We start from the raw sequence: 111,638 nt of genomic DNA, 5'->3' as shown, positions 1-111,638 counted from the left end.
CATCAGGCTGCTGTCGGTTTGCGGCGTGCGCGGATTGGCGAGCCGGATATGCGCATCCAGCGCGATGATCTGGCCGTCCGGATCGCGGGCATAATCCGGCACGTCGTGCTCGTGCTGCATCCCCAGCGGTGCGCCGGACAGCTTCTCACGACCAAAAATGGTTTGCTGCTCGCCCAGCGGCGTGCGATCCCACATCTCGACGTGAAAACGAATGATGCGCACCGCCTGATAGCTGCCGCCGTGCGTCCACGCCGGTTCCTGCTGGTCGGGCGTTACCCACAGCAGCTGGTCCATTAACTGCGCATTGTGGGTATCCGGATTGGCGGTGCCATCTTTGAAACCCAGCAGGTTGATCGGCGTTTCGCGCCCTTTGCTGCGCGCGGCATGGTCAGCAATAAAGCCGTCGCGCCGCCAGCGCACCGCCAGCAGATCCGGCGTGTGCTTGATAATGTCGCGCAGCGCGTGGATCACCGTATCCTGCGTATTGGCACAGATCTGAATCAGCAGGTCACCGTGGCACTGCGCGGCGTCGAGCGAATCGTTCGGGAAGCGTGTCATCGTCTGCAGCTGGCTGGGCTTATGCGCCGCCAGCCCGAAACGTTCATCAAACAGCGAACTGCCGACCGACAGCGTCAGCGTCAGGTTATCGGGCGCAATCTTTGCGCCAAGGATGCCGGAGTCCAGCGGCGGCAGCTGCGGATTGGGCACCGCCGGCGCCGGTCCGCCCTGGGTGAGGAAGGCGAAGCGCTGCGTCAGCAGCCGCAGCAGGCGTTCCAGTTCGGCTTTATCACTGGCCAGCACATCAAACGCCACCAGCATCATAGATGCCTGCTGCGGCGTCAGGATGCCGGCCTGATGAGCGCCGTAAAACGGTTGCGCCTGCTGGCGCGCGTCGGGTGCAACCGTGCCGGGTGAAAAACTCTCTGCCGCGCTGGCGGCATGAAACGGACAGCCGCCGCCCAGTGCCGCCGCGCCACCCAGCATGCCCAATCCCTGTAACAGACGACGACGCGACGGTTGCGCCGCGTCATTTTTTTTACTCATGATTAATCAAGACCTAAAGTGCCGCGCAGCAGAGAGAGATCTTCCGCCAGCGTGGTGATGGGCCCTTTCAGCGCATTACGGTCGCTGGTGGTGAGCTTTTCATAGGAGGCAAAACCGTCTTTGGTGCGGTACTTGCTGAGGATGCCATCCACTTTCTTAAAGTTCGCGTCCACTTTCGCCAGCAGCTGCGGATTGGCTTTTTGCAGCAGAGGACGCAGCAGATTAACGATTTTCTGTGCGCCGTCGATGTTGGCCTGAAAATCGGACAGATCGGTACGGCTGTAGCGATCTTCCTCACCGGAGATTTTGCTGGACGCCACTTCTTCGATCAGGCCTGCCGCGCCACCCACCACTTTCGCCGGCGGGAAGGCCAGCTCGCTGACGCGGGTTTGCAGATCCTGCACATCTTTATACAGCTGGTCAGCAAAGGCGTCCGCGCCTTTAGTGGTGTTATCCGCGAACAGCAGTTTTTCCAGCCGGTGGAAACCGGTGAATTTTGGATCTTCGGCTTTTTTCTCGAAGTCATCTTCACGCGCATCGATGCTGCCGTCGAGGTCAGAGAACAGTTCGGCAATCGGCTCGATGCGCTCGTAGTGCACGCGCGTCGGCGCATACAGCGCTTTGGCTTTTTCCACGTCACCGGCTTTGACCGCGTCGGTAAAGGCTTTGGTGCCTGCCACCAGCGCGCTCACCTCGCCCATCACGTAGACTTTATAGTCGGCAATCGGCCCGACCAGCTGCAGCACGTCCGGCTTGCCGCTGCTGGCGGTTTGGCTGTCACCGCTGACCACCAGTTTGCCTTTCGGATTGGTGAGCAGGCCGCAGGTCATGTCATATTCGCCCGCTTCCAGGTTAGCGGTGAGCTTCTGGCTGAAGCCCGGCGCGATGTTTTCGCGCTCTTCCACCACCATCACCCCTTTGAGGATTTCCCACTCCAGCGCTTTCTGGCTGTTGTTTTTGATGATGAACTGGGTTTTACCGGCCTGCACGTTGAGCGACATCGGCTCGCACTGTTTATCAGTGACGGTTACCGTGACCTGCGGTACGGCAGCGGCAGAAGCGGCACCGGACAGCGCCAGCATAGAGAGCAACAGCGCCTTGCGGCGGAAGCGAATCGTCATAATCATATCCCTGTTACATGAAGGTACAGGCGCGCGGGCGCCTGCGAAAATTTAGCGCACCGACCGTGCGGCGCTGGGTGCCGGACGCGCCGGAAAGAAAAACAGCAGCAGCGCCGGGATCAGGTAAATCAGCCATACCGCCACTTCGCTGACGCTTGGCGCTTCCTGGTATCCCAGAATGCCTTCCAGCAGCGTACCGAAGATCGAATGGGTGGAGAGCGTGTTGCTGAAGTCAAACGCGGTTGCCTGGAAGTGGTTCCACAGTCCCGCTTCGTGGAAGGCGCGGATAGCACCGGCTGCCAGACCGGCCGCCACCAGCAGGATGAACAGGCTGGTCCAGCGGAAGAAGTGCGCCATGTTAAGACGCACACCGCCGTAGTAAATCAGCATGCCGAGGACGATGGCGGTCGCCAGGCCCAGCACCGCGCCAATCGGCGGCGCATAGCCGACATCCTGGGTAAACGCGGCCAGCAGAAAGAACACCGACTCCAGCCCTTCTCGCGCCACGGCGAGAAACACCATCAGCACCAGCGGCAAGCCGCTGCCGCCCGGCTTCTGCAGTGCCTGATCGACCGATTTTTCCAGCGTAGCTTTGATGTTGCGCGACACCTTGCGCATCCAGAACACCATTGACGTGAGGATCACCACGGCAATCACCGCCACGATACCCTCGAACAGCTCCTGCTGTTTCTGCGGGAACTCACCGGTGGTTTCATTGATAAAGATGCCGAGCGCCAGGCACAGTGCCGCGGCGATAAACACGCCGGCCCACATCGCGGGGAACCACTGGCTGCGCTGGGTGCGTTTCAGGTAGCTGGCAATCAGGCTGACGATGAGCGCTGCCTCGAGACCTTCGCGCAGCATGATGAGAAACGGAACGAACATCACCAACCTCTTGAATGTTAAGGAGGGTAAACCTTAGGTAAAAATACGTAAAGTGCGAACGATATCGATTATCATTATCGTGGATAAAAATACAAGTCACTGCGCGAAATTAATTTTGCTTTTGCGGGCCAGGTAGCGATGCGGGAAAGTCAGGGCGGGGTGACAGATTGCGCGATACATCGCGCGCAGAGGACGTGACACGAAAACTGCGGGGAACACGGCAAGCGCGTCCCCCGCTTTACTCAGACCATCACCGTTATTTGGTGTTGTATTCCGCTTCGGCGGCATCGAAACGCTGCTGCGCTTCAGCCGACGGTTCGCGACCGGCCAGGCTCACCACCACAATCGCGATGCTGGCAAACAGGAAGCCCGGGATGATTTCATACAGGTTGAGCCAGGCGTACTGCTTCCAGATCAGCACCGTGGCGGCACCGATAATCATGCCGGCCAGCGCACCGTTGCGCGTCATGCGCTTCCAGCACACGCCGAACAGCACCACCGGACCGAATGCGGCACCAAAACCTGCCCAGGCGTAGCTCACCAGCCCCAGTACGCGGTTATCCGGGTTAGAAGCCAGCGCAATTGCCACCAGCGCAATCAGCAGCACCATCAGACGCCCGACCCACACCAGCTCTTTCTGACTGGCATTTTTACGCAGAAAACCTTTATACAGATCTTCGGTCAGCGCGCTGGAGCACACCAGCAGCTGACAGCTCAGGGTCGACATCACCGCTGCCAGAATAGCCGACAGCAGAATACCGGCGATCCACGGGTTGAACAGAATGCGTGCCAGCTCGATAAACACACGCTCGCCGTTTTCGCTCACACCTGCTGCCTGCTCCGGATGGTTCTGGAAATAGGCGATACCAAAGAAGCCCACCGCAACGGCACCGGCCAGGCACAGGATCATCCAGGCCATGCCGATGCGGCGCGCGGTGCGGATTGAACGGTGCGAATCTGCTGCCATGAAGCGCGCCAGAATATGCGGCTGACCGAAGTAGCCCAGACCCCAGCCGAGCAGCGAAATCACCGCCACGAAGTTCAGGCCCTTCAGCATGTCGAGGTTTTCCAGGCTTTTGGCTTCAATCACCGCCAGCGAATCATCCAGTCCGCCGACGGCGATAATCACAATCACCGGCGTCAGGATCAGCGCAAAAATCATCAGGCTGGCCTGCACGGTATCGGTCCAGCTCACCGCCAGGAAACCGCCCACCAGCGTATAAAGAATGGTTGCCGCCGCGCCAGCCCACAGCGCAGTTTCATAACTCATGCCGAAGGTGCTTTCAAACAGGCGCGCGCCGGCAACCACGCCAGATGCGCAGTAAATGGTGAAGAAAATCAGGATGACCAGTGCGGAGATGACGCGCAGAATTTTGCTGTGGTCTTCGAAGCGGCTGGTAAAAAAGTCCGGCAGGGTTAAGGCGTTATTGTGATGCTCGGTCTGCACGCGCAGGCGACCCGCGACAATTTTCCAGTTCAGCCAGGCGCCAATCGTCAGGCCGATAGCAATCCAGCTTTCAGAAATCCCGGAGAGAAAAATCGCGCCCGGCAGTCCCATCAGCAGCCAGCCGCTCATGTCCGACGCACCGGCTGACAGCGCGGTCACCACGCTGCCGAGGCTGCGGCCGCCCAGAATATAATCGTCGAAGTTTTTGGTTGAGCGGTAAGCGATAAAACCAATCAACACCATCCCGAGGATGTAAATGATAAATGTCACCAGCATCGGTGTACTTACTGTCATCTGTCTCTCCACTTATTATTTGATCTCTTAAGAGAAATCTTTTTCCTGCGTTACCGGAACGGGATAACGTCAGGGCTTTACCGCATCCAGAGAAAGCGATTTCTCATAAGGCGCGGTATCCTGCCGCAAAGGTGCGACGCGCACAATGCATTTAACACAGCTGTTACCTGGGTTTCACCTGACTTTGCATTTTTCATGCTCACAGGTTGCGCCTGTTCACACTTTAAGTTGCACCTCATGCAAGCCAGGACGCGTCCTGTTGCGGTGGGTTGCAACGTTGGCGAGTTTCTTGCAGCAAGTTCTGTGCCGCTTTTGCTGCGTTAACATGAAAGCCGGTTAAAAACGTGCAACCCGGGTCACATTTAACACGGTTGCACAAAGTTGCAACATGGGTGATAGTGCAGCCCACGCTGAAGTTGATTCACATTCTGAGGACGAGGACATCATGGGAACCACCACCATGGGGGTGAAGCTGGATGAAGCCACCCGCGATCGCATTAAACTGGCGGCGCAGAAGATTGACCGCACGCCGCACTGGCTGATTAAACAGGCAATTTTTAACTATCTCGGTCAGCTGGAAGCGGGAGAAACGCTGGCGGAGATTCCGCTGCAGCTGAATGATGCCGCGGACGATGAGCGCGCGCCGGAAGAGAGCTTCCAGCCTTTCCTCGACTTCGCAGAACACATTTTGCCGCAGTCGGTCAGCCGCTCGGCTATCACCGCCGCGTGGCGTCGTCCCGAGACCGATGCGGTGCCAATGCTGCTGGAGCAGGCGCGTCTCCCTGCCCCGCTGGCGGAGAAAACCCACCAGCTGGCATACAGCCTGGCGGACAAGCTAAGGCACCAAAAAGGGGCAACCGGGCGCGCCGGCATGGTGCAAAGCCTGCTGCAGGAGTTCTCGCTTTCGTCTCAGGAAGGCGTAGCGCTGATGTGTCTGGCGGAAGCGCTGCTGCGTATTCCTGACAAGCCCACCCGCGATGCGCTGATCCGCGACAAAATCAGCAACGGCAACTGGCAGTCGCACCTCGGCCGCAGCCCGTCGATGTTCGTTAACGCCGCCACCTGGGGCCTGCTGTTTACCGGTCGTCTGGTCTCTACGCACAACGAAGCTAACCTGTCGAAGTCGCTGAACCGCATCATCGGCAAGAGCGGTGAACCGCTGGTGCGCAAAGGCGTTGATATGGCGATGCGCCTGATGGGCGAGCAGTTCGTCACCGGCGAAACCATCGCTGAAGCGCTGGCTAACGCACGCAAACTCGAAGAGAAAGGCTTCCGCTACTCTTACGACATGCTGGGTGAAGCGGCACTCACCGCCAGCGATGCCAAAGCCTATCTGGTCTCCTATCAGCAGGCGATTCACGCGATTGGTAAAGCCTCCAACGGGCGCGGCATTTATGAAGGTCCGGGCATCTCCATCAAGCTGTCGGCGCTGCATCCGCGCTACAGCCGCGCGCAGTATGAGCGGGTGATGGAAGAGCTCTACCCAATCCTGAAATCGCTGACGCTGCTGGCGCGCTCGTATGACATCGGCATCAACATCGATGCCGAAGAAGCGGATCGCCTGGAGCTGTCGCTCGATCTGCTGGAGAAACTGTGCTTTGAGCCGGAGCTGGAAGGCTGGAACGGCATTGGTTTCGTGATTCAGGCGTACCAGAAGCGCTGCCCGTTTGTGATCGATGCGCTGGTGGATCTGGCGCAGCGCAGCCGCCGTCGTTTGATGATCCGTCTGGTGAAAGGCGCTTACTGGGATAGCGAAATCAAACGTGCGCAGATGGAAGGCCTCGAAGGCTATCCGGTTTATACGCGCAAGGTGTACACCGACATCTCCTACCTCGCCTGCGCGCGCAAGCTGCTGGCGGTGCCTAACCTGATTTATCCGCAGTTTGCCACCCACAACGCCCACACGCTGGCGGCGATCTACCAGCTGGCGGGCAACAACTACTATCCTGGCCAGTACGAATTCCAGTGCCTGCACGGCATGGGCGAACCGCTGTACGAGCAGGTGGTAGGAAAAGTGGCGGACGGCAAGCTGAACCGACCGTGCCGGATTTATGCGCCGGTCGGTACCCACGAAACCCTGCTGGCTTATCTGGTACGTCGCCTGCTGGAAAACGGTGCCAACACCTCGTTCGTTAACCGCATCGCTGACAATACGCTGCCGATTGACGAACTGGTGGCCGACCCGGTGGCTGCGGTGGAGAAAATGGGGGCGGTGGAAGGCGCAATTGGCCTGCCGCATCCGAAGATTCCACTACCGCGCGATCTGTATGGCGACAAGCGTGTCAACTCCGCCGGTCTGGATCTGGCCAACGAACACCGCCTGGCGTCGCTGTCCAGCGCCCTGCTCTCCAGCGCCAGCCAGTCGTGGCAGGCTCAGCCGATGATCGATGGCGAACTGAGTGCCGGCAGCAGCCGTCCGGTGATTAACCCGGCCACGCCAGCGGATATCGTCGGCAGCGTGCGTGAAGCCAGCGCTGAAGAGGTCTCCTGTGCGCTGGATGCCGCAGTGAATGCCGGGCCAATCTGGTTCGCCACGCCGCCGCAGGAGCGTGCCGCGATCCTTGAGCGTGCCGCTCAGGCAATGGAAGACCAGATGCAGCAACTGATCGGTTTGCTGGTGCGCGAAGCAGGTAAAACCTACAACAACGCCATCGCCGAAGTGCGTGAAGCGGTCGACTTCCTCTACTACTACGCCGGCATGGTGCGCGACGATTTCGATAACGAAACCCATCGCCCGCTGGGTCCGGTAGTGTGCATCAGCCCGTGGAACTTCCCGCTGGCGATCTTCACCGGCCAGATAGCTGCCGCGCTGGCCGCCGGCAACAGCGTGCTGGCGAAACCGGCCGAGCAGACGCCGCTGATTGCCGCGCAGGCGGTGCAGATCATGCTGGATGCCGGCGTACCGGCTGGCGTGCTGCAGCTGCTGCCAGGCCAGGGCGAAACGGTCGGTGCCCAGCTGACCGGCGACGAGCGCGTGCGCGGCGTGATGTTCACCGGCTCAACGGCGGTCGCGACCCTGCTGCAGCGCAACCTCGCCGGCCGCCTCGATCCGCAGGGTCGTCCGACGCCGCTGATCGCCGAAACCGGCGGCATGAACGCCATGATCGTCGACTCTTCGGCGCTGACCGAACAGGTGGTGGTGGATATCGTCGCCTCGGCGTTTGACAGCGCCGGTCAGCGCTGCTCGGCGCTGCGTCTGCTGTGCGTGCAGGAAGATGTGGCCGACCACACGCTGAAGATGCTGCGTGGTGCCATGGCCGAATGCCGCATGGGCAATCCGGAGCGCCTGTCAACCGACGTCGGTCCGGTGATCGACGCTGAAGCCAAAGCCAATATCGAGCGCCATATCCAGGCGATGCGTAATAAAGGCTTCAAAGTGTATCAGGCGGTGCAGGAGCATGCGCAGGACAGCAAAGAGTGGCACAGCGGCACCTTTATCAAACCGACGCTGATTGAGCTCGATCAGGTGAGCGATCTGGATAAAGAGGTGTTCGGTCCGGTGCTGCACGTGGTGCGCTTTGCACGCAACAACCTGCCGCAGCTGATTGAGCAGATTAACGCTTCGGGCTATGGCCTGACGCTTGGCGTGCATACCCGTATCGACGAAACCATTGCGCAGGTGACGGCCGGAGCCAAAGTCGGCAACCTGTACGTGAACCGCAACATGGTGGGCGCGGTGGTCGGCGTGCAGCCGTTCGGCGGTGAAGGTCTGTCCGGCACCGGTCCGAAAGCCGGCGGTCCGCTCTATCTTTACCGCCTGCTGGCCAATCGTCCGGACGGTGCGCTGCGCATCACCTTTGATCGTCAGGATGCGGAGCGTCCGGTGGACAGCAGCGTGCGCGCCACGCTGATGAGCGCGCACCAGGCATTGCAGAGCTGGGCACAGGATAAGCCGGCGCTGCTGGCGCTGTGTCAGCGCTACGACGCACTGGCGCAGGCCGGAACCGTGCGTCTGCTGCCGGGCCCGACCGGTGAGCGCAACACCTTCTCATTGCTGCCGCGCGATCGCGTCCTGTGTATCGCCGATAATCAGCAGGATGCGCTGGTTCAGCTGGCGGCGGTAACCAGCGTTGGTAGCCAGGCGCTGTGGCAGGATGACGAGCTGCACCGCACGCTGCGCCAGTCGCTGCCGGCGGCCGTGCAGGCGCGCATCACGCTGGCGAAAGATGTGCTGGCGGCGGAGTTTGATGCGGTGATTTACCACGGCGATGCCGATCAGCTGCGCAGCCTGTGCGAACAGATTGCTGCCCGCGAAGGCGCGATTGTGTCAGTGCAGGGCTTTGCCCGCGGCGAGACCAATCTGCTGCTGGAGCGTTTGCTGATTGAGCGCTCGCTGAGCGTGAATACCGCCGCCGCCGGCGGTAACGCCAGCCTGATGACCATTGGTTAAGTAAAGCCCGGGCGCCATGGATGGCGTAATGGGGATCGGTGCAGGACACCGCAAATTGCAACAAGGCCGTAGCGGCGCAATTTATTGCGCGATGAATCGCGCCGCTACGAAACGTGCCCTCGTTTTTGTACCTATTTAACGCTTACCAGCGAACATCACGCCACCGACTTACTGCGTTTCAGGCCAATCAGCGTCGGGAACACAAACAGCGACTGCCCCAGACCACGATTGGTCAGCGACCAAACCGCCACCGAACACAGCGAACAGATACCGACAATCGCCAGCGGGTAGAAGCACGCCCACAGCAGCGAAAACCACGCCTGCTCAAACAGATGATGGCGCTGCGCAAACAGAATCGCCGACATGCCGAAGAACTCAATGAAGATGCGGTGAATAACGTAGATCTGCAGCGTGTTGCGGCCAATCCAGTTGAAATAACGCATGCTAAAGTGCGCATTGAGCCAGCGGCACGCCGCCACGCTTACCAGCACCGCGATGATGCACAGGAACAGGCTCTTATCGAGGCCAAAAATCACGTGAATCCCTGACAGCGCCGCCAGTGCGGCCCACGGCAGGATATTCTCGGGGCGCAGCTGACTGAGGCGCAGCATCAGCGGGCTCCAGAACGCGCCCAGCAGGAAGAACAGGAAATACTGCGCCACACTCTGCGGTCCCCAGTACGGAATGATTTTCTCTACCGCCAGGTAATTCAGCACCACCGCCGCCACCAGCAGCGCCACCGGATGCTGACGGAAAACTTTGGCGCACAGGAAATAGATCGCCAGACCGTACAGGTACCATGAGGTGCTCATTGCCAGGAAGGTCAGCTTGAGGAACTCCAGCAGCGAACCGGCGTAGGCTGCATTAAGGTTCTGCGAAATGCGCTGACCGGTGATCTCGGTCGAGATGCCGACAATCGACCACCACTGAATAAAGCCCCACAGAATATAGAGATAAAACAGGTTCGTGATGCGGCTGGTAAATACCTGCTTCCACGGTCGGTTAAGAATACCGTTGGTGGCCAGCAGGCCGGAGACGAAGAAAAACGCGGGCATGCGCAACGGTGACAGCACCGTGTTGAACTGCACCCATATTTCCGCCGGGATCCAGCCGGCGCTGAGATATTTTACCGTACCTTCAAAGCCCGGCAATACGGTGTGATACAGTACCACCAGTAATATGCACACTCCTTTCAGAGTATTGACCCATGCAATATCTTCTTTGCTGGCGCTATTCATATTGTGACTCCTGCTGCGGTGTAGGTCTTAAAGGAGAAGAATGAGGAAATAAGCGGTGAAGCCTTTATGGTTATTCAACGATTATTCAACAAGCAGCAGGGGCTGACTCTAGCGAAACTCCTAAAACTTTTCCGCTGGTCCTGATATAACAATACTTTACAGTACCAGAGATAAATTGACCGCTCGGGTATTCCCCCGTGAATGACTGTTATTTAAGCATTCATGGCATAATTTTCCGGTGTGATGCGCGCGGATTGTCACGCCGAAATTAAGAACATTCCGCAGCGGAGTAAACCAGCATTAATTTTATCGCCGGAAAATAAATTTAATAATGCGTCAAAAAGATAAGCGCTGAATAAATCATTTTGCTAAGGGGGAGAAATAAATCGGGCCAGCGAACCGGCCCGGAGAGATTATTGATTAAGAAACTTGTCGAGAAATTGCCGGGTGCGCGCCTGCTGCGGATTGCTGAACAGCGCTTTGGCCGGGCCCTGTTCCACAATGCGCCCCTGATCCATAAAAATGGCGCGATCGGCCACGTCACGCGCGAAGCTCATTTCATGCGTAACGATCACCATGGTGCGTTTCTCCTGCGCCAGCGCGCGGATGGTGTTGAGCACCTCGCCCACCAGTTCAGGATCCAGCGCCGAGGTCGGCTCATCGAACAGAATCACCTGCGGACGCATCGCCAGCGCGCGGGCAATGGCGACGCGCTGCTGCTGACCGCCGGAAAGCCGGCGCGGAAAACTCTCTTCTTTGCCGTGCAGACCGACCTTCTCCAGCAGCGTGCGTGCGCGCGCAATGGCTTCCGCCTTCGCTTCGCCTTTGACGATGACCGGCCCTTCAATGATGTTCTCCAGCACCGAACGATGCGGGAACAGGTTGAAGTTCTGGAACACAAAGCCGACCTGCTGACGCAGCTGGCGCACTTTATCCTTCTGCTTGTTCAGCCCGAGGCTGGCATCGATGCTGATATCACCCACTTTGACCCGGCCGCTTTCCGGCACTTCCAGCAGATTGATACTGCGCAGCAGCGTAGTTTTGCCCGAGCCGCTTGGCCCGATGATCGCCACCACTTCACCAGGTGCGACATCGAGGTCGATACCGTGCAGCACCGTCTGGCCGTGAAACTGCTTCACCAGCTGACGCACTTCAATTGCACTCATCTTGCCTCCCGATCCTGACGATTGACGTGCGCTTCCAGCCGGTTTTGCAGCGCCGACAACAGCGTCGCCATCACCCAGTAAATCAGCGAGGCCGCCAGATACATGGTGAACACTTCCAGCGTGCGCGAGGTGATCAGCTGCGCCTGACGGAACAGCTCCGGCACCTGGATGGTGGCCGCCAGCGAGGTATCTTTCACCAGGCTGATAAAGCTGTTACCGAGCGGCGGCAGCGCGGTGCGCGCGGCCTGTGGCAGAATGACGCGACGCAGCGTCTGCCACGGCGTCATCCCAATGCTGGCTGCCGCTTCCCACTGACCGCGCTCAATCGCCGCGATCGCGCCGCGCAGCGATTCTGACGCATACGCGGCGGTGTTGAGTGACAGACCAATCATCGCCGACGGAATCGGGTCAAGCTCGATGCCAAACTGCGGCAGACCGTAGTAGATCATAAACAGCTGGGCAATCAACGGCGTACCGCGAAAGATCGACACATAAAAACGCGCCAGCCAGTTAACCGGCCAGAAACGTGACAGGCGCATCAGCGCCAGCACGAAGCCGAGTATCAGGCCGAAGAACATCCCGCCGATACTCAGCTGCAGCGTAAACAGCGCGCCCTTCAGCAGAAAAGGTGCTGAATCCAGCACCAGCTGTAAACTTTCCTGCATTATTTCGTCACGTCCGCGCCGAACCACTTCTCAGACAGCTTGCTCAGCGAGCCATCTTTTTGCATGTCGGCGATGGCACCATCAATCGCTTTCAGCAGCGATTCGTTGCCTTTACGCAGCGCCACGCCCGCTTCCAGACGGGAGAATGCCGGGCCAGCAACCGCCATGGTATTGCCGGTTTTCTTCACCAGATCCAGCGCCGCTAAGCGGTCCACCAGAATGGCATCGAGGCGGCCGGAACGCAGATCCTGATATTTGGTTGGGTCATCATCATAGGTGCGGACATCCACGCCTTTAACGTTGTCACGCAGCCACTGCTCATAGTTAGAGCCGAGACCCACGCCGACTTTCTTGCCGGACAGATCGTCCGGTTTGGTGATGGAGCCCGCGTTCTTCTTCAGCGTCAGCGCCTGCACGCCAGAGATGGTGTACGGCGTGGAGAAGTCATACTTCTTCTTGCGCTCGTCGGAGATGGTCACCTGGTTGATCACCACGTCGATACGTTTGGAATCCAGTGAGGCCAGCATACCGTCCCATTTGGTCGGTTTGAGTTCCGCTTTCACGCCGAGGTGTTTGGCCAGCTCCTGAGCAAACTCGACTTCAAAACCGGTCAGCTTGCCGTTTTCATCCTGAAAGCTGAACGGCGGATAGGTGCCTTCCAGCCCGACGCGCAGCTCACCTTTGCTCTTAACCTGCGCCAGCAAATCTTCTGCCGCAACGCTTTTTACGTTCACGCCCGCCACCAGTGCGACCGCCATCATTCCCATCACCAGCTGGCGACGAATCGGAGAGAAAGCCATGTTTACCCCATTATTGTGATGTGTTGTGTGCTTATGGTTAATTAACGCTCATTTTGGGCGCGGCGCGCTTTATCTCGCAATAAAGGGTGCCGCTCCGGCATGTGCTCTTTGTAATAACCGCTGGATTATAAACCTTTTTTTGCTGCTGTCTCATACCGAAGGATGATAAGCAAATAACGCCGGTGCGCCGCCGGTATGCACAAACAGCAGCGGCCCTTCCCGGCGGAAACGGTTCTGGCTGATGCCATCGATCAGACCGGCCATCGCTTTGCCGGTATAAACCGGGTCAAGCATGATGCCCTCCAGCCGCGCCAGCAGGCGCACCGCGTCCATGCCTTCGTCATTGGGTTCGCCGTAGCGCGGGGCAAAATAGTCATCCCACAGGGTTAGCGGCGCACGCGTTTCCAGCTCTAGCTGCTGCGCCAGCGCGCTGCGGATGCGTTCCACCACCGGCAGCTGCGCCTCGACCTTGCGCGATACCGTCACGCCGACCAGCTCGCTATTCGGCAGCAGCTGTTCCAGTCCGACCGCCAGCCCGGCATGCGTGCCGGCACTGCCCGACGCCACCACTACCGCGGCGAAATCCACCACGCCTTCACTTTGATGGGCGATCTCCTGCGCGCATTCGACGTAGCCCAGCGCGCCAAGCGCATTTGAGCCGCCCACCGGCACAACGTAAGGCCGGAAGCCCTGCGCTTCCAGCCGTTCGGCCTGCTCTGCCAGCTGCTGCGGCGGATTGTGCAGCGCATCAACCATCACGACCTCGACATCCATCAGATCCAGCAGCAGGCGGTTGCCGTTGCTCAGGTAGTTGGCGGCGTCGGTGCCAATCGGGTTCTCCAGCAGCGCCACGCACTTCAGGCCGAGACGCGCCGCCACGGCTGCCGTCTGGCGCACGTGGTTGGACTGGATCGCGCCGGCAGTCAGCAGCACATCGGCGCCTTCACGCAACGCATCGGCGGCGAGAAACTCCAGCTTACGCAGCTTGTTGCCGCCCAGCGCCACCGGCGTAACGTCATCACGTTTGATAAAGATATCGCGCCCAAGGTAATCGGACAGCCGGGGCAGATGCTCTAGCGGCGTTGGTGCACCGAGTAATTCAAGACGGGGAAACTGGTGCAGAAGTTGTAAGGACAATGCAGCCTCCATTCGGGCAATGTGCAGTTATCCCTACAGTGTTGCAGAAGATGAGAAAAGTCGCATCCGGAATTGATCGCGGTGCGCCCCGGTTGCTGGCATGCTCACCAGTCACCGGGGCAGAAACCCCTTCAGCTGCGCTGCCAGCCTAAGAACTGGTCATATTTGCGCAGGGCAATACGGTAGTTGTTGTTGCCCGCATCGGGCAGATCGTTTTGCAGACACTCATGCCAGCTGTTGCCCCGTAATCTTTCTGCCGGGAAATTTTTCGCTTTCAGCATGTCATCGAGACGACGCAGACGCACCACATATTCGCGAATGGTACTGTGACTCATCTCGGTCTGCTCAAACAGATATTGTTTGAACGCCATGATGTCGAAGTAATTCGGATGGGTATTACAAAAAATATCGCTGCAGAAACGGCACAGCGCCGTCAGTTCCGGCTGGAGTTTCATCCATACCTGATCGTCAATCATCTGGTCCATACGTGCGATGGCCTCTTTATTGATGATCTGGCCGCGGAACACTAACGCCATACGGTCTAAAACTTTACCACAGTGTGAACAGTTGCTTTGGCTGTGTTTATAGTCTTTAAGGTAGCGACTTAACGGTCTGGCTTTGACTTTGGCTCCCATTGCTGAGTCCCCGGTTTTTTTATTTTTGGTTCCCCAGGAACTGAGTCTGTCAGCGCGCTCCCGTCAAACGGGCCCGCAGGCGTTTAATCGCCTGACTGTGCAACTGGCTGACGCGGGATTCCCCCACTTCCAGCACCGCGCCAATCTCTTTCAGGTTCAGTTCTTCCTGGTAGTACAGTGTGAGCACCAATTTTTCGCGTTCAGGCAACGCCTCAATCGCTTCAATCACGCGTTCACGCAGGTTTCCTTCCATTAACTGATGCAACGGGTTGGCTTCCTCATGCCCCTCCGTGACCAGTTCCGCACTGTCGCCGTGTTCTTCCCGATACTCGTCGTACGAGAAAAGCTGGCTGTTATTGGTATCCAGCAAAATCTGCCGGTACTCTTCCAGCGAAACATTCAACCGCTCAGCCACTTCCTGCTCGGTAGCCGCGCGCCCCAACGCTTGCTCTACCTGATGCATAGCGCCGGCCACCTCGCGCGCATTACGACGTACGCTGCGTGGTGCCCAGTCGCGGCTGCGCAGTTCATCCAGCATTGCGCCCCGGATACGCTGCACGGCGTAGGTGGTAAAGGCCGTGCCCTGCAGCGCGTCATAGCGCTCCACGGCATTCAGTAAGCCAATCCCCCCGGCCTGCAGCAGATCGTCAAGCTCAACGCTGGCTGGCAAACGCACCTGCAGGCGCAGCGCTTCATGCCGCACCAGAGGAACGTAGCGCTGCCAGAGCGAATGTTTATCCATCACGCCATCGGCGGTATAGAGATCGTTCACGTTGACTACCCTGCGTTAATAAAGTTATCGGCATGATTATCCAATTCTGTAGCGGTTTCGATTGGCAGAATAGGCAGGCAAAAGCGAGGTTATTTCAAATTTGTTATGGATGGCGGTGGATCGCACCGCCATAACCGGCAGAATCAGCGCAGGTTGCGCAGCCGCTGCCTTGTGCCAGGCGGAACGGCATCCCACAGCGCACAGGTTTTGCCCTCAAGCGCCTGATAAAAAGGGCTAATGGACTCGTCGCTTTCCAGCGCAGAATTAAACAGCACCTGACCGGTTTCAGCGTCGATGCTAATCATTTTGTTGATGAACAGCCGCTGCAGGTCGCTGCGCAGGAACAGGCCATTGTCGACGCTGTTGTCCGCCAGAAAGCCCTCTTCATTCTCCTGAGTGTCGATATGACAGGCTTCCACCCACGGCCAGCTGTGGCGCTCGGTCAGGCGCGTGCCGGTAATAATGCAGGCGCCATAGCGCGCTTTCACCGCCGAGCTGAACTCCGCCTGGCTGGCGCGCTGGAATACCTTCGCCTTGACGCGCCGCCCCACTTCCGTGCCCGGCATCACCGCGCTGGGCATTTTCTGCTGCGGCGTGCTGAGCACCACTAAAAACTGGATCTTGCGCGACAGCGGGAAACACGGGTGCGCCTGCGGATCAAACAGCTGCCAGTACTCTTCCTCTTCGGTCTGGCGCATCAGCACCAGCTTAAAGCCGCGGCTGTTGAGCAGGTTTTGCGCCTCCGCCGAGCGCGGATCGAGCATCGCGTACACCCGGGTTTCGCCGATCACTTTCCAGCGTCCGCTTTTACGCGCTTCATCGTTACGACGAAAATAGAGAAACGCCTGCTGGTTCTTAAGGTAATGCTCGAAGCGGCGCAGGTAGTTTTTGCGCTCGTTATCGTCGGAGACGAACAGCAGATCCTCCAGCGGACTGTTCAGCTCCTCCTGCGCAAACAGCGCGCGGATCACCAGGTTGCGGTAGCTGGTCGACGGGCTGAGCAACCCGCGGGCGGTGAGCTCCTTCTCCTCCGGATGCTGCTGCGCATAGCGCAGCGCGATCTCATCGAAGGTCAGTTGCTCACCCGGTAACAAGTCATAATTGAAGCGCATAGACACCCCAGAAACAGGAAAAATAGAGCTTAAAAATTGGAATGATTCTGTGAATAGTTATCGGCAAATGTGCGGAAGGCTGTAACGAGTTGGTGATTATTTATAATTTTTGACGCCAAATAAAAAAAGCGCCCGAAGGCGCTTTAAGCACTTTATTCTTTGCCGGGTGATTAACGCAGCAGAGACAGCATGGTCTGTGGAACCTGGTTAGCCTGTGCCAGCACAGAAGAACCGGCCTGCTGCAGAATCTGTGCACGAGACATGTTAGACACTTCCGTCGCGTAGTCAGAGTCCTGGATACGGCTGCGCGCAGCTGACAGGTTGTTGGTGGTGTTGTTCAGGTTAGTGATGGTTGATTCAAAACGGTTCTGAGAAGCACCCAGCAGGCTACGCTGGTTGTCAACAGCTTTAATTGCTGCATCAATATCAGCTAATGGTTTTGTAGTACCGGTAATGACACCTGTAGTAGCGTCAACTGTAGCTCCAGCTGCGTTCGAGCCATCATCATTGATTTTTCCTAATTGAACATCAAAGCCTTCAGCAGCGACAGTACGGTTTTCTCCGTTGACTTTGATATTTGCAGTATCGGTAGATTTAGTATTAAGAGTAGAAGTACCACTGGCGGTTGTAGTACTAGCTAAATCCCAACCACTGCTGGCATTCATAGTAATGCCAATTTTTTCACCATCTTTAGAACCGACCTGGAAATTAAAATCTTTTGCAGTTGCGTTGCTAAGTACTTTAATACCGTTAAAGTCAGTTTCCTTGGTTACACGGCTGATTTCTTCCATACGCTGGTTAACTTCAGACTGGATCGAATCAAGGTCAGAAGCTGAGTTAGAGCTATTTTGTGCCTGTACGGTCAAGTCACGCACACGCTGCAGGTTGTTGTTGATCTCTGAAAGCGCGCCTTCCGCAGTCTGCGCCAGAGAGATGCCGTCGTTGGCGTTACGGGCAGCAACGGTCAGGCCGTTGATGTTAGAGGTGAAGCGGTTGGCAATCGCCTGACCGGCAGCATCATCTTTCGCGCTGTTGATACGCAGACCAGATGACAGACGCTCGATCGCAGAACCCAGCGAAGACTGAGATTTAGTCAGGTTGTTCTGCGTCACCAGGGACAGGGTGTTAGTGTTGATAACAGCCATGATATTTATCCTTCAAATTAAATGGGTTAGGTTTCGGCATTTGGCCTGCGGCTTCATCACCGTCAACCTGATTATCGTCAGCCCCTAACCAACCTTTAGAAAAAATTCAGCGAAAATTTAAAAAAGCGCAAAAGGCCGAAGTGCAATAAAGAAGGGGTTTTTATCTGGCTATTGTTTTTTTGCTGAGGGATTAAGATTTTTACATCGCTGCCGATACTGCTTCCAGTGATTGTCCATCAACTAAGGATTGAACCATGGCAAGTGTAAGTAACCTGAACGCAGGAACGAACCTCGGCTTAAGCGATTTATATGACCAGCTGCAAACGGCAGAGCAGGCTAACCTGACGCCGATTACAACACAACAGACTTCTTATAAAGCCAAGCTTTCAGCATGGGGCATCGTGCAGACTGCACTGCAAAAAGTGCAGACTGCGGCGGCGGCATTAAAAGACACTTCCGCTATCGCCTCGACCAAAGTTAGCAGCACTAATAGTGCTTTCACGGCAACACTGGCTAACGATGCAACATCTGGTACTTATTCAATTGAAGTTACCCAACTGGCTAAAGCGCAGTCGTTGCTGTCCAAAAGTGCCACGAGCAAAGATGCCGACTTAGGCGATAGCAGCCAGGCTTCACGGACTATCACCATTACGCAGCCGGGCCAGAAAACCCCAATGACCATCACGCTGAGCAAAGATCAAACCAGCCTGACGGACATTAAAGATGCCATTAACAAACAGCAGGGCAGCGTTACCGCCAGTATCATCAAATCCGATGACAATACCTATTATCTGGCGCTGACCTCGCGTGATACCGGCACCACCAACGAAATGACGGTGTCTACCGATGACAGCGCCCTGGCGCAGTACATTGGTTTTACCAAAGGTGGCGGTAGTAATGGTATGACGGAGCAGGTGGAAGCCGCCGATGCCAAACTGAGCATCAATGGTGTCGCCATTACCCGCAGCAGCAACACCATTACTGACGCGCCGGAAGGCGTCACGCTGAGCCTGACCAAAACCAATACCGGCAGCCCGGAGACCTTATCTGTTACCAAGGATAACGCACCGATGATCGCCGCAGTGCAGGCTTACGTTGACGCGTATAACTCGCTGCAAACCACAATCAGTAATCAGACCAAGTACACCGCTGTGGATCAGGGCAGTACCTCGCAGGACTCCAGCAATGGCGATCTGATAGGCGATGGCACGCTGCGCAATATCCAGACCAGCCTGCGCTCCAAGCTATCTAGCAGTGCACAGAGCGGTGGCAGCATTTCCTTACTTTCCCAGATTGGTGTGACCCAGGATATTAACGGCAAGCTGACCGTCGACAGCACCAAACTGAACAAAGCGCTGGATGAAAAGTCTGCTGATGTGGTGACGTTCCTGTCAGGTGACGGCAAAACCACCGGCTTTGCAACCCAGACCAGCAATTACCTCGATCAGATTCTGGGCACTAACGGTTCCGTACAGAACGCTACCGATGGTATTAACAAGACGCTGAAAAAACTGTCTGACGATTACGATCGGGTAAACGCGCAAATCACGACTACTATGGCGCGCTATAAGACCCAGTTTACCAATCTGAACACACTGGTCTCATCCATGACCCAGACGCAGAATTATCTGACGCAGCAGTTCGCGAACATGAGCAGTTAACAGGAGTTAAATATGTACGCCAAATCGGGCATTCAGGCCTACGCACAGGTCGGTTTAGAGAGTGCCGTGTTGAGTGCCAGCCCACATCAGCTGGTGGTAATGCTGTTTGATGGCGCACTGAGCGCCATGAAAAAAGCCACCATTCTGATGGATCAGGGTGATATTCCCGGTAAGGGCCAGGCGCTGACGAAAGCGATAAACATCATTACTAACGGACTGCGAGCTGGCCTGAACCATGAAATTGGCGGCGAGTTGTCTGCCAATCTTGACGATCTGTATGAATACATGACGCGCCGTCTGCTGGAGGCCAATCTGCGTAACGATCCGCAAGCGATTGCAGAAGTCGAAGCGCTGTTGAGCAACATTGCAGAGGCGTGGAAGCAAATCGGCCCTAACCAACAGCAGGACTCGTATTAATGTCGACACACGTTGATTTACTTCAGGGCTATCAGCAACTGCTGCAGCTCAGTAACGCGATGCTCGCGCAGGCCAGAGGTGGCCAGTGGGATGACTTGATCGCTTGTGAGATGACTTATCTGCGAAATGTAGAGAGCGTGACGCGCGATCAGGGTACCAGTGCTTTGTCTTCCGGATTACGCTTACAGATTCGTCCGATGCTGAAACAGGTACTGGATAATGAAAGCGAGATTAAAACCTTACTGACACAGCGTATGGATGAACTGCGATCGCTGGTGCAAACCACCACGCAACAACAAAAAGTGACGTCAGCCTATGGCCGATTCTCTAACAAGGTGCTCTACCCGGGGAACCTTTAATTCACAGATTGCGCGGGTAATAGCACCGTTGCCTTACCCGCGTAATGGGGTTATTTCTCTGCCGCCACCGGCTTCAGAATCTGCGGCTCAATATCCTGAATCACCGCGTCGCCAGGACGCTTTGCCACTTCGTCCAGCGCCTGCTGGCACTCGACGGTTGGGCGATCCACTTTACGCAGCGTCAGACCATCGTAGTGCAGCTCACCGTTTTCCAGCGTGAGTGGCATCACGCGCGCCTGGCGGTTAACGTTGACCCAGTCATCATCCAGACGCGTCAGCTTGCCCGGTTTGGCAATCACCCGCTGCCACTGGCGGCAGTCAAGGGTCGCGCCGTCAGCGCTGACGATCAGGCTGGCCATGGCCTCGTTGCTGATCAGCTTGCTCTGCGGCCCCACCGTTTGCCAGTTGCCCTGCAGTTCCAGTGGTGCCGGGGTTTTTACCGCTTCGTCATAACTGTTGATTTGCGCACAGCCACTCAGCGCCAGCGCGGCCAGTACCATCCACTTTTTCATCTTCGGTCCCTACACTCGCATCAATGGCGGCTACGTTATAATGTTTTCCCGGCGTGACGCAAGGTATCTGCGGTGTTATCCCCCTTCTCTTTCTCCGCTGCCCTCAAGCTGGTCAACTCTTCGCCGATAACCTGATGTGAAGTCTTAAGCACCTGCACTCATAACAATATTGACGACTTACTCACCCTGGTTTCGGAGAACGCTGTTATGCGATTGACCCTTCGCGCACGTCTGGCTGCGATTGTCGGCCTGCTGTGCCTGTTACTGATTATTGCCGCCATCTGGGGAATTATTGGCCTGCGCGCCGCCGATCAGCGCGCGCAAAATGCTTATCAGAATGAGCTGCTGCCTCTGCAATACTCTTCGCGCCTGTACCGCATGGTGCAGGCGCAATCCGCGACCCTGTTCGATGCGCTGCGCTACTGGACCGACAGCAGTGAAGTGGAAAAACGCCTGGCGCGCATTGCGCAGTATGGCCAGCAGATCAACGCCGATCGCCATACCTGGCAGCAGCTGGCGTTCGATGCGCAGACTAAACCGCTCAGCCAGCGCTTCCTGACGCATCTCGACGGCTGGCAGGGCGCGCTGCACGAAGCCGGTGAACTGCTGAAAGGCGGTAACCCCTCCGCCGCGCTGGTGGTGATCGAAACCCGCCTGCGCAGCGGCAGCGAACTGCTGCAGCAGGATATCGATCAGCTGGATGGCCTGATGCGCCAGCATGCGCAAACGGCCTGGCAGCAGGGCAACCGTGACTACCTGTTGGCGCGCAATAGCCTGATCGCCATCCTGCTGTTGGGTCTAAGTCTGGCGCTGGTCTCCGGCTGGCTGCTGATCCGCTCAATTAACCGTTCTATTGCTCAGGCGCGCGAGCTGGCGGATGCCATCGCCGGCGGCGAGCTCAATCACCACATCGGCACGGTAACGCGCGATGAGATGGGAGAACTGATGCAGGCGCTGCTGCGCATGGATGTGCGGCTGGCGGAGATCGTGCGCGAGGTGGGCGAAAGTGCCCATGCGCTGAGCGATGCGGCGCGTCAAATGGCGGATGGCAACGACGATCTGTCGGAACGTACCCATGCGCAGGCCAGCTCGCTGGAGCAGACTGCGGCCAGCATGGAGCAGATGACCGCCACGGTAAAACATAACGCGGACAATGCCGCGCAGGCCAACGAGCTGGCAAGCGATGTGCGCCATCAGGCCGAGCGCGGCAGCGGCGTACTGCGCGACGCGGTGAGTGCGATGGAGGAGATTGAATCTTCCAGCAAGCGCATCGCGGATATCAACCGCGTGATTGATGAGATCGCCTTCCAGACTAACCTGCTGGCACTGAATGCGGCGGTGGAAGCAGCGCGCGCCGGGGAACAGGGGCGCGGCTTCGCGGTGGTGGCGTCAGAAGTGCGTCAGCTGGCGCAGCGTTCGGCCGGTGCCGCCCAGGAGATCAAAGCCCTGATCGATGCCAGCGTCGGCAAAGTCGAAGCCGGCAGCGCGCTGGTGCAGCGATCGGGCGAGATGCTCAATGACATCAATCACGGCGTGGCGCGCATGGTGGATATTGTCGGCGAGATCGCCGTGGCCAGCCGCCAGCAATCGAGCGGTATTGAGCAGGTAAACACGGCGGTGATCCAGATGGATGGCGCTACCCAGCAGAATGCGTCGCTGGTGCAGCAGGCCAGCGCCGCAAGCCAGACGGTGAGCCAGCATGCCGGCCTGCTGGTGGAAAAAATGGCGTTCTTCCGCCTGCAGCAGCCATAAGGAGCCGCCATGAAACGTACCATAATCGCGCTGCTGGCCGCGCTGCCGCTGCTCAGCCACGCCGTCACCACGCTGAATATCGCCACCATTGCCAACGGTGACATGACCATCATGCAGCAGCTGTCGGGCCGTTACGAACAGCAGCATCCGGACGTGAAACTGCAGTGGCACGTGATGGATGATGGCGCCCTGCGTCAGGCGGTGCTGGCAGCCATGAACAGCGGTGAGGCAAAATTCGATGTGATTACCGTGGGCACCTATGAAGCGCCGCTGTGGGGTAAAAAAGGCTGGCTGGCACCGCTCAATAATCTGCCGCCAGACTACGACAGCGACGATCTGCTGGCGCCGGTGCGCAAAGCGCTGTCGTGGCAGCAAACGCTGTACGCGCTGCCGTTTTACGGTGAAAGCAGCATGACCTATTACCGCAAAGATCTGTTTGCGGCGAAAGGGCTGACCATGCCGGACGATCCCGACTGGACCGACATCAAACATTTCGCGGCGAAACTCACCGATGCGCAGCACGGTATTTATGGCCTGTGCCTGCGCGGCCAACCCGGCTGGGGCGATAACGTGGCCCTGCTCACCACCATGGCCAACGCCTATGGGGCGCAGTGGTTTGACGATCGCTGGCAGCCGACGCTGAATTCGCCAGAGTGGCGTGAGGTGCTGACCGATTATCTCGCCATGGTGAAACAGGACGGCCCGCCGGATACCGCCAGCAACAGTTTTGGCCAGATCCTGCGTCTTACCGCACAGGGGAAATGCGCGATGTGGATCGACAGCACCGTCGCCGCCGGGCTGCTGATCAACCCGCAGATTTCGCTGGTGGCCGACAAGCTGGCGTTTGCGCCGGCGCCGGGTGGCATTACGCGCAACGGCTCGCACTGGCTGTGGTCGTGGGCGCTGGCGGTGCCGGCTAATTCGCCGCAGCGCGCCGCCGCCGTTGACTTCATCAGCTGGGCGACCTCACGCCAGTATATTCAGCAGGTAGCAGATACCGTCGGCTGGGGTGCGGTGCCGCCCGGCAGCCGTAATTCTACCTACCAGCAGCCCAGCTACCAGCGTCTGGCGCCGTATGCCGCTCAGGTGCGCAGCGCAATTGAATCCGCCACCGTCGATCAACCGACCCTGAACACGGTGCCTTACACCGGTGTGCAGTACGTCAGTATCGCTGGCTTTGATCAGATGGGTAATGCCGTCGGGCAAAATCTGGCGGCGCTGCTACAGGGCAAGCTGACGGTAGATCAAACGCTGGAGAAAAATCAGCAGGACGTGGCGCGCCTGCAAGCCGCACAGCAGTAAACGTTCGGGATTCCTGACAAGTCACCGTGTGCAGGTTACACTAACGCGCAATTTGACCGGCAGGAATCCCCGAATGAAAACCCCCGAAGAGTATTACGCCCAGGCCCGCAGCCTGTTTTTCACCGCCCACCCTGATTTTCAGGCCGCGCTGGATGAACTGAGTGAAAGTGATGCGCGCGCGGCCAACATGTCGCTACGTGAGCTGCGCGCGTGGCACGCTGAACGAATCTATGCCGCTTTTCTGCGTCAGAAGAAGCTCGACGGTATCCTGTTCTCTATTCAGCTGGCTGAACCAGATAAAGCGGTCGCAGCGCAGGCGATTGAAACCTATCTGAAATCCCACGCGGAAGCGCTGGGTATGACGTGGGAAGAGTTTTGCATTAAAAACGAATTATGATCGGTACGTTCAGATAGGATGAATCGGGAAGAAATTTCTCAGGAAAAGTTGTACAAGTTAGAAAAAATTGTATAACTTAATACCTATGACGTCTGTCATGGATTGTCCTTGAACGAATGGTGCGCTTGCACCGCCTCTGGAGGTGTTGCTGGATTTCTACCTCCAGAGGTTCAATTTTTTGCTACCCTGCTCTGCTTTCCTCCTTTCTTTCCTCTTACTGTTGCAACGGCAACGTGCGCCGTCTGGTGAGGGTGAAAATAATTGCCGTCCTGCCGCTTGTCACTGGTTTTATTTACAGTAATATGACGCTCCCACTTTGATAACTGGAATGCCCTGATGTTTGTGGAGCTGATTTACGACAAGCGCAACGTCGCCGGTTTACCGGGCGCGCGTGAGATGATTTTGCAGGAACTGGAAAAACGCGTGCAGCGCGTGTTTCCGGACCTGGAAGTGCGGGTTAAGCCGATGGAGCGCAACGCTATCGAAACCGATATGAGTAAAAACGATAAGGCGACGATTGCGCGCATTATTGAAGAGATGTTTGATGAAGCAGATATGTGGCTGGTGGCCGATTAGGCCACCCGCTTGCGTGCTTAGCTTTCCTGCTCGCTGTGATTGATGGCGATTTCCAGATCCTGAATCGCCTGATCGATATCATCCAGCAGCTGTCCCTGCTTATTGATTAGCGCATCAAATCGCGTGGCGTACTCTTTATCCTTGTACTCCCCGGCATCAAAAGCCAGCCAGTGGCTGGAAAGCGTCTCGGTATTGGTCTGCGCGTAGTGACGCATCTCTTTTAGCTGTGAGGTGACATCACGCAGGTAGTCAGTTTTGGTTTTGATTGCCTCTGTATCACTCATGCTATTTTCCTTTTTGCTGATAAAGCCAGTTAAAATAACGCTCGAGCAATTAAAGTTAGCAGATAATAGCGAAGCCGCCTGCAGAATTATCTTAACTTGCTCGCTGTTTCTTCCGCCAGGTTTTATTTCGCTGAATTGGCGCCTGATTTACCGCTTTTCTGCCGTAACAGACTGATGACTTCAAACGTATGATGGCGCAACCGCCCAGATGATCCGGAGAATGCATTGTGTCGACTGAACCTTTTAATCCTGGCTATTACACCGAACATGAGCTGAAAACGTTTGGTTTTAAACAGGTAGGCAGGCAGGTCATGGTGGCCAAAAACTGCACCATAATTGGCTTGCACAATATCACCTTGGGCGATCACGTACGTATCGACGGCTTCTCGACCCTCGTGGCTGCCGGCGAGGGCTATCTGAAGCTGGGATCCTATATTCATATTGGCGGTTACTGCGCGGTACTGGCGGGTGCCGGAGTCGAAATGCAGGATTTCTCGGGGCTGTCGCAGGGTGTAAAAATCTACTCAAAAAGTGATGACTACAGTGGGGAATTCATGACTAACCCTACCGTGCCTGCACACCTGACCGGCGTGACCTCTGGGAAAGTGGTGCTGGGCCGTCATGTCATCGTCGGTTCACAATCCATTATCATGCCGGGTCTCACGCTGGCAGAGGGAACCGCAGTCGGCGCCAACTCACTGATAACGCGCGATACCGATGCATGGTCGATTTACTTCGGCTCGCCAGCAAAAAGGATTAATAGCAGGCAACAGAATCCGCTGGAACTGGAAAAGCAGATCACCTCGCCAGATAGATGATCAGGGCATCCCTGCCCGTCTGACTTACAGGTACTTTTTCGCCAGCGCAATCAGCTCGTCCTTAGCGGCGGTGCCCAGCCTGATGACGCCCTGCTCAACAAAGCTGAAGGCCTGGACAAAGTCTTTCACGCCAGCGCTGATGTCCTGCGACACCGCATCGCTGACGTCTGCAGCAGCAACCGGGCTGGCCGCGGGCGCGTTAGCCTGATCGTTACGTATGCCAGGCGTGGAGGCCGCAGAGGCGCCAGCGCTGGCCGAGCCGTTCGCCAGCGTATCCTGTGTGGCCAGTTGCTGATCGAGATCGACTGGTGCGTCCGCATGAAAGGGCGGCGCAGCACTGGCGGGCGCGGCGGGTTCCTGCTGCGCTACCGGTGTGGCAGCGGCCTGTTGTGTCGCCGGCGACGCGGCGCTATCGGCAGCGCTGCCTGCGACAGCCGGTGTCGCACTAGCCGTTTCGTTAGCAAAACTCTCCAGTGGAGAGATATCCTGCTGCGCCGTGGCGCTGGTTGGGTTGATGACAGTTTGATCGCTCATAATATTCTCCTTATTGCTAAATAAAGACCGCAGTTGCTGCAAACGTACTGCGATCCGCTCGGTAATAAGCATCGGGACCTCCTTAGCGCCGCGGTTCTGGCGCGGTTGGCTGTGCGCCCGGAGGCGCGGAGGGTTTCGCCGTTTGCGTGGCGCGGGGTGGCGTCCGGGCATCCAGCTTTTGCTGCAGCGCAATCAGCTGGTTGGTCAACTCAGCCACCTTTTCTTCGCGCCGGTCTGAAATCGCGCGATACTGCTGGCGAATATCCTCCACGCGCTGGTTGGCGCTGTTATTGACGTAAAGAAACAGAATGGTCATCGCCACGCACAGCAGCGATAACAGCATCAGCAGGCCACCCAGCATCAAATGACGCCGGTGGCTTCTCACCATCATTTCACTGTTTATCTGCACCATCGCGGTTCTCCTCCAGAGTGGTAATCAGTTGATTTATCTGGCTGCGAAACTTATCGCTGTGCTCGGCTTCGGTGGTCGCCAGCAGGATACCGAGTGCGTTTTTGATCAAGCGCAGATCGGTCTCCAGCGATGAGATACGCCGCAGGTTTTTATCGTGACGGATACGCAGTTCATCGTTTTCCTGACGCATCAGCGCATGGCTCTCCTTGAGAAGCAGCACCTGCTCTTTGTAGCTGGTGATGATCTCGCCGCCCGCGCGATTGCTGGTGACGATTGACGCGATCCCCGCCATCAGGGGTTTCCAGAACACCGCTGCCGCGCCACCGCCGAGCAGCAGTGCGCCTACGCTGGTGACCAAACTACTCTCCATGCCTTACCTCTCTCATCTGGCGAGGGTGAGCCGGACAGCCTGCTGACCTCCCTCGCCAGTGACATGGCCAGCGGCAAATTTAAGTTTACTTTAATTAATGATTTTAAGTATACTTAAGTCAAGCCTGAAGGAGTTGTCAAGATGATGAAAAAAGAATCTGTTGGTGAGCGCATTCGTCAGCGGCGCAAAGCGTTGAAATTCACCCAGCAAACGCTGGCAACGGGCATTGGCGTCTCGCACGTTGCGGTTTCGCAGTGGGAAAAAGATGAGACGGTGCCGCGTGGCGAAAATCTGCTGCGGCTGGCGGAGCTGCTGCAGTGCAGCGCGGCGTGGATTATTGATGGTGAGGGCCAGCCGTTCGCCAGCGCCCAGCCCGGCCCTGCGCTCACGGCGGTGCCACTGGTCACGCTGGCGCAGGCCGCAGACTGGCTGGATGAGCAGCGGCTGCAGTGGCAGCAGCAAGCCAGCCAGTTCCTCTACAGTGATGAACTGCTGAGCGACAGCGCGCTGGCAGTCACGCTGGAAGATGGCGCCATGCTGCCCGACTACCGTGCTGGCGATCGGCTGCTGTTTGACCCGCAACGCGCACCGCAGCCGGGCGATGTGGTGCTGGCGCGGGCTGAACAGGTGGCCGTGGTGCGGATTTTCCGCCTGCACGACGAGCAGATTTTCTCGTTGCGGCCGTTAAACGAAGACTTTCCGGTTCAGCAGAGTCATAAAAATGCGCTGCAACTGATTGGCACGCTGGTGGAAATGCGGCGGCGCGGCAGCCGCTGAGGCAGGCAAAAAACCCGCCAGCGGCGGGTCAAATCAGACAAGAGAACTACGGCAAAAATTACAAATTATCGGTCAGGTGATCGACCACCACCCTTCCCTGTAAGTCGGTTTGCGTAATGCGGTAACTGACGCGCCAGGAACGTCGGGTGCTTAACTTATCGAACAGCCTGACGCTGCCCTTATGCTCGCCGCTGGCACCGACAATGTGCCACTCGGTGACATCTTCCTGTCCCCGGTTTTGCTGCCGTAACAAACCCTGCTCGACTAAGCGATCGCTTTCATCAATCTTCAAATAATCACGCAACATCTTTATCACCTCCGGTTAACCCGGCCAACGATACGCTTTTCATTTATCCTTTCAATCGAATTTTTTTATCGAAGGCGATTTTTACCGCCGGTTTATTAATATTTTGACTTGACGCCCTCTCCTGCCGCTTCGGTTAAGCAAAATTTTGAAAAATAGTTAACCTTCTGGCAGTCCGGCGCTGGACAGACCCAGCCGTCTGGCTGTTAATGTAAGGGTAAATAACGATATCTCCGGACAATTCATGCTGACTACCATCATTTACCGCAGCCACCTCTACGATCATGTTCCCATCAAAACGCTGGAAGACATGGTTGGCAAAGCCAATAAGAAAAACGAACTGTCCGATATCACCGGAATTCTGCTTTTTGATGGCCGCCATTTTTTTCAGTTACTTGAAGGACCCGACCACGCGGTCCAGGGCATTTATGACCGCATCTGCCAGGATGGGCGCCATCACAACCTGGTGGAATTAATGCATGACTTCGCGCCGGCCCGCCGTTTTGGCAACGTCGGTATGGAGCTGTTTGACCTGCGCGAGCACGATAAATCCAGCGTGCTGCAGGCGGTGCTGGATAAAGGCACGTCGCGTTATCAGCTGACCTATGATGACCGCGCGCTACAGTTCCTGCGTACCTTTGTTGAAGCGCGGGAAAAGGAGAACTATTTCGAGATCCCGCCAGCGAATACCTGGGAATTCATTACTGACGCGGAGAGCCAGCGCCAGCTGGAAAGTTTCCAGCACTATGTGCAGGATTGCCGGTTTGCGTTTCAGCCTATCGTAGACCCCTTCTCACGGCGCATTACGGCGTATGAGGCGTTGATTCGTACCCCAAATGGCGGTTCGCCGCAGGAGTATTTCTCTGCCTTTGGCGGCGATGCGATTTATCACGCTGATATTCAGTCCAAAAGTCTGGCGTTCAACCTGGCCAACACGCTGGGACTTGGCGAGCAAACGCTGACCATCAACCTGCTGCCGATGTCGCTGGTTACCGTCCCGAATGCGGTGGAATTCCTGCTGCAGGAGATTGCGGCCAACGGCCTGGTGCCGGAACAGATCGTGGTCGAAGTGACGGAAAACGAAATCATCTCGCGCGCGGAAGAATTTGCTGCAGAAGTAAGAAAACTTAAGGCGGCCGGCATTAGCCTGGCGCTGGATGACTTTGGTGCCGGCTTCGCGGGCTTGTCGCTGCTGTCAAAATTTCAGCCGGACAAGATTAAAATTGACCGTGAGATTATCAGCGATGTGCACAAAAGCGGCCCGAAACAGGCGATTGTGCATGCCATCATCAAGTGCTGTGCCTCACTGGAGATTGCGGTGGTTGCCGAAGGCGTGGAAAAAGCCGAAGAGTGGATGTGGCTGGAAGCGGTAGGCATCAGTCAGTTCCAGGGCTATCTGTTCGCCCGTCCGCAGTTCAATGGTTTCCCGGCGGTGGCCTGGCCAGAGATCAAATAAGCGGCAAAACTGACCGCCGTAACGGCGGTCACACGCTCAGAACTCAGCCTCGCGCGCGGGTTCCTCCAGCCGTTCACTCAGCACCACATACTTCATCATCTCAAAGGTACGCTGTGTCATTGGCACCGCGCTGCAGGGACGAAACCAGCCAAACTGCTTCTGGTACAGCCAGACTTCAGGATAGCGTTCGCCATCTTTAACCCAGTAATAACCATCATTCATATGTGTATCCAGCGGCACTGGCCGCGAATCAGACATTCATGCGTGCCCGATGAGGTGATACGCGCTCTGGCGTAGAAAGTAACCCTGCTTGCATGAAAGCTTACTCCAGCTAGTTACTTTAGCAGAGAATGGCGGCAACTGTGCACTTCACGCTGGGCTTATTCAGGCAGAAAACGAGGCGGGAAAAGAATAAAGGCCCCTACGCTAAGGGGCGAAACAAACAGGCAACTAAACGTCCGTGTTTCGGCAATGGAGTTGAGTATGACAGACACAGGTTTCAGGACGCGATATCGTCCGGGGTTTTCTGAACAATAAGTTCCAGCGCCTGGCGATAAATATCCAGCTGGACCACATCATGTTCCGATTCTAATCTTTCCAGCAGTGCCAGAATAATATCCTTATTGCTCACGCGCAGTTTAACCGCCGCCAGTTGTTTGTAAATTTGCGCAATGATCTCTTTCTCACTGGCATATTGTGAACCCGCGCGCTGAAAATATTCTGACAATTGAGACTCTGATGACGCCAATGCATTCTGTTCCATAACAAGCCTCATTTCGTTGGGCCGCAGTGAGCACTGCAGCGGTGAAAAGGTTACTCAGGTAAATTTTTGAATCAGCACAGGTAAAAAAACAGCCTCTGAAAGTGGAAATCCACAACACCTTCAGAGGCGATGCAAAGCATCATTCGTTACGTGTGACTGACTGCCACAACTAAGAAGTTATACAAAGATGGAAAACTTGTACAACAATTTCGTTAACATTTTGTGTGGTCAGAGGAGATTCACACAACAATTTCGCGCTTTTTACCACAATAAATTCGCCATTTTAACAGTAAAAATCATGCAGTTATCTTGAATAAATTATCGTGCACCGCGCTAACCCTCTCTTTCTACACAACAAAATTATTTCTCTCTTTGCGACACCCGTACAGTTCTATACAGCCCCGTCAAACTTGTACAACTTTGCATAACTGTACAATTTAGCTGTTCTGCGTGTAGAGTGTGAAAACGATTACGGCCGCCTGAAACGGCCGCTGATCACGCGAAATTCATCACAACGAAACCCTGCTGGAGAGAGAGATGAAGCAACACGAAACGAATAAGGAGCGTAAAAACGAGGGCGAGGTGCACAAAGGTTTACCGGAAGCGGCACCCAACGCAGGTAATGCGTATGAAGAAGACGATCATCCGGCGCAGGATGATGCGCGCGAACACGGTGAAATTCCGCGTACGCGTGATGACAGTCAGGATGATAAAAAAGATCCTTTCCAGGATCGGTAAATAAGCCTTCGATGATATCTGGACCGACCCACCGGATGTTATTTTCGCAGCCGCTCATCTCTGGCGCTAATAAGCGAAGCGGCAAGCGAGATTGATCATTGAGTTTAATTAAGACATTATTTTGCGGAAATTAGAGAAGGCGTGCCTTCATTCATTTCTGGAGAGCACTGATGGATACGGGTTTTTACTGGGTAGGCAGCAGCACAACTGAGCCTGAGGTATGGTACTGGGATGCTGGACGCGGTTTTTATCGCCCGATGGAGCCAATACCGCTTTCTCTGCCTCGTTTTAAATCTGCCGGTTTTAAACTTCTCAGTGGCAAACTGACGCCACCGGAAGAGGCGCAATCTGCTTAGTTTTCGTCTGCAGGTGAGAATATTGTCAGTTACGCTGTTAAGCGCAGCGTAGCTGAACTATATTCCTGTGAGGAGGACATGATAATGCAGGAAGGATTTTATTGGGTGCAGCGCGGCGCAGAACAGCCAGAAGTCTGGTTTTTCTCAACCAGTGGGGAAGGTGCCTGGTTTGAACCCACCAAAAACGACGCCATCAGCAAGCAACGCTTCGCTGAACAGGGCTACCGGGCGATCAGCGAGAAACTGTCACTGCCCTGACCCTGACGAAACCGCCTCTCTCAGGCGGTTTTTTATTGCCCGTGCGACTACACCTGCATGCTCATGATCTCGCTGTACGCATTGACCAGCTTATTCCGCACCTGAATCCCCATCTGCATCGAAATCGACGATTTCTGCAGGTCGACCATCACATCATTTAACTGGATGCCCGGTTTACCCAGCTCAAAATCCTGCGCCTGACTGCGCGCAGCGGTCTGGGTGGCGCTGATTTTATCCAGCGCGGCTTTCATGGTGGCACCAAAATCGAGCTGACTGGCGGATTCGTTCGCTTTGCCACTGGCCTGCAGAGACGTGAGCTGGAGCTGTTGCAGTACGCCATCAATTGCCTGAATCGACATTGCCTGTACCTCATAGATGAAGGGTTCATTTTTTCACGGAGGAAAAGTTAACACACTGTCAATAGGACAAAGGCGCTAAATGACTGCAAAAAACCCGGCTTATCCAGCCATCGAAGTGACACGATTCATCAAATAATGCCAGGCATTAGATTGGAATTTCATTTTTCCCCTTCACCGTTGCGCCAGCAACACGGCAAACACGGGCGGGGATGCGTATCAGGGAGTCAGTTTTGTCACCTACATACACCCGGTCAATTATGTCAGGCAGGAATTGGTCATGAATGCGAGTGCAGCCGCCACACAGGATACAGCAAAGAAAGGCTTCAGTGACCTTCTCGCCCGCCTGCGCGCAAATCCGCGTATTCCCTTAATCGTCGCTGCCGCGGCGGCTATCGCCGTGGTTCTGGCGCTGGTGCTGTGGGCGAAAGCCCCCGACTATCGCGTGCTGTATAACAACCTGTCCGATGAGGATGGCGGCGCGATCGTGACCCAGCTGACGCAGATGAACATCCCCTACCAGTTCGCTGAAAACGGCGGTGCCCTGATGGTTCCCGCCGATAAAGTGCATGAGCTGCGTCTGCGCCTTGCCCAGCAGGGACTGCCGAAAGGTGGCTCCGTCGGCTTTGAGCTGATGGATAAAGAGAAGTTCGGCATCAGCCAGTTCAGTGAGCAGATCAACTACCAGCGCGCGCTGGAAGGTGAACTGGCGCGCACCATCGAGACGCTCGGTCCGGTGAAAAGCGCGCGCGTGCATCTGGCGATGCCAAAACCGACGCTGTTCGTGCGCGAGCAGAAATCGCCGTCTGCCTCGGTAACGCTCAACCTGCAGCCGGGCCGTGCGCTGGATGAAGGCCAGATTCAGGCGATTCAGCACATGGTCTCCAGCAGCGTGGCCGGTCTGCCGCCGGGCAACGTCACCGTGGTCGATCAGGCCGGTCGCCTGCTGACCCGTTCAGACAGCGAAGGTCGCGATCTTAACGATGCCCAGCTGAAATATGCGTCAGAAGTCGAAGCCCGCTACCAGCAGCGCATTGAAGCCATTCTTAACCCGATCCTCGGTCAGGGTAACGTGCATGCGCAGGTCACCGCACAGATTAACTTCGACCGCAGCGAGCAGACTGACGAGAAGTATCAGCCAAACGCTAACCCGAATAACTCGGCGATTCGCTCGCGCCAGACCAGCACCAGCGATCAGAACGGCAGCCCGTATCCGGGCGGCGTGCCGGGTGCGCTGTCGAATCAGCCTGCGCCAGCCAATACCGCGCCGGTCACCAATCCGCAGCAGCAGAACAACAATAACGCCAACGGCCAGCAGAACAACACCAACGCGCAGAATGCCGGCACCTCGACCAGCACCGCGCAGAGCAGCGGCCCGAGCAGCTCCAGCCGTAACGACACGGTGAACTACGAGCTGGATCGCACCATTCGTCACACCAAACTCAACGTGGGTGACGTGCAGCGCCTGTCGGTCGCCGTGGTGGTGAACTACCGCGATGACGGCAAAGGCAAAGCGGTGGCGCTGAACGATCAGCAGATCAAGCAGATTGAAGACCTGACCCGTGAAGCGATGGGCTATTCGCAAACGCGTGGCGACAGCGTCAACGTGGTCAACTCGCAGTTCAACACCACCGAGCCAACCGGCGGCGACCTGCCCTTCTGGCAGCAGCAGTCGTTCTTTGATCAGCTGATGACCGCCGGTCGCTGGCTGCTGGTGGCACTGGTTGCCTTCATCCTCTACCGCAAGATGGTGCGTCCGCAGCTGTTGCGTAAACGCGAAGCCGAGAAAGCCGCCGCTGAAGCCGCTGCTGCCCGCGCCGCCGCCCGTGAGGAAGAAGCCGCCTACAGCGTCCAGATCAATAAAGACGAGCTGGACCAGGAGCGCAAATCTAACAACCGCATGAGCGCCGAGGTGATGAGCCAGCGCATCCGCGACATGTCTGAAAACGATCCGCGCGTTGTGGCGCTGGTTATCCGCGAATGGATGAGTAACGAACTATGAGTCTGACCGGTACTGAAAAGAGCGCCATTCTGATGATGACCATTGGCGAAGAGCGTGCGGCGGAGGTGTTTAAACACCTCAACCAGCGTGAGGTGCAGCATCTCAGCGCCGCGATGGCCAGCATGAAGCAGATCTCGCACAAGCAGCTGACCGAAGTGCTGCGCGAGTTCGAAACCGATGCCGAGCAGTTTGCCGCGCTGAGCCTCAACTCCAACGATTACCTGCGTTCGGTGTTGATCAAGGCGCTGGGCGAAGAGCGCGCCTCCAGCCTGCTGGAGGACATCCTCGAAACACGTGAAACCACCAGCGGCATGGAAACCCTCAACTTTATGGAACCGCAGGCGGCAGCCGATCTGATCCGCGACGAACACCCGCAGATCATCGCTACCATTCTGGTGCACCTGAAGCGCGGCCAGGCGGCGGATATTCTGGCGCTGTTCGACGAACGTCTGCGCCACGATGTGATGCTGCGTATCGCCACCTTCGGCGGCGTACAGCCGGCAGCGCTGGCGGAGCTGACCGAAGTGCTCAACGGCCTGCTGGACGGTACCAACCTCAAGCGCGCGAAGATGGGCGGCGTGAGAACCGCAGCGGAAATCATCAACCTGATGAAAACCCAGCAGGAAGAAGCGGTTATCGAAGCGGTTCGCGACTTCGATGGCGAGCTGGCGCAGAAGATTATCGACGAGATGTTCCTGTTCGAAAACCTGGTGGAAGTGGACGACCGCAGCATCCAGCGCCTGCTGCAGGAAGTGGAGTCCGAGCAGTTGCTGATTGCCCTGAAAGGTGCCGAGCAGCCGCTGCGCGAGAAATTCCTCAAAAACATGTCAGCGCGCGCCGCCGACATCCTGCGCGACGACCTCGCCAACCGCGGCCCGGTCCGTATGTCCGCGGTGGAGAACGAACAGAAAGCAATCCTGCTTATCGTGCGCCGTCTGGCGGAAGCAGGCGAGATGGTAATTGGTGGTGGCGAGGAAACCTATGTCTGATGCCTTTTCCGCCCGTGCATGGCAGCGCTGGCAGCCTGATGATTTAGGCGCACCGCTGCAGCCTGAGCCTGAACTGCTGCTGGCGGACGAGCCGGACAGCGACCTCGTGCTGAGCGAGGAAGATGAACAGCAGCAGCAGCTGGAACGGCTGCAGCAGCAGATGCGCAAAGATGCGCAGACGCAGGGCTACAGCGAAGGCTATCAGAAAGGCTTCGCCGAAGCGCAGCAAAACGGCTATGACGCCGGCTTCCAGCAGGGCCTGGCCGATGCCCAGCAGCAGCAGGCGCCGCTGCAGGCGCGTATGCAGCAGCTGGTCACCGAGTTTCATCACACGCTGGAAGCGCTGGACAGCGTGATTGCGTCGCGCCTGATGCAGCTGGCGCTGGAAGCCGCGCGCACGGTGATTGGCCAGGCGACGCAGGTGGATGGCAGCGCCCTGCTGCGCCAGATTCAGCAGCTGATTCAGCAGGAGCCGATGTTCAGCGGCAAACCGCAGCTGCGCGTGCACCCGGACGATCTGCAGCGCGTTGAGCAGACGCTCGGCCCGACGCTCGATCTGCACGGCTGGCGGTTGCTGGCCGACAGTTCGCTGCATCCCGGCGGCTGTAAACTCAGCGCCGAAGACGGCGATCTCGATGCCAGCGTCGCCACGCGCTGGCAGGAGCTGTGCCGTCTGGCGGCACCGGGAGCCTTCTGATGACCTCACGCCTCTCGCGCTGGCTCGGCGCGCTCGACAGTTTTGAAGACCGCATCAGTCAGGTGCAGACGGTGCGCCGCTATGGTCGCCTGACGCGCGCCACCGGCCTGGTGCTGGAAGCCACCGGCCTGCAGCTGCCGCTTGGCGCCACCTGCATTATTGAGCGTCACGACAACGGCAACATCACAGAAGTAGAAAGCGAAGTGGTCGGTTTCAACGGCCAGAAACTGTTTCTGATGCCGCTGGAAGAAGTTGACGGCATCCTGCCTGGCGCGCGCGTTTATGCCCGCGTACACGGTGACCACAGCGGTAAACAGCTGCTGCTGGGGCCGGAGCTACTCGGCCGCGTGCTGGACGGCAGCGGCAAACCGCTGGATGGCCTGCCTGCGCCGGAAACCGGCTACCGCGCGCCGCTGATCACCGCGCCTTTTAACCCGCTGCAGCGTACGCCGATCCACGATGTGCTGGATACCGGCGTGCGGGCGATCAACGCGCTGCTCACCGTCGGACGCGGCCAGCGCATGGGGCTGTTCGCCGGCTCTGGCGTGGGCAAATCGGTACTGCTCGGCATGATGGCGCGTTATACCAAAGCCGACGTCATTGTAGTTGGGCTGATTGGTGAACGTGGCCGCGAAGTCAAAGAGTTTATTGAGAACATTCTTGGCGCTGAAGGGCGCGCGCGCTCGGTGGTGATCGCCGCGCCGGCCGACGTGTCGCCGCTGCTGCGCATGCAGGGCGCCGCTTATGCCACGCGCATCGCCGAAGATTTCCGCGATCGCGGCCAGCACGTGCTGCTGATCATGGACTCCCTCACCCGCTACGCCATGGCGCAGCGTGAGATCGCGCTGGCGATCGGCGAACCGCCGGCCACCAAAGGCTATCCGCCTTCCGTCTTCGCTAAGCTGCCGGCACTGGTAGAACGCGCCGGCAACGGCATTCACGGCGGCGGCTCAATCACCGCCTTCTATACCGTATTAACCGAAGGCGACGATCAGCAGGACCCGATTGCCGACTCGGCGCGCGCCATTCTCGACGGCCACATTGTGCTGTCGCGCCGGCTGGCAGAGGCCGGTCACTATCCGGCGATTGATATCGAAGCCTCGATCAGCCGCGCCATGACCGCGCTGATTGATGAAACCCACTATGCGCGCGTGCGCCAGTTCAAACAGCTGCTCTCCAGCTTTCAGCGTAACCGCGATCTGGTCAGCGTCGGCGCGTATGCCGCCGGGAGCGACCCGATGCTGGATCGCGCCATTAAGCTCTATCCGCAGATGGAAGCATTCCTGCAGCAGGGCATTTTTGAACGTAGCGATTATGACGATGCCTGTCTGCATCTGCAGGCGATGTTCGGCTAACGCCGTCCGATGGGAGGTAACGCGATGAAAACAGCCAATGCAATTGACACGCTGCGCGACCTGGCGGAGCAGGATCTGGAACAGGCGGTGATTCACCTCGGCGACATGCGCCGCGGCCAGCAGCAGGCCGACGAGCAGCTGAGCATGCTGCTCGATTATCAGGATGAGTACCGTAACAAGCTCAATCAGGATATGTCCGGCGGCATCGCCAGCACGCGCTGGAGCAACTATCACCAGTTTATTCAGACGCTGGAAAAAGCCATCGAACAGCATCGCCAGCAGCTTAATCAGTGGAACCAGCGGCTGGAGCAGGCGCTGAGCAACTGGCGGGAAAAGCATAAGAAGCTGAATGCCTATCAGACGCTGATTACCCGTGCGGAAGAGAACGCATTACGACAGGAAAGCCGTCTCGATCAGAAACGGATGGATGAATTTGCCCAACGGGCCGCATTGAGGAAAGGCGAATGAATACGCTGCCAACACTGCTGACACAGCTGGCTAAAACCGGCAAAGCGCAACCTTCAGCCAGCGTGGACAATTCGTCTGCAGCTGACACCCTGCCGCAGGGATTTATCACCGAGCTGGGCAATCGCCTGCTGACGCTGGTAAAGCAGCAGGGAAATGGCGCGCAATCCGCTGATCTGGCGGCAGAAATTGACGCTAAGCATGTCACGAAAGCGTCATTAAGCGCGCTGTTGCAGGCACTGGACAAACCAGACGCGTTAAACGCACTTTTACAGCCGGAAAACACTAAAGCCGGGCTGAAATCAGCCGATGATAATGACAAGCGCGCGGCAAGTTCGTTAACTGCCAGCGACTTACAGAATGTGCAGGCGCTGTTTGCCATGTTGCCGGCGGTGATCGAAAACCGCAGCGGCCAGCCAACAGCAAACAGCACACCGCTGGAGACCCAGGGTGAGGCACGTACCGGTTTACCTGCGGCGTTACTTAACAGTGCGCTGCAGAGCGCGGTGAAAGAAGATCAGGCGAAGCCGGCTGCGCCGCAGTCAAAAGACAGCGATTCGCTGGCCAGCCTGACCGGTGTCAGTCACAGCCCGGTGCAGAGCAGTGTCAGCAATGCCGCGCCGGCCAGCAATAACGGTATGACGCTGGATGAACGTTTTCAGCAGGTGCTGAGCACGCTGAGCAAACCGGAAGAGCGGCGCGAGATGGCCAGCGGCCATGACAGCAGCGCGCCGGCCATCAGCAGCCCGCTGAGCAGTACCAGCCCGCTGGTCAGCACCACCGCCAGCACCAGCAGCGCGCCTTCAACGCCGATGCTGAATGCGCAGCTGGGCAGCAATGAGTGGCAGCAGGCGCTGAGCCAGCAAATTGTAATGTTCAGCCGTAATGGCCAGCAGAACGCTGAGTTACGCCTGCACCCGGAAGATCTGGGTGCGATACAGATTAGCCTGACGCTGGATAAAGATCAGGCACAGTTGAATATGGTTTCCAGCCACAGCCATGTGAGGGCCGCGCTGGAAGCGGCGCTCCCACAGCTGCGTACGGCGCTGGCGGAGAGCGGCATCAACCTGGGACAGAGTAATGTCAGCAGCGACGCTTTCGCACAGGGCCAGAGTTATCAGGGCCAGCAGGAAGGACGTCGCGACGGCCAGCACGGCAGCTTTACCCTCTCCCAGGACAGTGACAACGAGATAACGCCTATTGCCGTCCCGGCAGCCCTCCAGGCGCGCGCGACCGGCAACGGCGCTGTCGATATCTTTGCCTGACAGCGACTAAACGCTGAAGGTAAGCGTAAAACCCGCGTCTTTTCTTCCCATTGTTTGACTTAAGACGCGGGATAATCTGTCCAGGTAAGCCGAGAGGCTTGCCCATAATTCACAGGAAGTAACTGCAAACATGTCTGATAACGCGAAAGCTAAAGGCCGCAAACGTTCACTACTAATTCCGGTGTTACTGATTGTAACGCTGGCCGCTTGCAGCGTGGCAGGCTATGCAGTCTGGCGAATGATGAATAAACACGAGGGTGACAAACCGGAGGCTGCCAAAGTGGAGCCGCCGCCCGCCCCGGTATTTTTTGCAATGGATACGTTTACGGTTAACCTGGTCAATCCCGACAACGATCCCGATCGCGTGCTGTACGTAGGTTTTACCCTGCGTCTGCCGGATGAGGACACCCGTCGTCGGCTGAATGACTACCTGCCTGAGGTACGCAGCCGTTTGCTGCTGCTGCTTTCGCGTCAGAGCGCGAGCGCGCTGGCAACGGAGCAAGGCAAGCAGGCCCTGGTTGAGCAGATCAAACAGGTGCTGACGCCACCGCTGGTAAAAGGTCAACCTGCGCAGGTAGTCAGTGACGTGCTGTTTACCGCCTTCATTTTGAGGTGACTTAATGGGCGATAGCATTCTCTCCCAGGCTGAGATTGACGCGCTGCTCAATGGCGACAGTGACAGCGCGGAAGTAGAGAACAGTTCCACAGGGGCCGATGGCGATATCCGCCCCTATGATCCCAATACCCAGCGTCGCGTGGTGCGCGAGCGTCTGCAGGCGCTGGAGATCATCAATGAGCGTTTTGCCCGTCATTTCCGTATGGCGCTGTTCAACCTGCTGCGCCGCAGCCCGGATATCAGCGTAGGGGCAATCAAGATTCAGCCGTACCATGAGTTTGCCCGCAACCTGCCGGTGCCAACCAACCTGAACCTGATTCACCTGCAGCCGCTGCGCGGAACCGCGCTGGTGGTGTTCTCGCCGAGCCTGGTGTTTATCGCCGTGGATAACCTGTTTGGCGGCGACGGTCGTTTCCCGACCAAAGTGGAAGGCCGTGAGTTTACCCACACCGAGCAGCGCGTGATCCGCCGCATGCTCAAGCTGGCGCTGGAAGGCTACAGCGACGCATGGAAGGCGATTTATCCGCTGGAAGTGGAGTATGTGCGTTCAGAAATGCAGGTGAAGTTCACCAACATTACCACCTCACCGAACGATATCGTGGTTAACACGCCGTTCCAGGTGGAGATTGGTAACCTGGTAGGTGAGTTCAATATCTGTATTCCGTTTTCGATGATTGAGCCGCTGCGTGAGCTGCTGGTCAATCCACCGCTGGAGAACTCGCGTCAGGAAGATAATCACTGGCGCGACAATCTGGTGAAACAGGTGCAGCACTCGGAGCTGGAGCTGATTGCCCACTTCGCCGAAACGTCGCTGCGTCTGTCACGCATTTTGCAACTGAAACCTGGTGACGTCCTGCCCATTGAGAAGCCGGACCGCATCATTGCTCACGTCGACGGCGTACCGGTACTGACGAGCCAGTATGGCACGCTCAACGGCCAGTATGCGCTGCGTGTAGAACACCTGATTAACCCGATTTTGAATTCGCTGAATGAGGAACAGCCCAATGAGTGACAGCAAAAAACCGTCCGATGATATCTCTGCGGACGATCTGTGGGCTGAAGCGATGAACGAGCAGGCAACCACCAGCAGTGCAGCGGAGCCGGCCGACAACGTATTTAAGTCGTTCGAAACCAGCGCCGCCGGCGGCTCGTTGCAGGACATCGATCTGATTATGGATATCCCGGTCAAGCTGACCGTGGAGCTGGGTCGCACCAAGATGACCATCAAAGAGCTGCTGCGCCTGACGCAGGGTTCGGTGGTGGCGCTGGACGGTCTGGCCGGCGAGCCGCTGGACATCCTGATCAACGGCTATTTAATCGCGCAGGGTGAAGTGGTGGTGGTGAATGACAAATATGGCGTGCGCATCACCGACATTATTACGCCGTCCGAACGTATGCGTCGCCTGAGCCGCTAATCATGTTAAAAAACGCGCAAACCGTGCAGCCCGCCCACGCCCAGCCGGTGGTGTCCACCAGTTCGGTCGTCGGGCAAGTCAGCAGCGTGTTGGCGGTGATCGTGCTGCTGATTCTGGCCTGCGGCTGGCTGGCGAAACGCCTCGGCTTTGCGCCGAAAGCGGTGAGCGGCCAGGCGCTGAAAGTCAGCGCCAGCGTGCAGGTTGGGCGTCAGGAGCGGGTGGTGATTGTTGATACCGCCGATGCGCGTTTAGTGCTGGGCGTCACCGCTCAGCAGATTACTCATCTGCACTCGCTGCCGCCGCTGCCACCGGAAGCGTCGCTGCCGGCCACTGCGGCGCCGCAGGATTTTCGTCAACTGTTTCAGACTCTGGTTAAACGTCCCGGAAAACCCCAATGATGCGTCGATTGCTCCCTCTTCTGCCGCTGCTGATGCTGCTGGCACCGGCTGCCCATGCGCAGCTGCCGGGTTTGATCAGCCAGCCGCTGGCCAATGGTGGTCAGAGCTGGTCGCTGCCGGTGCAAACGCTGGTGTTCATCACCTCGCTGACCTTTATTCCGGCGGTGCTGCTGATGATGACCAGCTTCACGCGCATCATTATTGTGTTTGGTCTGCTGCGTAACGCACTGGGCACGCCATCCGCGCCGCCGAATCAGGTGATGCTGGGTCTCGCGCTGTTTCTGACCTTCTTTATCATGGCGCCAACCTTCGACAAGATTTACACCGATGCCTATCTGCCGTTCAGCCAGGACAAAATCAGCATGGACGTGGCGATCGACAAAGGTGCCCAGCCGCTGCGCGAGTTCATGCTGCGCCAGACGCGCGAAGCTGACCTGGCGCTGTTTGCCCGTCTGGCCAACACCGCACCGATTCAGGGGCCGGAAGCGGTACCGATGCGCATCCTGCTGCCCGCTTACGTGACCAGCGAGCTGAAAACCGCATTTCAGATTGGCTTCACCGTGTTCATCCCGTTTCTGATCATCGACCTGGTCGTCGCCAGCGTGCTGATGGCGCTGGGGATGATGATGGTGCCGCCCGCCACCATTTCGTTGCCGTTTAAGCTGATGCTGTTCGTGCTGGTAGATGGCTGGCAGCTGCTGGTGGGATCGCTGGCGCAAAGTTTTTACTCCTGAGTGGCTTACCGCCCTCACCTTTCTCTCGACAGGAGCGCAACATGACACCGGAATCGGTAATGGTAATGGGCCAGGAAGCGATGCGTATCGCCCTGATGATGGCCGCTCCGCTGCTGCTGGTGGCGATGGTGAGTGGTTTGCTGATCAGTATTCTGCAGGCGGCAACACAGATTAACGAACAGACGCTGTCGTTTATCCCGAAAATCCTCGCCGTTGCGGCCACTGCGGTGGTTGCCGGTCCGTGGATGCTCAACCTGATGCTGGACTACATCCGTACTCTGTTCAGCAACCTGCCTTATATCATCGGCTAATGGTCACGCTCGACAGCAGCCAGCTGGTGCACTGGGTGGCGCAATTCTTCTGGCCGATGGTGCGTTTACTGGCGCTGTTTGCCAGCGCACCGTTGCTCAATGAACGTTCGATTCCAAAACGGGTCAAAATAGGACTGGCGGTGGTGATCACCTGGATTGTGATGCCGCTGCTGCCTCCGGTCGAAGTGACGCTGTTTACCCCGGCCGGTTTCTGGATGCTTGTACAGCAACTGCTGATTGGTATCGGTATTGGTCTGACGATGCAGCTGGCCTTTTCAGCCGTGCGGCTGGCGGGTGAGATGATCGGTCTGCAAATGGGCCTGTCGTTCGCCACCCTGCTCGACCCGAACAGCCGGATCAACATGCCGCTGCTGGCCCGTTTTCTCGACATGCTGGCGATGCTGCTGTTCCTGACCTTCAACGGTCACCTGTGGTTGATCTCGTTACTGGTGGACAGTTTTCACACGTTGCCGATTAACGATCAGCCACTCAACGCCAACGCCTTCATGGCGCTGACCAAAGCCGCCAGCTTAATTTTCCTTAATGGCATGATGTTAGCGCTACCCTTAATAATTCTGCTCCTCACGCTAAACCTGGCACTAGGTTTGTTAAACCGCGTTTCACCTCAGCTGTCAGTTTTCGCTATCGGCTTCCCAATCACCTTAACGGTAGGGATCCTGAGTCTGGGTATGATGATGCCGTTGCTTGCACCTTTCTGTGAACATCTGTTCGGCGAAGTCTTTGATTTGCTCGCGCAGTTTGTATCAGAACTTTCCCCTGCCCGTTGATTAACGATACTGTTAACCTTCTTATACGATAGTTAAGTAAACAAAAACATTCTGTGCATTTTTCGAACCATTTTTTTCAGAAATCAACTGAGGATATTCTGATAAATGCGCATTTATGGTGAAAATTATTCTTATTAAACGGCGCTTCGCGTATTTTAGTCAGACGATTCCTAAGCTGGTTAAGCTTGTGAATCGGTTGATAAAATGCTCAAAGGGCTGTTTTTAAACAAAAAAAATATTACAGCGATTTTTCTTGTCTAAATCCCTTTTTTCCGGCATTGTCAACACTCGCTGAAACGTCACACTTTCGCGATTCAAATGTTTTTAAGAATTGTCCTATCAGATTTGTCTGTGACTTGCGCGATAGTGACAGGGCTCTCAAAACAGAGCGAAAGAAACACATAAACCAAATTCCCGGCGATTCCCACTATCGCGGGGACAAGAGTGACGTGGAAGTAACACAATAAACTTCGCAGAACGGGTCAGGGACGAATCAAGATGGCGCAGGGGTACATTACGCCAGTCTGCCGAGCAGAATAAAAAAGTGTCTTTGGAAATCTCTCTCGTACCGCAAACGCGTATTCATCGTTGATTTAAACGGATAACAAATTGGTGAGGGTCGCTATAATGCCAACGATTATTATGGATTCATGTAACTACACACGCCTGGGTTTGTCAGACTATATGTCGGCAAAAGGAGTCAAAAAGAAAAATATTACTTCCGTGTCTGACATCGAACAATTGCAACAAAGATGTGAGCAATTAAAACCGGGCGTAGTATTTATCAATGAAGAATGCTTTATTCATGAATCCGATTCCAGCGATCGCATTCGTTCTATTATCATGCAGCATCCGGATACGCTATTCTTTATTTTCATGGCGATCTCGAATATCCATTTTGAGGAATACCTCTACGTTCGTAAGAACCTGATTATTACATCAAAATCGGTAAAAACCTCGACACTGGACTCGCTGCTGGGCACCTATCTGCAAAAGAAACTCAATGCATCGCCGCGCATTTCTGCCGGTATGGATATTCATCCACTGACGCTGAGTCAGACGGAATCTAATATGCTGAAAATGTGGATGTCAGGTCATGACACCATTCAGATTTCGGACAAGATGCAAATTAAAGCGAAGACGGTTTCGTCACACAAAGGCAATATTAAACGTAAAATTAAGACGCATAATAAACAGGTTATTTATCATGTGGTGCGTCTGACGGATAATGTTACCTCTGGTATTTATGTCAACGTGCGATAGTTTCACCCATCGATGATACGTTTTGTGGTTAAGGCCAGTCACCGCGACTGGCCTTAATTGTTTTTGTGCGTTTTGCGAGCGCGATCCCACTTCCCCGCTAAGCCTTTATTCCGCGCTGCCGATGCTTGCTTTCAGAACCCCTACCACTATGAGAGCAAGGAAATGAAAACAGCATCGATAGATGGGCAACATAAGCTCAGCATCTGGCAGAACCTGCGGCTGATGCCTCTGTTCAGTATGATTTTTGGCGGCATCCTGCTGCTATTTGCCCTGTGCATTGGGCTCGCCAGCTACTTTCTGATTCAGAGCAATAACTCCCTGAATGACGCCACCGATGAAATTCAGGTGCGCATGGGCATTTCCAACAGCTCAAACCATCTGCGCACCGCGCGCCTGAACGTGCTGCAGTCGGGCGCTGCGGCGCGCATCGGTGAAATGGATGGCTATCGCGCCGATCTGGCGCGTACCGAAACGCGCATTAAGCAGGCGCGCGAAGGCTTCAAAATTTATATGGATCGCAAAATGAAGACGCCGGCAGACCTGGCGCTCGACGGTCCGCTCACCACCAGTTTTAACGCCTACATTGATAAAGGCCTGAAGCCGATGATTGAATCGGCGAAACAGGGCAGCTTCGAGGGGATTGTCGCGCAGGAAACCGATGTCACCCGCAAGCTGGATGATGCCTATAACGCGGTGCTGCTGAAGGCGATTAAGATCCGCACCGAGCGTGCCGAAGCGATTAACGCCGAAGCGGCGCATCAGTCGCGCGTTGGCTTTATCGCCATGGCAGTGGCGTTTGCCGCCGCGCTGCTGCTGGTGCTGCTCACCTTTGTGTTCCTGCGCCGTGTGGTGATCAATCCGCTGCGCCTGTCGGTTGGCCGCATTGAACGCATCGCGCAGGGCGATCTCACCGCCCCCGAGCAGGCCTGTGGCCACAACGAAATTGGCAGTCTGCTGCATAACCTGCAGCTGATGCAGGCGTCCCTGGTGCGCACCGTCGGCACAGTACGTGAAGGCGCGGTGGCGATTTATCAGGGCTCCAGTGAAATCTCCGCCGGCAACACCGATCTGTCATCCCGTACCGAGCAGCAGGCTTCTGCGCTGGAGCAAACCGCCGCCAGCATGGAGCAGCTCACCGCCACCGTGAAGCAGAACGCCGAAAACGCCCATCACGCCAGCCAGCTGGCGGCTGATGCATCCGGTAAGGCGCGCAGCGGCGGCGAACTGGTGAGCGGCGTGGTGAAAACCATGAATAACATCTCCGGCAGCTCGAAGAAGATCGCGGAAATTACCAACGTCATTAACAGTATCGCGTTCCAGACCAATATCCTGGCGCTCAACGCCGCGGTAGAAGCCGCGCGCGCCGGGGAACAGGGCCGTGGCTTTGCCGTGGTGGCCAGTGAAGTGCGTAATCTGGCGCAGCGCAGTGCGCAGGCGGCGAAAGAGATTGAGTCGCTGATTGCTGAGTCAGTGGATTTGATCAGCAACGGGTCGCATCAGGTCGGCGAAGCCGGCACCACCATGGGCGAGATTGTTGAGGCGGTGCGCCGCGTTACCGATATCATGGCAGAGATTGCGGCGGCGTCTGATGAGCAGAGCCGTGGCATTCAGCAGGTCAGCCTGGCGGTCACCGAGATGGATAACGTGACGCAGCAGAACGCCTCGCTGGTCGAGGAGGCCTCTTCGGCGGCGGCCTCGCTGGAAGATCAGGCCGGTAAACTGACGCAGGCGGTGGCGGTGTTCCGCCTGAATGATACGCCGCGCACGCTCGTTGCCGCTGCACCGCAGCCGGCGCTGAAAGCCCCTGCGCTGGCTGCGCGTCCGGCATTAGCCGCGCCAGGCAATGATAACTGGGAAACGTTTTAAGAGGAGTGAGGTGGGGTGCGGTATTTTCCCTCACCCCATCCCTCTCCCGCTTGCGGGAGAGGGGGCTGACCGTGCGGCTGTTGTGTAGGGTTTTCACCCAACGCTTCAGGAACAACGTATTACTAAGCATCGGCGCTGAACGGTTCCCTCTCCCGCGTGCGGGAGAGGGTTAGGGTGAGGGCAATCTAATCGCAAAACCAGACTACCCTTCCCCCGCATACGGCTCAACAAACACCCCTTCGGCGTGATCGCTTTCATTAAAGAACCAGATGCCCAGCGGATAATCCTCCAGCGCCACCAGATACATGGTGCCTTCGTTGAATCCTTCCACAGCCAGCACCGTGCCGACGCGACGTGGGCCGCCGTCGGTTTTTACCGTTACGCGGTCATTGACCTTCATTGATTTCTCTCCAGAAACAGTCCTGCGCATAGTGTAACGGAAGATAGTCAGCGCTGCCTGATCGCGATCAGCGTCGGGCGATTACCCACACCGCATGCACAATACCCGGAATGTAACCGCACAGCGTCAGCAGAATGTTGAGCCAGAAGGCGCCGCCGAAGCCGACCTGCAAAAATACGCCCAGCGGTGGCAGCAGAATCGCAATAATAATCCGAAATAAATCCATACTAACTCCCTGATAACCATCATAATCAACCAGCTGTAAGCATAGCTGCTTTAGGCAAAAGTGGGTTATCCGGCGGGTAAAGAAGTGTCAAAACCCGGCTTTTCACTTTCTTAACGTTTCGCGGAGAGACTTCTGACAACGCCTGCCCGTACACTTACCGGCACTGCACCAACCCCAAAGGGGCAGTCAACCTAAAAGTAACAAGGATTTTTGCCCGCGCAGCGCGGGCTTTTTTTTTACCTGCCCACCGTGCACGCGCCAGCCCGCCCTCACCGTCTATACTTGTCAGGTGTCCGTTTGCCTCCGGGAGGCTGTTATGACGACTGCAAAAGAGTACAGCGATAACGTGCAGCGCGAAGTCAACATCGACGTGGACGCGCTGCTGGAAGCGATTCAGAAAAAAACCTCAGGTGAAGTGCAGGAGTTTATGCAGGCTGAAGATGCGCACCGTGTCAAAGTGAACGGTGAAGCGTACGACTCTTACACCGAACTGGCCGACGCGTTTGAACTCGACATCCGTGATTTCACCATCACTGAAGTGAACCGCTGAAATCGATTTCAAAAAAAGACCCGGCGCGAAGGCCGGGTTGAAAAAAGAATAAATTCGTTACACCAGGAAAATCTTTACACCGCTTCAGATTACGCTTTAGCTGAAGTAAGACAAGTCTCATTTCTGCACGCAATTCGAACAAATCTGCATAATCATGCACTGCTGTTACCGAAAACATCGCGATACGGCTGGCATTCTGCATGCACAAAATGTGCAGCCGCTCCGTTACTTGGCCGGTGTTTTAAGATTTTTCCTGGTTATTCGCCGCGATGACCGCCGAAAAAAGTGTGATCGCGATTGGCTATTATACTGATTACACGTCGCTTTACGGATGCCCCCGGGCATAAGGAGTGCATTGATGATCCCGTTAGATTCCTCCCTGCTGATTGTGACCGATCTGGATGGTTCGCTGCTCGATCATCACGATTATAACTGGCAGGCCGCCAGCGAATGGCTGGCGCGGCTGAAGCAGCAGCAGGTTCCGCTGGTGATCTGCTCCAGCAAAACCGCTGCCGAGATCATCCCGCTGCAGAAGCGGCTGGGCATTGCCGGCGCCCCGTTTATCGCTGAAAACGGCGCGCGCGTGGCCTTTGGTGCAGAACCGCGCGTCGCGGAAGAGCCGGGCGCGGAATATCTTGCGCTGTGCGCCACGCTCAGTAGGCTGCAGGCGGACTTTCGCTTCACCGGTTTTCACGACTTTAGCGATGCAGAAGTTGCCCGCTTTACCGGTCTGACGCTGGCGGAAGCCAGTCAGAGTCGCCTGCGCGATGCGTCTGAAGTGGTGCTGTGGCGTGATGATGAATCGCGGCTGGATGCGTTCCGCGCGGCGCTGGCGCAGCATCAGCTGGCACTGACGCAGGGTGGCCGTTTCTGGCACGTCATGCCCGCAGGCAGCGGTAAAGGCGCGGCGCTGGAACAGTTATTGCAGCATTTGCAGCAGCAGGAAGGCACCAGACGCACCACCATTGGGCTGGGCGACGGCCCCAACGATGCGCCGATGCTGGAGCGCGTCGATTATGCCGTGGTGATTAAGGGCTTCAGCAAAAATCCGGTGGTGCTGCAGCGCAGCGATCACCACAACGTTTACCACACCGCACACGTCGGCCCAGAGGGCTGGCGCGAAGGTCTGGATTACTTTCTTGCCCAACCTGAATAACGGCAGCTGACCAGAAGGATGAGACGATGAGTGATTTTTACCAGAACGGCGTAATTACCAACTTTCATAATCTCACCCACCGCAGCGTGGAATCGCTGGAAAAAGAGATGGTGCGCTTTGCGCGCAAGCGCAAAATGGGGCTGATTCTGCCCTCGCTGTTTTCTGAGCTGGAAGGCCCGGCGCTGGATAACATCGTCAACGAACTGGCGAAGGTGCCCTATCTGGAGGAGATTGTGATTGGCCTCGATCGCGCCGACCGCGATCAGTTCCTCTACGCGCGGGAGTTCTTTTCGCGCCTGCCGCAGCGCCACCGCATTTTGTGGAATGACGGTCCGCGTCTGAAAGCGCTGGACGCCGAGCTGGATAAAGAGGGCCTGTCGCCCAGCCAGCCGGGCAAAGGGCGTAACGTGTGGTTCTGTACCGGTTACACGCTGGCCTCCGATCGCTCGCAGTGCGTGGCGCTGCATGACTGCGATATTGTCACCTATGAACGCGGTATGCTGGCGCGCCTGCTCTATCCGCTGGCCAACCCGGCGTTTCAGTATGAGTTCTGCAAAGGCTTCTATGCGCGCGTCGCCGACGGCAAACTGAACGGCCGCGTCGGGCGCCTGCTGGTCGGTCCGCTGCTGCGCTCGCTGCAGAAAGTCTACGGCCACTCTGAATACCTCGACTACCTCACCAGCTTCCGCTACCCGCTCTCCGGCGAATTCGCCATGCGCACCCATGTGCTGAACGGCATCAAAATTCCCGGTGACTGGGGGCTGGAGATTGGCGTGTTGTCTGAGATCTATCGCAACTACACCACGCGCCAGACCTGCCAGGTGGAAATTGCTGACAACTACGACCATAAGCATCAGCCGCTGGCGGAAGAAGACGGCACCGGTGGCCTGAAGCGCATGAGTAACGATATCGTGCAGTCGCTGCTGCGTAAGCTGGCGACTATGGGCGTGCCGCTGACCAGTGACTCCTTCCGCGTGCTGAAGGCCACCTACTACCGCAACGCGCTGGACATGATGGAGATCTACAACCACGAAGCCACCATGAACGGCCTGAAGTTTGATCAGCACATTGAAGAAGCGGCGGTCGAGATGTTCACCCAGGCGATTCTGGATGCCGGTCAGTCGTTCATTGAGCGGCCGAACGAGAAACCCTTCATCCCCAGCTGGAGCCGCGTGCAGTCTGCCTTTCCCGACATTCTGCAGCGCATCTACCAGGCGGTGGAAGAGGATAACGAAGGCAAGGTTTAACCCGCCGCACACACCTGGTTGCGACCGCCGCTTTTCGCCAGATACAGGCGGCGGTCCGCTGTCGCCTGCAGGCTTTCTGCATGGTAACTGCCCTGCTCGGTGCTGCAGCTGATGCCCGCCGACAGCGTCACGCTGAATGTTGTGCTGGCATTCACCAGAATGGTTTTGGCCGCCAGCCGGCTGCGGATACGCTCCGCCACGCCCTGCGCGTCCGCCAGCGTGGTGTGCGGTAGCACGATACAAAACTCCTCGCCGCCGATGCGTCCGGCGACGTCGTAAGGGCGCAGCGTATGCTTAATAACGCCCGCCACGTGCATCTGCGCCTGATCGCCGGCGTGGTGGCCCCAGCTATCGTTCACCTTTTTAAAATGATCGATATCGAGCTGAATCACCGCCAGCGGCTGTTGCTCGCAGTGCCGCGCCAGCGCCTTAAACTGCTCGAAAAAGGCGCTGCGGTTCAGCAGCCGCGTCAGACCGTCGTAGTTAGCACGCCACGCCAGCCGCGCCGAGAGATCGTCGAGCCGGCGCACCAGTCGGAAAATCACCTGATGCGCTATCGCCAGCAGCAGCACGAACAGCAGCCACATGCCAAACAGAAACAGCGCCACGCGGCCCAGCTCCTGCGACAAGCCCTGGCGCAAACTCTGCACGTTGATCAGCCACGCATCGACGTTTTTCAGCTTCACCCAGCTGGCCAGCTGGCTGCCCAGCCACAGCGTCCCCGATGGCTGCTGGTGAATCGCCAGCATTAGTCGTTCACGCTGCGCGGCAGTTAATGCCCGGTCATTCGGTGCCGGCAGCCGGGTGATTTCGTGCAGCGCGCGATCTTCCAGCACCAGCTTGCCCTGCAGCACGCTGTGACGCGACTGTTGCAGCAACGCATTAATGCGCTGTTGGGTGAAATCCATCGACAGCACACCGTACCAGTACTGATTGGCGATCACCGGCGCGCTTACCGTCAGCATCAATCCTTCGTTAAATTCGCCCTGATAGGCTTCGGTCCAGTGCCACCGCGCCTGCGGTGCCCGGCCCGGTTGCTGGTCGCGAAAATAGGGACGCTGCGTCATGGTGGCATAGCTCTGCGCCAGTTCCTGTGCGCTGCGTGGCGGACGGGAACTGATGAAATAGCCAGCGCGCGAGATGTACCAGAAGCGTGAATGAAAATCCTGCGCCTCATCGCTGAACTGCATGATAAAGCTGAATTCCAGCGCGGCGCGCAGTTCAGGCAGCAGATAAGCGTCATCGCGCTGCAGCAGTGCATCGCGCTGCAGCCATTCATCGCTGACGCCGTTAATCGGCATGCTGCGCAGGTTGGCAATTTGCAACTGCCACACCGGCTGATGGCGCAACTGCTGAAAACGCTGCAGGGCGTGCTGACCGTAATCGGCATCCAGCGGATGGGTCAGCGCGTAGCTGAGCATTTTCTGATAGTAATTAAGCTCGTCCAGACTCTCCTGAAAACGGCTATCGAGGCTGCGCTGGATCTCGGACAGCTGGGCGCGCTGCCGCTGCTGATAGTTATTCTTCAGTTCCAGCGCTTCATGGACAGTAAGAAACAGTGAAAAGAGAAAGACCGCCAGAAAACAGAGATGCACGCGCAGCGCAGGATTAATGCGGCGTGTCGACAGTGGCGAGGTTGGCATCAGTTGCCAGGCTCCGAAAAACAACGAATGGGAAAAGTGTAGTCAGGCGGCAAAACGGCGTACAGGCAGAGATCAGGAAAAGCGTGAAAAGAGATAACGACAGCGGGACGGCGCAATGACCGTCCCGGGAGACTCAGCTGGCCAGCTGGCGCGCGGCCGACAGATGCGTCAATTCATCACTGCGGAACGCTTCACGGCGTACGCTGTAGCCATCATACCAACGACACTCTACCATTCCGCTGGCATAGCCGGTCACCACCATGGTGGGTCCGCCCTGTTTGTGCTGAACTTCGTCACTGATTGCAAAGGTCATACCGCGCCCTCCCTTCTCTCACCGTTGATTGAACGGATTAAGGTATAGCAGCTGTGCGCGTTTTATGCCTATAGGATATTGCTATTACTGTGACAAATTCGGAATAAGCAGTGAAAAATGCCGAAAATAAACAAAGCCGATAAAAATTATTATCGGCTTTGAGGGGTGATTTTGCGGGGGGAAATCAGATTTTGCAGCCTTCGCAGTCGGCTTCATCGCTGATATCCGCTGGCACTTCGCTGGCTTTTTCGGCCGCTTTGGCTTCCGCCTGCTCCAGCTGTGCATCGATATCAAATTCAAACATATCGTCGTTCATCATCGTTCTCCTGACCCGTGATTAGAAATTTCCTGCGCTTTATACCGATTTACCGCGCAGCTTCGCAACCAGATTTACCACTAACAGCACAATCGACCCAACGATAAAGCCCAGCACCAGGTTCGCGCCGTTGCTCAGTAGCGTGGACACCACGCCCGGGAAGCCGCTGCTGTATTCCTCAATGGCATGATGCAGCGGCGCAAGACCGTGCACGATAATGCCACCGCCCACCAGGAACATGGCGATGGTGCCGACCACCGACAGAATTTTCATCAGCCACGGTGCCAGCGCCAGCAGCGCGCCGCCGGTGGCCTGCGCCAGCGTGGAAGATTTCTCGCGCAGCCAGTAACCGAGATCGTCAATTTTCACGATCATCGCCACAATACCGTACACGCCGATGGTCACCAGAATGGCAATCCCGGCCAGGATGAGCACCTGATTAAGCAGCGGCGCATCCGAGACGATGCCCAGGGTGATCGCCACGATTTCAGCCGACAGAATAAAGTCGGTACGCACCGCGCCTTTGACTTTATCTTTCTCGAACTGGCGCGGATCCTGCTGCGCCAGATTATCCAGGCGCTTTTGCCGCGCTTCAGGACTCTTTTCCGCCTTGTCGTGGTGCAGGCTGTGCAGCACCTTTTCCACCCCTTCAAAGCACAGGTAGGCACCGCCAATCATCAGCAGCGGCGTAATCAGCCAGGGGGCAAATGCCGAAATCAGCAGCGCCAGCGGCACCAGAATCAGCTTGTTGATGAAAGAGCCTTTCGCCACGCCCCACACCACCGGGAGTTCACGATTGGCTTTTACCCCGGTCACCTGTTGCGCATTCAGCGACAGATCGTCGCCCAGCACGCCGGCGGTCTTTTTTGCCGCCACTTTGCCCATGACGGAAATATCGTCGAGCAGCGTGGCAATATCATCCAGAAGAGTCAGTAAGCTGGTTCCTGCCAAAATGTTATTCCTTATTCGGGTTCGTGATCCTGACAACAGGGGCACCGCTCAATCGCCGTTACCGTCATATCGGCGATGCCCGCACAGTCCCATTCGACGCGTAACGTTTTTCCGTGCAGATCGCCGGCGTGCAGATACTTGCTCACCGGACTTTCGGTCATGCCGCTTATCTCTTCGGTCGCCACCAGCGTATCGTCCAGATAAATGCGTGCCGTGGCATGTGCATTGACCATGCGCTCATCGCGCAGTTGATACAGGCGTCTGACCGTCAGTTTGATGCTGCTCATGGTGGTGTTCCGCGTCCCAGAGAAAACGCTGATCTAAACTGTTATGGCGGGCAAAAGCAATCACCGGGCCTTAATCCGCCCGATAGTGATGCAATCCCTGATGATCGATTTCGCTGCTGTGCGCGGCGGCCAGCAGCCACTCCTCCAGCCGTTCCACCAGCGCGTCATCCTCCAGCCGCAGTTTGCCCCGCAGCGCGCATTCCCAGACAATCAGCACCTTCCAGCCGCTTTGCTGCAGCTGCTGCACATAGCGCCGGTCCCGCTCCACGTTACTGTTAATTTTGCCGCTCCAGAATTCGGTGCGCGTGGCCGGCATTTTGAACAGATAACAGTGATGACGATGCCAGAAACAGCCGTGCACAAAGATAATGGCTTTCTGCTGCGGCAGCACAAAATCCGGCCGGCCCGGCAGCGCTTTATCCTGCACGCGAAAGCTGAAGCCGCGATCTTTCAGCAGTAGCGCAATGCGCTGCTCAATCGCCGTATCCTGATTGCGAATGGCGCGCATATTTTTGCTGCGAATATCGTGCGAGTGGACGTCCGCCATGGCGTCTCCTTTTTTCTGGGCTTCTTCAACTTTAGCGGGTTGAGGCGAAAGCGAAAGTTTGCGCGTAGCAGATTGCGAGACGCTGCGCAGCCAAGGTTAATTTCCACGCCGCGCCAGGAGTGGTAGCATAGCCGCTTCACTGTTAAGGAAAAACGCATGCTTGCACTCGACCCCGCCGCGACGGCTTCGCCTTCCCCGCTCTCCGCCCATGATGACGCCACCGCGCTACTGCTGCAGGCACTGGATATCTATGCGGTGCGCGATCTGGTGGTCAACCTGAGCGAGGCCGGCGGCCGCGACTGGAGCATCACGCAGCTTAACCGGATTCGCAGCGGGAAAAGCGCCGCGCCCGCGCTGTCAGCCGCGGAAGTTGCCCGGCTGCAGGCGCTGCTGCCGTCACGACCGGCACATTATGATGACGCCCGATTTCAGTTTATCGATCTGTTTGCCGGCATCGGCGGTATCCGCCGCGGCTTTGAGCAAATTGGCGGCCAGTGCGTCTTCACCAGCGAGTGGAACAAAGAAGCGGTGCGCACTTACAAAGCCAATCACTACAGCGATCCTGAGCATCATCAGTTCAACAGTGATATCCGGCTGGTGACGCAGCCGGCCGGCTTACAGGATGAGCAGGCGATATATCAGCATATCGATGAAACCATTCCCGACCATCAGGTGCTGCTGGCTGGCTTCCCCTGTCAGCCCTTTTCGCTGGCTGGCGTCAGTAAGAAGAATGCGCTGGGGCGCGCGCACGGCTTTGAGTGTGAAGCCCAGGGCACGCTGTTTTTCGATGTGGCGCGCATTCTCGCCGCGAAGAAACCGCCGTTTTTCGTGCTGGAGAATGTGAAGAACCTCAAGAGCCACGATAAAGGCCGTACCTTTGCCATTATTATGGCCACGCTGGATGAGCTGGGTTATGACGTCGCCGATGCGGCGGATGACAAGCTGCCGGATGCGAAAGTCGTCGATGCGCGTCACTTCCTGCCCCAGCACCGCGAGCGTATCGTGCTGGTGGGCATCCGGCGCGACACCGGCCTGAGTGAAGGTTTTTCGCTGCGCGCGCTGGCAGCGCTCTATCCGCCTCAGGTGCCGGCGCTGCACAGCCTGCTGGAGCCACAGCCGGCGGCAAAATATACCCTGTCGCCCACGCTGTGGCATTATCTCTACCAGTACGCGAAGAAGCATAAAGCCAAAGGCAACGGGTTTGGCTTTGGCCTCAACGATCCGCGCAATCCGCACTGCTGCGTGCGCACTCTGTCAGCGCGCTACTACAAAGACGGTTCGGAAATCCTCATCGATCGCGGCTGGGATCACGCGCTGGGCGAGCAGGATTTTCAGCAGGCAGAGAACATGGCGCGCCGCCCGCGCCGCCTGACGCCGCGCGAATGTGCCCGTTTGATGGGCTTTGAAGCGCCGGGCGAAGCGCGCTTCCGCATTCCGGTCTCCGACACACAAGCCTATAAGCAGTTTGGCAACTCAGTGGTGGTGCCGGTGTTCACCGCGGTGGCAAAGCTGCTGCTGCCACTGATTGAGCAGCACGCGCGTCGCCGGTAAACCGGCGGCCAGCGTTTTTCCGCACCCCAATTTGCTTTAGTAACGCGCGTTGTGCTGTTTTGCCGTACATCGCGCGCACTGTCACCGAACTGTCACGCATCAAACGAATACTGCGTTTTATTTTTGCGGAGCTGTTCGATGTCTCTCCTGTCTGTAATCGCCCTGCCGCTGCGGCTGCGGTCCCGTTTTACCCTGCGTTTGCCCGACTGGCTCACCAGCCTGCGCGCTCAGTTTATGCTGTTTATTGTGCTGTTTGGCCTGCTGCAGTTTGCCGGTGTGCTGCTGCTCAATCAGCATGTCAATCAGACGCAACTCTCTTTGCAGCAGGCCAGCCAGCTACGGCAACGGCTGGCGCTGCTGGATAAAGCGCGCATTGAACTGCTGACCGCCAGCGACAACAGCCATCGTGCCGGAATTTACCTGATGCAGGACCAGCAGAGCGGTTCTGTCGACAGCTGGAAAAGTCTCGCTGCAGCCGCCAGCACCTCGCTGCAACAGGCGCAGCAGCTGTTTGCTGCTTATCAGGCGAAGAGCGACAGCCCCTTGGCTCAGGGATTCGTGTTGCTGGCCGGCGGGCTGCAGGAGCAGCTGAAGGGACTGGCGGCCAACGATATCAACGCCTTTTTCATGGTGCCAATGCAGGCTTTTCAGCAGCAGTTCAACGATGCGTGGTTCAGCGAAATCGAACAGGCCAATCAGCAGCTGGGCAGCGTCAACCAGCATTCGCTCAGCACGTTAAAGCAGAGCCGTAATCTGTCGCTGGCGATCGCTGCGTTATTAATGGCGCTGCTGCTGCTGGCCGCTGCTCTGCTGATGCGCGGCGTGCTGTTGCCGCTGCGCCGTGCCAATACCGAGCTGGCACAGATTGCCACCGGCGATTTGACCGTCAAACAGCCACCGCTGCGCCGCCAGTCGCTGGAGACGCGCCAGCTGCTGCTCGCCATTGATACCATGCGCCAGGGTTTACAGCAGATCGTCAGCGACATCAATAATGTGGCGGTCAGCGTAGCGGCCGGCGCTGGCGAGATGCAGCAGCATAATCAGCAGGTGATGCAGCAGCACCAGGCGCAGAACGCCAGCTTCCACCATTTGTCGCAGCGCCTGCATCGCGTGTCGGAAGAGGTGGAAAAAGGCGCACAGTTTTCTCAGCTGGCGACGCAGGAAGCGCAGTCCGCCGACGCGCTGATGCGTCACTGCGCCCGTGAAGTCGACAATATGGATCATCAGATGCAGCAGATTGTGGCGGCCGCCGGGGATATTGCCGGTATTGTCGGCATGCTGGATAGCCTGTCGATGCAGACGCGCCTGCTGTCGCTCAACGCGGCCATCGAATCGGCGCACGCTGGCGCTTACGGCCGCAGTTTTTCTGTGGTCGCTAAAGAGATGGGTTTGCTGTCACAGCAGAGCGGCGCATCCACGCGGCAGATTGACGGGTTGATTCAGCACACGCAGCAGCACGTCCAGGATGGGTTTGACAAGGTGCAGGCGCTGGAAGTGCTGTTTGCGCAGATTGGTCAGGCGGTATCCGGCGTGGTCAGCCAGCTGAATGAATTGCAGGATAACAGCACGGCGCAGAGCCATCGCGTGAGTAAAATTGCCCGGGAAGTGGTGGAAATGAGCCATCAGCTGCAGCAAAACGACGCGTTAAATGCCCGCCAGGTGCAGGCAGCGGCGGCGCTGAGTGAACTTTCGGCGCGGCTGGCGCAGCGCGCGCAGCAGTTCCGCGTGAGCTAAGAAGCCGCTAAAAAAAACCCGTCAGCGACGGGTTTTCGGTTTATTTCTTTTTCCTGCTCTTCTTCAGCAGTGCGCGCACCTGTTTCAGCTCGGTGGCGCTCAGCTGATCGCCAGCCGCTTCTTCAGTATGCAAGTTGTCGACGGCCGGTTGCTCAACCGCATGTAAACTGGCCTGCAGGCGGTTAACAATCTCCTGACTCATGGAGATTTGATTATCAGCGGCTAACTGTTTGATCTGCTCTTTCAGCGCCGGGTCAATTTTAATGGTTAAGTTAACAGTCTCGGTCATCTTCATGCTCCCTCTTGATTTACAACAACGTAGCGGAAGCCGATGAAAGTTAACAGACTGTCATAAAAATTTAATATTGCGCCGACAAAGGACTGAAATCGCGTAATACGGACTCATCAATCGCCGTCAGATTGCCCTGCAGTTCCGCACACAGTTTCGCCATGTAGCGCACCAGAAAATCGGCGTTATGCTCCGCCAGCAGGCGGCCGGTTTCCGTCTGCATGGTCTGCGGCAGGCTCAGCAATTTCTTCTGAAAGTGATCCAGCGTCCACTTCACGTCATCCAGTTCGCGATCTTTACCGAGCGGATCGTCACTGTCGAACAAGGGTCGTCCGAGCGCGCCGGCGGTATAGAAAACGCGCGCAAGGCCAATCGCGCCTAATGATTCGAGCCGATCGGCGTCCTGTACAATCTTCGCTTCTAAGGTTTGCGGTGCGATACGCGCGCTGAAACTGTGGGCCTGCACCGCATGCGCCACGCTGTCCAGCAGCGCTGTCGGGAAGTCCGGAAAATCCTGTTGCAGAATGCGGCGCGTCTCTTCGGCCGCGTAAGTTGACGCCAGATGGCGCTCCGGATGGTTCTTGGGCAGGTTGACCACATCGTGGAAATAGCAGGCGGTCAGCACCACCATGGGATCGGCTTGCGTGTTTTGCATAATGCGGGCCGCGCTCATCCAGACGCGGCGCAGGTGCGCGATATCATGGGCTTTATCATCGTGCAGCCAGTTCAGCTGCAGCCAGCTTTCATAACGTTGTTGCCAATGGGTCAGTGACATCGTGCTTCTCCTGTTATTGCTATTATTTCGCACCGGCTAAGGCTGGCGCCTCATCATAACGGCCCGGTGATGACACTTTCTTTACACCCTTCCCGGATGTCCAGCGCAAAAAATTGCGATCCCGATCATGTTATAGCGCTGTTAAAGCCGCTTGCCCAGCAGCGCGGCGGTTTTCAGCATTTCCTTAACCCGTTTTAGTTAAGCCACTCTGTTTAATCACGGTGATATATTTCCCTGCGGACAAATTTTCGTCACCGCAAAAGGTCCAGTTTAGCCTGCCGCAACCCCAGCATTAAAAACTGCGGCTGCATAGCGACATAATCTGAAAAGATTCCCATTGTGACCGTTATAACGTACTGTATAGGGGAAATTTACGGCTCTAACCTGTACCCGGAGCCCTCGTCAGCAAAGCGTTTGCTTATGAGCCATTCTTAATACCGGAAGCGGCAGTTATTGCCCGATAATAAGGCGACAAATTATTAAGCAAATTGATTCAAAGCCATTATGCTAATGCTCTCATCCGAGGATACGGATGTTTCGTCGAAGTTCTCCGGGTACGTGATACAACATGAGGTACATAATGAAAGAACGGCCGATTCTTTTTTCCGAACAGCGGGTTCGCGCCCTGCTGGTTGGCCAGCAAACTCAGACCCGGCGCATTATGAAAACTCAGGCGTTTGGCCCGGGGCAGGATCATCATGAAGGCGTGCACGCGTTTGACGTCAGCGCTAACCATCTGCACGGCTACAAGCTGATGTCGATGGCGGACATTGGCGCCCAGTGCCCGTTTGGCCAGGTCGGAGACCGCCTGTGGGTGCGTGAAACCTGGCGCGGCCCGATTGTGCCTGAAGCGCAGCTGGCGGAGTACGAGCGCGATCCGCTGCCGTTCCGCAATCCGGCATTTTGTCAGTATCGCGCCGACAGCCATGAGCTGGGCCAGCTGGAGGAAAACCAGCAGGTGGCCGAGCAGTTTGGCTGGCAGACCGCGATTCATATGCCGCGCTGGGCCAGCCGCATCGATCTGGAAATTACCGCGGTGCGCGCAGAGAAGATTCAGGACATCAGCGAAGATGACATCATGGCGGAGGGCGTGCAGACCGATTCGCACTTCCTCAACAATTTCTTCACCATGAATATGAATTCGGAATCACCGAAAGAAGCCTACCGCAATGCGTGGCAGAAGCAGTACGGTGCCACCAGCTGGGAAGTGAATCCGTGGGTATGGGTCATCGCATTCCAGCGCGTGGAGCGTGAAGGCTAACCCTTTGCCCTCTTCCGCACGGAAGAGGGAGCCGTCCTGGTGCACGATTCCGTTAATCACCCGCGCTCGCCGCCTGCGGCACAGCGCGCACGCTTTTCCACCTTGCCAGTTTGCAATCCCTGTCACAGACAAATCCGCCGCTAACAGGTTGAATAAGCGGCTTTGATTCCGCGCTGGCAATTTATCGTCTGCCGCGTCAGGATATGATTTCCGCCCTGCAGAGTGAGTGACGCAATGATCAAATGGCCGTGGCGTGCACAAATGGATGCTGCCGTGACTGCGCTGCCCTGGCAACAGGCGCTGGGGCAGCCGATCTTTTCGCTGCTAAACAGCGAAGAGCAGCAGGCGCTGGTGGCGCTGGCGCAACGTTTCCTGCAGCAGAAGAAAATCACGCCGCTTCAGGGGCTGGAGCTTAACGAGTTGCGCCTCGCGCGCCTGTCGTTATTGTTTTGCCTGCCGGTACTCAAGCTGGGTCTGGAATGGCTCGACGGCTTCCATGAAGTGCTGATCTACCCTGAACCGTTCAGCGTGGACGATCGCTGGGAAGATGACAGCGGCCTGGTGCATCACGCACCGGCCGTGCATGCCGGCCAGAGCTGGACGCAGGGTCCGGTGGTGCTCAACGCGCTCGACATTCAGGACTCTTACGATCTCTCCGGCTACAACCTGGTGATCCATGAACTGGCGCACAAGCTTGACGCCCGCGGCAGCGGATATACCAGCGGCATTCCGGCCATCGCGCTGCGCGATGTGGCCAGCTGGGAAAAAGATTTGCTGCAGGCGATGGCCGAAATTGAAGCGGAAGTCGAGTTAGTGGGCGAACAGGCAGCCACTATCGATCCCTACGCCGCCAGCGATCCTGCGGAATGCTTCGCCGTGCTGTCCGAATACTTCTTCAGCGCGCCCGACCTGCTCGCCGGCCGCTTTCCAGCCATGTATCGTCACCTGCAGCAGTTTTATAGCCAGGATCCGCTGGCACGACTCACCCTGCTGGCACCGGAATCTGCTTAAATCACGATCGCTTTGCCGCTTTGCTAGCCAGTTGAATACAAATGTGTTTTTAGCGGTTGACACCCACCGGGGCTGCCATTAATATTCGCCTCGTTCCAACGATTCCTCTGTAGTTCAGTCGGTAGAACGGCGGACTGTTAATCCGTATGTCACTGGTTCGAGTCCAGTCAGAGGAGCCAGATTTAAAGAAGCCCGCTCAGGGAAACCTGAGCGGGCTTTTTGTTGTTGCGTGACGGCTAAACTTCCGTCCAGCCGCGCAGCAGGTTGTGGTACATGTTCAGCAGCGACAGCAGTTCTTCGCTGTCACCGTGGCGCGCTTTCAGGCTCTGAATGTTGCGGTCCAGTTCAAACAGCATCGCGCGCTGCTTATCATCGCGCACCATCGACTGAATCCATAAAAACGAAGCAACCCGCGCGCCGCGCGTGACCGGTGTGACGCAGTGCAGGCTGCTGGAGGGATAAAGCACCAGATCGCCCGCCGGCAGTTTTACGCGGTGCTGACCGTAAGTATCTTCGATCACCAGTTCGCCGCCGTCGTAGCTGTCGGGTTCACACAGAAACAGCGTGGCGGAGAGATCGGTACGCATCCAGCCGGCCGCGCCATTGTGGCGTACCGCACCGTCCACGTGAAAACCGTAGGTTTCTCCCTGCTGATAGCGATTGAACAGCGGTGCGGAAAGCGTGCGCGGCAGCGCGGCGGCAAAGAATAACGGATGGCTATTCAGTGCCTGCAGTACCGCGGCCTGCAGCCGATCGTAAAGTGGCGTGCTGGTGTCAATTTGCTGGTTATTTTTTACCGTCGCACCCTGGCTGCCGACTGTCGCCCGTCCGTCAACCCAGTCAGCATGCTGCAGCTGGGCGGTAAAGTGCGCCAGCTGTTCAGCGTTAAGCACGGCAGGAATGTGATACATCATCGCGGAGTTCTCGCCATTAAGCGTGGAGCGCGAACGCCCCACGGTTGACCATCAGAAATGCACGTTAGCCGTCAACAGGAAGGTACGCGGCTCGCCCGGATGATAGCGGTAGCCACTCTTGTTGATCGACGCCACATAGTTGGTATCAAACAGGTTATACACGTTGAGCTGCAGGTCGAGGTTATTGTTCACCTTATAACCGAGCTTCGCGTCGGCCACCCAGTAACCTTCGGTGTGATCCGGCGTGCCCACGGCCCCATCGCTGCCGCGACGCAGGCTGCCTACGTAACGTGCGCCCGCGCCCACCGACAACGCATCCGTAGCCTGATAGTTGGTCCACAGCGTAAAGGCGTGCTTCGGCGTGTAGGCCAGCGCGGATGAGCCATCCTGCGCCACGCTGGCGCCTTCACGCACCGACGCGTGCTGCATGGTGTAACCGGCAATGATTTCCCAGTCCGGCGTGATATTGCCGGTTGCTGAGAGTTCATAGCCTTCCACGCGCTTTTTGCCGGTTTGCGAGTAAGTGCCATCGTCGTTGGCATCGACTTCATTTTCGATGTCGGTGCGGAACAGCGCAGCGTTCAGCAGCAGTCGCTTGTCCAGCACCTGCCACTTGGTGCCCACTTCGCTGGATTTGGCCTTCTGCGGTTTGAAGTCAGTGCGGTTGGCGCTGTTGCCGCTGCCACCCGCCGCCAGCGCGAAGCTGCTGCCACCCGGCGGCTGCTGGGAGATGGCGTAGTTCACATACAGGTTGCCCTGTTCGGTCAGACGATAGAGCGCCCCCGCTTTCCAGTTCACCAGATTGCCGGATTTTGCCGTGTCCACCGTGGTCACTGGCGTATTGCGCGCCACGCCCGCCGGACAGGCCAGCGCACCGCGGCCGGTGCCGCCACAGGCCGTCGCGCTGTCGTACTCGGTATGGTAGTTGTCGAGACGAATGCCGCCGTTCAGCTCAAAGTCATGGGTAATCGCCAGGGTATCAAACGCATAAATGCCAAACGTGTCAGTCTGACCGTTGGCGTTCGCGCCGTTGCGATCCAGACCGCCAATCGAGATGCTGCTGATAGGATGATAAATATTCACCGCAGGCGGCGTCAGCGCGTTGACGCCATAAGTGGTCTGGTTTTCACGCGTGAACTCAACCCCGGCACTCACATCATGCCCGACGGAACCGGTGGCAAATTTCGAGGTGATATTGGTCTGGTTGGTCAGAATACGGTTGCTGATATCTTTGGTGTTCGCCAGCCGCGACCAGCGCCAGCTGCCAACATCGTTTGGATTGGGCGCAGTGATGTTGCTGGCTCCGCCCATCACCGCCGTCAGCAGATACTCCTGCTTCACCCGCGACCAGCGCGTGGTGTTACGCAGCGTGGTGTTATCGCTCAAATCGTGTTCGAAGCGCAGCGTAGCGCTGTCGGTGGTCGATTTGTCGAAATCAGAATCAGTGCCGTAATAGTTGCTGGTCGCCACCTTGCCGGAATTGTTCAGCGCAGCGTACGCGGCAGACGGCGCCGAATAGCCTGGCAGGCCAACCGTCGGAATGCCACCGTCCGGCGTGTTGTTCTGGTGCACGTGCAGATAGTTGACGTACAGCCGCGTTGCGGTGTCCAGCCCCAGCGCCAGCGATGGCGCGACGCCATAACGCTCGTTCTGAATGTTATCACGCGCCGCGTCATGGGTTTTCTCACCCATCAGGTTAAGACGAAACGCCGCATTGTCGTTGATCGCCTGGTTGTAATCGAGCGTGCCGCGGCGCATCCACGCGCTGCCGGCGCTGACTGACGCGTCAAGGCCGGTGTCCAGACGCGGCTGTTTGCTGATCATATTGACCGAGCCGGAGGGCGCGCTGCGACCATAGTCGGTGCCGGAAGGCCCTTTGATCACTTCTACCTGCTGCGTGTTGAAGGTATCGCGCGTGACGCTGGCAATGTCGCGAATGCCGTCGACGTAAATGCTGTTGGAGGTATCGACACCGCGCATATACACCGCATCGCCGGTGGTTGAGCTGCCGTTTTCGCCGGCATAAAACGCCCCGACGCCCGGCACATTTTTCAGCGCGTCGGTCAGGTTGGTGACGCCCTGATCTTTAATGACCTGATCCGGAATTACCGTCATGGTGCGGGTGATATCCACCAGCGGACGGGTAAATTTCGGATCGGCCGAGGCATTCGGCGCGTACAGCGAAGGCGTGCGCGCTTCAACCACTAACGTATCATCAGATTTTTTGCCGGAGTTATCGGCACCCAGCGCCGCAGCCGGCGAAATACCAATACAAAGCCCGGTGAACAGGGTCAGCGAGTTGAAGCTACCAAACGGCAGCTGGCGATTTTTATCCATGTTAAAAGGTGAGTTTCTTATCGTTATTAACGCGCTCGTTGTCTTAACCGCCACGTCTGCTCAGGCATAGCACTGAATCACAACGGTTTTACCAGACAACACCTAAATGATAACGCCAATGGTTATCATTTACCTTTATATTCTTACACGCACACTGCCGCTTGGGAATACTTTTCTTTACGTTAAAATTACGAAATCAATACAATTGAACAAACCGGTGGCAAGTCAGGGCAATTTTTTCATCAGGCGGGAAAACAGCATAAAAAAACCCGCTCGGCGTGAGCGGGTTTTTAGTCTGGCGTGCACAGTTCATTCCAGTAGCAATAGCGCATGCGCTGGTGGCGGCGGTTATCGCTCATAGTAGCGATACACGGAAGGATGAAACTCCACACCGTACAGCTGGCTGATCGGAATCAGCAAGTCGATATGCTCACCGGGGTCGAATTCGCGGCCGTCAGGGCTGGCGGCTTGGCTGGCGGCCAGGCGCGCCAGCCACTGCTGCAGGATCTTCTTCATTGTCAGCTTCTCCACATAAGGTTAACGCTGACAGTAAACCGCAGCCCGGACGCGGAACCAAACGACAAGTTATGCGTTGGATTACTGCATTTTGCATATCGGGGTGGCAACCGTTGCTGCGCGGTCCGGAATTAGGGTTAAGGTCGCCCTGAAGGGTGACCCTACGGGCTGGGAGGTCCCTGACAATGCCGCACGCTGTTTGCCTGATAGTCCCTGTGTCACCCGGCTTTCAAAGTCATACCCCGCGAACCACAACATAAATGAGAAGCAGCGGCGTCCCGGGCGGGCCGCAAGACCTGTCATGTACGCGCCTCTTTCAGCAACTGCTGAATCACCCTCTCACAGGCGATGCCCTCGCGCACCAGACGGCTCATGTTATCGAGATCGCTCAGCAGTTTGCCGCGCAGCTCAGGCTGCTCCGCCATCTCCAACCGTGGCTTCATGCGCGTGATCGGGGTTTGCAGATCGTGGGAGATGGCCGCGAGGATTTGCGCACGCGCTTTGAGGTGATCCTGAATCCGCAGCTGCATAGCGTTAAACGCACGCGCCGCCTGCTGCACTTCACCCGGACCGTTCTCTGCCATCAACTGTGCGTGGCTGGCGGCCGGTTTGAGAGTATTTGCCAGCAGCAGCCCGCCCAACACGATAATCAGCAGGCGTGACAGCAGCGATCGCGGCCATAGCCTCATTGATGCGCCTCTTTAATCACCACCGTGCTCGCCAGTACGTAACCTTCGCTGCGTACCGTTTTGATATAGGCCGTTAACATCACGGTATCTCCATGCATTCGGTTGATGCATACAGAAGAGCACGGCGATGTATAGCGGATATGTACAGAATGGCGGGTTATGCAACGGCGCGTGTGCTGTGTGGCGGGAGATACAGTGTGATACAAATTGGTGTTTACCCCGCCCGGGGGAAATCAAAGAAAGATTTTCACAGGCCCGGGCGGGAAAATGAATGAGATAAGCGGCCCTTCGTCGTTGAAATAATTCGTCCGCCTTAATCATGCAGGCGGCGAAATGATATGGCGCGCAAAGCGGCGCGCGCGAGAGCTTCGCTCGAATCAATTAATGTCATTTCCTGCCAGATCGCGCTGTGTTTTAACAAACTCAACTCTGTGCAAGCCAGAATAATGTGCGTAGCGCCCTGTTGCTTCCAGCTACATACGGCGTCCGCTAACTGCCGCTTTGATAGTTCAGACACGCTTTTTGTGGCTTTTATCTCGTTAATGCAGCGTGTCACTAGCTGTTGGGTGGATGCAGCTACATTGACGATCTCGGCGTGCTGTTGCGTAAGCGCATCCTGATACAGCCTGCTCTGGTACAACATTTGCGAACCGAGCACAACGACCCGCTTGCCCTGAGGCGCAATATGCTCAAGTGTGGCATCAATAATATTAATAACCGGAATAGCGGCGTCCTTGCTCCAGCGCGACCAAAGGAGGTGAGCGGTATTACAAGGCACAACGGCAACCGTCGCACCCGCAGCAGCGAGTTCTGTAATTGTTGCGTGAATCCAGGGAGAAGGATCACGCTCACCCAGTTGCAAATGACGCCCACGGCTGGGGATTTTACTATTATTATCAATAATAAGCCGCGGATATTGCCACTCTTTATCTGCCTGAACCAGGCCATACAGCTGCTGGCAAAAATCCAGTGTTGCCCAGGGGGCTACGCCCACGACGCCTAAAACACCTTCATCAGCCGGCCAGCTAACATCGTCATAGAGAGGTGAGATATTAACCATTTTTTTGCTCAAAGTGATAAAGACGTAATCGGGTTTCAGGATACTTATTAAGCATATGACCTTCAGGGAACATATTTTCACTCCTGGTTAAGCTGAAACCATGCCGCGCAAATATGTCTTCGTATTGCTCAGCAGTTCGATATGTAGCCGAATACTCTGCTTGCAGATTCGCAGAATAGCGGTTATTGATTTCGAATCTTTCACCAACACCCGTACCATCACGCAATAATATAGTGCTTTCTGGTTTACTGTAAGCATGCAAATTACTTAACAATTTTTCAGCTTGCTCATCATTAAGGTAGATCATCAGGCCAGATATGAAAATGACATCGTAATGCTCTGAGCTACAATAATTCTCGGCAGATGAAAGAATGAAATCGACATTATTAATATTGCGTTTGCTGGCTTCAAGCTTACCCACTTCAATCATTGCAGCTGAAAACTCTACAGCGGTGATTTTTTTTGCGCCCTCATGCTGAAAATGAAAAGCCCACTGCCCGACCCCGGCGCCGAGATCAAGTACCGTTTTCCCTGTCAGGTCAGGCAACCAGGCAAAAACTTTTTGCATCTCTGTGCGAATTTTTATATCGAGAAGTTCAGGGTCGTTTTCCAGGTTTGCTAAACTTTCAAACGATAATTTATTGTAATTATTCGGTCGGCGATCCCAAAAATCCTTCACTTTTTTTGCATCTAACATTTCATTAAGCCTGATTTTAGCGATACGTCCAGCGTTCATTATCAGCAGAAAAATCGACATCACTTTTCGCAATATTCATAATGCGACTATTGCAGAGGAAGTCATAATTAAAGCGTGTAAATTCATTTACCTCTCCGCCAGGAATAGGTAATAAACGTACACCGAGCGGTTTCGTTAACCGCACCGCGAGTGCAGCCGTATCAAGAATAATCGCGGCAATATCTTCAGGCAGTGTCGAACCTGGCACCGGAAGCATATCTAATCCACAACCACAAACAGTTGACCATGCATTAAGCGTATCAATGCTTAATGCACGACGATTATTGGTACTCGCCAGGGCATCATCTTCCAGTACTGAGAACATGACGCCATTAAAACCCGTTGCGCGAGCACCACTGATTGCGACTGCGCTTTTAATCGCATTCGTCAGAATACTGGTTATAAAGAGTGATCCCTGAACGCCACCCGGACGCGCACCAAGATTTTCAACTAACCTGCCGACAGAAATACTGCCATCCGGAAAAGGCGCCAGCGAGGCATCCAGACCGGCATAGTCAAGCCCTGAATCAGACGCCAGCTCATGACCGAATGCATCGATTTCGCGTAAGCGTGCGCAGAGTCGAAGAATAAACTGGTCAGCAAAGTCCGCCAGCAGCATGTTGCCTTCCCGTACCTGCTCACTCAATTCCAAAGCAATATCGGTAGTTTCGAGGGCAAAACTAAATTTCAGTGTCTCACCTTCATGCCGGGAAAACGGAAAAAACGGGGCATTTGGCGGACAACGCAATGAGGCACCGAGGCGGAAATTATCAAAGCCATTATTACTGCGATGTGCTACCTGCAACATGAAACGGGCAACGTCATGGCTGGCTCGAATATTTATACCCTGCTCATCGGCTACCATCAGATTCAGAAACATACGCGGTTGCCTGAAGAGTAAAGCAAACGCGGCATCTAACCGTCCGCGGTAATTATCGCCATGCGTCAAGTCCAGCGGTAAGCAAAACCAACGAATATCAAGTCTTTCAGCCAACGCATTGATTGAATTTATTCGTGCTGGCAGGGTATAAATCTCATCTTCATCACGATCATTCAATGGTGGCAGGGTTAAACGTAATGTTCGCAGTGGCCAACGACGAGACTGGAGTTTATCAATCACTAACGTGCGAAAGTGATGTAAACGTGACTCAGAATGCCCGTCGGAAATAGCGGAGTAAGGTAAGCCCAGCGTAATAGCGCGTATCATTAACCGTGATCCTCCTGCATCAGACGCCAGTAGTCTGCCAGCGTATTAATTTCATTGAATGCATGCTCCCCCAGGTCGTGAGCGTAGAGTGCTGTCGTTTTCTGACACGGTAACGTTTGGGCGGCATACAAATTACCATAACGCAGGCATTGCTTATGCCACTGACTCAGGAGTGCCATATCACTGACTTTAAACAGACCCATAGCCTCAGGGTGCTCTGCGGCGCGTATCGGTCCCAGATACGTCTCCTCCACGATGCCCTGACGATTAACGTCACAATGAATGGAGGTCAGCATGCGATTATGCCGCTGGTGAGTCAAAACAAGATTTCCCTCAGCGTGATCCATTTCATTGATAAGTTGAGGAGAAAAAAACATATCTCCCGAGACAACATACGTGGGGCTATTAATCTGATTCAGGGCCAATCCCAGACTCATTGCATTATTAGTCGTTGCCCAGTTGTCATTGATAACGTAATTCAGATCAGGGTAGGATTCCATAATCTGTAACGCACCAAAGCCAATCACTACGGTAATTTTTTTCCCATGAAAGGCATCAATAGCATAGTCGAGTATCGTTTTCCGCGTTTTGGGATGGCGAATTAAAACTTTATTTTTACCATCCAGTTGCAAGCTTCTGCCGGCGGCCAGAATGATGGCATTTTCAACCATGATAGCCTAACTCCTGCAGCGAAAATTGACATACCGGCATTGGTATAACGAAATCATGCTTTACCGTTTTATAAGGGTAGATGTCATTGATTAATGCACGTCTCGCCACTTCCTGCCAGTCAAATTGATGATTTTCGCGCAACGATCTTAAAGGCACCGAGGCGTAATCAAATCGTACGACCGGCACTCTTTTTAGTCCCAGACTAAGCGCGACTTCCATACGGTGCTGGCCGTCCAGTACCAGATTATGGTGTAAATCAAGCGCCAGAGGTTTTACCCATACGCCTTCCTGAAGAATTTTATCACGCAACCATTCAACGCGACGTGAACTGAATCTTTCAATATGGCGCAATTTTTGTGGTTCAAAAAACTCAACATTCATTTTAGTGCCTCAAAATTTTCTAATAATAAATGATAATCCGCAACCGCCTGCCGGTAATCGACTTCTTCGTTGAAAGATCTTGCAAACAAATCCGTAATATCTACAGCACGGCAGGGTAAGCAAGAGCGGTGTATAATCCAGGGTGCCATGTAATATTGCTGGGTGCTTGTCTGTAAAAACGTCTGCCGCAGGCGTCGATCGTTTTCCACCTGTTCCGGAGAGACACTTAGCAAGCCGACCATTTTCATCCAGCCATCAAACGCGGAGTCGTAATGGGGCACATAGGCAATTTTCTTTATAGCAGTTTCAGCTTTACTGGCTTCGACAATACCGCCAGTAAGGCAAGAGTTGTAATAACCATGGGTGAGCCAAAAACTGTCACTGCCCATTTCAGCTTGCATTAACCGCGGCCATACACGTGGATCCAGCAGAACATCCGTTTCGATAATTGTATAGCCATATTCAGGATGATTAAGCGCGCTGACACCTTTTTCAACGGATAATATGTTGACATCATTTTTATAGTTATCATTGTGCGCTAACTTAATATTAGCATCAGCATAATTATCTTTAATCCAGCGTTCTACAACTGATGACTGGTGACCTGTGACCTGTGACCAGTACAATTTCACGCTCGTCGCATTTTACCAGCTCAGTCAGCAACGTATCCAGTACGGTGATTTCACCGACCGGCAGCAAGCATTTAGGATAATTCAGGGTCAGAGGCCCCATTCTCGTTCCCTGACCAGCAACCAGTAATATTGCGGCGCGTTTAGAAGACATTATTATGAACTCCTGCGGGCATGAGGGTTTTTTCAATGATTGTTACAATCTCACTGCCTGCTCCCTGCTCTGGCATATGAAGTTCATCGCGTAAAACTTGCAGTCGCTTATCACGCATGGGATCCTTGCCTGATACAAGATTATCAACGAAAGTTTTAATTTCTGCGGATTCATTCGCAACGTCATAAGCGTCATAAATAAATTCAGCGCTACTATTAATACCGAGGCAGTTTTTATGAGTCAGGAAAAGGATTGGCTTACGCGACGGTAAATACTCCAGCAAAAACGATCCTGCATCTGCCATCAGCGCATCTGATTGTGAAAAGGCGTAGCGATAATCAGCAGAAAAATCCCACTCCACATGTGATTTGAGATGAGAGTATTCGCGAAGCATTTGCCAGTTCTGAGCAGTTTCGCTGTCTGTTCCGCGCTCTTTACGAATATCCAGAAATTGTTTAAAAAGCGGATGTGGCCGAATAATCAAATTAACATCATCACGTTTGATGATATCGAGCATTGCCTGTGTATATAAATTAAATGTAGACCACATCTTTTCATCATCAGGCATGACGAAATGCGGCGCCCATAATAGCGTTGGCTTGTCTTTATTAACTTTGCCATCCGCCTGGACGCCAAAGCGTGATGTATAGTTATCAAGCTTTGGATGTCCGCTAACATAGACGTGTTGATTGCCATTTCCGCAATATTTAGCAAACTCTTCTTTATGCCGCTGAGAGCGAACGAATACCCACCTGGCAACATTTTGACAGGGAAGATTGTACTGATAAACACGGTTTCTCTCGCCATCCCCCATATCTAACCCATAAGGAATATAGGCGATAGAAATATTGCGTCGATTAAGCGTCAAACTTTGCAGTTCATTGGGGCGTGCATCATCATAAGGATTTTGTAAAAAAACCACATGGGGTTTACGCGCAGTTATTTCATACTCATGATACTCGGTATACCGGATACCCTTATCATTTAATAAATCACGCTGTGCAGTGTAATCCGGTGCTTTTGCGCCCCGACTGAAATAGGGTGCCAGGATAATCTGGCAATCAAAATGCGGCTTGGCCTGCATAGCGCGATATACCGACTCAAAGTTGGTCCAGCCTGGCGCCCACTGGAAAAAGAAATCCACTTTTATTTTTTCTTCACCAGGTTGATAGACTGGCCAGACTATTTCTTCTAATTTCTTAGCGAAATGAGCTCGATAATCAACAGATTGGTTTTCAATATCACTTTTATCAGCGGCCTGATATCCCGCGTTGGGAAAGATTCCCAACCAGCGGTCACGTTTTATCAAACTATTCCAGCGTACATCTAAAGCCCAGCACTGAGGAACGCCACCCGCCAGTAACCCCTGCAAGCTTTCTGCATAATTATCAATGAGAGTGGCGTAGTAATCACCGTTCACAATGTAAGCGCAAGCGCACCATGCATATTGCGGCTTAACCATAAAGTCCACACTTTTTAACGGTACGACGTTATCATAGTGGGCAGCGAGCAGCGCGACATGCCAGTTGATCTGCTGTAAAGAGGAGAGAAATAGATCAATTCGCTTTTTGGTCTGAATATCATTATGGAAAACCATATCGTCTTCCAGAATCAATACATTTTTCCAGCCGTTTTGCTGAGCCATTTGCAGCACGAGAATATGTGATTTAATACAGCCGATATAGCCTGGCGCTTCTTCAATAGCCTCAAAACGGACAATCTTTTCACGTGGTACGCCAATTGCTTTTAATTGACGAGCGATACGCACCCTGCGATCCTTGCGTTTGTTCAGGTTGATGTATACAACCTTATCTATCGTCTGCCAGTTGACTGCCATCATCTCTACACCTATCGCACTAAGAAAGCTCTCATTTTCAGGACGGCGCAATAAAGACAATTCTTAAGGAAAATAAAAAAATTTTTTAGGTTTACTGGCGAGGGATCAGCAGGGTGACGATCCGGTTCCGGCACCTTGTTCGGGCTGCGCCAGCCTTACAGCCATCGATCATTTCACTCGCGCTGAATCATCGCAGATGGATGTATAACCGCCACGACGAAGGCAAGCTTTGTGTACAGTACTGCCCCGTGCTGCAAGCTTTATGATTTGTGTAAACGCTGAAGCGGCCCGCCTTCATATGCGTGGCAAGGCGCACAGTTGTCGCATCACGTTCGAATTCTCGAAAGCGCTGAGCGTATCTGCAGCTGCGCTGAGTAGGGTTGCCAGCGGAAAGTCAGCGGTCAGCCCGAAAATAGCCGTGCGGCTTGAGGCGGGGCCAGGTATGGCAGGCATAGGGTGCGATCTGTTTTTGCTGGCGCAATAACCCGATCATTAAACCCTGTGCCTGTCTTTTTTTATGGAGATTCCTCAGGCCTATGGGCCACTGCTCTTCGCCAGCATTTTGCGGTAATTGTTCAGCCATTTGCCGCTGGTTAAACGCCACCAGAAACAGATACCGCGCACCGTCCAGTCGAGGAACATGCCGAGCCAGACGCCGATCACGCCCATGCCCAGCACAATGCCCAGCAGATAACCGGCCACCACGCGCGCCCCCCACATACTGAACATCGATACATACATGGTGTAGCGCGCGTCGCGCGCCCCTTTTAGCCCGGCCGGCAGCACCCAGGAAGCGGTCCAGATAGGCATAAAGGCGGCATTCAGCCAGATCAGGTGTTTGGTTACCTCAATCACCTGCGGATCGCGGGTATAGAACCGCGCCAGCGTGCCCGCCAGCGGTACGGTGATCAACGCCAGCGTACAGAGCCCAATCATCGCCAGCCAGAACACGTGCTTGATCTGCCGCTCCGCCTGCATCACCTGATTTTTCCCTAAGCGCCTGCCGGTAATAATGGTCGACGCCGACCCCAGCGCGTTGCCCGGCAGGTTAATCAGCGTGGCGATGGAGAAGGCAATGAAGTTACCGGCGATCTCATTGGTGCCCATGCCAGCGACAAAAATCTGCGTCAGCAGTTTTCCGCCGTTGAACAACACCGATTCGATACTGGCCGGTACGCCAATCCCCAGCACTTCCATCAGGATATTGCGATCCCAGCGGCGGAAATAGCTGGCCAGCGTGATTTTCAGCGCCGGGCTGATGCCGCGATACAGCACGTAAATGGCCGCCGCAGCACCGATATAGCGTGAAATGGTTAATCCCAGTCCGGCCCCGACAAACCCCATCCCTTCCCAGCCGAGCGCACCGTAAATCAGCACGCTACTGATGATGATGTTCAGGATATTCATGCCGCCGTTGATCAGCATCGGAATTTTGGTGTTGCCAGCACCGCGCAACGCGCCGCTGCCTATCAGCGCAATCGCCGCCGCCGGATAGCTCCACGCCGAGGTTTGCAGATAGCTGAGCGCCAGTTCTTTTACCTGCGGCTCGGCGTTACCGGCGATCACGTCGACGATCAGATGCCCCCAGAACTCGATGGCGATCACCAGCACAAACGCCAGCACCGTCATCAGGCCCAGCGACTGCCGTGTCGCCGCACGCGCCCGTTTACCGTTGCGTTTAGCCAGACTGAACGCCACCACCACCGTGGTACCGAGATCGATAGCGGCAAAAAAGGAGATGATCACCATGTTGAAGCTGTCGGCCAGCCCGACGCCTGCCATCGCCTCTTTGCCCAGCCAGCTCACCAGAAAGGTACTGAGAACCCCCATCAGCATCACGCACAGGTTCTCAATAAAGATGGGCACCGCCAGTGGGGTGATTTCACGCCACAACAGCGTGCGATACGCACGGCGTTTGGGATACCACGCCGTGTTTCTGATCGCCCGCATTACTGCTACGCCAGGATTTTGCAAGGGAGTACCAAATCACTTTGGTTAAGAAGAAGAGTAATAATGATGATAGGCTGCTAACGATTATGCAAAGTGTTTCCCGTCACCATTTAATCATTATTACAAACTTTTTGCTGCCTCCCTGTCCGCGCTGACGCTGCCGCCCAGATAGGCGCTGCGCACCTCCTCATTGTGCAGCAGTTCGCTGCCGCTGCCGCTCAGACGAATTTCGCCGTTGACCATCACGTAACCGCGATCCGCCAGCTGCAGCGCGTGGCGCGCGTTCTGCTCCACCAGGAACAGCGTCATGCCCTGTTGCGTCAGCTCACGCAGGATGCTGAAAATCTGTTTCACCACCAGCGGTGCCAGCCCGAGGCTGGGTTCATCCAGCAGCAGCAGACGCGGCCGGCTCATCAGCGCGCGGGCGATCGCCAGCATCTGCTGCTCGCCGCCGGAGAGCGTCATTGCCCGCTGTTTCCGCCGCTCCAGCAGGCGCGGAAACAGTGTGTACATACGTTCTTTGTCCTGCTTCATATAGCGATCGCCAATGGCGATGGTGCCCATCAGCAGGTTCTCTTCGACCGTCATATCCGGAAAGATGCGCCGTCCTTCCGGCGCCTGGGCGATACCGCTGGCGGCGATAAAATGGGTTGAGCGCTGGCTGATGGGCTCACCGCGCAGACGGATTTCGCCGCTGGCAATGCGCGGCTGACCAAAAATCGACATCAGCAGCGTGGATTTACCCGCGCCGTTGGCCCCAATCAGCGCCACGGTTTCCCCTTCCGCCACGGTCAGCGACACCTGTTTCAGCGCCTGTACCGGGCCGTAAAACACATCCACCTGTTCAAACGCCAGCATTGTTTCAGCCATGTTCGCTCTCCTCTTCTGCGCCGAGATAGGCGGCGATGACCTTCGGATCGTGACGAATCTGCTGCGGCGTGCCCTGGGCAATGACGTCGCCGTGATCGAGCACCACGATGTGATCGGAAATGCGCATCACCATCGGCATGTCGTGTTCAATCAACAGCACGCTGATCCGGTGGTCGGCGCGCAGCTGGTGCAGAATCTGGCTTAACGCATCGGTTTCGACCGGATTGAGACCGGCCGCTGGCTCATCAAGGCAGATCAGCTCAGGCCGGGTACACATGGCGCGCGCAATCTCCAGCCGCCGCTGCTGACCGTACGAAAGCGTACCGGCCAGCCGGTTAGCGCTGGCAACCAGATCAACCCGCTCCAGCCAGTAGAAGGCGCGATCGAGAGCGCGACTCTCTGCCGCGCGGTAACCGCGGGTATTGAGAACGCCAGCCAGCAGTTGACGGTTAACCTGCATATGCTGCGCCACCAGCAGGTTCTCCACCACCGACATCTCGCGAAACAGGCGAATGTTCTGGAAGGTACGCGCCAGGCCGGCGCGGTTGACCAGATGTGCGCCGCCGAACATCTTGTACCAGATGCGCGACCCCAGCCGCGCCGGCCGCAGCCAGTCGCCCGGCTGTATTTTCTGACCCAGCACCTGAATCACATCGGTGCTGCGCTGATGCGCGTTGAGCACAATGCGCCCGCCGCTGGCGCGATAAAATCCCGTCAGACAATTAAAGACGGTGGTTTTGCCCGCGCCGTTCGGGCCAATCAGCGCGGTGACCGAGCCGCGCTCCACGCGCAGGCTGACATCGTTTAAAGCTTTGATACCGCCAAAGCGCATCATCAGGTTATCGACCTGCAGAATGGCATCACTCATGGCGCACTCCTTTTCTCAGCGGCACGCCGACGCGCGCGGTGCGCACCAGGCCGCGCGGACGCCAGATCATCATCAGTACCATCAGCATGCCAAACAGCAGCACGCGGTACTCGGCAAAGCTGCGCAGTAGCTCGGGCGCCACCGTCAGCACAAACGCGGCCAGCACCACGCCAAGCGTTGAGCCCATCCCGCCCAGCACCACGATGGCCAGAATCAGCGCGGACTCAAAAAAGGTAAACGAGGTGGGATTCACGAACCCCTGATAGCTGGCAAAAAATACCCCGGCGATACCGGCGGTCGAGGCGCCGAGCATAAAGGCCGACAGCTTCACCAGTACGTGGTTCAGTCCCATGGCGCGGCAGGCGATCTCATCTTCACGCAACGCCTCCCACGCCCGGCCAATCGGCATGCGCGTCAGCCGGTGCTTGATAAACAGCACCAGCAGCACCACCAGTACCAGCACCACGTAGATAAAGATGAACTTCATGTTGGGGTTGTAATCAACATGCAGGAACTGGTGATACGGCACGCCGCCCTCCTTTGCCCGACGGGCAAATTCGAGGCCGAGAAAGGTCGGTGACGGCACCGAGACACCATTCGGGCCACCGGTAAACGACAGCCAGTTGTTCAGCACCAGGCGGATGATTTCACCAAAGCCGAGCGTGACGATGGCCAGATAGTCACCGTGCATGCGCAGTACCGGGAAACCCAGCAGCGCACCGGCCAGCGCCGCCAGCAGCGCAGCGATCGGGATCATGCTCCAGAATCCCAGCCCGAGATACTGATAGCCCAGCGCCAGCCCGTAAGCGCCAATGGCGTAAAACGCCACGTAGCCCAGATCGAGCAGCCCGGCGAGGCCCACCACAATGTTTAATCCCAGTCCCAGCAGCACATAGATCAGCCCAAGAATTGCCACCGTTAGCAGATACTTGCTGGAGAGAAACGGAAACGCCAGGGCCACGAGCAGCAGCAGCGGGATGATCCAGCGCAGGCGCGAGCGGTAACCGGGCTCACGCACATATACGCCGTCATCGTTGCCCTCAAACTTGCGCAGAAAGCGCCGTCCGGCAGTGCTGTGCAGAAACAGCCCCAGCAGCAAGCGTCCCGCCATTACGATAGCCACCAGCAGCGCCACGCGCCGCGGCGACAGCGTAAAGCTATAGCCGCTGAGCACCACACCGACCACCGGACCAAACACCACCAGCGCAATCGCGCCGGCCAGCAGCGTATCAAGCAGCACCTGACGGATGCCGCTGGTTTGCGTCATTGCCTTCATTCTGGCTTCCTCACACTTTGGCGACCAGCGGTCGGCCCAGCAATCCCTGCGGACGGAAAATCAAAATCACCACCAGCAGCGAAAACGAGAACACATCTTTGTAATCGGAGTTCACCAGCCCGGCAAACTGCGCCTCGGCCACGCCCAGCAGCAAACCGCCGAGCATCGCGCCGGGCAGCGAACCGATGCCACCCAGCACCGCTGCGGTAAAGGCTTTGATGCCGATAATGAAGCCAGCGTAGAAGTCGAACGTGCCGTAGTTCATGGTGACCAGCACGCCCGCCAGCCCGGCCATCGCCGCGCCGATGACAAACACCAGCGAAATCACCCGGTCGGTATTGATGCCCAGAATCGACGCCATGCGCCGGTCCTGCTGGACCGCACGGCAGATACGGCCCAGTCTGGTGTACTGGATAATCCAGGTCAGTAATGCCATGCCGCACAGCGCCGCCACCAGGATAAACACTTTGGTCCAGGTGATTTGCACCACGCCGCCGTCGATCTCCATGCGCAGTACGCCGCTGAGTAAAGTCGGAATGCCCTGCTGATTCGGTCCCTGACTGAGTTGCACATAGTTTTGCAGGATCAGCGACATGCCAATGGCAGAAATCAGCGGTGCCAGCCGGGTGGAATTGCGCAACGGGCGGTAGGCAATGCGTTCGATGGCCCAGCCGTACGCGGCGGTAACCACGATGGTGAACAACAGCGTGCCAAAGATCAGCAGTGGAAAAGAGTGAATGCCAAAGTAGCTGAGCAGCGCCAGCCCGATCGCACACAGATAGGCGGAGATCATGTACACCTCGCCGTGGGCGAAGTTGATCATGCCGATAATGCCGTAAACCATGGTATAGCCGATGGCGATCAGCCCGTAAACCGCGCCCAGCGTCAGGCCGTTGATCAGCTGCTGTATGAAAAAGGCGTCCATATTGTCTCTCGCAGGTAGAAGGCGCGTACGTGTCGCGTCCAGGTGCGAACGGCCCCGCCGCGCGCGGGGCCACACGTCGAATTACAGCTGGTGATATTTGCCTTTGTCATCCCACTGATAGACCACGTAATCCGAGACTTTCAGGTCACCTTTTTCGTCCCACGCCTTTTTGCCCATCACGGTGTCAACGCTGTTGGCCTTCAGCCAGTCGCTGGCTTTTTCATTGTCTTTGCCTGCCGCTTTATAGGCGGCGGCCAGAGCCTGAATGGAGGCGTAGGCGTAGAGCGTATACCCTTCTGGCTCGAAACCGCTGGCGCGGAATTTTTCAATCACCGCTTTGCCATCGGCAATCGTGCGCGGATCATTGCCGAAGGTCATATACACACCTTTGGTGTACTGCGGACCGCCGGCAGCAGTCACCAGTTCCTGCGTCACAATGCAGTCGCCGGAGAAGAAGGCCGCATTGACGCCCTGCTCACGCATCTGCCGCACCAGCGGACCGGCCTCCGGATGGCAGCCGCCGAAATAGACCACGTCCGGTTTCACCGCGCCGATTTTGGTGACCAGCGCGTTGAAGTCTTTTTCACCGCGCGACAGCCCTTCATACAGCACTTCTTTCACGCCGCGCTTCTCCAGCGCCGCTTTGGTGGCGTCGGCCAGTCCCTGACCGTAGGTGTCTTTGTCATGGATCACCGCTACTTTTTTCGCTTTCAGCGTATCGAGAATATAGTTAGCGGCAATTGTCCCCTGCTGGTCGTCACGTCCACACATGCGGAACAGGGTTTTCATGCCGCGTTCCGTGATTTGCGGATTGGTTGAGCCGGGTGTAATTGACAGTACGCCCGCCTCGTCATACACCTCGGAGGCAGGCATGGTCGATGACGAACAGAAATGGCCGACCACCGCCATCACTTTGTCCTGATCCACCAGCCGGTTAGCGACCGCCACCGCCTGCTTGGGTTCGCAGGCGTCATCGCCCTGCACCAGCACAATTTTTTCACCGTTTATGCCGCCCGCCGCATTGATGTCTGCAGCGGCCTGGCTGGCGCCCTTCCAGTATTGCGTACCGTAGGTGGCATTCGGTCCGGTAAACGGACCGGCCACCCCGATCTTAATGTCAGCCTGCGCGTAAAACGCCATGCTTAAACAACCTGCCATCACCACCTTCACTGGGTGTTTTATGAATTTCAAAGACATGCTTTCAATCCTCAACGGGTCAGGAACGGAGCCATACCACGGCCTGGGAGAAATCAACTTGAAACATCGAGAGCAGTGTGGCCGCTACGACCACGGTTGAAACTTAAGCAAAAAGCTCGCCAGAGAAGACGGTCGGTGACAATTTTTTTGCAGCGGCATCGCATTCGGGCGGATAACGCGCGATGTGGCCTCCCTGCACCAGATAAACATAGCCAGCCTTACGCCGCATACCAGCACCGTGATGGTGCAGAATGCGGTCGATCACAGATTCTTCATCGTGATGAGTCGTTTATCCGCTATGCTCTGGTCAAATCGGTCCATTTTGCTGAAGGAGAATCTATGAATACGCAACGGAACGGATTGACCACCGAACAGGCGCTGGATCAGCTGGAGCGCCTGTACGACGCCGCAGTGGCAGCGCTGCGTGACGCCATTCGCGACTTCACCGCCAGCGGCACATTGCCGGACGCAGACCAGCGCCAGCAGGGGCTGTTTGTCTATCCGGAGCTGCGCATCACCTGGCAGGGTGAAGGTCCGCAGCAGAACCGCACCCGCGCCTGGGGACGCTTTACCCATACCGGCCGCTACAGCACCACCATCACGCGCCCGGCGCTGCTGCGCCACTATCTCAGCGAACAGCTGCAGATGATCGAAAAAGAGTACGACGTGCTGATTGAGGTGGGCCCGTCACAGCAGGAAATCCCTTATCCCTACGTGATTGACGGCTCTGACCTGTCGCTTGACCGCTCCATGAGCGCCAGTATTGCGCGCCATTTCCCGACCACCGAACTGTCGCAGATCGGCGATGAAACCGCTGACGGCCTGTTCAACGCCGACGCGCTGTTCCCGCTGTCGCATTTCGATGCGCTGCGCACCGATTTCTCCCTCGCGCGTCTGCGTCACTACACCGGCACCGCCGTTGAACACTTTCAGCCGTTTGTGCTGTTTACCAATTACACGCGCTACGTCGATGAGTTCGTGCGCTGGGCGATTGAGCAGGTGCAGGATCCCAGCACACCGTATGACAGCCTTGCCTGCGCCGGCGATGTGGTGATCACGGCGGAGACCCAGGACCCAACGGCGATGATGTCGGATCTGGCGTGGAAGAAGCACCAGATGCCTGCATGGCATTTAACCTCACCCAACCGTCGCGGCATCACGCTGGTGAATATTGGCGTCGGCCCGTCGAACGCCAAAACCATCTGCGACCATCTCGCAGTGGTGCGCCCGCATGCGTGGCTGATGATTGGCCACTGCGGTGGCCTGCGAGAAAGCCAGAGCATTGGTGATTACGTGCTGGCACACGCCTACCTGCGTGACGACCACGTGCTGGACAGCGTGCTACCGCCGGATATCCCAATCCCGAGCATTGCTGAAGTGCAACGTGCCCTGTACGACGCCACCAAAGCGGTCAGCGGTATGCCAGGCGAAGCGGTGAAGGAGCGCCTGCGCACCGGCACGGTCGTCACCACGGATGACCGCAACTGGGAGCTGCGCTACTCCGCGTCGGCGTTACGCTTCAACCTGAGCCGCGCGGTGGCGGTGGATATGGAGAGCGCCACCATCGCCGCGCAGGGCTATCGTTTCCGCGTGCCGTACGGCACCCTGCTGTGCGTCTCGGATAAACCGCTGCACGGTGAAATCAAGCTGCCCGGCCAGGCCAACCGGTTCTATGAGGGCGCGATCTCGGAACATCTGCAGATTGGCATCTGCGCCGTTGAGCTGCTGCGCGCCGAGGGGGACAAACTGCACTCCCGGAAATTACGCACCTTCAACGAACCGCCTTTCCGCTAAATTCCGCTGTTCCGGCCCATGGACGGGCCGGATGTCTGCTGCCCGCCTTAAATTTTCAGCACCGCCACTTTTACAAACCATGCCAGCACAGCGAGGATAGCCGGCAACATGAGGGTCCAGATCAGCCTGTCATTTAACTGTGCAAACTTTATATCGATACGCTTCTCCACCAGACCGATGTGATTCATCAGTTGATTGCACATCAGCCCCTGTTCGGTACGCACGCGTTCCACGTCCGCTCTGGTGGCCACGTTTTCAGAACGCGCGGTCAGGACCGCGACATCCTGCTGTAACAGCTGGGTGGTTTTCTCCAGTTGATCCACGCGTTGGGTTGATCGTTGCATTAGCGGCGCTCCCTGATTTCTTACTGTCAGAATGCGAGACGGCAGCGTATTCACGGGATAATCCATTATCTTGTCCTTCTCCAGTCACCGTCTGTCATCGCCTCACTCCACCGCTATTTAAGCAGAGCGGCAGCGATTAAACATTCCACGATCCCGCCACTGCACGCAAAAAATTGGCATAGGGCAGAATTTACGCAGAGACAATAAGCAAGAGGCCTGCAAGAGAAAAGTGGGAACAGGCAGGAATTGCGAGACATCACGCAAACAATCACTGTGCGGATGTAATAACCAACACGGAAGCCCGGGCGGGCTTCCGTAATACAGCATCAGGCACTCAGCCAGCCGAGTTTGATCACAAACAGAATTGACAGAATCACCAGCGCCGCATTGACTTCTTTAGTGCGGCCGCTCAGCAGTTTCACCACCGTCCAGGTAATGAAACCAAAGGCGATACCGTTGGCGATCGAGTAGGTCAGCGGCATAGTCAGCGCGGTCACGGTGACCGGTGCCGCCGTGGTGACATCTTTCCAGTCAATTTCCGCCAGACCGGACGCCATCAGTACCGCGACGAACAGCAGCGCTGGCGCCGTAGCATAGACCGGCACGCTACCCGCAAGTGGCGAGAAGAACAGGCTGAGCAGGAACAGAATGGCGACCACAATCGCCGTCAGACCGGTACGGCCACCGGCGCTGACGCCCGCAGCGGACTCTACATAGCTGGTGGTGGTAGAGGTGCCGAGCAGTGAACCGAACAGGGCAGCGGCGCTGTCGGCGATCAGCGCACGGCCCATTTTCGGCACGTTGCCCTGCTCATCGGCCAGACCGGCGCGTTTCGTTACGCCCAGCAGCGTGCCGGTGTTATCAAACACGTCAACAAACAGGAACGCGAAGATCACGCTCACCAGGCCAACGTTGAACGCGCCGGCGATATCCAGTTGCATAAAGGTCGGCGCAATCGACGGCGGCGCAGAGAACACGCCCGCGAACGGCGTCAGGCCAATGCCCATTGAGATAAAGGTGACGATCAGGATGCCGATCAGCACGGCCCCGGTCACGCGACGCGCTTCCAGCACCACAATGATAAAGAAGCCCAGCAGCGCCAGCAGCGGGCCCGGTTTGGTTAAATCGCCCAGACCGACCAGCGTAGCCGGATTATCCACCACGATGCCCGCGCCTTCCAGCGCTATCAGCGCAAGGAACAGGCCAATGCCTGCCGCAATACCAGCGCGCAGCGGCAGCGGAATGCTGGCGATAATCCATTCGCGGATTTTAAAAATCGACAGCGCAAAGAAGATCACCGCCGAGAGGAACACCGCACCCAGCGCGATCTGCCAGGTGTAGCCCATATGCAGCACCACGGTGTAGGTGAAAAACGCATTCAGGCCCATGCCCGGTGCCAGCGCGATTGGGTAGTTGGCAATCAGCCCCATCAGAATCGAACCGATGGCCGCGGCCAGACAGGTGGCGACGAACACCGATCCTTTGTCCATACCGGTCGCGCCGAGGATGCTGGGGTTAACAAACAGGATGTAGGCCATTGCCAGGAAGGTCGTGATACCGGCAATGATCTCGGTGCGCACCGTGGTGTGGTGTGCTTTTAACTTGAAGAGTTTTTCTAACATCATCATCTCTCATCAGCGGAGACGGCCCGCAGGCCTGTTCTCTCTTGCCAAGGCGTTTCCCCGCTTTTGCGCACGCGCTGGCTTAGCAGGCGCGGAAAAAGTGAGGAAAATTATTTTTTTATGCTGACGTTCAACTGCGCGCGGGCAAAAGAACGCCTTGTGCTATCCCCTGTCTCATAGCAATTGCTATGCCACTCCCTGACGCAATCGTTTCCGTTTCAGCGTGCCGTTGCGGCTAAGAAAATTCTGAACCAGAACGAGGCGCGATTATGGTGCATTGCACCACCCGTGCGCAAACGTTTTCCCGTGATGCGCAGTCCGCCGTGAAATATTGCGGTAACGCACGCTTTCACACTCTGCCAGGCGATGGCGCTCACGTTTCTGCTGCGCATTTCAGCAGCTAAAAAACGCCGGGTTACACTGCGTTTAACCCTTTCGCAACAAAAGAGGCAGTGCAATGAAGCCCGCGATTCTGGTCGTTGATGATGATCGTGCCATCTGCGAATTGCTGCACGATGTGCTGAGCGAACATGTGTTTACCGTGTACAGCTGTCATCAGGGACGCGATGCCCTGGCGCTGCTGGCGCAGCATCCGGAAATCTCCCTGGTGATGCTCGATATGATGTTGCCCGATACCAATGGTTTGCTGGTGTTACAGCAGATGCAGCGTCAGCGCCCTGACCTGCTGGTGATCATGCTGACCGGCATGGGATCGGAAGCCGATATGGTGGTTGGGCTGGAGATGGGTGCCGACGACTATATCGCCAAGCCGTTCAACCCGCGTGTGGTGGTGGCGCGGGCCCGTGCGGCGCTGCGCCGCTGCGGACGACTGGCGCAGCCGGAAGCAGCAGCCGATGCGGGCTGGCAGTTCAACGGCTGGCGGCTGGATGATGCACGTTGTCAGCTGTTCAATCCGCAACGTGAAAGCGTACCGCTCACCCAGGGCGAATACAGCCTGCTGCGCGCGCTGGTCGGCCATGCGCGCAAAGTGTTGACGCGCGACCAGTTGCTGGAGCTGACCCACAGCGAAAGCCTCGACGTGTTCGATCGCACCATTGATGTGCTGATTATGCGCCTCAGACGCAAAATCGAAGCCAATCCGCATCAGCCCATCCTGATCCGTACCATTCGCGGACTGGGCTACGTTTTTTCCGCCGATGTGATGCGCCCGTCCGCCGCGGCGCGCGAAACGCAAATCGCCTGATCCATCCAGCGCTGCATCTCGCTCAACGGGCGGATGCCATCCAGCGCGTTGGCGGCATGCAGATTAAAGCTGGCGCAGGTGTGCGCCAGCTTCAGCGTCTCCTGCAAGCTGTAGCCCTGATGGCTGGCGAACAGCGCGCCGGCGCAGAAGGCATCGCCCGCCCCGACGCTGCCAACAATCTCTTCCGCCGCTAAGCACCAGGCTGGCTGCCACAGGCCATCGCCGTCAGGCTGCTGCCCCCATGCCCCTTCCGGTGCATGAATCACCACCCGCTGACGCACGCCCTGCGCCAGCAGCCAGCGCGCCGCCGCCGCAAACGCTGGCTGCGGAGCCAGCGTACCGCCGCTGCGCAGCGCAATGCCGGTCAGCGCCTGCGCTTCCAGTTCGTTGATCACCAGATAGTCGAGCCAGCGCAGCGCCGGCTTCACCAGCGCCTGATACTCGCCAGCGCGCGAGACCAGATCGAGCGACGTGAGATAGCCGCGCTGCTGCATCTGCGCCAGCAGCCGCGCGCTGCGCGTACCGAATTGCGCATCGGGTACATCGAGCTTATCCAGCAATAGCAGATAGCCAAGGTGGAAGATGCGGTGTGCGGTGGTGACATCGGCAAAGTGCGCCAGGTCAAGCTGTGCATTGGCGCCGCGCGCATGAAAAAAAGTGCGCTGTCCGTCCGGCGCGGTCATCACCTGCGTCATCGCCGTCGCTACCGCACCGGTGCGCTGCACGTGCTGACGATCAACATGATGTTCATCCAGCCGCTGCAGCAGGTAATCGCCGTCACTGTCCTCGCCCAGTATCCCCACGGCGGCCAGCGGGAGATTGACCTGCATGCGCGCCAGAGTAAACAGCACGTTGAGCGCCGCGCCGCCGCTGCATTTCTCGCTGTGGCTAATCTCGGCCAGCCAGCCCTGTTCCGGCCAGTGGCTGATGCGCTGCACGTGATCCACCAGCATGTTACCCGCCGCCAGAATGCCGTTGCGTGCCGCCATGTCAGGCCCTCCCGGCGCTGCCAAACACCTGCATCTGCTGGGCCACGACGCTGGCGATGTCGCGTTCGACTGCCATTAACAGTTCGGCGAACGAATCATAACGCGCGTCGCGCTGCGTGATTTGCGTTTCAATCGCCCCGAGCGCCGCCTGCGACATCCCGGTGTAGAAGTTGATTTTGTGGATGCCGAGGCTGATGGCGCGGCGGAAATCGGCGTCGCTGATGCCGGAACCACCGTGCAGCACCAGCGGAATGCCGGCCGCCGCGCGGATCGCCGCCAGCCGGTCAAAATCAAGCTTCGGCTCGCCTTTGTATTTGCCGTGCGCGTTGCCGATGGCCACCGCCAGGCAGTCGATGCCGGTTGCCTGAACAAATTCCGCCGCCAGCGCCGGGTCGGTGAATTTATTGCTGTCCGCTTCGCCAAACAGTGCGCCGCCCTCATCGCCGCCCACTGCGCCCAGCTCGGCCTCGACCGAAATCCCCAGCGCGTGACACATCTTCACCACTTCCCGCGTCTGGCGAATGTTCTCGTCATAGCTCAGGGTCGAGCCATCGAACATCACCGAGGTGAAGCCGAGACGAATGGCCTGCATCACCGCGTCAAAATGCAGGCCGTGATCGAGGTTGAGCACTACCGGGATGGCGTGCAGCGCTGCTTCGGCGCGGATGGCGGCGAGCAGCGGTTCCAGGCTGACATATTTAAAATGCACTTCGGCAATGTTGATGATAAACGGCGAGCGCTGCTGCTCAGCGGCGTGGTACAGCGCGCGCAGAAAATGGGTGTCGAGAACGTTGAACGCGCCAAGCGCGTAACCGTGCTGCTGCGCATGGGCGAGGCCCTGCGCCAGAGAGATCAGTGCCATGGAACACTCCTGTTATGCCAGCCAGCGATGATATTCGTTACACAGCAGCCAGCGCGGCGCTTCATCCTCATCAATCGGATTAAAGCGCGCCAGCGGGGTGAGAAAGACGTTGTCGTGCTCATCGTCATTGGGCATCGAGACTTCGCCCACCAGCACATCGCCATAGCCGCTTTCGCCCCAGAAGCTGTGCCAGATCCCGGGCAGTAACGTGACGCTCTCGCCCGGTGACAGACGTAACTGCGATCCGGCGGCGTGGGTCTGGCGAATGCCGTCCAGCGTGACCTGTACCGGCGAATCCGCCAGCTGGTCGCCGTCGCGATTGTGCAGCGTGACAATCAGGTTGCCGCCGCCGCGATTAATGATGTCTTCCATTTTTTGCGGGTGATAATGCATCGGCGTGACCTGCCCTTCGCGCACGTGCATGATCTTCTCCGCGTACGGTTTGCCCCACGGCTGTCCGCCGCGTGAACCGTTGCGCAGGGTAAACAGCGTCAGGCCGGTCTGGCTGAAATCCCTGGCACCGAAACTGGTAACATCCCAGCCGAGGTGCAGCGCCAGCAGTTCGGCAGCGGCTGAGGGATCCAGCGCGCGCCACTGGCTGAGACCGTAATCGGCCCACGGCGGCAGATGCACATCCTGCCGCATAAAGAATTCACGGGTCTGTTGCAAAATAGCGTTAACTTCGGAACGTTGCATGGCTGCGTCTCCGGCGGACGGCGCGGCGCGCAAGGTGCACCGCGACGTCCGAATGGCTTATTTCACCGTCCAGCCTTTGTAGCTGCTGACATTGTTACGATCGATCAGCGTCACCGGAATCAGCACCGGCTTATCCGGTGCCGGTTTGCCCTGCAGGATGTCGTAACCAATCTCCACCGCTTTGGCCGCCATCACCTGCGGATCCTGGGCAGGTGTCGCGACAAACAGCGAGCCTTTGCGCTTCAGCGCCTCTTCGCCGTCTGGCGATCCATCGACGCCGACGATAAAGAATTCGCTACGCTGCGCCTGCTTCGCCGCCAGATCGGCACCGATAGCGGTAGGATCGTTGATGGCGAACACCGCATCAATCTTCGGATTGGCTGACAGCAGGCCGGTCATCACTTCCAGCCCGCCTTCGCGACTGCCTTTGGCGTTCTGGTTGTAAGAGAGCAGTTTGATGTCCGGGTGGGTTTTCAGCTCATTCATACAGCCTTCCACGCGGTTCTGCACCGCTGACACCGGTGGTCCGTTGATGATGACCACGTTACCTTTGGCTTTCAGACGATCGGAGATGTATTTACAGGCCATGGCCCCGGCCTGGGTGTTATCGGAAGTGATGGTGGCATTGGCACCGTCGGCGGCCACGTCGACCGCCACCACCACGATGCCGGCATCACGCGCACGCTTCACCGCCGGCGCGATGCCTTTGGAGTCAGCGGCGTTGAGGATGATCATGTCCACTTTAGCGGCAATGAAGTTGTCAATCTGCGCCACCTGCTGGCCAAGATCATAGCCGCTGGAGACCAGCGTGACATTGACCTTATCGCCCGCCAGCTGGCGCGCCTTCAGCTCCGCCCCTTTGGTGATCTGGACGAAGAACGGGTTAGCCAGATCGCCCACCGTTACGCCGATGGATTTCAGTTCTTTGGCCTGCACAAATGGCGCACTAAACAGCGTCGCGGCCAGCAGTCCGGTGATAATCGGATTAAAACGCATAGTCGATGTTCTCCTGCTTTTTTGGTTTTATGCCCTGATTGCCTTTGCCTTTGCCTTTGCCCTCACCCTAACCCTCTCCCGCGTGCGGGAGAGGGAACCGTTCTGCATAGTTTTCAGGTGAAGCACTTGTTTTCTAAATCTTCTCACCGGGCAGCCCCCTCTCCCGCAAGCGGGAGCAAGAACCGTTCTGCGTGGTGTTCAGGTGAAGCACGTTAGTTACCCCTTCTCACCGGGCTGCCCCCTGTCCCGCGTGCGGGAGAGGGAACCGTTCTGCATAGTTTTCAGGTGAAGCTCTTGTTTTCCAGATCTTCGCTCCGGGCAGCCCCCTCTCCCGCGTGCGGGAGAGGGTTGGGGTGAGGGCCAATGCCCATCCTTTACCCCACGTGATGCCGCGTACGGTACTTATCGATCAGCACCGCAATAATGATCACCCCGCCCTTAATCACCAGCTGCCAGAAGTACGACACGCCCATCAGCGTCATGCCGTTGTTCAGCGTGGCGATGATCAGCGCGCCAATCAGCGTGCCGGTAATGGTGCCAATGCCGCCGACAAAGCTGGTACCGCCCAGAATCACCGCGGCGATGGCGTCCAGCTCGTAGCCAACGCCGAGATTGCCGTTGGCGCTGTACAACCGTGAGGCGCTCATCAGGCCACCCAGCCCGGACAGCAGGCCGCTCATGGCGTACACGAATACCAGAACCGCACCCACTTTGATACCGGTCAGGCGCGCTGCCTGCATGTTGCCGCCCACCGCGTAGATGTGCACGCCGAGCGTGGTGCGCCGCAGGATGAACCAGCACAGCGCAATCACCGCGAAGGCGATGATGATCAGCCAGGGAATCGGCCCGAGATAGCCGTTGCCTATCCACTCAAAGTTGATATCCGAATTGATTACCGTGGTGCCGTTAGCCAGCAGGTAGGCCGCCCCGCGCAGCGCGGTATAGGTGCCCAGCGTGACGATAAATGGCGGCAGACCGGCCCAGGCGACCAGAATGCCGTTGAACAGCCCCATGATCAGCCCGGCACCGAGCGCCGCCGGGATGGTCAGCCCGGCAAATGCCGGATCGAGCGACACCACCATCGCCACCACCGCCGTGGTGCCCAGCATGGAGCCAACCGACAGGTCAATGCCGCCGGTGAGAATGACAAACGTCATGCCCGCCGCCAGCACAATGTTGATCGAGGCCTGGCGTGTGATATTCAGCAGGTTAGCCTCGGTGAAAAAGTTCGGGGCGACAAAGCCAAATACTGCCACGATCAGGATCAGAATCGGCAAGATACCCACGGTTTGCAGCAGGTCACTCATCAACGCACGTTTTAGCGTTGGACTTTTTACGCGTGCGGTTTCACTGGTCATTCCCGTCTCCTCAGGCCTGGACCGGCTGCGCGCCGGTGGCCAGTGTCATTATGTTTTCCTGGCTAATCTGCTCGCCGCTCAGCTCGCCGGCGATGGTGCCTTCGCGCATCACGTACACCCGGTCGCTCATGCCCACCACTTCCGGCAGCTCGCTGGAGATCATCAAAATCGCCACGCCCTGCTGCGCCATCTGGTTCATCATGCGGTAGATTTCACTCTTAGCGCCGACATCCACGCCGCGCGTCGGCTCATCAAGAATCAGGATGCGCGGCGCTATCGATACCCAGCGCGAAATCAGCAGCTTCTGCTGATTGCCGCCGGATAAGCCGCCGGCGCGCACCTGGGCGTGCGGCACGCGGATATTCAGTGACTGAATTGCCTCGCTGGCGATCTTCTGCCCTTTGCGCCGGTTGAGCAGGCCGTAGCTGGCATCGCGCTCAAGCGTGGCCATCACGATGTTTTCCTGCGCTGCCAGCTCGAGAAACAGCCCCTGCTCTTTGCGGTTTTCAGTCAGGAAGCCGATGCCGCGCGCAATGGCGTCACGCGGAGAACGAATCTGCACTTTTTCACCGTCGATCCAGATTTCCCCGCCGGCTGGCTGATGCACACCAAAAATCAGCTGCGCCAGTTCGCTGCGGCCGGCACCGACCAGCCCGGCCAGTCCGACGATCTCCCCGGCGCGCACCGCGAGGCTGCTGGGATGCACCTTACGGTTGTCGGTGAGATGATTCACCGCCAGCCGGATCTCGCCGAAGTGAATGGCGCGATCTTTGTTGAACAGATCACTAAGCGGACGGCCAACCATCATGCGCACCAGTTCGCTGGCGTTTAACTGGTCGCGCGTCAGGCTGTCGACGTACTGGCCGTCGCGTAGCACACTGACGCGATCGGAGAGCTCATACACTTCCGCCATGCGGTGGCTGATATAGATGATCGCCATGCCTTCGCTGCGCAGGCGTTTGATCAGCGCAAACAGCTGTTCGGTTTCGCGATTCGAGAGCGCCGCGGTCGGTTCGTCCATCACCAGAATGCGGCTGTTACGATGCAGCGCGCGGGCAATTTCCACCTGCTGCTGCTCGGCGATGCTCAGGCGGCTCACCAGATCGGTGGCGCGGAACTGCGCGCCGAGGCGATTAATCACCTGCTGCGCTTCTTCCGCCATCTGGCGACGCTTCACCAGCCCGCCGCGGGAAATTTCACTGCCGAGAAAGATGTTCTCTGCCACCGTGAGATTCGGCGCCAGGTTGATTTCCTGATAAATCAGGGTGATCCCTGCCGCCAGCGCCTCTTTCGGGCCCCTGATCGCGTAGGGTTGACCATCGATAAGAATTTCCCCGCTGCTGGCGGTATACGCGCCGGCCAGAATCTTCATTAAGGTACTTTTACCGGCACCGTTTTCGCCCATCAGCGCGTGCACTTCACCCGGCCAGACCGTCAGGTCGACGCCTTTCAGCGCATAGAAGCTGCCGAAGCGCCGGGTAATTGCCCGCATTTCTAATATCGGTGTCGCCGCCATCTTCAGGCTCCTGCTGCCAGTGGATAGCCGCGAGTTAAGCAACGCCAGATAAATGGAAAATGTCAGACGCCGTTCATATTTGTCATATTGCGCCCCGGCCGCGCTTCTATACTCGCCGGAGTTGAGCGGTAAGGAGCGGCAGCAAATGAGTCACAGTCTGCACTGGCACGCCGGCGCGCGCGGGCGCCTGCTGATGTTTAACCTGCTGGTGGTGAGCGTTACGCTGGCGGTGAGCCTGGTGGCTATTTTTGGATTTCGCCACGCCGGTCACATTCAGGAGCAGGCGCAGGCGCAAACGCTGGCCGACATGAACGGCAGCCTGGCGCTGGCGCGGGATACCGCTAACGTCGCTATCGCCGCAGTGCGGCTGGCGCAGGTGGTGGGGGCACTTGAATACCAGAGCGAGTCGGCGCGCCTGCAGCAAACCCAGCAGGCGCTGCAGCAGTCGCTGAGCCAGCTGGCCAGCGCGCCGCTGGCGGCCCAACAACCGGCGCTGCTGGCACGCATCCGCGATCGCAGCCAGATGCTGGAGCAAAGCATCAGCCAGCTGCTGCGGGAGGGCCATCAGCGCCATTTACAGCGTAACGTGATGCTCAGCGGTCTGTGGCAGGCGCAGCTGCTACTGAACCGTATCGACCTGCTGGCCAGCGACGGCGCGTTTCTGCCGCTGCGTCAGCAGACCGCCGCGCTGTTGACGGTGGCGATTCAGTCCGCCACGCCGCAGGCCGCGGTGCAACAGCTCAACAGCGTGCTGCCGATCTGGTCTGCGCTGCCGCTGCAGGGCGTGCTGGCGATGCAGCGCGCGCGGCTGGTCAGCACCAGCCAGCAGCTGCTGCCGGTGGCCGGTCAGCTGGAGCAGAGCGATATCGCCATCGCCTACGCCACGTATCGCATCAAGGCGCTGGTGGCGATGCTCAACGAAGACATCACGCATTACGTTCAGCTGGTGGCGCAGCAGAGCGATGCGCGCAGCGCCACCGCTCATCAGGAACTGGATTCAATCATCGGTTTTATCGCGCTGTTCATGCTGCTGGCGCTGCTGATCACCGGTTACGCCGGCTACTACATCTACCGCAATCTCGGTTCCAGCCTTACCGCCATCGCCCACGCCATGACGCGACTGGCGCAGGGAGAGAAAAGCGTCAACGTGCCCGGCCTGGCGCGGCGCGATGAGCTGGGCGATCTGGCGCGCGCCTTCAACGTGTTCGCGCGCAACACCGCTTCGCTGGCGCACACCTCTCAGCTGCTGAAAGAGAAAAGCAACCAGCTGGAATCGACCTTCCTCGCCATGCGCGACGGCTTCGCGCTGTTCGATAACAGCGGCCAGCTGGTGGTGTGGAACGCGCAGTACGCCGAACTACTGGGCTTCGCGCCGTGCGAGTTGCATCGCGGCATGCACTATCAGCGTTTGCTCGATCGCGTCGACGTGCAGCTCAGCAGTCTGCACGACGCGCAGGAAGTGAGGTTACCGGATGGCCGCACGCTGGAACTGCGCTTCAGCCCGGTACCGCGGCGCGGCATGGTTAACACCGTGCTGGAACGCACCTCGCGCAAGGCGCTGGAAGCGGCGCTGCTGCACAGTCAGAAGATGAAAGCGGTCGGTCAGCTGACCGGCGGGCTGGCGCACGATTTTAATAATTTGCTGGCGGTGATCATCGGCAGCCTGGCGCTGACCGTCGATCAGCTGCCGCCCGGCACGCTGGCCAGCCGCATAGAGCGCGCGCGGCTGGCCGCCGATCGTGCCGCGCAGCTGACGCAGCGTCTGCTGGCCTTCTCGCGCAAACAGGCACTCTACCCGCGTGCCGTTTCGGTGGTGGAACTGGTGGAAAACCTGCAGTCGCTGCTGCAACACTCGCTGCTGCCCGGCCAGCATCTGGTAGTGGATGCGCAGCGCCCCGGCTGGCCGGCGTGGATTGATGCCGGCCAGCTGGAGAACGCCTTAATGAATCTGGTGGTGAACGCGCGCGATGCCATGGAGCGCCAGAGTGGCGAGATCCGCCTGCGCATCTGGAATCAGCGAATTCAGGAGGCCGATGGCAAGCGCGACCGCGTCACCATTGAAGTGATCGACCACGGCTGCGGCATGTCCGCCGAAGTGCGGGAACAGGTGTTTGAACCCTTCTTTACCACCAAAGCCACCGGCAGCGGCAGCGGACTGGGGCTGTCGATGGTGTACGGTTTTGTGCGCCAGTCCGGCGGACAGATCGAGCTGGAGACCGCGCCAGGCCAGGGCACCACGGTGCGCCTGCTGCTGCCGCGCGCGCCGGAAGCCGCGCAGCCACTGGTGAGCGCGCCGGTGCTGACACCGCGTGCCAGCCGCGATCGGCTGATCCTGGTGCTGGATGACGAGCCGGCGGTGCGCCAGACGCTGTGCGAACATCTGCATCAGCTGGGTTATCTTACGCTGGAGTGTGCGGACGGCGAGAGCGCGCTGACGCTGCTGCGCCAGACGCCGGATATTGAGCTGCTGATCAGCGACCTGATGCTGCCGGGCGCCCTGAACGGGGCGGATGTGATCCGTCAGGCGCAGCAGCAGTGGCCGCAGCTGGCCACTCTGCTGATCAGCGGTCAGGATCTGCGTCAGACGCCGGTGACGCTGCCGCTGTGTGAACGGCTGGCGAAACCCTGGCAGCAGGCGCAGCTGGTGCAGGCGCTGGAGCGCGCCTGGCAGCGCAGCGAACGGCTCAGTCGCGCACGGCAGGCTGCCACAGCGGCACCCCTTTCCCGGTGATGTAGCGTTTACGCAGCCGGCTGGAGATGGCATCCATAACCATCACCACGACCACCAGAATAAGGGTGAGGAACATCACTACATCCCAGTTCCACAGGCGCATGTTTTCGGCATAGACCAATCCGACGCCACCGGCGCCGACAAAGCCGAGCACCGCTGCCGAGCGGGTGTTGGATTCGATCTGATACAGGCTGAGCGCGAGGAAAGTGGGAAACGATTGGGTAAAGATGCCGTAACGGTGTTTCTGCAGGCTGTTGGCCCCTACCGCGCTCAGGCCACGACTGGGTGAGCGCTCGACCGCTTCATGCCCTTCGGCATACAGCTTGCCCAGCAGGCCAACGTCCTGCATCACAATCGCCAGCACCCCGGCCAGCGGACCCATGCCCACCGCCCGCACGAAGATCAATCCCCAGATGGCCATGTCGATGCCGCGCAGCACATCCAGCAGCCGGCGCACCAGCAGCGATAGCGGCCGCGTCAGCGGATCGTGCATGACGTTGCGCGCCGCCAGAAACGAGATCGGCAGCGCGATGACCGTTGCGGTGAGCGTACCGGCAAATACGATCGCCAGCGTGATACCAACCTGCGAAAAATAGTAGCCAAACGGCCAGTTGACGAAATCCTGCCAGACAAACATGCGCAGGAAGTAGCGGCCGAGCTGCTGACAGCCAAGGATAAAGCGCTGCCATTCAATGCCAAACACGCTGAAGAAGAACAGATAGTAGAGTACCAGCGCCAGCGCCAGCAGCGCGATGCGGCGCAGATAGCGGTTTTGCGCGGCAAACAGTGCGGCGTGCTGCTGTTTCAGTTTCGCCACGTCGGGCGCTAAGGCGATCATTTCGCGTCTCCTTCTACCACACGGCGGCGCAGCCAGCCCGATAGCGTATCCAGCAGCGACACCACCACGATGATCAGCAGCAGCGTCATGCTGACCTGATCGTAGCGGTCCAGTTTAATGTTGGTCATCAGCTCCTGACCGATACCGCCCGCGCCCACCAGCCCAAGGATGGTGGAGGAGCGAAAGTTCACTTCCAGTCGCATAAAGCTGTAGGAGAGAAAGGTCGGTTTGACCTGCGGCCAGAAGGCGAAGCGCATGCGCTGCAGCTTGCTGGCGCCACAGGCGGCGAGACCGCGCACCGGTTTATCCGAGGCGCTCTCAATTGATTCGTAGAACAGTTTGGTCAGGCTGCCAATGGTGTGCAGCGCCAGCGCCAGGAAGCCGGGGATAGCACCGATGCCGAACGCCATCACAAACATTACCGCCCACGCCAGCTCCGGCATGGTGCGCAGAAAGGCAACAAAGGCGCGAATCGCCATGCGCAGGCTGCGCGGCGTCTGGGTGTTATCGGCGGCGAAAAACGCCAGCACGGCGGCGATCAGCACTGCAATCAGGGTGGAGGATAGCGCCAGCTGCAGGGTTTCCCAGATTAGCGGCAGCTGAAAGTGCAGGCGGTAGCCCCAGTAAGCCAGCGAGCCTTCGGTTTTGCCATCGGCCAACAGCAGCGGCAGATGCAACACCGGCAGCGTCTCGCCGATGTAGTCAAAAAAGTGTGGCAGCGATTGCCAGACCGTGACCAGGTTGAATTCCGCCACGTTGCCGGCCGCGAGATAAAGGGCCACCAGCAGCAGCGACCACAGCAGCGTGTCGCGCTTTTGCTGGCGGCGGATACGTTGGTAGTAGTGTTCGAAATCGGTCAAGGGAGAGATCCTTTGTTGATGGCGAGGGATTGCCCTCACCCTAACCCTCTCCCGCCAGCGGGAGAGGGAATTGTCCGGCAGTATGATGCAGGCCCGTACCCCATCCTCTCCCGCCAGTGGCGAGGGAATTGTCCGGTAGCTCGTGCGGCCCCCTCTCCCGCCAGCGGCGAGGGAACTGTCCGGTAACTCGTGCGGCTCCCTCTCCCGCCAGCGGCGAGGGAATTGTCCGGTAGCTCGTGCGGCCCCCTCTCCCCCCGGGAGAGGGCTGGGGTGAGGGAAATACCGCACGGAACCACCAGCTCGTTACCCGCGTGCACCCTTCATCAGGTCGCGCTTCATATCGATGATATTCTGGTAATCGGCGACGCTGGCGGCACCGATGTGCTGGGCACCGCCCACCGCTTTAACAAAGCAGCTGTGATCTTCTTTATCCAGCTTTTTGATCGCGGCCACCACTTTCGCTTTGAAGTCAGCGGGCAGGTTATTACTCACCAGAATCGGGCCGTTAGGAATCAGCGGCGACTGCCAGATGATGCGGATCTGCTTCATCAGATCCGGGTGATCCATACGAATCAGACGACCAAAGGCCCCCGAGGTATAGCCGCTGTTGTAATCGCCGATCAGCGACGTCCAGGTCACCGCGCCGTCGAACTGGCCGTTTAACACGCCGAGGATGTCCTGCTCGTGGCCACCGGAAAACGTCACGCTGGAGAAGGTGTTGTTGTACTTATCATCCACAGTGCCGCCAAACTCTTTTTTGAATGCCTGATTGGGCATCAGGAAGCCCGAGGTTGAATCCGGATCGGCCATGCCAAACGATTTGCCTTTCAGATCTTCCAGCTTCTTGTACGGGCTGTCGGCTTTAACGATCACCACCGAGTGGTAACCTTTCGAGCCATCTTTGTCATCGACCACAATCCCGACGATATCCACCGCCTTCGGGTTTTGCAGGTAGACCGAGGCGTAAGACGCCGGCGACATGCTCAGCACCATATCGATCTTGTTGCCCAGCAGCCCCTGAATCACGCCGGCGTAGTCAGACGAGTTGCGCAGTTGTGTATCCACGCCCAGCTCTTTGTCGAAGAAGGTCTTCACGCACTGGTTATCGCCAATCTGCTGGGTGGCGTTCTGCCCGCCCAGAATTCCCAGGTTCAGCTGTTTCGGTGCATCCGCTGCGTTAACGCCAAAAGCCATCAGAGCGCCTGTCAGTAAAGCTAAAGCTGTCAGTTTCATTGTGAGATTTTCTCTTGCCGTGGGAGTTAGTGGAGCTGGTTAATTTCGTCGCCGTACAGCGCATGCAGCAGGCTGTCGGTCAACTTAGCGGGATGACCATCAAACAGCACCTTGCCGCGCTGGATGCCGATCACCCGGGTGCAATACTGCTGCACCAGTTCAATGGAGTGCAGGTTGACCATCACGCTGATGCCCTGCTCGCTCACCTGGCGCAGCACATCCATGATGCGTTTGGTATTTTTTGGATCGAGCGACGCCACCGGCTCGTCGGCCAGCAGGATTTTCGGGCGCTGCATCAGCGCACGGCAGATGGCGACGCGCTGCATCTGGCCACCGGACAGATTCTCCGCGCGCTGCAGCGCCTGCGGCAGCATGTTCATCCACTGCAGTAGTTCAATGGCCTGCACACGGTCGGAGTCGGAGAAGATTTTGAAAAAGGATTTCAGCGTTGAGGTCTGGCTGAGGCGGCCGAGCAGCACGTTGGTCAGCACGTCGAGGCGCGGCACCAGGCAGAAGTCCTGAAAGATCATGCCGCACTCGCTGCGCCACTCGCGCATCTGCCGGCTGTTGAGCGTCGCCACATCGCGGTCCGCTTCACCGTGACGCATGCTGAGAATCGCGCCTTCGCTGCTGGCAATGGTGCCGTTCAGCATGTGCAGCAGAGTCGATTTACCAGCGCCCGAGCGGCCGATCACCGCCACCAGCTCGCCGGCATGCAGATCGAAGCTGACATCATCCAGCACGCGATTGTCACCGAAGGCTTTGCACAGTCCCTGCACCGACAGCACTTTGTCGCCATGGCGCTGGGCAGGATGTGCATTGTCGACCACGGTTTTAAGTAATGCCTGGGCCATGTTGCGCTCCATCTCTTCTGAGGAATTGATTGCCCGCTATTACGGACACTGGCGATGAAGGTCTGATGACAGAACCATGATTAAACCGTGACAGCGTCGCGCGATCCGACCGCAATCTGCTGGCCGTCGAGCGGTACGCTGACGTTTTCCGGTAAACGGTTGTTCAGCAACCAGTTATCCATCTCATGGGACAGGTGCACCAGCCACGCCTGGCGCGGTGCCAGTTGCGCCACAATCTGCAGCGCGCGGGTGACGTCGTTGTGATTGCGCACCGTGGCGCGCGGCGCGTCGTTGCAGTCAATCACCAGTTGATCGAGCGGCTGGCCCTGCAGGAAATCCGCGGTGTCCGGCGGCAGGCCGCAGGTGTCGCACAGCCACGCCAGCCGCGTGCCGTGCCAGTCGAACAGGTAGCCGTAAGTCAGGCGCGAATGCTGCAGCGGCAGCGCCGTCACCTGCAAAGCGCCAAAGCTGTGCGGCACAAAAGGCGTCAGCGCCGGGCGAAACGCCAGCAGGCCGGGATGCTTAAACAGATCGTCGCAGCCCTTCTCATCCGGCGGTGCCCATACCGGAATCGGCGCGCCCCGGCCCCAGCGCAGGCTGAACAGGCCAGCCACGTGATCCATGTGGAAATGCGTCAGCAGGATGCGGCTCAGCTCGCCGGGCTGGAAGCGCCGATGCAGATCGGGCAGGCCGGCATCAAGCAGGATGCGCTCGCGGCCGGTGTCGATCAGCGCGCTGGTGGCGTGACGCGCATAGCGCGGTTGCTGCCGCGCCCGTTCACAGGCGTGGCAGTCGCAGCCAAACAGCGGCGCGGCCTGCACGCCGCCGGTGCCGAGGAAGGTCAGATTCATGGCGGATGCTCCAGCAGCTGGCGCAGCTGACTGAGGGTGTCGATCAGCGCCCCATCGTTATTAAGCGCATGGCAGTCGGCGGGCAACGGTTCTGCCGCGCGGGCCAGCCGTTGCTGAATGTCGGCAGCACTTTCGCGTCCGCGCTGGCGCAGCCGTGCCGCCAGCACTTCCGGCGAGACCTGCAGCACCAGCGGCAGCAGCTGCTCACCGTAGTGCTGGCGCACAATCGGCAGATGCAGACGGGAACCGTTGACCAGCACGTTGAGACCGCGCGCCAGCCAGTGATCGATCTCCTCGCCGAGCGCGTAGCACAGGCCGTGCGCCCGCCAGCTGATGGCAAACAGGCCCAGCGCTTCGCGCCGGCGAAACTCGGCTTCGCTCAGCGCCACGTGGTTTTCACCGCCGGCATCGGCCGGCCGCGTGATGTAGCGATGGGCGATCACCAGTTTGTCCGGCGGTGCTTCCCGCAGCGCATTCAGCAGGCTGTCTTTGCCCGAGCCCGACGGTCCGGTCAGCCAGATGAGGCGCGCCATCAGAACACCTGCCTGCCCTGCGACCAGACGTGACGAATATGCACATGGCCGTGATCGGTGTGCGCCAGCACCAGATCGGCGCGCAGCCCTTCGGCAATTGTGCCGCGATCGTGCAGGCCAATCGCCTGTGCCGGATTGCGCGTGACCAGTGCCGCGGCCTGCGGTAGCGTCAGCGTATTACGCTCGTCGGCCACCAGGCGGAACACCGCATCCAGCAGGCTGGCCGGATAGTAATCCGACGAGAGAATATCCAGCAGGCCGTGGCTGGCCAGCTGCCACGCCGCGACATTGCCAGAGTGCGATCCGCCGCGCACGATGTTGGGCGCACCCATCAGCACCCGCATACCGCATTCGCGCGAGGCGCGGGCCGCTTCCAGCGTGGTGGGAAACTCGGCAATGGCGCTGCCAACAGCGTGTGACTCCGCCACGTGCGCCGCCGTGGCATCATCGTGGCTGGCAACCGGAATACCGCGCGCCTGACACAGGCCAGCAATGGCGTTACGGTTCGGCGTGGAGAATTCAGCAGCCAGCGCCAGCTGTTCGCGCTCAAACTGATCCATCTGCTCGTCGTTGAGCTGATATTTGCCCTGATAGTAAGTGCGGTACATCTCCAGTGACGCATACTGGCGCTGGCCCGGCGAATGATCCATCAGCGACACCAGCGACAGCTCCGGCGTGCTCATCAGCGCTTCAAACAGCGGCAGCGTGGTGTGGTGCGGCAGCTCACAGCGCAGGTGCAGCTGGTGGTCAGCGCGGTTGATGCCCTTGCGGTTGCTGTCCTGAATCGCCGTAATCATTTTGCTCAGGTTTTCGAGGCGGTGCCCGCCGTCGCGCACGTCACCGACGCCGATGGCATCCAGCACCGTGGTGATGCCGCTGGCGACCATCAGCGCATCGTGGCTGCTCATCGCCGAGTGCGCCGGCCAGTCGACTTTGGGCCGTGGCGTGAAGAATTTATCGAGGTTGTCGGTGTGCAGCTCAACCAGCCCCGGCAGCAAAAACGCGTTCCCGCCGTCCAGTGCGCCCGGCTGCTGACTGCGGCTGTCGCTGAAGCTGGCGATCCGGCCGTCGCGCATCTCCAGCGACCCGCTGACTACCTCATTTTCCAGCACCAGCCGGACATTATTCACGATCATGCCTGTTCTCCTGTGTGCAGCGGTTGCATGACGTGCAGGCGGCTGGCTACGCGTGCGCGCACCGCTTCGTCATGGAAAATACCTACGATGGCGGCTCCACGGGCGCGCGCCTGTTCAATCAGTTCCACTACCGCCGCGCTGTTGGCGCTGTCGAGTGACGCCGTGGGTTCATCCAGCAGCAGCACCGGATAATCAGCGATAAAGCCGCGCGCGATGTTGACGCGCTGCTGTTCCCCGCCGGAGAAGGTCGAGGGTGCCAGTGACCACAGGCGCTGCGGCACATTCAGGCGCGTCAGCAGTTCGCGGGCGCGCTGTTCGCAGCAGGCGCGTTCGACGCCGCGCTCCAGCAGTGGCTGCATGACGATCTCCAGCGTCGGTACGCGCGGAATCACGCGCAGAAACTGGCTGACCCAGCCGACGGTGTCACGGCGGATCGCCAGCATCTGGCGCGCCGGTGCCTGCGCCAGATCGACCCACTGGTCGTGATGCTGCAGCCAGATGTGGCCGCTGTTGGCCTGATAGTTACCGTACAGCGCCCGCAGCAGCGTGGATTTCCCGCTGCCGGAGCGCCCGTGCAGCACCACGCATTCGCCGGCGGCCACCTCAAGGCTGGCGTGCTGCAGCACCGGCAGCTCGGCGCTGTTCTGGTTGTGCAGCACAAAGGTTTTACTGAGATTCTCTACGCGCAAAATGGGTTGCATGTTGATGTCCTGATAATGATTCGTACAGCCGCACGTAACCGTAGCGGCGCGATTTATCGCGCATTCAACAGCAACGGTCGGTGTTCAACTGAGCGCAATAAATTGCGCCGCTACGATTGGTGCACACCTCGTGAGCGGTGCGCATTAATGCGCACCGCCAGCGTGTTCTATGCCAGCACCGATGAAACCAGCAGCTGGGTGTACGGATGGTGCGGATCGTCGAGCACCCGGTCGGTAAGTCCGCTTTCCACCACTTTGCCCTGCTTCATCACCAGCAGGCGGTGCGCCAGCAGACGCGCCACGCCGAGATCGTGGGTGACGATAATCACCGCCAGATTCAGCTCGCGTACCAGCGTGCGCAGCAAATCCAGCAGACGCGCCTGCACCGAAACATCCAGCCCGCCGGTCGGCTCATCCATGAACACCAGCGTCGGCTGCGTCACCAGATTGCGCGCAATCTGCAAACGCTGCTGCATGCCGCCAGAAAAAGTGGTGGGCAAATCGTCGATGCGGTTAGCCGGGATCTCAACGTCCTGAAGCCAGCGCAGCGCCTCGTTGCGGATGTCGCCATAATGCCGCTGTCCAATCGCCATCAGACGCTCACCAATATTGCCGCCCGCCGTCACCTGCGGACGCAGCCCGTCCAGCGGATGCTGATGCACCACGCCCCACTCGGTGCGCAGCAGCCGGCGACGATCGCTCTCGCTCAGCTGATACAAATCGCGGTCGCGGTAGAGAATGTTGCCCTGCTGCGGCGCCAGACGCGCCGACAGACTGCGCAGCAGCGTGGTTTTCCCCGAGCCGGATTCACCGACAATCCCCAGCACCTCACCGGGATAGAGCGCAAAACTGACGTCTTCAAAGCCTTTGCCTGGCGCATAAAGGTGCGTCAGGTTGTTGACCGCGAGCAGCGGCTGTTCACTGTGCATGCTGTTGTTCCTGCTGCTGGTGGCAAAAATCGGTATCGGAGCAGACAAACATGCGCGTACCGGCATCATCCATCACCACTTCATCGAGATAGCTGTGGCGCGAGCCGCACAGCGCACAGGGTTGTGCCCAGCTCTGCACGCTGAACGGGTGATCGTCGAAATCAAGACTTTCCACTTTGGTGTAGGGCGGCAGCGCATAAATGCGTTTTTCACGTCCGGCACCAAACAGCTGCAGCGCCGGCATCATGTGCATCTTCGGGTTGTCGAATTTGGGGATTGGCGACGGATCCATCACGTAGCGATCGTTGACCTTCACCGGATAGGCATAGGTGGTGGCGATATGGCCGTAGCGGGCTATATCTTCATACAGCTTGACCTGCATGATGCCGTACTCCTCCAGCGCGTGCATGGTGCGGGTTTCGGTCTCGCGCGGTTCGATAAAGCGCAACGGCTCCGGAATCGGCACCTGGAAAATCAGCACCTGATCCTCTTCAAGCGGCGTCTCCGGAATGCGGTGCCGCGTCTGGATCAGCGTGGCGTCTCGGGTGGCTTCGGTGGTTGCCGCCCCGCTGACGCGCTGGAAGAAGCGCCGGATGGAAACCGCATTGGTGGTGTCATCCGCGCCCTGATCGATCACTTTCAGCACGTCGCTGTCGCCAATGATGCTGGCGGTGATCTGAATGCCGCCGGTGCCCCAGCCATACGGCATCGGCATTTCGCGGCCGGCAAACGGCACCTGATAGCCTGGGATCGCTACCGCTTTCAGAATGGCGCGGCGGATGGTGCGCTTGGTCTGCTCATCGAGGTAGCCGTTGTTGTAGCCGGTTAACTCACTCATTATTCTGCTCCTGATGCTGTTGGCGCAGCCGCTGCAGCAGCTCCAGCTCCGCCTGGAAATCCACGTAGTGCGGCAGTTTCAGGTGCGAGACAAAGCCGGCGGCTTCGACGTTATCGGCGTGCGACAGCACGAACTCCTCGTCCTGCGCCGGGCCGGCAATGCGCTCCTGATACTCGGGTGCCTGCAGCGCACGGTCCACCAGCGCCATTGCCATCGCCTTGCGCTCTGCGCGCCCGAACACCAGGCCGTAGCCGCGGGTAAAATGCGGCGGGCTGTCGCCCTGGGTGGTGAAGCCGTTAACCATTTCGCACTCGGTCAGCAGGATCTCGCCGATTTCAATCTCCAAACCCAGCTCTTCAGGGCAGATCGACACGCTGAGATAGCCGGTGCGGATTTCACCGGCAAACGGATGGTTGCGGCCATAGCCGCGCTGGGTCGAATAGCCGAGCGCCAGCAGAAAACCCTCGTCGCCGCGCACCAGTTGCTGTAAGCGTGCGGCGCGGGACGCCGGATAACCGGGCGGCTGGCGCGTGATGTCGCACGGCTCGCTGCCGTCATCCTCTTCACGCGCCGCCAGCCCTTCGCGCGTCATCATGCTGAACACGTGCGGACAGCGTTGCGCCAGCGCCTGGTCGTCACGCGCGGCGGCCGGCGTTTCGCCGTTGGCCAGCAGGGTAAAATCCAGCAGGCGATGGCTGTAGTCATAGGTCGGGCCCAGCACCTGGCCGCCGGGCAGATCTTTATAAACCGCAGAGATACGGCGCTCGATGCGCATGTCGGCGGTTTCCAGCGCCAGGCTGTCCGCGAGGCGCGGCAGCGTGGTGCGGTAGGCGCGCAGCAGGAAGATCGCTTCGACCAAATCGCCACTGGCCTGTTTGATGGCCAGGGCCGCCAGCTGCGTGTCAAAGATGCCGCCTTCGGTCATTACGCGATCCACCGCCAGCCCCAGCTGTTGCGCCACCTGATCGCACCCCAGCTCCGCGACGCTGCGATCGCCACGGCGCAGATCGGCCTGCAGCTGATGGGCGCTGGCAATCGCCTTTTCGCCCCCTTTCACGGCTACGTACATCAGCACACCTCCACGTCGGTGGTGCGTGGCAGCGCCATCATCGCTTCACCGCAGGTGAAAATCAGATCCACCCCCTGCGGAAACGGATGCGGGCGCTCACGCAGATAGGTCAGAATGGCGGCCGGCAGCTGCGGCGCAATGGCACGCGATTCACGCAGGCCGGGTCCGGAGAGGCGCAGCGTCAGCCCACCGTTGAGCGCCGGCACTTCGACAATCAGCGTGGTGCTTTTTTCCGGTGACAGATTGTCGCCGGCGGCGAAACTGGCCGGGTCCGGATTGGCCGCTGCATGGGTCAGCGCAAACGGGGCGTCGCGCTCATCGACGATCGGCACGCCGGTGTGAAAGCGCAGGTTGCTGCGCACGATATCGCTGTCCACGCGGCGATCCAGCCACAGCGCGCTATCCTGATCGACCAGCGTCAGCAGCACCGCCGTTGCCGCCGGGGAGAGATCGCCCCAGCCCTGCGCCAGCGGCAGCGACACCATCACGCCCGGCTCGCTCATCGCTTTGAGAATGCGGCGGAAGGCGCGCTGAGCATCGGCGACCGGATGGTTGAAACTTGCCAGTAATGTCATTCGTTATCTCCGCGAACCAGCGTAAAGAAATCCACTTTGGAGCTGGCGATTTCACGCGCGCGCAGCTGACGCTGCTCTTCACGCAGTGCCGCCAGCGGGTTAATAATCTTTTCCTGCAGCAGCGCCTGGGTTTCCGGCTGTTGCAGCAGCGCATCAATCAGCGCGCAGCGTTCGGCATGCGCCTTATCGCGGCCCAGCACGTAGCTGAAGCCGAGCGTGCCGTCGTTCAGTCTGATCACCGCACGGGTGACGGTGGCATCGCCCATGACGAAGCGTTTGCCGCTGCCGCCCATGCGCGCCTGCAGACGGGTTAAGCCGGTCTCCGCCGGACGCACGCGCTCAAAGGCGGGAGTAAGCTTTAGCGACTGCCAGTGGGCGGCCAGCGTGCTGGCTTCACTGTGCGCCAGCACCGAAAGCCAGTGCTGACGGGCGGTTTGCTGTTTCATTGGTGCTCCAGGGTGAGTTCAATCATGTCGCCACGCGTCAGGCTGACGGAATACTCCGCCACCTGACCGTCCGGCTGGGTGTTCAGGGTGCGCACGCACAGCAGCGGCGCGTGCAGCGTAATCTCCAGCTGTTTGCACTCTTTGGCCTGTGCGCGGCGGGTGCTGATGCGGGTCTGGCTGCGGCTCAGCTGCAGGCCGAGCTGCTGCTGCATGAAGTCGTGCAGCGAACCGTGCTGGAATGTCTGCAGCGCAGGCCACCAGCGCAGGTCGGCGAGATAGTGGTTAATTACGCACACCGGCACCCCGTTGACGCGGCGCAGGGTGCGTAAATGGATGACGTTAACGCCCTCCTCCGTACCCAGCGCCGCCGCCACGTCGCTGCTGGCCGGCCGCAGCACCGCCAGCAGCCGTTCACTGGTGGGGTGACTGCCCTGCTCCAGCAGGTTCTGGCTGAAGCGTGCCTGGGCATGCAGTGGATAATCGTACGGACGCATCAGCACCAGGATGCCGACGCCGTGACGCCGCTGCAGCAAACCTTTATTTACCAGCTCATCCACTGCGCGGCGCAGCGTATGGCGATTGACGGCGTAGTGATCGGCCAGCTGCTGCTCTGACGGCAGATAATCACCGCAGCGATAGCGCTCCTGCAGCGCCTGCTCCAGCTGGGCGGCAACCGCCTGATAGACAGTGGTCGGATGTCTGGATATCTCCATCACGCTCAATACCTCATTCGCTTCAGGTTGAGGGACGCAGCGGAAGTGGCTGCGGAATGGCGACTACAGTGCGGGAGGCAGATGACAGTGCCGTGACGGCTCAATGACGTGCGGATGAATTTGCTTTAGGGCAGCAGGATGGCAACCAGACGGCGGCGGATTCAATAAAATATTCTTAATTGTCACCTTTGTGACTACGTTCAACAAAATCGCGCGCGATTTCTTGCCGTTAGCGCTTCCCTTATCCGATGCAGGCTGAGCAGATTCTGCTAATTTATTCAGTAAGTCCTGCCCGGAGCGCCAAATCGTAAAATGATAAATACCTTCAAACTGTCGCACGGCTTTCGCCGCAATTTCCTGCGGGAAGTGATCCTGCCGCTGGTGGCGATCCTGCTGCTGACCTTCACCGGTGCCGGCTTCGGCCTGTTCTGGAGCACCTCGGTCACCAATCATGAGGCGCGCGAGCAGCAGCAGCGCATGATTGCGGTCTCATTCAATCAGAGCCTGAGCGAACATCTGCGCCAGCTGCGCAGCCTGACGCGCTGGTCTCCGCTGGCCGATCAGCTGGCGCAGCCGCAGCCGGACAGTGACTGGCTGAATCAAAACGTCGGCAGCTGGCTGCATGATATGTTCGACCACCAGCTGATTGTGCTGCTTGACCGCACCAATCAGCCCATCGCGGTGTGGCGCAACGGCCAGCCGGTGCCGGATCAACGTCTGGGTCCTTATCTGCGCGATCTGCTGCAAACTTCGCTGGTCAGGAGCAGCGATGAGGTGCCCGGCCCGGCCGACCGTGCGGATTTTGTGCGCATCGGCCAGCGTGCGGCCGCGCTGGCGGTGGGCGACATCAGCAGTACGCGCGAGGCCGGGCGCTACCGGCTGGTGAGCATTAAATTTCTCGACGATGGCTACCTGCGCAACCTGTCCGAACGCAGCCAGCTGCGGCAGCTCTACTTCAGCGATAGCGCGCCTGAGCGCGATCGCAAAGCTTACTATCCGCTGACCTCGCGCCAGGGCGATATCGTCGGCTATCTCAGCTGGGAACCGGCTAAGCCGGGTGCGCAGATGCTGCGCACTCTTGGCCCTTCCACGCTGATTTCGGTGCTGCTGATCACTCTGCTGTGTCTGTTTATGGTGCGGCGCATCTGGACTTCCTCGCTGGATTTATCGCAGTCGCTGCTGAAGCTGGGGGCCAGCGAGGCGCAGGCGCAGCATCTGGCGTTCCACGATGTGCTGACCGGGCTGCCGAACCGGGCGCTGGTCGAAGATCGGCTGACCCAGGCGCTGGCGGCCGCAACACGTCACGACCAGCGCGTGGCGTTGCTGCTGCTGGATCTGGATCGCTTCAAAATCATTAACGATACCTGGGGCCATCACGCCGGCGATGACCTGATTATTGAGGTGGCGCGCCGCTTGAGTCACATCGTGCGCGCCAGCGATACCGTCGGGCGCATCGGCGGGGATGAATTTATCATCGTGATGCCGGAAGTTGAGAATATCGGTCAGGTACAGGCGCTGGCGCAGCGCATCATCGCCGCGCTGAGCGAGCCGTATCAGCTGGTGGGCAATGAGCTGTGGGTCAGCGTCAGCATTGGCCTGGCGCTGGCACCGAAGGATGGCATCGACCGGCTGGAGCTGATGCGCAAGGCCGACATTGCGCTGTATGAAGCAAAAAATGGCGGACGCGGCCAGTATCGCCAGTTTGAAAAGGTGATGGATGAATCACTGCGCACGCGGCAACAGATAGCGGCGGATCTGCGTCAGGCGCTGGTTAATTACGACGGTCTGGCGGTGTGGTATCAGCCGCTGATGGAGATCAGCGGCCAGCAGATTGTCGGGCTGGAGGCGCTGCTGCGCTGGCATCATCCGCAGCGCGGCGATGTTTCGCCCGCCGACTTTATCGCCATCGCCGAAGAGACCGGCATGATTATTCCGCTGGGCGAATGGGTGTTGCGCGAGGCCTGCAAAACCGCGCTGAAGTTGCCGCAGGTGATTGTGGCGGTGAACGTTTCGCCGGTGCAGTTTCGCGCCAGCGGGTTTGTCGAGCGCATGATTGAGATTGTGCAGTCGGAAGGTGCCGATCCCCAGCGGCTGGAGCTGGAAATCACCGAAGGCGTGCTGATTGAGGATGAACACGAAGCGCGCAACAGCATCATCGCACTGCGCGACGCCGGGTTCCGTATCGCGCTGGATGATTTCGGCACCGGCTATTCGAGCCTCAATTATCTCAGCACCTTTCCGGTCGACAAGATCAAAATCGATCGCTCGTTTACCCAGTCGCTGGGCGTGGCGGAGAACTCCACCGCGATTGTCGAGTCCGTGGTGCGGCTGGGCCACGCCATGGGCCTGACCGTCACCGCCGAAGGCGTCGAAACCGAGGGCCAGAAAAACGCGCTGGCCGATGCCGGGTGCAATCAGCTGCAGGGATATTTGTTCAGCCGGGCGGTGCCGTTGAGCGAGATTGAGCGGATGGTGTGAGGGGAGCACGGCATTTATTTCGTTTTGTCCTGGTGCGCATCAATGCGCACCCTACAAAACCTTGTACCGTCCGGTGGGTTTGCCATTTACGGCGACCAAATAAAACCCTGCGCCGTTCGATGGGGTCGCCATTTATGACGACCAAACACAACCCCAAACCGTCCCGTGGGTCGCCATTCATCGCGATCAAACACAACCCCGCCCCGTCCTGTGGTTTTGCCATTTACTGCGACCAAACACAATCCCTACCCTGTAGGGTCGCCATTTATGGCGACCTGGTAAAACCCCGCACTCATCTAAAAATAACCCATTCATCGCGCTCTGAATATCTGGAATGCAACTCCCAACGCTCCCCTCTTCTAGTGGCTTTCCGCAAATAACAGGAGCACATTCTTCTCGCACAAGGAGGTCACAATGAAAAACCGCAAATATCCACGCCTTAAATATTATGATTATCGTGCGGCAGGTGCCTATTTTCTAACGCTGGTATGTCATCAGCGTCGCTTCTTATTTGGCGATATACATGATGGCATAATGATAGCCTCGCCTTTAGGGAGCATCGTTATCGCCGCCTGGAACGAGGTTCCGCATCGGACGCGTTTCTCCACGCTTGATACATTTGCGCTGATGCCCAACCATTTCCATGCCATCCTGTGGTTACAGGAACGTAATGAACGATCCATCAATCAGATAATTAATCTGTTTAAAGGCGGCGTCACACGCCAGGCAGGATATAAAATCTGGCAACGCAGCTTCTACGATCGCGTTATCCGCAATGAAAACGAATTACTGTATATACGACAATATATTATGGATAATGCAAAACGGTTGGAATCAGATCGATTGTATATTCCAGGTGCGCATTAATGCGCACCCTACAGTGAAACAGTAAATATTTAGCCCGGCGTCATCCCGGGCATAAACAGGACGGCGCGCTAACTCTTGCCGTGCAGCAACTGGCTGGCGGTGTCGCTAATCACCTGCGCCATGCCGCGGTCGCCCTTCGCCATTGACGACATAAAGGCTTTGGCCTGCTTGAGCGTGATATGCGGCGGCAGCGGGGCCACTTCCGGATCGGTTTTCACCTCCAGCAACACCGGTCGGGTGGCGCTGAGCGCCTGCTGCCACGCCGCCGCCAGGTCTTCGGGCCGGTCGACATAGATGCCCTGCAAACCGAGGCTGTCGGCAAAGTGTGCATACTGCACGTCCGGCAGCTGCTGCGAAGCGTCGAAGCGTGGATTGCCTTCCATCACCCGCTGTTCCCAGGTGACCTGATTCAGATCCTGATTATTGAACACGCAGACAATCAGGCGCGGATCGGCCCACTGCTGCCAGTATTTCTGGATGGTGATCAGCTCCGCCAGATTATTCATCTGCATCGCCCCGTCGCCCACCAGCGCCACTACTGGCTGAGTGGGAAAGGCAAATTTTGCGGCAATGGCAAAAGGTACCGCTGCGCCCATGCAGGCCAGGCCACCCGACAGCGTGGCGCGCTGGCCCTGCTTCACCCGATAATCGCGCGCGAACCAGTTGGCGCAGGAGCCCGAGTCCGAGGTGACAATCGCGTCTTCCGGCAACTGCGGGGACATCTCCCACACCACACGCTGCGGATTGACCGGGTTGGCGGGCGCCATGGCGCGCTGTTCCATCAGCTGCCACCAGTCGCGCACCTGCACAGCAATCTCCTCCTGCCAGCGGCGATCCGCTTTATGGGTCAGCAGCGGCAGCAGCGCGCGCAGGGTTTCTGCCGCGTCGCCGTGCAGGTTGACCTCACACGGATAGCGCAGCCCCAGCATCGCCGGATCGATATCAATTTGCACCGCACGCACTTTGCCTTCCGGCGGCAAAAACTCGGTCCACGGAAAACCACTACCAATCATCAGTAAGGTGTCGCAGTTCTGCATCAGTTCCCACGACGGTTTGGTGCCGAGCAGGCCGATTGAGCCGGTGACGAAAGGCGCATCGTCCGGCAGTACGTCTTTGCCCAGCAGCGCCTTGGCCACGCCCGCGCCCAGCACATTGGCGATCTGCACCACTTCCACTGCGGCACCGCGCGCACCGGCACCGATCAGCAGCGCGACTTTTTTGCCGGCGTTAAGCACTTCTGCGGCGCGGCGCAAATCCTCGTCGTAGGGCACAATCTTCGGCCGCTGATAGCCCGGGCCGGAATGGGTAAATCCGTGTGCATGCTGCGGCGGCTGCCAGTTCTCATCCTGCAGATCTTTTGGCAGGATGATCACCGCGACGCCGTTTTGCGCTTTGGCAATGCGCACGCCGCGATCGACCAGATGCTGGACCTGCGCCGGCGCTGCCGCTTCCTGCACAAAGTTCGCCACATCGGCAAAGACACGGTCTAAGTTCATCTCCTGCTGGTAGCTGGCACCGCGCGCGGTGGTTTCCGCCTGGCCGGCAATCGCCAGCACCGGCGCATGATCCATTTTGGCATCGTACAGGCCGGTCAGCAGATGGGTGGCGCCAGGTCCGCCGGTCGACAGACAGACGCCGAGCTCACCGGTGAATTTGGCATGGCCGGCAGCCATAAAAGCCGCCATCTCTTCATGTCGCACCTGAATAAATTCGATGCCTGCGCCGGCTTTATTGGCCCGCTGGATAGCGCCCAGCACGCCGTTGATACCATCGCCCGGATAGCCATAAATGCGCGTGACGCCCCATGCCTGCAGGCGTTCAACAAAGAAATCGCTGGTTTTCTTGCTCATGACGGGCTCTCCCTCAGACGTTTGTAATCAACGTTAAGGGTAGCCGACGAAATGCAATGTGACAGATAACGCCTGTTCGGCGACGTTCGCCGCGTTTGGCTTAGCAATCGCCGCCGTTACGCTTAGTTATCCCAGGGCGGGCGAGACCAGCGCGAAGGTCTGCGGCCCGTTCGCGGCAGCCCGCCACGGCGTGCCGTGCACCATCGCGAAAGGCGCATCGACCTGTGCCAGCCCAAGGTTGAGCAGCCACGCGCTGAGCTGCGCATCGGGCGTGTCCAGCCGGACAAACTGCTGCGCCAAATCCTGCATCAGCTGCGACACCAGCGCCTGCGCCGCCGCAACATCGCCAGCAATGACCGGGCCGATGGTCCAGCCGTGCCCAAAGCGGCGGCGGCTGGCAAAGCCCTGCAGTTTGCCCTGCGTATCCTGCAGCACCACGCTTTGTGCCCGCAGCTGCTGGTGCAGGCGCGTACGACGCAGCCCGTTCGCCTGATAATCCAGTGCGTCGATGGCGGCGGCATCCGCTTCAACGGCCGGCCGCAGCGTCAGGCCATCCGGTACGATCACCGCCGGCTGCTGCGCCAGCGCGCGCGTCTGGTGCTGCGGCACGCGATTGCAGGCCCGGAAGCCGAGCTTCTCATACAGCACCTGCCCCATATCGGTGGCGTGCAGCCGCACGTTGCAGCCGGAAAACTTCTCCAGCATTGCCTGCATCACCTGACGGCCAATACCGCGTCCGCGCGCCTGTTCGCTCACAATCACCAGGCCGATCGTGGCGGCGTCCGCTCCCCAGCGCCAGCCAATCGCCCCGCCGAGATAGTCGCCCTGCGCCTCAACCACCACGCCTTCACCCAGGGCAATCAGCTGCTGCCAGTCTTCACGGCGGTGCGCCCAGCCCAGCTGCTGAGTCAGGCGATAACCCGCCTCAGCGTCAGCGGGGGTCATGGCGCGCAATATCGTATTCATGCGGTTCTCCCTGAAAAACATTCTGCCCGCCAGCTTGCCACGTCAGTGTGGGGAAGCAAATAAAAAAGGCCCACACGGGGCCAGAGAGGAAACTCAGATTTGGAAGTCGATGGCAGGTTCGTCGTCGGTTTCGTAAGAGAGCGCCTGGCGCTTGATCTCTTCCAGTGACAGGTTGGCGTTACACAACTCAAGGAACTGCCAGACATAGTTGCGCTGCAGCTGGCCGCGCTTCAGTCCGAGCCACACGGTGTTGGCCTCAAACAGATGGTGAGCATCGATCTTCACCAGGTCTTCGCCATCGTAAATATCGCACGCCTGGTCAGCGAGGATTCCGACGCCCAGCCCGAGTTCGACATAGGTTTTCACCACGTCGGAATCCTGCGCGCTGAGCACGATATCCGGACGGAGGCCAGCAGCCTGGAAAGCACGGTCCACGCGTGAGCGACCGGTAATCCCCTGACGATAGGTAATCAGCGGATGGCGGCTGAGGCTGGCGAGCGTGACCGGCTGATGCGCCAGCAGCTCGTGATCGTGCGGCACCAGCAGCGAGTGGTGCCAGCTGAACCATGGAAAGGCCGCCAGGCTGGTGTTATTCACCAGCTGCTCCGAGGCGATGCCGACATCGGCCTCACCGGCCAGCAGCATGGCGACAATCTCCTGCGGTGATCCCTGATTGAGCTCCAGCCGCACGTTAGGATAGAGCTGGCGAAACGCCTTAATGATGCGCGGCAGACTGTAGCGCGCCTGGGTATGGGTGGTGGCGATGGTCAGCACGCCGCTGGTTTCATTGGTAAACACATCCGCCAGGCGGCGCACTTTGCCGGCCTCATCAAGGATGCGTTCAGCAATGGTCAGCAGCGCCTTGCCCGGTTCGGTCATGCCTAACAGCCGCTTGCC

116 protein-coding genes, 1 tRNA gene and 1 pseudogene (2 of these 118 running past the window's edge) are annotated in these 111,638 nt (G+C 57.7%); 42 read left to right on the top strand and 76 right to left on the bottom strand.

Annotation, left to right across the window (positions count from 1 at the left end; genetic code table 11):
- The 4 genes from efeB to putP all read right to left on the bottom strand — a co-directional run.
- Positions 1-1,044, bottom strand: partial view of an iron uptake transporter deferrochelatase/peroxidase subunit gene (gene efeB, locus MXF20_RS14970; RefSeq protein ID WP_325970058.1) — the 5' portion only. It extends 237 nt beyond the left edge of the window; only the first 1,044 of its 1,281 coding nucleotides appear in the window; the start codon lies at positions 1,042-1,044; its stop codon lies off the left edge, out of view.
- 2 nt (positions 1,045-1,046) lie between these two features.
- Entirely contained in the window at positions 1,047-2,165 is a 1,119-nt protein-coding gene (gene efeO, locus MXF20_RS14965; protein ID WP_325970057.1) for an iron uptake system protein EfeO, read from the bottom strand.
- 51 nt (positions 2,166-2,216) lie between these two features.
- Positions 2,217-3,050 carry an iron uptake transporter permease EfeU gene (efeU, locus tag MXF20_RS14960; RefSeq protein WP_021509909.1) on the bottom strand — a complete coding sequence of 278 codons (834 nt, stop codon included), beginning with the start codon at positions 3,048-3,050 and terminating at the stop codon, positions 2,217-2,219.
- Positions 3,051-3,306: 256 nt separating this feature from the next.
- Entirely contained in the window at positions 3,307-4,791 is a 1,485-nt protein-coding gene (putP, locus tag MXF20_RS14955; protein WP_325970056.1) for a sodium/proline symporter PutP, read from the bottom strand.
- Positions 4,792-5,236: 445 nt separating this feature from the next.
- Here putP and putA point away from each other — a divergent pair, with 445 nt between their 5' ends.
- On the top strand, positions 5,237-9,181 hold the full coding sequence (gene putA, locus MXF20_RS14950; protein WP_325970055.1) for a trifunctional transcriptional regulator/proline dehydrogenase/L-glutamate gamma-semialdehyde dehydrogenase: 3,945 nt from the start codon (positions 5,237-5,239) through the stop codon (positions 9,179-9,181).
- A 155-nt stretch (positions 9,182-9,336) separates the two neighbouring features.
- On the opposite strand, the gene MXF20_RS14945 is transcribed toward putA, so the two are convergent.
- The 9 genes from MXF20_RS14945 to MXF20_RS14905 all read right to left on the bottom strand — a co-directional run bounded on the left by MXF20_RS14945 (position 9,337) and on the right by MXF20_RS14905 (position 17,851).
- Positions 9,337-10,419, bottom strand: coding sequence for an acyltransferase family protein (locus MXF20_RS14945; RefSeq protein ID WP_325970054.1), 1,083 nt, complete (start codon positions 10,417-10,419; stop codon positions 9,337-9,339).
- 413 nt (positions 10,420-10,832) lie between these two features.
- Positions 10,833-11,585: an L-cystine ABC transporter ATP-binding protein TcyN gene (gene tcyN / locus MXF20_RS14940; protein WP_325970053.1), complete on the bottom strand. Its 753-nt coding sequence runs from the start codon at positions 11,583-11,585 to the stop codon at positions 10,833-10,835.
- Entirely contained in the window at positions 11,582-12,250 is a 669-nt protein-coding gene (gene tcyL / locus MXF20_RS14935; protein ID WP_325970052.1) for a cystine ABC transporter permease, read from the bottom strand. The genes tcyN and tcyL overlap by 4 nt, the downstream gene beginning before the upstream one ends.
- Positions 12,250-13,050: a cystine ABC transporter substrate-binding protein gene (gene tcyJ, locus MXF20_RS14930; RefSeq protein ID WP_325970051.1), complete on the bottom strand. Its 801-nt coding sequence runs from the start codon at positions 13,048-13,050 to the stop codon at positions 12,250-12,252. Before tcyJ ends, tcyL begins: the two co-directional genes overlap by 1 nt.
- Positions 13,051-13,200: 150 nt before the next feature.
- Positions 13,201-14,187 (bottom strand): D-cysteine desulfhydrase, encoded by a 987-nt coding sequence (locus MXF20_RS14925; RefSeq protein ID WP_325970050.1) that lies wholly within the window; start codon positions 14,185-14,187, stop codon positions 13,201-13,203.
- Positions 14,188-14,318: 131 nt separating this feature from the next.
- Entirely contained in the window at positions 14,319-14,822 is a 504-nt protein-coding gene (fliZ, locus tag MXF20_RS14920; protein WP_325970049.1) for a flagella biosynthesis regulatory protein FliZ, read from the bottom strand.
- Between the two features lie 49 nt (positions 14,823-14,871).
- A complete protein-coding gene (locus MXF20_RS14915) occupies positions 14,872-15,594 on the bottom strand; it encodes an RNA polymerase sigma factor FliA (protein ID WP_021509900.1) in 723 nt (240 codons plus the stop codon).
- Between the two features lie 143 nt (positions 15,595-15,737).
- Positions 15,738-16,706 carry an HNH endonuclease signature motif containing protein gene (locus MXF20_RS14910; protein WP_325970048.1) on the bottom strand — a complete coding sequence of 323 codons (969 nt, stop codon included), beginning with the start codon at positions 16,704-16,706 and terminating at the stop codon, positions 15,738-15,740.
- A gap of 170 nt (positions 16,707-16,876) precedes the next feature.
- Complete coding sequence (locus MXF20_RS14905; protein WP_325970047.1) at positions 16,877-17,851, bottom strand: flagellin; 975 nt, start codon at positions 17,849-17,851, stop codon at positions 16,877-16,879.
- A 254-nt stretch (positions 17,852-18,105) separates the two neighbouring features.
- Between MXF20_RS14905 and fliD the strand changes: the two genes are divergently transcribed.
- The 3 genes from fliD to fliT are packed head-to-tail and all read left to right on the top strand — an operon-like array spanning position 18,106 to position 20,288.
- Positions 18,106-19,512: a flagellar filament capping protein FliD gene (gene fliD, locus MXF20_RS14900; RefSeq protein ID WP_325970046.1), complete on the top strand. Its 1,407-nt coding sequence runs from the start codon at positions 18,106-18,108 to the stop codon at positions 19,510-19,512.
- Between the two features lie 12 nt (positions 19,513-19,524).
- A complete protein-coding gene (gene fliS / locus MXF20_RS14895) occupies positions 19,525-19,929 on the top strand; it encodes a flagellar export chaperone FliS (protein WP_058780706.1) in 405 nt (134 codons plus the stop codon).
- A complete protein-coding gene (gene fliT, locus MXF20_RS14890) occupies positions 19,929-20,288 on the top strand; it encodes a flagella biosynthesis regulatory protein FliT (RefSeq protein WP_325970045.1) in 360 nt (119 codons plus the stop codon). Before fliS ends, fliT begins: the two co-directional genes overlap by 1 nt.
- Before the next feature lie 50 nt (positions 20,289-20,338).
- Here the strand turns inward: fliT and yedD are convergent, their stop codons facing one another.
- Positions 20,339-20,800 carry a lipoprotein YedD gene (gene yedD / locus MXF20_RS14885; protein ID WP_325970044.1) on the bottom strand — a complete coding sequence of 154 codons (462 nt, stop codon included), beginning with the start codon at positions 20,798-20,800 and terminating at the stop codon, positions 20,339-20,341.
- A 207-nt stretch (positions 20,801-21,007) separates the two neighbouring features.
- Between yedD and MXF20_RS14880 the strand changes: the two genes are divergently transcribed.
- The 4 genes from MXF20_RS14880 to MXF20_RS14865 all read left to right on the top strand — a co-directional run bounded on the left by MXF20_RS14880 (position 21,008) and on the right by MXF20_RS14865 (position 24,827).
- The gene (locus MXF20_RS14880; protein WP_325970043.1) at positions 21,008-22,552 is read left to right on the top strand and encodes a methyl-accepting chemotaxis protein; all 1,545 of its coding nucleotides are present in this window, start codon (positions 21,008-21,010) and stop codon (positions 22,550-22,552) included.
- Positions 22,553-22,561: 9 nt separating this feature from the next.
- On the top strand, positions 22,562-23,854 hold the full coding sequence (locus MXF20_RS14875; RefSeq protein ID WP_325970042.1) for a sugar ABC transporter substrate-binding protein: 1,293 nt from the start codon (positions 22,562-22,564) through the stop codon (positions 23,852-23,854).
- 73 nt (positions 23,855-23,927) lie between these two features.
- Complete coding sequence (locus tag MXF20_RS14870; RefSeq protein WP_325970041.1) at positions 23,928-24,251, top strand: DUF6388 family protein; 324 nt, start codon at positions 23,928-23,930, stop codon at positions 24,249-24,251.
- Between the two features lie 336 nt (positions 24,252-24,587).
- Positions 24,588-24,827, top strand: a complete 240-nt coding sequence (locus tag MXF20_RS14865) for a DinI-like family protein (RefSeq protein WP_325970040.1) — start codon at positions 24,588-24,590, stop codon at positions 24,825-24,827.
- Between the two features lie 17 nt (positions 24,828-24,844).
- Here the strand turns inward: MXF20_RS14865 and MXF20_RS14860 are convergent, their stop codons facing one another.
- Positions 24,845-25,111 carry a hypothetical protein gene (locus MXF20_RS14860; protein WP_021509881.1) on the bottom strand — a complete coding sequence of 89 codons (267 nt, stop codon included), beginning with the start codon at positions 25,109-25,111 and terminating at the stop codon, positions 24,845-24,847.
- Between the two features lie 227 nt (positions 25,112-25,338).
- Here MXF20_RS14860 and MXF20_RS14855 point away from each other — a divergent pair, with 227 nt between their 5' ends.
- Positions 25,339-25,929 carry an acyltransferase gene (locus tag MXF20_RS14855; RefSeq protein ID WP_325970039.1) on the top strand — a complete coding sequence of 197 codons (591 nt, stop codon included), beginning with the start codon at positions 25,339-25,341 and terminating at the stop codon, positions 25,927-25,929.
- Between the two features lie 24 nt (positions 25,930-25,953).
- Here MXF20_RS14855 and MXF20_RS14850 read toward each other — a convergent pair whose 3' ends face one another.
- The 3 genes from MXF20_RS14850 to MXF20_RS14840 form a co-directional block, all read right to left on the bottom strand.
- Positions 25,954-26,463: a hypothetical protein gene (locus MXF20_RS14850; protein WP_325970038.1), complete on the bottom strand. Its 510-nt coding sequence runs from the start codon at positions 26,461-26,463 to the stop codon at positions 25,954-25,956.
- 82 nt (positions 26,464-26,545) lie between these two features.
- On the bottom strand, positions 26,546-26,875 hold the full coding sequence (locus MXF20_RS14845; RefSeq protein ID WP_325970037.1) for a hypothetical protein: 330 nt from the start codon (positions 26,873-26,875) through the stop codon (positions 26,546-26,548).
- On the bottom strand, positions 26,856-27,245 hold the full coding sequence (locus MXF20_RS14840; RefSeq protein ID WP_031280179.1) for a hypothetical protein: 390 nt from the start codon (positions 27,243-27,245) through the stop codon (positions 26,856-26,858). The genes MXF20_RS14845 and MXF20_RS14840 overlap by 20 nt, the downstream gene beginning before the upstream one ends.
- A 141-nt stretch (positions 27,246-27,386) precedes the next feature.
- Between MXF20_RS14840 and MXF20_RS14835 the strand changes: the two genes are divergently transcribed.
- Positions 27,387-28,022, top strand: coding sequence for a helix-turn-helix domain-containing protein (locus MXF20_RS14835; RefSeq protein ID WP_325970036.1), 636 nt, complete (start codon positions 27,387-27,389; stop codon positions 28,020-28,022).
- Between the two features lie 58 nt (positions 28,023-28,080).
- Here MXF20_RS14835 and MXF20_RS14830 read toward each other — a convergent pair whose 3' ends face one another.
- A complete protein-coding gene (locus MXF20_RS14830; RefSeq protein WP_325970035.1) occupies positions 28,081-28,329 on the bottom strand; it encodes a hypothetical protein in 249 nt (82 codons plus the stop codon).
- Between the two features lie 241 nt (positions 28,330-28,570).
- Here MXF20_RS14830 and MXF20_RS14825 point away from each other — a divergent pair, with 241 nt between their 5' ends.
- Positions 28,571-29,782 carry a diguanylate phosphodiesterase gene (locus MXF20_RS14825; protein WP_325970034.1) on the top strand — a complete coding sequence of 404 codons (1,212 nt, stop codon included), beginning with the start codon at positions 28,571-28,573 and terminating at the stop codon, positions 29,780-29,782.
- 36 nt (positions 29,783-29,818) lie between these two features.
- Here the strand turns inward: MXF20_RS14825 and MXF20_RS14820 are convergent, their stop codons facing one another.
- Complete coding sequence (locus tag MXF20_RS14820; RefSeq protein WP_325970033.1) at positions 29,819-30,004, bottom strand: hypothetical protein; 186 nt, start codon at positions 30,002-30,004, stop codon at positions 29,819-29,821.
- 277 nt (positions 30,005-30,281) lie between these two features.
- The gene (locus MXF20_RS14815) at positions 30,282-30,545 is read right to left on the bottom strand and encodes a biofilm/acid-resistance regulator YmgB/AriR (RefSeq protein ID WP_325970032.1); all 264 of its coding nucleotides are present in this window, start codon (positions 30,543-30,545) and stop codon (positions 30,282-30,284) included.
- A gap of 537 nt (positions 30,546-31,082) precedes the next feature.
- Here MXF20_RS14815 and MXF20_RS14810 point away from each other — a divergent pair.
- The 3 genes from MXF20_RS14810 to MXF20_RS14800 all read left to right on the top strand — a co-directional run bounded on the left by MXF20_RS14810 (position 31,083) and on the right by MXF20_RS14800 (position 31,897).
- A complete protein-coding gene (locus MXF20_RS14810) occupies positions 31,083-31,283 on the top strand; it encodes a hypothetical protein (protein ID WP_104188852.1) in 201 nt (66 codons plus the stop codon).
- Positions 31,284-31,453: 170 nt separating this feature from the next.
- Complete coding sequence (locus MXF20_RS14805; protein WP_146068665.1) at positions 31,454-31,639, top strand: hypothetical protein; 186 nt, start codon at positions 31,454-31,456, stop codon at positions 31,637-31,639.
- Between the two features lie 84 nt (positions 31,640-31,723).
- Entirely contained in the window at positions 31,724-31,897 is a 174-nt protein-coding gene (locus tag MXF20_RS14800) for a hypothetical protein (RefSeq protein ID WP_158252668.1), read from the top strand.
- Positions 31,898-31,944: 47 nt separating this feature from the next.
- On the opposite strand, the gene fliE is transcribed toward MXF20_RS14800, so the two are convergent.
- Positions 31,945-32,256 carry a flagellar hook-basal body complex protein FliE gene (fliE, locus tag MXF20_RS14795; protein WP_325970031.1) on the bottom strand — a complete coding sequence of 104 codons (312 nt, stop codon included), beginning with the start codon at positions 32,254-32,256 and terminating at the stop codon, positions 31,945-31,947.
- A gap of 277 nt (positions 32,257-32,533) precedes the next feature.
- Between fliE and fliF the strand changes: the two genes are divergently transcribed.
- The 15 genes from fliF (at position 32,534) to MXF20_RS14720 (ending at position 46,417) form a co-directional block, all read left to right on the top strand.
- The gene (gene fliF, locus MXF20_RS14790; protein WP_325970030.1) at positions 32,534-34,255 is read left to right on the top strand and encodes a flagellar basal-body MS-ring/collar protein FliF; all 1,722 of its coding nucleotides are present in this window, start codon (positions 32,534-32,536) and stop codon (positions 34,253-34,255) included.
- Complete coding sequence (fliG, locus tag MXF20_RS14785) at positions 34,252-35,244, top strand: flagellar motor switch protein FliG (protein WP_021509869.1); 993 nt, start codon at positions 34,252-34,254, stop codon at positions 35,242-35,244. The genes fliF and fliG overlap by 4 nt, the downstream gene beginning before the upstream one ends.
- Positions 35,237-35,941 carry a flagellar assembly protein FliH gene (fliH, locus tag MXF20_RS14780; RefSeq protein ID WP_325970029.1) on the top strand — a complete coding sequence of 235 codons (705 nt, stop codon included), beginning with the start codon at positions 35,237-35,239 and terminating at the stop codon, positions 35,939-35,941. Before fliG ends, fliH begins: the two co-directional genes overlap by 8 nt.
- Entirely contained in the window at positions 35,941-37,296 is a 1,356-nt protein-coding gene (gene fliI / locus MXF20_RS14775; protein WP_325970028.1) for a flagellar protein export ATPase FliI, read from the top strand. The genes fliH and fliI overlap by 1 nt, the downstream gene beginning before the upstream one ends.
- Positions 37,297-37,320: 24 nt before the next feature.
- Entirely contained in the window at positions 37,321-37,764 is a 444-nt protein-coding gene (gene fliJ / locus MXF20_RS14770; RefSeq protein ID WP_325970027.1) for a flagellar export protein FliJ, read from the top strand.
- Positions 37,761-39,026 (top strand): flagellar hook-length control protein FliK, encoded by a 1,266-nt coding sequence (locus tag MXF20_RS14765; protein ID WP_325970026.1) that lies wholly within the window; start codon positions 37,761-37,763, stop codon positions 39,024-39,026. Before fliJ ends, MXF20_RS14765 begins: the two co-directional genes overlap by 4 nt.
- 130 nt (positions 39,027-39,156) lie before the next feature.
- On the top strand, positions 39,157-39,642 hold the full coding sequence (fliL, locus tag MXF20_RS14760) for a flagellar basal body-associated protein FliL (RefSeq protein WP_325970025.1): 486 nt from the start codon (positions 39,157-39,159) through the stop codon (positions 39,640-39,642).
- 4 nt (positions 39,643-39,646) lie between these two features.
- Positions 39,647-40,654, top strand: coding sequence for a flagellar motor switch protein FliM (gene fliM, locus MXF20_RS14755; protein ID WP_325970024.1), 1,008 nt, complete (start codon positions 39,647-39,649; stop codon positions 40,652-40,654).
- The gene (gene fliN, locus MXF20_RS14750; protein ID WP_325970023.1) at positions 40,647-41,057 is read left to right on the top strand and encodes a flagellar motor switch protein FliN; all 411 of its coding nucleotides are present in this window, start codon (positions 40,647-40,649) and stop codon (positions 41,055-41,057) included. The genes fliM and fliN overlap by 8 nt, the downstream gene beginning before the upstream one ends.
- Positions 41,058-41,059: 2 nt before the next feature.
- Positions 41,060-41,455 (top strand): flagellar biosynthetic protein FliO, encoded by a 396-nt coding sequence (gene fliO / locus MXF20_RS14745; RefSeq protein WP_325970022.1) that lies wholly within the window; start codon positions 41,060-41,062, stop codon positions 41,453-41,455.
- The gene (fliP, locus tag MXF20_RS14740) at positions 41,455-42,189 is read left to right on the top strand and encodes a flagellar type III secretion system pore protein FliP (protein WP_325970173.1); all 735 of its coding nucleotides are present in this window, start codon (positions 41,455-41,457) and stop codon (positions 42,187-42,189) included. Before fliO ends, fliP begins: the two co-directional genes overlap by 1 nt.
- Before the next feature lie 41 nt (positions 42,190-42,230).
- A complete protein-coding gene (gene fliQ / locus MXF20_RS14735; protein ID WP_010618647.1) occupies positions 42,231-42,500 on the top strand; it encodes a flagellar biosynthesis protein FliQ in 270 nt (89 codons plus the stop codon).
- Entirely contained in the window at positions 42,500-43,288 is a 789-nt protein-coding gene (gene fliR / locus MXF20_RS14730) for a flagellar biosynthetic protein FliR (protein ID WP_325970021.1), read from the top strand. Before fliQ ends, fliR begins: the two co-directional genes overlap by 1 nt.
- A gap of 627 nt (positions 43,289-43,915) precedes the next feature.
- The gene (gene rcsA / locus MXF20_RS14725; RefSeq protein ID WP_325970020.1) at positions 43,916-44,551 is read left to right on the top strand and encodes a transcriptional regulator RcsA; all 636 of its coding nucleotides are present in this window, start codon (positions 43,916-43,918) and stop codon (positions 44,549-44,551) included.
- 162 nt (positions 44,552-44,713) lie between these two features.
- Positions 44,714-46,417, top strand: a complete 1,704-nt coding sequence (locus tag MXF20_RS14720) for a methyl-accepting chemotaxis protein (RefSeq protein WP_325970019.1) — start codon at positions 44,714-44,716, stop codon at positions 46,415-46,417.
- A 202-nt stretch (positions 46,418-46,619) separates the two neighbouring features.
- Here MXF20_RS14720 and dsrB read toward each other — a convergent pair whose 3' ends face one another.
- Positions 46,620-46,817 carry a protein DsrB gene (dsrB, locus tag MXF20_RS14715; protein ID WP_010618650.1) on the bottom strand — a complete coding sequence of 66 codons (198 nt, stop codon included), beginning with the start codon at positions 46,815-46,817 and terminating at the stop codon, positions 46,620-46,622.
- Positions 46,818-46,884: 67 nt separating this feature from the next.
- Positions 46,885-47,043, bottom strand: coding sequence for a YqaE/Pmp3 family membrane protein (locus MXF20_RS14710; protein ID WP_232759701.1), 159 nt, complete (start codon positions 47,041-47,043; stop codon positions 46,885-46,887).
- A gap of 316 nt (positions 47,044-47,359) precedes the next feature.
- Here MXF20_RS14710 and yodD point away from each other — a divergent pair, with 316 nt between their 5' ends.
- The 3 genes from yodD (at position 47,360) to MXF20_RS14695 (ending at position 49,996) form a co-directional block, all read left to right on the top strand.
- Positions 47,360-47,593: a YodD family peroxide/acid resistance protein gene (yodD, locus tag MXF20_RS14705; RefSeq protein ID WP_325970018.1), complete on the top strand. Its 234-nt coding sequence runs from the start codon at positions 47,360-47,362 to the stop codon at positions 47,591-47,593.
- 358 nt (positions 47,594-47,951) lie between these two features.
- Complete coding sequence (locus tag MXF20_RS14700) at positions 47,952-48,749, top strand: mannosyl-3-phosphoglycerate phosphatase-related protein (protein WP_325970017.1); 798 nt, start codon at positions 47,952-47,954, stop codon at positions 48,747-48,749.
- A 26-nt stretch (positions 48,750-48,775) separates the two neighbouring features.
- Positions 48,776-49,996 (top strand): glycosyl transferase, encoded by a 1,221-nt coding sequence (locus MXF20_RS14695; protein WP_325970016.1) that lies wholly within the window; start codon positions 48,776-48,778, stop codon positions 49,994-49,996.
- Here MXF20_RS14695 and dgcQ read toward each other — a convergent pair.
- The 6 genes from dgcQ to MXF20_RS14665 form a co-directional block, all read right to left on the bottom strand.
- A complete protein-coding gene (gene dgcQ, locus MXF20_RS14690; protein ID WP_325970015.1) occupies positions 49,993-51,639 on the bottom strand; it encodes a cellulose biosynthesis regulator diguanylate cyclase DgcQ in 1,647 nt (548 codons plus the stop codon). The two genes, MXF20_RS14695 and dgcQ, sit on opposite strands and share 4 nt — an antisense overlap.
- Before the next feature lie 133 nt (positions 51,640-51,772).
- A complete protein-coding gene (locus tag MXF20_RS14685) occupies positions 51,773-51,952 on the bottom strand; it encodes a YodC family protein (RefSeq protein ID WP_010618657.1) in 180 nt (59 codons plus the stop codon).
- A 184-nt stretch (positions 51,953-52,136) separates the two neighbouring features.
- The gene (locus MXF20_RS14680; RefSeq protein WP_254919505.1) at positions 52,137-52,271 is read right to left on the bottom strand and encodes a hypothetical protein; all 135 of its coding nucleotides are present in this window, start codon (positions 52,269-52,271) and stop codon (positions 52,137-52,139) included.
- Between the two features lie 36 nt (positions 52,272-52,307).
- Positions 52,308-53,219 carry a DUF808 domain-containing protein gene (locus MXF20_RS14675; RefSeq protein ID WP_325970014.1) on the bottom strand — a complete coding sequence of 304 codons (912 nt, stop codon included), beginning with the start codon at positions 53,217-53,219 and terminating at the stop codon, positions 52,308-52,310.
- A gap of 11 nt (positions 53,220-53,230) precedes the next feature.
- On the bottom strand, positions 53,231-53,506 hold the full coding sequence (locus MXF20_RS14670; RefSeq protein ID WP_325970013.1) for a hypothetical protein: 276 nt from the start codon (positions 53,504-53,506) through the stop codon (positions 53,231-53,233).
- Between the two features lie 70 nt (positions 53,507-53,576).
- Positions 53,577-54,053 carry a DNA mismatch endonuclease Vsr gene (locus MXF20_RS14665; RefSeq protein ID WP_325970012.1) on the bottom strand — a complete coding sequence of 159 codons (477 nt, stop codon included), beginning with the start codon at positions 54,051-54,053 and terminating at the stop codon, positions 53,577-53,579.
- Positions 54,054-54,209: 156 nt separating this feature from the next.
- On the opposite strand from MXF20_RS14665, the gene dcm reads away from it, so the two are divergent.
- Positions 54,210-55,604, top strand: coding sequence for a DNA (cytosine-5-)-methyltransferase (gene dcm, locus MXF20_RS14660; protein ID WP_325970011.1), 1,395 nt, complete (start codon positions 54,210-54,212; stop codon positions 55,602-55,604).
- 138 nt (positions 55,605-55,742) lie between these two features.
- A complete protein-coding gene (locus MXF20_RS14655; RefSeq protein WP_325970010.1) occupies positions 55,743-57,338 on the top strand; it encodes a methyl-accepting chemotaxis protein in 1,596 nt (531 codons plus the stop codon).
- Positions 57,339-57,378: 40 nt separating this feature from the next.
- Here MXF20_RS14655 and MXF20_RS14650 read toward each other — a convergent pair whose 3' ends face one another.
- Both MXF20_RS14650 and MXF20_RS14645 read right to left on the bottom strand, forming a co-directional pair.
- On the bottom strand, positions 57,379-57,627 hold the full coding sequence (locus tag MXF20_RS14650; protein ID WP_325970009.1) for a hypothetical protein: 249 nt from the start codon (positions 57,625-57,627) through the stop codon (positions 57,379-57,381).
- A 70-nt stretch (positions 57,628-57,697) separates the two neighbouring features.
- Positions 57,698-58,402: a phosphohydrolase gene (locus tag MXF20_RS14645; RefSeq protein WP_325970008.1), complete on the bottom strand. Its 705-nt coding sequence runs from the start codon at positions 58,400-58,402 to the stop codon at positions 57,698-57,700.
- 580 nt (positions 58,403-58,982) lie between these two features.
- Between MXF20_RS14645 and MXF20_RS14640 the strand changes: the two genes are divergently transcribed.
- From MXF20_RS14640 to MXF20_RS14630, 3 genes are all read left to right on the top strand, one after another.
- Positions 58,983-59,663, top strand: a complete 681-nt coding sequence (locus tag MXF20_RS14640) for a hypothetical protein (protein ID WP_325970007.1) — start codon at positions 58,983-58,985, stop codon at positions 59,661-59,663.
- Positions 59,664-59,897: 234 nt separating this feature from the next.
- Positions 59,898-60,674, top strand: coding sequence for a DgsA anti-repressor MtfA (gene mtfA / locus MXF20_RS14635; RefSeq protein ID WP_325970006.1), 777 nt, complete (start codon positions 59,898-59,900; stop codon positions 60,672-60,674).
- Between the two features lie 103 nt (positions 60,675-60,777).
- Positions 60,778-60,853: transfer RNA gene (locus MXF20_RS14630), tRNA-Asn, on the top strand.
- 57 nt (positions 60,854-60,910) lie between these two features.
- Here MXF20_RS14630 and ybiX read toward each other — a convergent pair.
- The 19 genes and pseudogenes from ybiX to MXF20_RS14540 all read right to left on the bottom strand — a co-directional run bounded on the left by ybiX (position 60,911) and on the right by MXF20_RS14540 (position 79,157).
- Positions 60,911-61,588, bottom strand: a complete 678-nt coding sequence (ybiX, locus tag MXF20_RS14625) for a PKHD-type hydroxylase YbiX (RefSeq protein WP_325970005.1) — start codon at positions 61,586-61,588, stop codon at positions 60,911-60,913.
- Between the two features lie 51 nt (positions 61,589-61,639).
- On the bottom strand, positions 61,640-63,925 hold the full coding sequence (locus MXF20_RS14620) for a catecholate siderophore receptor Fiu (protein ID WP_325970004.1): 2,286 nt from the start codon (positions 63,923-63,925) through the stop codon (positions 61,640-61,642).
- Positions 63,926-64,273: 348 nt separating this feature from the next.
- The gene (locus tag MXF20_RS14615; protein ID WP_325970003.1) at positions 64,274-64,441 is read right to left on the bottom strand and encodes a hypothetical protein; all 168 of its coding nucleotides are present in this window, start codon (positions 64,439-64,441) and stop codon (positions 64,274-64,276) included.
- A gap of 305 nt (positions 64,442-64,746) precedes the next feature.
- A pseudogene (locus tag MXF20_RS14610) lies at positions 64,747-65,061 on the bottom strand (histidine kinase dimerization/phospho-acceptor domain-containing protein); the annotation flags it as partial.
- 382 nt (positions 65,062-65,443) lie between these two features.
- Positions 65,444-66,190, bottom strand: a complete 747-nt coding sequence (locus tag MXF20_RS14605) for an aspartate/glutamate racemase family protein (RefSeq protein WP_325970002.1) — start codon at positions 66,188-66,190, stop codon at positions 65,444-65,446.
- Positions 66,183-66,887 (bottom strand): class I SAM-dependent methyltransferase, encoded by a 705-nt coding sequence (locus tag MXF20_RS14600; protein ID WP_325970001.1) that lies wholly within the window; start codon positions 66,885-66,887, stop codon positions 66,183-66,185. The genes MXF20_RS14605 and MXF20_RS14600 overlap by 8 nt, the downstream gene beginning before the upstream one ends.
- A 16-nt stretch (positions 66,888-66,903) precedes the next feature.
- Positions 66,904-68,133 (bottom strand): DUF711 family protein, encoded by a 1,230-nt coding sequence (locus MXF20_RS14595; protein ID WP_071813658.1) that lies wholly within the window; start codon positions 68,131-68,133, stop codon positions 66,904-66,906.
- Positions 68,133-68,804 (bottom strand): NTP transferase domain-containing protein, encoded by a 672-nt coding sequence (locus MXF20_RS14590; protein ID WP_059012212.1) that lies wholly within the window; start codon positions 68,802-68,804, stop codon positions 68,133-68,135. Before MXF20_RS14590 ends, MXF20_RS14595 begins: the two co-directional genes overlap by 1 nt.
- Complete coding sequence (locus MXF20_RS14585; protein ID WP_325970000.1) at positions 68,797-69,186, bottom strand: hypothetical protein; 390 nt, start codon at positions 69,184-69,186, stop codon at positions 68,797-68,799. Before MXF20_RS14585 ends, MXF20_RS14590 begins: the two co-directional genes overlap by 8 nt.
- Complete coding sequence (locus tag MXF20_RS14580; protein WP_325969999.1) at positions 69,183-69,818, bottom strand: hypothetical protein; 636 nt, start codon at positions 69,816-69,818, stop codon at positions 69,183-69,185. The genes MXF20_RS14585 and MXF20_RS14580 overlap by 4 nt, the downstream gene beginning before the upstream one ends.
- Positions 69,757-69,918, bottom strand: a complete 162-nt coding sequence (locus tag MXF20_RS23440; RefSeq protein WP_418936857.1) for a hypothetical protein — start codon at positions 69,916-69,918, stop codon at positions 69,757-69,759. Before MXF20_RS23440 ends, MXF20_RS14580 begins: the two co-directional genes overlap by 62 nt.
- Positions 69,919-69,958: 40 nt before the next feature.
- Positions 69,959-71,809, bottom strand: coding sequence for a glycosyltransferase family 25 protein (locus tag MXF20_RS14575; RefSeq protein WP_325969998.1), 1,851 nt, complete (start codon positions 71,807-71,809; stop codon positions 69,959-69,961).
- Between the two features lie 531 nt (positions 71,810-72,340).
- Complete coding sequence (locus MXF20_RS14570; RefSeq protein WP_325969997.1) at positions 72,341-73,756, bottom strand: EmmdR/YeeO family multidrug/toxin efflux MATE transporter; 1,416 nt, start codon at positions 73,754-73,756, stop codon at positions 72,341-72,343.
- Between the two features lie 120 nt (positions 73,757-73,876).
- Positions 73,877-74,626, bottom strand: a complete 750-nt coding sequence (locus MXF20_RS14565; protein WP_325969996.1) for an ABC transporter ATP-binding protein — start codon at positions 74,624-74,626, stop codon at positions 73,877-73,879.
- On the bottom strand, positions 74,619-75,494 hold the full coding sequence (locus tag MXF20_RS14560; protein WP_325969995.1) for an ABC transporter ATP-binding protein: 876 nt from the start codon (positions 75,492-75,494) through the stop codon (positions 74,619-74,621). Before MXF20_RS14560 ends, MXF20_RS14565 begins: the two co-directional genes overlap by 8 nt.
- On the bottom strand, positions 75,487-76,770 hold the full coding sequence (gene livM, locus MXF20_RS14555; RefSeq protein WP_325969994.1) for a high-affinity branched-chain amino acid ABC transporter permease LivM: 1,284 nt from the start codon (positions 76,768-76,770) through the stop codon (positions 75,487-75,489). Before livM ends, MXF20_RS14560 begins: the two co-directional genes overlap by 8 nt.
- A 10-nt stretch (positions 76,771-76,780) precedes the next feature.
- Entirely contained in the window at positions 76,781-77,695 is a 915-nt protein-coding gene (locus tag MXF20_RS14550; protein ID WP_152390704.1) for an ABC transporter permease subunit, read from the bottom strand.
- A gap of 81 nt (positions 77,696-77,776) precedes the next feature.
- On the bottom strand, positions 77,777-78,835 hold the full coding sequence (locus MXF20_RS14545; RefSeq protein ID WP_325969993.1) for a branched-chain amino acid ABC transporter substrate-binding protein: 1,059 nt from the start codon (positions 78,833-78,835) through the stop codon (positions 77,777-77,779).
- Positions 78,836-78,995: 160 nt separating this feature from the next.
- Positions 78,996-79,157, bottom strand: coding sequence for a hypothetical protein (locus tag MXF20_RS14540; RefSeq protein ID WP_325969992.1), 162 nt, complete (start codon positions 79,155-79,157; stop codon positions 78,996-78,998).
- A 74-nt stretch (positions 79,158-79,231) separates the two neighbouring features.
- Here MXF20_RS14540 and MXF20_RS14535 point away from each other — a divergent pair, with 74 nt between their 5' ends.
- Positions 79,232-80,686 carry an AMP nucleosidase gene (locus MXF20_RS14535; RefSeq protein WP_325969991.1) on the top strand — a complete coding sequence of 485 codons (1,455 nt, stop codon included), beginning with the start codon at positions 79,232-79,234 and terminating at the stop codon, positions 80,684-80,686.
- Positions 80,687-80,733: 47 nt separating this feature from the next.
- Here the strand turns inward: MXF20_RS14535 and MXF20_RS14530 are convergent, their stop codons facing one another.
- Together MXF20_RS14530 and MXF20_RS14525 are read right to left on the bottom strand one after the other, a co-directional pair.
- The gene (locus MXF20_RS14530; RefSeq protein WP_325969990.1) at positions 80,734-81,030 is read right to left on the bottom strand and encodes a hypothetical protein; all 297 of its coding nucleotides are present in this window, start codon (positions 81,028-81,030) and stop codon (positions 80,734-80,736) included.
- Positions 81,031-81,356: 326 nt separating this feature from the next.
- Positions 81,357-82,655: an NCS2 family permease gene (locus tag MXF20_RS14525; protein WP_247653243.1), complete on the bottom strand. Its 1,299-nt coding sequence runs from the start codon at positions 82,653-82,655 to the stop codon at positions 81,357-81,359.
- Between the two features lie 454 nt (positions 82,656-83,109).
- Here MXF20_RS14525 and MXF20_RS14520 point away from each other — a divergent pair, with 454 nt between their 5' ends.
- Positions 83,110-83,856 (top strand): response regulator transcription factor, encoded by a 747-nt coding sequence (locus tag MXF20_RS14520; protein ID WP_325969989.1) that lies wholly within the window; start codon positions 83,110-83,112, stop codon positions 83,854-83,856.
- Here the strand turns inward: MXF20_RS14520 and MXF20_RS14515 are convergent.
- From MXF20_RS14515 to MXF20_RS14490, 6 genes are all read right to left on the bottom strand, one after another.
- Complete coding sequence (locus tag MXF20_RS14515; protein WP_325969987.1) at positions 83,793-84,845, bottom strand: carbohydrate kinase family protein; 1,053 nt, start codon at positions 84,843-84,845, stop codon at positions 83,793-83,795. The two genes, MXF20_RS14520 and MXF20_RS14515, sit on opposite strands and share 64 nt — an antisense overlap.
- Position 84,846: 1 nt before the next feature.
- Positions 84,847-85,707 (bottom strand): ketose 1,6-bisphosphate aldolase, encoded by an 861-nt coding sequence (locus MXF20_RS14510; protein ID WP_325969986.1) that lies wholly within the window; start codon positions 85,705-85,707, stop codon positions 84,847-84,849.
- A gap of 12 nt (positions 85,708-85,719) precedes the next feature.
- Positions 85,720-86,403, bottom strand: a complete 684-nt coding sequence (locus tag MXF20_RS14505) for a D-lyxose/D-mannose family sugar isomerase (RefSeq protein WP_325969985.1) — start codon at positions 86,401-86,403, stop codon at positions 85,720-85,722.
- A 57-nt stretch (positions 86,404-86,460) separates the two neighbouring features.
- The gene (locus MXF20_RS14500) at positions 86,461-87,399 is read right to left on the bottom strand and encodes an ABC transporter substrate-binding protein (RefSeq protein ID WP_058757358.1); all 939 of its coding nucleotides are present in this window, start codon (positions 87,397-87,399) and stop codon (positions 86,461-86,463) included.
- A 374-nt stretch (positions 87,400-87,773) separates the two neighbouring features.
- The gene (locus MXF20_RS14495) at positions 87,774-88,757 is read right to left on the bottom strand and encodes an ABC transporter permease subunit (protein ID WP_021509811.1); all 984 of its coding nucleotides are present in this window, start codon (positions 88,755-88,757) and stop codon (positions 87,774-87,776) included.
- Between the two features lie 10 nt (positions 88,758-88,767).
- Positions 88,768-90,273 (bottom strand): sugar ABC transporter ATP-binding protein, encoded by a 1,506-nt coding sequence (locus tag MXF20_RS14490; RefSeq protein ID WP_325969984.1) that lies wholly within the window; start codon positions 90,271-90,273, stop codon positions 88,768-88,770.
- 145 nt (positions 90,274-90,418) lie between these two features.
- On the opposite strand from MXF20_RS14490, the gene MXF20_RS14485 reads away from it, so the two are divergent.
- A complete protein-coding gene (locus MXF20_RS14485) occupies positions 90,419-93,004 on the top strand; it encodes an ATP-binding protein (RefSeq protein ID WP_325969983.1) in 2,586 nt (861 codons plus the stop codon).
- Here MXF20_RS14485 and phnE (MXF20_RS14480) read toward each other — a convergent pair.
- From phnE (MXF20_RS14480) to phnF, 14 genes are all read right to left on the bottom strand, one after another.
- Positions 92,958-93,842 (bottom strand): phosphonate ABC transporter, permease protein PhnE, encoded by an 885-nt coding sequence (gene phnE / locus MXF20_RS14480; protein ID WP_325969982.1) that lies wholly within the window; start codon positions 93,840-93,842, stop codon positions 92,958-92,960. The two genes, MXF20_RS14485 and phnE (MXF20_RS14480), sit on opposite strands and share 47 nt — an antisense overlap.
- Positions 93,839-94,702, bottom strand: a complete 864-nt coding sequence (gene phnE, locus MXF20_RS14475) for a phosphonate ABC transporter, permease protein PhnE (protein ID WP_325969981.1) — start codon at positions 94,700-94,702, stop codon at positions 93,839-93,841. Before phnE (MXF20_RS14475) ends, phnE (MXF20_RS14480) begins: the two co-directional genes overlap by 4 nt.
- 303 nt (positions 94,703-95,005) lie before the next feature.
- Positions 95,006-95,935: a phosphonate ABC transporter substrate-binding protein gene (gene phnD / locus MXF20_RS14470; protein WP_031280167.1), complete on the bottom strand. Its 930-nt coding sequence runs from the start codon at positions 95,933-95,935 to the stop codon at positions 95,006-95,008.
- A 26-nt stretch (positions 95,936-95,961) separates the two neighbouring features.
- Positions 95,962-96,789: a phosphonate ABC transporter ATP-binding protein gene (gene phnC / locus MXF20_RS14465; RefSeq protein WP_325969980.1), complete on the bottom strand. Its 828-nt coding sequence runs from the start codon at positions 96,787-96,789 to the stop codon at positions 95,962-95,964.
- Positions 96,790-96,869: 80 nt separating this feature from the next.
- Positions 96,870-97,640: a phosphonate metabolism protein PhnP gene (phnP, locus tag MXF20_RS14460; protein WP_058782064.1), complete on the bottom strand. Its 771-nt coding sequence runs from the start codon at positions 97,638-97,640 to the stop codon at positions 96,870-96,872.
- Positions 97,637-98,173 (bottom strand): ribose 1,5-bisphosphokinase, encoded by a 537-nt coding sequence (gene phnN / locus MXF20_RS14455; RefSeq protein WP_325969979.1) that lies wholly within the window; start codon positions 98,171-98,173, stop codon positions 97,637-97,639. The genes phnP and phnN overlap by 4 nt, the downstream gene beginning before the upstream one ends.
- Positions 98,173-99,309 (bottom strand): alpha-D-ribose 1-methylphosphonate 5-triphosphate diphosphatase, encoded by a 1,137-nt coding sequence (gene phnM, locus MXF20_RS14450; protein ID WP_325969978.1) that lies wholly within the window; start codon positions 99,307-99,309, stop codon positions 98,173-98,175. Before phnM ends, phnN begins: the two co-directional genes overlap by 1 nt.
- A complete protein-coding gene (gene phnL, locus MXF20_RS14445; RefSeq protein WP_325969977.1) occupies positions 99,306-100,010 on the bottom strand; it encodes a phosphonate C-P lyase system protein PhnL in 705 nt (234 codons plus the stop codon). The genes phnM and phnL overlap by 4 nt, the downstream gene beginning before the upstream one ends.
- Before the next feature lie 167 nt (positions 100,011-100,177).
- On the bottom strand, positions 100,178-100,939 hold the full coding sequence (phnK, locus tag MXF20_RS14440; protein ID WP_325969976.1) for a phosphonate C-P lyase system protein PhnK: 762 nt from the start codon (positions 100,937-100,939) through the stop codon (positions 100,178-100,180).
- Positions 100,929-101,777, bottom strand: a complete 849-nt coding sequence (locus tag MXF20_RS14435) for an alpha-D-ribose 1-methylphosphonate 5-phosphate C-P-lyase PhnJ (RefSeq protein WP_325969975.1) — start codon at positions 101,775-101,777, stop codon at positions 100,929-100,931. The genes phnK and MXF20_RS14435 overlap by 11 nt, the downstream gene beginning before the upstream one ends.
- Positions 101,770-102,846, bottom strand: a complete 1,077-nt coding sequence (locus tag MXF20_RS14430) for a carbon-phosphorus lyase complex subunit PhnI (RefSeq protein WP_325969974.1) — start codon at positions 102,844-102,846, stop codon at positions 101,770-101,772. Before MXF20_RS14430 ends, MXF20_RS14435 begins: the two co-directional genes overlap by 8 nt.
- Positions 102,846-103,421, bottom strand: a complete 576-nt coding sequence (gene phnH, locus MXF20_RS14425) for a phosphonate C-P lyase system protein PhnH (RefSeq protein ID WP_325969973.1) — start codon at positions 103,419-103,421, stop codon at positions 102,846-102,848. The genes MXF20_RS14430 and phnH overlap by 1 nt, the downstream gene beginning before the upstream one ends.
- Entirely contained in the window at positions 103,418-103,867 is a 450-nt protein-coding gene (phnG, locus tag MXF20_RS14420; protein WP_325969972.1) for a phosphonate C-P lyase system protein PhnG, read from the bottom strand. Before phnG ends, phnH begins: the two co-directional genes overlap by 4 nt.
- On the bottom strand, positions 103,864-104,580 hold the full coding sequence (gene phnF, locus MXF20_RS14415) for a phosphonate metabolism transcriptional regulator PhnF (RefSeq protein ID WP_325969971.1): 717 nt from the start codon (positions 104,578-104,580) through the stop codon (positions 103,864-103,866). The genes phnG and phnF overlap by 4 nt, the downstream gene beginning before the upstream one ends.
- Before the next feature lie 312 nt (positions 104,581-104,892).
- Between phnF and MXF20_RS14410 the strand changes: the two genes are divergently transcribed.
- Positions 104,893-107,058, top strand: a complete 2,166-nt coding sequence (locus MXF20_RS14410; RefSeq protein WP_325969970.1) for a putative bifunctional diguanylate cyclase/phosphodiesterase — start codon at positions 104,893-104,895, stop codon at positions 107,056-107,058.
- Between the two features lie 414 nt (positions 107,059-107,472).
- Positions 107,473-107,925, top strand: coding sequence for a hypothetical protein (locus tag MXF20_RS14405; RefSeq protein ID WP_325969969.1), 453 nt, complete (start codon positions 107,473-107,475; stop codon positions 107,923-107,925).
- Positions 107,926-107,993: 68 nt separating this feature from the next.
- On the opposite strand, the gene MXF20_RS14400 is transcribed toward MXF20_RS14405, so the two are convergent.
- The 3 genes from MXF20_RS14400 to cbl all read right to left on the bottom strand — a co-directional run.
- Positions 107,994-109,775 (bottom strand): thiamine pyrophosphate-requiring protein, encoded by a 1,782-nt coding sequence (locus MXF20_RS14400; protein WP_325969968.1) that lies wholly within the window; start codon positions 109,773-109,775, stop codon positions 107,994-107,996.
- 126 nt (positions 109,776-109,901) lie between these two features.
- Positions 109,902-110,741 carry a GNAT family N-acetyltransferase gene (locus MXF20_RS14395; RefSeq protein ID WP_325969967.1) on the bottom strand — a complete coding sequence of 280 codons (840 nt, stop codon included), beginning with the start codon at positions 110,739-110,741 and terminating at the stop codon, positions 109,902-109,904.
- 93 nt (positions 110,742-110,834) lie between these two features.
- On the bottom strand, positions 110,835-111,638 hold the 3' portion of the coding sequence (gene cbl, locus MXF20_RS14390; protein WP_325969966.1) for an HTH-type transcriptional regulator Cbl. Its footprint extends 156 nt past the window's final position; the window shows 804 of its 960 coding nt (coding positions 157-960); the start codon falls outside the window, past its right edge; the stop codon is at positions 110,835-110,837.

It is taken from the genome of Pantoea dispersa (assembly GCF_035783935.1).
GTDB lineage: Bacteria > Pseudomonadota > Gammaproteobacteria > Enterobacterales > Enterobacteriaceae > Pantoea > Pantoea dispersa_C.
The sequence above is the reverse complement of the archived record's forward strand: the minus strand, read 5'-3'. Positions and strand labels throughout refer to the sequence as shown.

Excerpts from the sequence above, each read along its gene's own strand:
- MXF20_RS14870 (WP_325970041.1), top strand. The coding sequence starts at position 23,928 with ATGAAAACCCCCGAAGAGTATTACGCCCAGGCCCGCAGCCTGTTTTTC.
- MXF20_RS14820 (WP_325970033.1), bottom strand. The coding sequence starts at position 30,004 with ATGAATGATGGTTATTACTGGGTTAAAGATGGCGAACGCTATCCTGAA.
- tcyL (WP_325970052.1), bottom strand. The coding sequence starts at position 12,250 with ATGCAGGAAAGTTTACAGCTGGTGCTGGATTCAGCACCTTTTCTGCTG.
- MXF20_RS14435 (WP_325969975.1), bottom strand. The coding sequence starts at position 101,777 with ATGAGTGAGTTAACCGGCTACAACAACGGCTACCTCGATGAGCAGACC.
- fliH (WP_325970029.1), top strand. The coding sequence starts at position 35,237 with ATGTCTGATGCCTTTTCCGCCCGTGCATGGCAGCGCTGGCAGCCTGAT.
- MXF20_RS14585 (WP_325970000.1), bottom strand. The coding sequence starts at position 69,186 with ATGAATGTTGAGTTTTTTGAACCACAAAAATTGCGCCATATTGAAAGA.
- tcyJ (WP_325970051.1), bottom strand. The coding sequence starts at position 13,050 with ATGGCTTTCTCTCCGATTCGTCGCCAGCTGGTGATGGGAATGATGGCG.
- fliN (WP_325970023.1), top strand. The coding sequence starts at position 40,647 with ATGAGTGACAGCAAAAAACCGTCCGATGATATCTCTGCGGACGATCTG.
- MXF20_RS14805 (WP_146068665.1), top strand. The coding sequence starts at position 31,454 with ATGGATACGGGTTTTTACTGGGTAGGCAGCAGCACAACTGAGCCTGAG.
- MXF20_RS14815 (WP_325970032.1), bottom strand. The coding sequence starts at position 30,545 with ATGGAACAGAATGCATTGGCGTCATCAGAGTCTCAATTGTCAGAATAT.
- fliE (WP_325970031.1), bottom strand. The coding sequence starts at position 32,256 with ATGTCGATTCAGGCAATTGATGGCGTACTGCAACAGCTCCAGCTCACG.
- MXF20_RS14640 (WP_325970007.1), top strand. The coding sequence starts at position 58,983 with ATGAAAGAACGGCCGATTCTTTTTTCCGAACAGCGGGTTCGCGCCCTG.
- livM (WP_325969994.1), bottom strand. The coding sequence starts at position 76,770 with ATGAAGGCAATGACGCAAACCAGCGGCATCCGTCAGGTGCTGCTTGAT.
- MXF20_RS14845 (WP_325970037.1), bottom strand. The coding sequence starts at position 26,875 with ATGGTGCAGATAAACAGTGAAATGATGGTGAGAAGCCACCGGCGTCAT.
- MXF20_RS14430 (WP_325969974.1), bottom strand. The coding sequence starts at position 102,846 with ATGTACGTAGCCGTGAAAGGGGGCGAAAAGGCGATTGCCAGCGCCCAT.
- MXF20_RS14500 (WP_058757358.1), bottom strand. The coding sequence starts at position 87,399 with ATGCGTTTTAATCCGATTATCACCGGACTGCTGGCCGCGACGCTGTTT.
- MXF20_RS14825 (WP_325970034.1), top strand. The coding sequence starts at position 28,571 with ATGCTGACTACCATCATTTACCGCAGCCACCTCTACGATCATGTTCCC.
- MXF20_RS14835 (WP_325970036.1), top strand. The coding sequence starts at position 27,387 with ATGATGAAAAAAGAATCTGTTGGTGAGCGCATTCGTCAGCGGCGCAAA.
- yodD (WP_325970018.1), top strand. The coding sequence starts at position 47,360 with ATGACGACTGCAAAAGAGTACAGCGATAACGTGCAGCGCGAAGTCAAC.
- MXF20_RS14655 (WP_325970010.1), top strand. The coding sequence starts at position 55,743 with ATGTCTCTCCTGTCTGTAATCGCCCTGCCGCTGCGGCTGCGGTCCCGT.
- MXF20_RS14645 (WP_325970008.1), bottom strand. The coding sequence starts at position 58,402 with ATGTCACTGACCCATTGGCAACAACGTTATGAAAGCTGGCTGCAGCTG.
- MXF20_RS14520 (WP_325969989.1), top strand. The coding sequence starts at position 83,110 with ATGAAGCCCGCGATTCTGGTCGTTGATGATGATCGTGCCATCTGCGAA.
- MXF20_RS14600 (WP_325970001.1), bottom strand. The coding sequence starts at position 66,887 with ATGTTAGATGCAAAAAAAGTGAAGGATTTTTGGGATCGCCGACCGAAT.
- MXF20_RS14510 (WP_325969986.1), bottom strand. The coding sequence starts at position 85,707 with ATGGCACTGATCTCTCTGGCGCAGGGCCTCGCCCATGCGCAGCAGCAC.
- MXF20_RS14875 (WP_325970042.1), top strand. The coding sequence starts at position 22,562 with ATGAAACGTACCATAATCGCGCTGCTGGCCGCGCTGCCGCTGCTCAGC.
- MXF20_RS14850 (WP_325970038.1), bottom strand. The coding sequence starts at position 26,463 with ATGAGCGATCAAACTGTCATCAACCCAACCAGCGCCACGGCGCAGCAG.
- MXF20_RS14945 (WP_325970054.1), bottom strand. The coding sequence starts at position 10,419 with ATGAATAGCGCCAGCAAAGAAGATATTGCATGGGTCAATACTCTGAAA.
- MXF20_RS14830 (WP_325970035.1), bottom strand. The coding sequence starts at position 28,329 with ATGTTGCGTGATTATTTGAAGATTGATGAAAGCGATCGCTTAGTCGAG.
- efeU (WP_021509909.1), bottom strand. The coding sequence starts at position 3,050 with ATGTTCGTTCCGTTTCTCATCATGCTGCGCGAAGGTCTCGAGGCAGCG.
- dcm (WP_325970011.1), top strand. The coding sequence starts at position 54,210 with ATGCTTGCACTCGACCCCGCCGCGACGGCTTCGCCTTCCCCGCTCTCC.
- MXF20_RS14685 (WP_010618657.1), bottom strand. The coding sequence starts at position 51,952 with ATGACCTTTGCAATCAGTGACGAAGTTCAGCACAAACAGGGCGGACCC.
- MXF20_RS14865 (WP_325970040.1), top strand. The coding sequence starts at position 24,588 with ATGTTTGTGGAGCTGATTTACGACAAGCGCAACGTCGCCGGTTTACCG.
- phnD (WP_031280167.1), bottom strand. The coding sequence starts at position 95,935 with ATGAAACTGACAGCTTTAGCTTTACTGACAGGCGCTCTGATGGCTTTT.
- MXF20_RS14840 (WP_031280179.1), bottom strand. The coding sequence starts at position 27,245 with ATGGAGAGTAGTTTGGTCACCAGCGTAGGCGCACTGCTGCTCGGCGGT.
- MXF20_RS14560 (WP_325969995.1), bottom strand. The coding sequence starts at position 75,494 with ATGAGTGATGCCATTCTGCAGGTCGATAACCTGATGATGCGCTTTGGC.
- phnN (WP_325969979.1), bottom strand. The coding sequence starts at position 98,173 with ATGGCGCGCCTCATCTGGCTGACCGGACCGTCGGGCTCGGGCAAAGAC.
- fliJ (WP_325970027.1), top strand. The coding sequence starts at position 37,321 with ATGAAAACAGCCAATGCAATTGACACGCTGCGCGACCTGGCGGAGCAG.
- MXF20_RS14405 (WP_325969969.1), top strand. The coding sequence starts at position 107,473 with ATGAAAAACCGCAAATATCCACGCCTTAAATATTATGATTATCGTGCG.
- fliI (WP_325970028.1), top strand. The coding sequence starts at position 35,941 with ATGACCTCACGCCTCTCGCGCTGGCTCGGCGCGCTCGACAGTTTTGAA.
- fliZ (WP_325970049.1), bottom strand. The coding sequence starts at position 14,822 with ATGGGAGCCAAAGTCAAAGCCAGACCGTTAAGTCGCTACCTTAAAGAC.
- MXF20_RS14700 (WP_325970017.1), top strand. The coding sequence starts at position 47,952 with ATGATCCCGTTAGATTCCTCCCTGCTGATTGTGACCGATCTGGATGGT.
- MXF20_RS14505 (WP_325969985.1), bottom strand. The coding sequence starts at position 86,403 with ATGCAACGTTCCGAAGTTAACGCTATTTTGCAACAGACCCGTGAATTC.
- MXF20_RS14590 (WP_059012212.1), bottom strand. The coding sequence starts at position 68,804 with ATGGTTGAAAATGCCATCATTCTGGCCGCCGGCAGAAGCTTGCAACTG.
- MXF20_RS14800 (WP_158252668.1), top strand. The coding sequence starts at position 31,724 with ATGCAGGAAGGATTTTATTGGGTGCAGCGCGGCGCAGAACAGCCAGAA.
- MXF20_RS14605 (WP_325970002.1), bottom strand. The coding sequence starts at position 66,190 with ATGGTTAATATCTCACCTCTCTATGACGATGTTAGCTGGCCGGCTGAT.
- phnP (WP_058782064.1), bottom strand. The coding sequence starts at position 97,640 with ATGAATCTGACCTTCCTCGGCACCGGCGGCGTGCAGGCCGCGCCGCTG.
- phnH (WP_325969973.1), bottom strand. The coding sequence starts at position 103,421 with ATGACATTACTGGCAAGTTTCAACCATCCGGTCGCCGATGCTCAGCGC.
- phnF (WP_325969971.1), bottom strand. The coding sequence starts at position 104,580 with ATGGAGATATCCAGACATCCGACCACTGTCTATCAGGCGGTTGCCGCC.
- MXF20_RS14485 (WP_325969983.1), top strand. The coding sequence starts at position 90,419 with ATGAGTCACAGTCTGCACTGGCACGCCGGCGCGCGCGGGCGCCTGCTG.
- fliF (WP_325970030.1), top strand. The coding sequence starts at position 32,534 with ATGAATGCGAGTGCAGCCGCCACACAGGATACAGCAAAGAAAGGCTTC.
- phnC (WP_325969980.1), bottom strand. The coding sequence starts at position 96,789 with ATGGCCCAGGCATTACTTAAAACCGTGGTCGACAATGCACATCCTGCC.
- MXF20_RS14565 (WP_325969996.1), bottom strand. The coding sequence starts at position 74,626 with ATGGCTGAAACAATGCTGGCGTTTGAACAGGTGGATGTGTTTTACGGC.
- fliO (WP_325970022.1), top strand. The coding sequence starts at position 41,060 with ATGTTAAAAAACGCGCAAACCGTGCAGCCCGCCCACGCCCAGCCGGTG.
- MXF20_RS14570 (WP_325969997.1), bottom strand. The coding sequence starts at position 73,756 with ATGCGGGCGATCAGAAACACGGCGTGGTATCCCAAACGCCGTGCGTAT.
- MXF20_RS14710 (WP_232759701.1), bottom strand. The coding sequence starts at position 47,043 with ATGGATTTATTTCGGATTATTATTGCGATTCTGCTGCCACCGCTGGGC.
- MXF20_RS14535 (WP_325969991.1), top strand. The coding sequence starts at position 79,232 with ATGAATACGCAACGGAACGGATTGACCACCGAACAGGCGCTGGATCAG.
- fliR (WP_325970021.1), top strand. The coding sequence starts at position 42,500 with ATGGTCACGCTCGACAGCAGCCAGCTGGTGCACTGGGTGGCGCAATTC.
- fliS (WP_058780706.1), top strand. The coding sequence starts at position 19,525 with ATGTACGCCAAATCGGGCATTCAGGCCTACGCACAGGTCGGTTTAGAG.
- fliD (WP_325970046.1), top strand. The coding sequence starts at position 18,106 with ATGGCAAGTGTAAGTAACCTGAACGCAGGAACGAACCTCGGCTTAAGC.
- dsrB (WP_010618650.1), bottom strand. The coding sequence starts at position 46,817 with ATGAAGGTCAATGACCGCGTAACGGTAAAAACCGACGGCGGCCCACGT.
- MXF20_RS23440 (WP_418936857.1), bottom strand. The coding sequence starts at position 69,918 with ATGGGGCCTCTGACCCTGAATTATCCTAAATGCTTGCTGCCGGTCGGT.
- MXF20_RS14525 (WP_247653243.1), bottom strand. The coding sequence starts at position 82,655 with ATGATGTTAGAAAAACTCTTCAAGTTAAAAGCACACCACACCACGGTG.
- MXF20_RS14880 (WP_325970043.1), top strand. The coding sequence starts at position 21,008 with ATGCGATTGACCCTTCGCGCACGTCTGGCTGCGATTGTCGGCCTGCTG.
- phnG (WP_325969972.1), bottom strand. The coding sequence starts at position 103,867 with ATGAAACAGCAAACCGCCCGTCAGCACTGGCTTTCGGTGCTGGCGCAC.
- MXF20_RS14860 (WP_021509881.1), bottom strand. The coding sequence starts at position 25,111 with ATGAGTGATACAGAGGCAATCAAAACCAAAACTGACTACCTGCGTGAT.
- tcyN (WP_325970053.1), bottom strand. The coding sequence starts at position 11,585 with ATGAGTGCAATTGAAGTGCGTCAGCTGGTGAAGCAGTTTCACGGCCAG.
- fliG (WP_021509869.1), top strand. The coding sequence starts at position 34,252 with ATGAGTCTGACCGGTACTGAAAAGAGCGCCATTCTGATGATGACCATT.
- MXF20_RS14495 (WP_021509811.1), bottom strand. The coding sequence starts at position 88,757 with ATGACCAGTGAAACCGCACGCGTAAAAAGTCCAACGCTAAAACGTGCG.
- MXF20_RS14680 (WP_254919505.1), bottom strand. The coding sequence starts at position 52,271 with ATGATGAACGACGATATGTTTGAATTTGATATCGATGCACAGCTGGAG.
- MXF20_RS14490 (WP_325969984.1), bottom strand. The coding sequence starts at position 90,273 with ATGGCGGCGACACCGATATTAGAAATGCGGGCAATTACCCGGCGCTTC.
- MXF20_RS14400 (WP_325969968.1), bottom strand. The coding sequence starts at position 109,775 with ATGAGCAAGAAAACCAGCGATTTCTTTGTTGAACGCCTGCAGGCATGG.
- MXF20_RS14545 (WP_325969993.1), bottom strand. The coding sequence starts at position 78,835 with ATGGCGTTTTACGCGCAGGCTGACATTAAGATCGGGGTGGCCGGTCCG.
- MXF20_RS14765 (WP_325970026.1), top strand. The coding sequence starts at position 37,761 with ATGAATACGCTGCCAACACTGCTGACACAGCTGGCTAAAACCGGCAAA.
- MXF20_RS14620 (WP_325970004.1), bottom strand. The coding sequence starts at position 63,925 with ATGGATAAAAATCGCCAGCTGCCGTTTGGTAGCTTCAACTCGCTGACC.
- fliP (WP_325970173.1), top strand. The coding sequence starts at position 41,455 with ATGCGTCGATTGCTCCCTCTTCTGCCGCTGCTGATGCTGCTGGCACCG.
- MXF20_RS14650 (WP_325970009.1), bottom strand. The coding sequence starts at position 57,627 with ATGACCGAGACTGTTAACTTAACCATTAAAATTGACCCGGCGCTGAAA.
- efeO (WP_325970057.1), bottom strand. The coding sequence starts at position 2,165 with ATGACGATTCGCTTCCGCCGCAAGGCGCTGTTGCTCTCTATGCTGGCG.
- MXF20_RS14905 (WP_325970047.1), bottom strand. The coding sequence starts at position 17,851 with ATGGCTGTTATCAACACTAACACCCTGTCCCTGGTGACGCAGAACAAC.
- putP (WP_325970056.1), bottom strand. The coding sequence starts at position 4,791 with ATGACAGTAAGTACACCGATGCTGGTGACATTTATCATTTACATCCTC.
- fliQ (WP_010618647.1), top strand. The coding sequence starts at position 42,231 with ATGACACCGGAATCGGTAATGGTAATGGGCCAGGAAGCGATGCGTATC.
- phnK (WP_325969976.1), bottom strand. The coding sequence starts at position 100,939 with ATGCACAGTGAACAGCCGCTGCTCGCGGTCAACAACCTGACGCACCTT.
- mtfA (WP_325970006.1), top strand. The coding sequence starts at position 59,898 with ATGATCAAATGGCCGTGGCGTGCACAAATGGATGCTGCCGTGACTGCG.
- MXF20_RS14810 (WP_104188852.1), top strand. The coding sequence starts at position 31,083 with ATGAAGCAACACGAAACGAATAAGGAGCGTAAAAACGAGGGCGAGGTG.
- MXF20_RS14695 (WP_325970016.1), top strand. The coding sequence starts at position 48,776 with ATGAGTGATTTTTACCAGAACGGCGTAATTACCAACTTTCATAATCTC.
- phnE (WP_325969982.1), bottom strand. The coding sequence starts at position 93,842 with ATGATCGCCTTAGCGCCCGACGTGGCGAAACTGAAACAGCAGCACGCC.
- fliL (WP_325970025.1), top strand. The coding sequence starts at position 39,157 with ATGTCTGATAACGCGAAAGCTAAAGGCCGCAAACGTTCACTACTAATT.
- MXF20_RS14670 (WP_325970013.1), bottom strand. The coding sequence starts at position 53,506 with ATGAGCAGCATCAAACTGACGGTCAGACGCCTGTATCAACTGCGCGAT.
- ybiX (WP_325970005.1), bottom strand. The coding sequence starts at position 61,588 with ATGATGTATCACATTCCTGCCGTGCTTAACGCTGAACAGCTGGCGCAC.
- MXF20_RS14515 (WP_325969987.1), bottom strand. The coding sequence starts at position 84,845 with ATGGCGGCACGCAACGGCATTCTGGCGGCGGGTAACATGCTGGTGGAT.
- MXF20_RS14615 (WP_325970003.1), bottom strand. The coding sequence starts at position 64,441 with ATGAAGAAGATCCTGCAGCAGTGGCTGGCGCGCCTGGCCGCCAGCCAA.
- MXF20_RS14720 (WP_325970019.1), top strand. The coding sequence starts at position 44,714 with ATGAAAACAGCATCGATAGATGGGCAACATAAGCTCAGCATCTGGCAG.
- fliT (WP_325970045.1), top strand. The coding sequence starts at position 19,929 with ATGTCGACACACGTTGATTTACTTCAGGGCTATCAGCAACTGCTGCAG.
- MXF20_RS14550 (WP_152390704.1), bottom strand. The coding sequence starts at position 77,695 with ATGGACGCCTTTTTCATACAGCAGCTGATCAACGGCCTGACGCTGGGC.
- rcsA (WP_325970020.1), top strand. The coding sequence starts at position 43,916 with ATGCCAACGATTATTATGGATTCATGTAACTACACACGCCTGGGTTTG.
- MXF20_RS14595 (WP_071813658.1), bottom strand. The coding sequence starts at position 68,133 with ATGATACGCGCTATTACGCTGGGCTTACCTTACTCCGCTATTTCCGAC.
- MXF20_RS14910 (WP_325970048.1), bottom strand. The coding sequence starts at position 16,706 with ATGCGCTTCAATTATGACTTGTTACCGGGTGAGCAACTGACCTTCGAT.
- phnM (WP_325969978.1), bottom strand. The coding sequence starts at position 99,309 with ATGATCGTGAATAATGTCCGGCTGGTGCTGGAAAATGAGGTAGTCAGC.
- phnL (WP_325969977.1), bottom strand. The coding sequence starts at position 100,010 with ATGCAACCCATTTTGCGCGTAGAGAATCTCAGTAAAACCTTTGTGCTG.
- fliM (WP_325970024.1), top strand. The coding sequence starts at position 39,647 with ATGGGCGATAGCATTCTCTCCCAGGCTGAGATTGACGCGCTGCTCAAT.
- MXF20_RS14665 (WP_325970012.1), bottom strand. The coding sequence starts at position 54,053 with ATGGCGGACGTCCACTCGCACGATATTCGCAGCAAAAATATGCGCGCC.
- MXF20_RS14530 (WP_325969990.1), bottom strand. The coding sequence starts at position 81,030 with ATGCAACGATCAACCCAACGCGTGGATCAACTGGAGAAAACCACCCAG.
- MXF20_RS14410 (WP_325969970.1), top strand. The coding sequence starts at position 104,893 with ATGATAAATACCTTCAAACTGTCGCACGGCTTTCGCCGCAATTTCCTG.
- dgcQ (WP_325970015.1), bottom strand. The coding sequence starts at position 51,639 with ATGCCAACCTCGCCACTGTCGACACGCCGCATTAATCCTGCGCTGCGC.
- yedD (WP_325970044.1), bottom strand. The coding sequence starts at position 20,800 with ATGAAAAAGTGGATGGTACTGGCCGCGCTGGCGCTGAGTGGCTGTGCG.
- putA (WP_325970055.1), top strand. The coding sequence starts at position 5,237 with ATGGGAACCACCACCATGGGGGTGAAGCTGGATGAAGCCACCCGCGAT.
- MXF20_RS14575 (WP_325969998.1), bottom strand. The coding sequence starts at position 71,809 with ATGATGGCAGTCAACTGGCAGACGATAGATAAGGTTGTATACATCAAC.
- MXF20_RS14395 (WP_325969967.1), bottom strand. The coding sequence starts at position 110,741 with ATGAATACGATATTGCGCGCCATGACCCCCGCTGACGCTGAGGCGGGT.